General features: G+C 65.3%; 88 protein-coding genes, 1 tRNA gene, 1 pseudogene and 1 riboswitch. Of the genes and pseudogenes, 44 read left to right on the top strand and 46 right to left on the bottom strand.

The genetic code is table 11. The features are described 5' to 3' along the window. The 9 genes from ABT24_RS02260 to purE all read right to left on the bottom strand — a co-directional run. Window positions 1-210: ATP-grasp domain-containing protein (locus ABT24_RS02260; RefSeq protein WP_353743815.1), on the bottom strand; the 210-nt coding region annotated here is incomplete at its 3' end. Then, the gene (locus tag ABT24_RS02255) at window positions 207-908 is read right to left on the bottom strand and encodes a DUF2889 domain-containing protein (protein WP_276728142.1); all 702 of its coding nucleotides are present in this window, start codon (window positions 906-908) and stop codon (window positions 207-209) included. The genes ABT24_RS02260 and ABT24_RS02255, both read right to left, overlap by 4 nt. Before the next feature lie 61 nt (window positions 909-969). Beyond that, window positions 970-1,434: a recombination regulator RecX gene (gene recX, locus ABT24_RS02250; RefSeq protein ID WP_276728140.1), complete on the bottom strand. Its 465-nt coding sequence runs from the start codon at window positions 1,432-1,434 to the stop codon at window positions 970-972. Between the two features lie 10 nt (window positions 1,435-1,444). Further along, on the bottom strand, window positions 1,445-2,506 hold the full coding sequence (recA, locus tag ABT24_RS02245; protein WP_013105092.1) for a recombinase RecA: 1,062 nt from the start codon (window positions 2,504-2,506) through the stop codon (window positions 1,445-1,447). A 138-nt stretch (window positions 2,507-2,644) separates the two neighbouring features. Continuing rightward, window positions 2,645-3,355: an OmpW/AlkL family protein gene (locus ABT24_RS02240; RefSeq protein ID WP_276728137.1), complete on the bottom strand. Its 711-nt coding sequence runs from the start codon at window positions 3,353-3,355 to the stop codon at window positions 2,645-2,647. A 17-nt stretch (window positions 3,356-3,372) separates the two neighbouring features. Then, window positions 3,373-4,704: an SGNH/GDSL hydrolase family protein gene (locus tag ABT24_RS02235; protein ID WP_286737303.1), complete on the bottom strand. Its 1,332-nt coding sequence runs from the start codon at window positions 4,702-4,704 to the stop codon at window positions 3,373-3,375. Between the two features lie 199 nt (window positions 4,705-4,903). Then, a complete protein-coding gene (locus tag ABT24_RS02230; protein WP_276728132.1) occupies window positions 4,904-5,908 on the bottom strand; it encodes an L-threonylcarbamoyladenylate synthase in 1,005 nt (334 codons plus the stop codon). A gap of 1 nt (window position 5,909) precedes the next feature. Beyond that, the gene (locus tag ABT24_RS02225; RefSeq protein WP_276728130.1) at window positions 5,910-7,079 is read right to left on the bottom strand and encodes a 5-(carboxyamino)imidazole ribonucleotide synthase; all 1,170 of its coding nucleotides are present in this window, start codon (window positions 7,077-7,079) and stop codon (window positions 5,910-5,912) included. Continuing rightward, window positions 7,076-7,564, bottom strand: coding sequence for a 5-(carboxyamino)imidazole ribonucleotide mutase (purE, locus tag ABT24_RS02220; protein ID WP_276728127.1), 489 nt, complete (start codon window positions 7,562-7,564; stop codon window positions 7,076-7,078). The genes ABT24_RS02225 and purE overlap by 4 nt, the downstream gene beginning before the upstream one ends. A 170-nt stretch (window positions 7,565-7,734) precedes the next feature. Between purE and trxA the strand changes: the two genes are divergently transcribed. Beyond that, on the top strand, window positions 7,735-8,631 hold the full coding sequence (trxA, locus tag ABT24_RS02215) for a thioredoxin (protein WP_276707101.1): 897 nt from the start codon (window positions 7,735-7,737) through the stop codon (window positions 8,629-8,631). 64 nt (window positions 8,632-8,695) lie between these two features. On the opposite strand, the gene ABT24_RS02210 is transcribed toward trxA, so the two are convergent. Next, window positions 8,696-9,277 (bottom strand): DJ-1/PfpI family protein, encoded by a 582-nt coding sequence (locus ABT24_RS02210; RefSeq protein WP_156053259.1) that lies wholly within the window; start codon window positions 9,275-9,277, stop codon window positions 8,696-8,698. A gap of 119 nt (window positions 9,278-9,396) precedes the next feature. On the opposite strand from ABT24_RS02210, the gene ABT24_RS02205 reads away from it, so the two are divergent. From ABT24_RS02205 to ABT24_RS02190, 4 genes are all read left to right on the top strand, one after another. After that, on the top strand, window positions 9,397-10,281 hold the full coding sequence (locus ABT24_RS02205) for a phosphoribosylaminoimidazolesuccinocarboxamide synthase (RefSeq protein ID WP_276728125.1): 885 nt from the start codon (window positions 9,397-9,399) through the stop codon (window positions 10,279-10,281). Between the two features lie 34 nt (window positions 10,282-10,315). Next, window positions 10,316-11,119: an AraC family transcriptional regulator gene (locus ABT24_RS02200; protein ID WP_276728122.1), complete on the top strand. Its 804-nt coding sequence runs from the start codon at window positions 10,316-10,318 to the stop codon at window positions 11,117-11,119. 86 nt (window positions 11,120-11,205) lie between these two features. Then, on the top strand, window positions 11,206-11,880 hold the full coding sequence (locus tag ABT24_RS02195) for a B3/B4 domain-containing protein (RefSeq protein ID WP_276728118.1): 675 nt from the start codon (window positions 11,206-11,208) through the stop codon (window positions 11,878-11,880). After that, window positions 11,880-12,491: a LysE family translocator gene (locus tag ABT24_RS02190; protein WP_276728115.1), complete on the top strand. Its 612-nt coding sequence runs from the start codon at window positions 11,880-11,882 to the stop codon at window positions 12,489-12,491. Before ABT24_RS02195 ends, ABT24_RS02190 begins: the two co-directional genes overlap by 1 nt. A 75-nt stretch (window positions 12,492-12,566) precedes the next feature. Here the strand turns inward: ABT24_RS02190 and ubiA are convergent, their stop codons facing one another. The 3 genes from ubiA to galE all read right to left on the bottom strand — a co-directional run bounded on the left by ubiA (window position 12,567) and on the right by galE (window position 15,123). After that, window positions 12,567-13,418: a 4-hydroxybenzoate octaprenyltransferase gene (ubiA, locus tag ABT24_RS02185; protein WP_276728112.1), complete on the bottom strand. Its 852-nt coding sequence runs from the start codon at window positions 13,416-13,418 to the stop codon at window positions 12,567-12,569. Between the two features lie 65 nt (window positions 13,419-13,483). Further along, on the bottom strand, window positions 13,484-13,987 hold the full coding sequence (locus ABT24_RS02180) for a Dps family protein (protein WP_013122523.1): 504 nt from the start codon (window positions 13,985-13,987) through the stop codon (window positions 13,484-13,486). A gap of 113 nt (window positions 13,988-14,100) precedes the next feature. Then, on the bottom strand, window positions 14,101-15,123 hold the full coding sequence (galE, locus tag ABT24_RS02175) for a UDP-glucose 4-epimerase GalE (RefSeq protein ID WP_276728109.1): 1,023 nt from the start codon (window positions 15,121-15,123) through the stop codon (window positions 14,101-14,103). A gap of 125 nt (window positions 15,124-15,248) precedes the next feature. Here galE and ABT24_RS02170 point away from each other — a divergent pair, with 125 nt between their 5' ends. The 3 genes from ABT24_RS02170 to bamC are packed head-to-tail and all read left to right on the top strand — an operon-like array spanning window position 15,249 to window position 17,951. Continuing rightward, window positions 15,249-15,812: a class I SAM-dependent methyltransferase gene (locus ABT24_RS02170; protein ID WP_276728106.1), complete on the top strand. Its 564-nt coding sequence runs from the start codon at window positions 15,249-15,251 to the stop codon at window positions 15,810-15,812. Between the two features lie 31 nt (window positions 15,813-15,843). Next, on the top strand, window positions 15,844-16,746 hold the full coding sequence (dapA, locus tag ABT24_RS02165; RefSeq protein ID WP_276728104.1) for a 4-hydroxy-tetrahydrodipicolinate synthase: 903 nt from the start codon (window positions 15,844-15,846) through the stop codon (window positions 16,744-16,746). Between the two features lie 56 nt (window positions 16,747-16,802). After that, the gene (bamC, locus tag ABT24_RS02160) at window positions 16,803-17,951 is read left to right on the top strand and encodes an NlpB/DapX family lipoprotein (RefSeq protein WP_276708614.1); all 1,149 of its coding nucleotides are present in this window, start codon (window positions 16,803-16,805) and stop codon (window positions 17,949-17,951) included. Window positions 17,952-18,056: 105 nt separating this feature from the next. Here the strand turns inward: bamC and ABT24_RS02155 are convergent, their stop codons facing one another. The 3 genes from ABT24_RS02155 to ABT24_RS02145 all read right to left on the bottom strand — a co-directional run bounded on the left by ABT24_RS02155 (window position 18,057) and on the right by ABT24_RS02145 (window position 20,133). Further along, window positions 18,057-18,290, bottom strand: a complete 234-nt coding sequence (locus tag ABT24_RS02155; protein ID WP_079668456.1) for a hypothetical protein — start codon at window positions 18,288-18,290, stop codon at window positions 18,057-18,059. Between the two features lie 182 nt (window positions 18,291-18,472). Beyond that, entirely contained in the window at window positions 18,473-18,961 is a 489-nt protein-coding gene (locus ABT24_RS02150) for a DUF7931 domain-containing protein (protein ID WP_276708615.1), read from the bottom strand. A gap of 20 nt (window positions 18,962-18,981) precedes the next feature. Then, a complete protein-coding gene (locus ABT24_RS02145; protein WP_286737302.1) occupies window positions 18,982-20,133 on the bottom strand; it encodes a JmjC domain-containing protein in 1,152 nt (383 codons plus the stop codon). A 74-nt stretch (window positions 20,134-20,207) separates the two neighbouring features. Here ABT24_RS02145 and ABT24_RS02140 point away from each other — a divergent pair, with 74 nt between their 5' ends. Then, window positions 20,208-20,714, top strand: a complete 507-nt coding sequence (locus ABT24_RS02140; RefSeq protein WP_013105072.1) for an FKBP-type peptidyl-prolyl cis-trans isomerase — start codon at window positions 20,208-20,210, stop codon at window positions 20,712-20,714. Between the two features lie 30 nt (window positions 20,715-20,744). Here ABT24_RS02140 and ABT24_RS02135 read toward each other — a convergent pair whose 3' ends face one another. Genes ABT24_RS02135 through alaS form a run of 4 tightly spaced genes read right to left on the bottom strand, consistent with a single transcriptional unit; the run spans window position 20,745 to window position 25,833 of the window. Next, window positions 20,745-21,329, bottom strand: coding sequence for a DUF2062 domain-containing protein (locus tag ABT24_RS02135; protein WP_156053269.1), 585 nt, complete (start codon window positions 21,327-21,329; stop codon window positions 20,745-20,747). A 26-nt stretch (window positions 21,330-21,355) separates the two neighbouring features. After that, entirely contained in the window at window positions 21,356-21,811 is a 456-nt protein-coding gene (dut, locus tag ABT24_RS02130; RefSeq protein ID WP_276728097.1) for a dUTP diphosphatase, read from the bottom strand. Window positions 21,812-21,864: 53 nt separating this feature from the next. Continuing rightward, complete coding sequence (gene coaBC, locus ABT24_RS02125) at window positions 21,865-23,064, bottom strand: bifunctional phosphopantothenoylcysteine decarboxylase/phosphopantothenate--cysteine ligase CoaBC (RefSeq protein ID WP_276728094.1); 1,200 nt, start codon at window positions 23,062-23,064, stop codon at window positions 21,865-21,867. A 15-nt stretch (window positions 23,065-23,079) separates the two neighbouring features. Continuing rightward, window positions 23,080-25,833, bottom strand: coding sequence for an alanine--tRNA ligase (gene alaS / locus ABT24_RS02120; protein WP_276728091.1), 2,754 nt, complete (start codon window positions 25,831-25,833; stop codon window positions 23,080-23,082). Between the two features lie 114 nt (window positions 25,834-25,947). Here alaS and ABT24_RS02115 point away from each other — a divergent pair, with 114 nt between their 5' ends. The 6 genes from ABT24_RS02115 (at window position 25,948) to ABT24_RS02090 (ending at window position 32,443) form a co-directional block, all read left to right on the top strand. Further along, window positions 25,948-27,441, top strand: a complete 1,494-nt coding sequence (locus ABT24_RS02115; protein ID WP_276728088.1) for an NAD-dependent succinate-semialdehyde dehydrogenase — start codon at window positions 25,948-25,950, stop codon at window positions 27,439-27,441. A 278-nt stretch (window positions 27,442-27,719) separates the two neighbouring features. Next, on the top strand, window positions 27,720-28,487 hold the full coding sequence (locus ABT24_RS02110) for an ABC transporter ATP-binding protein (RefSeq protein WP_276728085.1): 768 nt from the start codon (window positions 27,720-27,722) through the stop codon (window positions 28,485-28,487). Further along, the gene (locus ABT24_RS02105; RefSeq protein WP_276728082.1) at window positions 28,484-29,263 is read left to right on the top strand and encodes an ABC transporter ATP-binding protein; all 780 of its coding nucleotides are present in this window, start codon (window positions 28,484-28,486) and stop codon (window positions 29,261-29,263) included. Before ABT24_RS02110 ends, ABT24_RS02105 begins: the two co-directional genes overlap by 4 nt. A 36-nt stretch (window positions 29,264-29,299) precedes the next feature. Next, window positions 29,300-30,496: an ABC transporter substrate-binding protein gene (locus tag ABT24_RS02100; protein ID WP_013105064.1), complete on the top strand. Its 1,197-nt coding sequence runs from the start codon at window positions 29,300-29,302 to the stop codon at window positions 30,494-30,496. Between the two features lie 76 nt (window positions 30,497-30,572). Continuing rightward, window positions 30,573-31,460, top strand: a complete 888-nt coding sequence (locus ABT24_RS02095) for a branched-chain amino acid ABC transporter permease (protein ID WP_276728079.1) — start codon at window positions 30,573-30,575, stop codon at window positions 31,458-31,460. 2 nt (window positions 31,461-31,462) lie between these two features. Further along, a complete protein-coding gene (locus ABT24_RS02090; protein WP_276728075.1) occupies window positions 31,463-32,443 on the top strand; it encodes a branched-chain amino acid ABC transporter permease in 981 nt (326 codons plus the stop codon). A 62-nt stretch (window positions 32,444-32,505) separates the two neighbouring features. Here the strand turns inward: ABT24_RS02090 and ABT24_RS02085 are convergent, their stop codons facing one another. After that, window positions 32,506-33,438, bottom strand: coding sequence for a histone deacetylase family protein (locus ABT24_RS02085; protein WP_276728072.1), 933 nt, complete (start codon window positions 33,436-33,438; stop codon window positions 32,506-32,508). Between the two features lie 91 nt (window positions 33,439-33,529). On the opposite strand from ABT24_RS02085, the gene ABT24_RS02080 reads away from it, so the two are divergent. Genes ABT24_RS02080 through ABT24_RS02070 form a run of 3 tightly spaced genes read left to right on the top strand, consistent with a single transcriptional unit; the run spans window position 33,530 to window position 37,666 of the window. Then, complete coding sequence (locus tag ABT24_RS02080) at window positions 33,530-34,453, top strand: AAA family ATPase (RefSeq protein WP_276728069.1); 924 nt, start codon at window positions 33,530-33,532, stop codon at window positions 34,451-34,453. Window positions 34,454-34,484: 31 nt separating this feature from the next. Next, window positions 34,485-35,594: a DUF58 domain-containing protein gene (locus ABT24_RS02075; RefSeq protein WP_276728066.1), complete on the top strand. Its 1,110-nt coding sequence runs from the start codon at window positions 34,485-34,487 to the stop codon at window positions 35,592-35,594. Then, entirely contained in the window at window positions 35,591-37,666 is a 2,076-nt protein-coding gene (locus ABT24_RS02070; RefSeq protein ID WP_276728063.1) for a transglutaminase TgpA family protein, read from the top strand. The genes ABT24_RS02075 and ABT24_RS02070 overlap by 4 nt, the downstream gene beginning before the upstream one ends. 95 nt (window positions 37,667-37,761) lie before the next feature. Here the strand turns inward: ABT24_RS02070 and rpoH are convergent, their stop codons facing one another. Next, window positions 37,762-38,670: an RNA polymerase sigma factor RpoH gene (gene rpoH / locus ABT24_RS02065; RefSeq protein ID WP_013105057.1), complete on the bottom strand. Its 909-nt coding sequence runs from the start codon at window positions 38,668-38,670 to the stop codon at window positions 37,762-37,764. Between the two features lie 164 nt (window positions 38,671-38,834). Here rpoH and ABT24_RS02060 point away from each other — a divergent pair, with 164 nt between their 5' ends. From ABT24_RS02060 to ABT24_RS02045, 4 genes are all read left to right on the top strand, one after another. Then, window positions 38,835-39,254: a hypothetical protein gene (locus tag ABT24_RS02060; RefSeq protein ID WP_276728060.1), complete on the top strand. Its 420-nt coding sequence runs from the start codon at window positions 38,835-38,837 to the stop codon at window positions 39,252-39,254. Window positions 39,255-39,349: 95 nt separating this feature from the next. Continuing rightward, complete coding sequence (locus ABT24_RS02055) at window positions 39,350-40,792, top strand: TolC family protein (RefSeq protein WP_276728056.1); 1,443 nt, start codon at window positions 39,350-39,352, stop codon at window positions 40,790-40,792. A gap of 19 nt (window positions 40,793-40,811) precedes the next feature. After that, window positions 40,812-42,182 carry a multicopper oxidase family protein gene (locus tag ABT24_RS02050; protein ID WP_276728053.1) on the top strand — a complete coding sequence of 457 codons (1,371 nt, stop codon included), beginning with the start codon at window positions 40,812-40,814 and terminating at the stop codon, window positions 42,180-42,182. 60 nt (window positions 42,183-42,242) lie between these two features. Beyond that, the gene (locus tag ABT24_RS02045) at window positions 42,243-42,629 is read left to right on the top strand and encodes a copper-binding protein (protein ID WP_276728049.1); all 387 of its coding nucleotides are present in this window, start codon (window positions 42,243-42,245) and stop codon (window positions 42,627-42,629) included. A 55-nt stretch (window positions 42,630-42,684) separates the two neighbouring features. Here ABT24_RS02045 and ABT24_RS02040 read toward each other — a convergent pair whose 3' ends face one another. Then, window positions 42,685-43,137 carry a tetratricopeptide repeat protein gene (locus tag ABT24_RS02040; protein ID WP_276728046.1) on the bottom strand — a complete coding sequence of 151 codons (453 nt, stop codon included), beginning with the start codon at window positions 43,135-43,137 and terminating at the stop codon, window positions 42,685-42,687. A gap of 209 nt (window positions 43,138-43,346) precedes the next feature. On the opposite strand from ABT24_RS02040, the pseudogene ABT24_RS02035 reads away from it, so the two are divergent. The 3 genes and pseudogenes from ABT24_RS02035 to ABT24_RS02025 all read left to right on the top strand — a co-directional run. Beyond that, window positions 43,347-43,457, top strand: a pseudogene (locus ABT24_RS02035) (putative toxin-antitoxin system toxin component, PIN family); the annotation flags it as partial. A gap of 156 nt (window positions 43,458-43,613) precedes the next feature. Then, window positions 43,614-43,841 carry a SlyX family protein gene (locus tag ABT24_RS02030; protein WP_276728044.1) on the top strand — a complete coding sequence of 76 codons (228 nt, stop codon included), beginning with the start codon at window positions 43,614-43,616 and terminating at the stop codon, window positions 43,839-43,841. Between the two features lie 67 nt (window positions 43,842-43,908). Then, on the top strand, window positions 43,909-44,193 hold the full coding sequence (locus ABT24_RS02025) for a YbeD family protein (RefSeq protein WP_013122496.1): 285 nt from the start codon (window positions 43,909-43,911) through the stop codon (window positions 44,191-44,193). Window positions 44,194-44,198: 5 nt separating this feature from the next. Here the strand turns inward: ABT24_RS02025 and ABT24_RS02020 are convergent, their stop codons facing one another. From ABT24_RS02020 to ABT24_RS01995, 6 genes are read right to left on the bottom strand one after another with little or no spacing between them, the layout of a single operon-like run. Next, entirely contained in the window at window positions 44,199-45,665 is a 1,467-nt protein-coding gene (locus tag ABT24_RS02020) for a hypothetical protein (protein WP_276728041.1), read from the bottom strand. Beyond that, window positions 45,662-47,452 (bottom strand): tetratricopeptide repeat protein, encoded by a 1,791-nt coding sequence (locus ABT24_RS02015; protein WP_276728037.1) that lies wholly within the window; start codon window positions 47,450-47,452, stop codon window positions 45,662-45,664. Before ABT24_RS02015 ends, ABT24_RS02020 begins: the two co-directional genes overlap by 4 nt. Continuing rightward, the gene (locus ABT24_RS02010) at window positions 47,449-48,468 is read right to left on the bottom strand and encodes a VWA domain-containing protein (protein WP_276728034.1); all 1,020 of its coding nucleotides are present in this window, start codon (window positions 48,466-48,468) and stop codon (window positions 47,449-47,451) included. Before ABT24_RS02010 ends, ABT24_RS02015 begins: the two co-directional genes overlap by 4 nt. Then, window positions 48,465-48,947 carry a hypothetical protein gene (locus ABT24_RS02005; RefSeq protein WP_276728031.1) on the bottom strand — a complete coding sequence of 161 codons (483 nt, stop codon included), beginning with the start codon at window positions 48,945-48,947 and terminating at the stop codon, window positions 48,465-48,467. Before ABT24_RS02005 ends, ABT24_RS02010 begins: the two co-directional genes overlap by 4 nt. Next, entirely contained in the window at window positions 48,947-49,945 is a 999-nt protein-coding gene (locus ABT24_RS02000; protein WP_276728028.1) for a DUF58 domain-containing protein, read from the bottom strand. The genes ABT24_RS02005 and ABT24_RS02000 overlap by 1 nt, the downstream gene beginning before the upstream one ends. 22 nt (window positions 49,946-49,967) lie before the next feature. Further along, a complete protein-coding gene (locus tag ABT24_RS01995; protein ID WP_276728026.1) occupies window positions 49,968-50,942 on the bottom strand; it encodes an AAA family ATPase in 975 nt (324 codons plus the stop codon). Window positions 50,943-51,099: 157 nt separating this feature from the next. Here ABT24_RS01995 and ABT24_RS01990 point away from each other — a divergent pair, with 157 nt between their 5' ends. Both ABT24_RS01990 and ABT24_RS01985 read left to right on the top strand, forming a co-directional pair. Continuing rightward, window positions 51,100-51,771 carry an ArsR/SmtB family transcription factor gene (locus ABT24_RS01990; RefSeq protein WP_276728023.1) on the top strand — a complete coding sequence of 224 codons (672 nt, stop codon included), beginning with the start codon at window positions 51,100-51,102 and terminating at the stop codon, window positions 51,769-51,771. Window positions 51,772-51,788: 17 nt separating this feature from the next. Further along, window positions 51,789-53,144: an MFS transporter gene (locus ABT24_RS01985; protein ID WP_276728021.1), complete on the top strand. Its 1,356-nt coding sequence runs from the start codon at window positions 51,789-51,791 to the stop codon at window positions 53,142-53,144. On the opposite strand, the gene ABT24_RS01980 is transcribed toward ABT24_RS01985, so the two are convergent. After that, window positions 53,116-53,430 carry a cupredoxin domain-containing protein gene (locus tag ABT24_RS01980; RefSeq protein ID WP_276728018.1) on the bottom strand — a complete coding sequence of 105 codons (315 nt, stop codon included), beginning with the start codon at window positions 53,428-53,430 and terminating at the stop codon, window positions 53,116-53,118. The two genes, ABT24_RS01985 and ABT24_RS01980, sit on opposite strands and share 29 nt — an antisense overlap. A 66-nt stretch (window positions 53,431-53,496) precedes the next feature. Between ABT24_RS01980 and chrA the strand changes: the two genes are divergently transcribed. Next, entirely contained in the window at window positions 53,497-54,708 is a 1,212-nt protein-coding gene (gene chrA / locus ABT24_RS01975; RefSeq protein ID WP_276728015.1) for a chromate efflux transporter, read from the top strand. Window positions 54,709-54,712: 4 nt separating this feature from the next. Here the strand turns inward: chrA and ftsY are convergent, their stop codons facing one another. Continuing rightward, window positions 54,713-55,834, bottom strand: a complete 1,122-nt coding sequence (gene ftsY, locus ABT24_RS01970; protein ID WP_276728011.1) for a signal recognition particle-docking protein FtsY — start codon at window positions 55,832-55,834, stop codon at window positions 54,713-54,715. Window positions 55,835-55,898: 64 nt separating this feature from the next. On the opposite strand from ftsY, the gene rsmD reads away from it, so the two are divergent. The 3 genes from rsmD to ABT24_RS01955 are packed head-to-tail and all read left to right on the top strand — an operon-like array spanning window position 55,899 to window position 57,351. Continuing rightward, window positions 55,899-56,546: a 16S rRNA (guanine(966)-N(2))-methyltransferase RsmD gene (rsmD, locus tag ABT24_RS01965; RefSeq protein ID WP_276728009.1), complete on the top strand. Its 648-nt coding sequence runs from the start codon at window positions 55,899-55,901 to the stop codon at window positions 56,544-56,546. Window positions 56,547-56,581: 35 nt separating this feature from the next. Beyond that, window positions 56,582-57,079, top strand: coding sequence for a pantetheine-phosphate adenylyltransferase (coaD, locus tag ABT24_RS01960; RefSeq protein WP_013105032.1), 498 nt, complete (start codon window positions 56,582-56,584; stop codon window positions 57,077-57,079). Between the two features lie 8 nt (window positions 57,080-57,087). After that, window positions 57,088-57,351 (top strand): YfhL family 4Fe-4S dicluster ferredoxin, encoded by a 264-nt coding sequence (locus ABT24_RS01955; protein WP_276728006.1) that lies wholly within the window; start codon window positions 57,088-57,090, stop codon window positions 57,349-57,351. 16 nt (window positions 57,352-57,367) lie between these two features. On the opposite strand, the gene ABT24_RS01950 is transcribed toward ABT24_RS01955, so the two are convergent. From ABT24_RS01950 to ABT24_RS01925, 6 genes are all read right to left on the bottom strand, one after another. Further along, a complete protein-coding gene (locus ABT24_RS01950; RefSeq protein WP_276728004.1) occupies window positions 57,368-57,835 on the bottom strand; it encodes a hypothetical protein in 468 nt (155 codons plus the stop codon). 4 nt (window positions 57,836-57,839) lie between these two features. Further along, on the bottom strand, window positions 57,840-58,460 hold the full coding sequence (pth, locus tag ABT24_RS01945; RefSeq protein ID WP_276728002.1) for an aminoacyl-tRNA hydrolase: 621 nt from the start codon (window positions 58,458-58,460) through the stop codon (window positions 57,840-57,842). 27 nt (window positions 58,461-58,487) lie between these two features. Then, entirely contained in the window at window positions 58,488-59,531 is a 1,044-nt protein-coding gene (locus tag ABT24_RS01940; RefSeq protein WP_286737301.1) for an NAD(P)H-dependent glycerol-3-phosphate dehydrogenase, read from the bottom strand. Window positions 59,532-59,556: 25 nt separating this feature from the next. Beyond that, window positions 59,557-60,051, bottom strand: coding sequence for a protein-export chaperone SecB (gene secB / locus ABT24_RS01935; protein WP_013105027.1), 495 nt, complete (start codon window positions 60,049-60,051; stop codon window positions 59,557-59,559). Between the two features lie 130 nt (window positions 60,052-60,181). Then, window positions 60,182-60,445 (bottom strand): glutaredoxin 3, encoded by a 264-nt coding sequence (gene grxC / locus ABT24_RS01930; protein WP_013122477.1) that lies wholly within the window; start codon window positions 60,443-60,445, stop codon window positions 60,182-60,184. Window positions 60,446-60,452: 7 nt separating this feature from the next. Continuing rightward, entirely contained in the window at window positions 60,453-60,863 is a 411-nt protein-coding gene (locus ABT24_RS01925) for a rhodanese-like domain-containing protein (RefSeq protein ID WP_276727995.1), read from the bottom strand. Window positions 60,864-61,052: 189 nt separating this feature from the next. Between ABT24_RS01925 and gpmA the strand changes: the two genes are divergently transcribed. The 3 genes from gpmA (at window position 61,053) to ABT24_RS01910 (ending at window position 64,236) form a co-directional block, all read left to right on the top strand. Further along, window positions 61,053-61,760: a 2,3-diphosphoglycerate-dependent phosphoglycerate mutase gene (gene gpmA / locus ABT24_RS01920; RefSeq protein ID WP_156053296.1), complete on the top strand. Its 708-nt coding sequence runs from the start codon at window positions 61,053-61,055 to the stop codon at window positions 61,758-61,760. Window positions 61,761-61,916: 156 nt separating this feature from the next. Beyond that, a complete protein-coding gene (locus tag ABT24_RS01915) occupies window positions 61,917-63,419 on the top strand; it encodes a S41 family peptidase (RefSeq protein ID WP_276708145.1) in 1,503 nt (500 codons plus the stop codon). 25 nt (window positions 63,420-63,444) lie between these two features. Further along, entirely contained in the window at window positions 63,445-64,236 is a 792-nt protein-coding gene (locus tag ABT24_RS01910; protein ID WP_276727993.1) for a HesA/MoeB/ThiF family protein, read from the top strand. A gap of 10 nt (window positions 64,237-64,246) precedes the next feature. On the opposite strand, the gene ABT24_RS01905 is transcribed toward ABT24_RS01910, so the two are convergent. Continuing rightward, window positions 64,247-65,188 (bottom strand): LysR family transcriptional regulator, encoded by a 942-nt coding sequence (locus tag ABT24_RS01905; protein ID WP_276727990.1) that lies wholly within the window; start codon window positions 65,186-65,188, stop codon window positions 64,247-64,249. 129 nt (window positions 65,189-65,317) lie between these two features. On the opposite strand from ABT24_RS01905, the gene ABT24_RS01900 reads away from it, so the two are divergent. Further along, the gene (locus tag ABT24_RS01900) at window positions 65,318-66,838 is read left to right on the top strand and encodes a CoA-acylating methylmalonate-semialdehyde dehydrogenase (RefSeq protein WP_276727987.1); all 1,521 of its coding nucleotides are present in this window, start codon (window positions 65,318-65,320) and stop codon (window positions 66,836-66,838) included. A 7-nt stretch (window positions 66,839-66,845) separates the two neighbouring features. Further along, entirely contained in the window at window positions 66,846-68,531 is a 1,686-nt protein-coding gene (locus ABT24_RS01895) for a GMC family oxidoreductase (protein ID WP_276727984.1), read from the top strand. Here ABT24_RS01895 and ABT24_RS01890 read toward each other — a convergent pair whose 3' ends face one another. Together ABT24_RS01890 and ABT24_RS01885 are read right to left on the bottom strand one after the other, a co-directional pair. After that, entirely contained in the window at window positions 68,532-69,434 is a 903-nt protein-coding gene (locus tag ABT24_RS01890) for a D-hexose-6-phosphate mutarotase (protein ID WP_276727981.1), read from the bottom strand. It lies immediately after the preceding gene. A 61-nt stretch (window positions 69,435-69,495) separates the two neighbouring features. Continuing rightward, on the bottom strand, window positions 69,496-70,947 hold the full coding sequence (locus tag ABT24_RS01885) for an MFS transporter (RefSeq protein WP_276727977.1): 1,452 nt from the start codon (window positions 70,945-70,947) through the stop codon (window positions 69,496-69,498). Between the two features lie 356 nt (window positions 70,948-71,303). Between ABT24_RS01885 and ABT24_RS01880 the strand changes: the two genes are divergently transcribed. Continuing rightward, a tRNA-Ile gene (locus ABT24_RS01880) sits at window positions 71,304-71,380 on the top strand. A gap of 22 nt (window positions 71,381-71,402) precedes the next feature. Then, window positions 71,403-72,065, top strand: coding sequence for a LysE family translocator (locus ABT24_RS01875; RefSeq protein WP_276727973.1), 663 nt, complete (start codon window positions 71,403-71,405; stop codon window positions 72,063-72,065). 7 nt (window positions 72,066-72,072) lie between these two features. Here the strand turns inward: ABT24_RS01875 and ABT24_RS01870 are convergent, their stop codons facing one another. After that, a complete protein-coding gene (locus ABT24_RS01870) occupies window positions 72,073-73,494 on the bottom strand; it encodes an HDOD domain-containing protein (RefSeq protein ID WP_276727971.1) in 1,422 nt (473 codons plus the stop codon). Window positions 73,495-73,702: 208 nt separating this feature from the next. Next, complete coding sequence (locus ABT24_RS01865; protein ID WP_286737300.1) at window positions 73,703-73,939, bottom strand: cyclic nucleotide-binding domain-containing protein; 237 nt, start codon at window positions 73,937-73,939, stop codon at window positions 73,703-73,705. Window positions 73,940-74,330: 391 nt separating this feature from the next. Here ABT24_RS01865 and putA point away from each other — a divergent pair, with 391 nt between their 5' ends. Continuing rightward, complete coding sequence (putA, locus tag ABT24_RS01860; protein WP_276727965.1) at window positions 74,331-78,389, top strand: trifunctional transcriptional regulator/proline dehydrogenase/L-glutamate gamma-semialdehyde dehydrogenase; 4,059 nt, start codon at window positions 74,331-74,333, stop codon at window positions 78,387-78,389. Window positions 78,390-78,417: 28 nt separating this feature from the next. Further along, window positions 78,418-79,155 carry a GNAT family N-acetyltransferase gene (locus ABT24_RS01855; RefSeq protein ID WP_276727962.1) on the top strand — a complete coding sequence of 246 codons (738 nt, stop codon included), beginning with the start codon at window positions 78,418-78,420 and terminating at the stop codon, window positions 79,153-79,155. Here ABT24_RS01855 and glyA read toward each other — a convergent pair. Together glyA and ABT24_RS01845 are read right to left on the bottom strand one after the other, a co-directional pair. Then, the gene (glyA, locus tag ABT24_RS01850) at window positions 79,143-80,390 is read right to left on the bottom strand and encodes a serine hydroxymethyltransferase (protein WP_276727959.1); all 1,248 of its coding nucleotides are present in this window, start codon (window positions 80,388-80,390) and stop codon (window positions 79,143-79,145) included. The genes ABT24_RS01855 and glyA overlap by 13 nt on opposite strands. An 89-nt stretch (window positions 80,391-80,479) precedes the next feature. Continuing rightward, a riboswitch (ZMP/ZTP riboswitch) is annotated at window positions 80,480-80,585 on the bottom strand. Window positions 80,586-80,606: 21 nt separating this feature from the next. Next, window positions 80,607-81,470: a lytic transglycosylase domain-containing protein gene (locus ABT24_RS01845; protein ID WP_013104967.1), complete on the bottom strand. Its 864-nt coding sequence runs from the start codon at window positions 81,468-81,470 to the stop codon at window positions 80,607-80,609. Between the two features lie 305 nt (window positions 81,471-81,775). On the opposite strand from ABT24_RS01845, the gene ubiD reads away from it, so the two are divergent. Beyond that, complete coding sequence (gene ubiD / locus ABT24_RS01840; RefSeq protein WP_276727956.1) at window positions 81,776-83,329, top strand: 4-hydroxy-3-polyprenylbenzoate decarboxylase; 1,554 nt, start codon at window positions 81,776-81,778, stop codon at window positions 83,327-83,329. Window positions 83,330-83,621: 292 nt separating this feature from the next. Here ubiD and ABT24_RS01835 read toward each other — a convergent pair whose 3' ends face one another. Then, window positions 83,622-84,140 carry a copper chaperone PCu(A)C gene (locus ABT24_RS01835; RefSeq protein WP_276727953.1) on the bottom strand — a complete coding sequence of 173 codons (519 nt, stop codon included), beginning with the start codon at window positions 84,138-84,140 and terminating at the stop codon, window positions 83,622-83,624. 139 nt (window positions 84,141-84,279) lie between these two features. Here ABT24_RS01835 and msrA point away from each other — a divergent pair, with 139 nt between their 5' ends. From msrA to ABT24_RS01820, 3 genes are all read left to right on the top strand, one after another. Next, window positions 84,280-84,843 (top strand): peptide-methionine (S)-S-oxide reductase MsrA, encoded by a 564-nt coding sequence (msrA, locus tag ABT24_RS01830; RefSeq protein ID WP_276727950.1) that lies wholly within the window; start codon window positions 84,280-84,282, stop codon window positions 84,841-84,843. After that, window positions 84,840-85,922 (top strand): HPP family protein, encoded by a 1,083-nt coding sequence (locus ABT24_RS01825; protein ID WP_013104963.1) that lies wholly within the window; start codon window positions 84,840-84,842, stop codon window positions 85,920-85,922. Before msrA ends, ABT24_RS01825 begins: the two co-directional genes overlap by 4 nt. Window positions 85,923-86,253: 331 nt before the next feature. After that, window positions 86,254-88,302 carry a TonB-dependent receptor gene (locus tag ABT24_RS01820; RefSeq protein ID WP_276727946.1) on the top strand — a complete coding sequence of 683 codons (2,049 nt, stop codon included), beginning with the start codon at window positions 86,254-86,256 and terminating at the stop codon, window positions 88,300-88,302. 9 nt (window positions 88,303-88,311) lie between these two features. Here the strand turns inward: ABT24_RS01820 and ABT24_RS01815 are convergent, their stop codons facing one another. After that, window positions 88,312-88,704: a hypothetical protein gene (locus ABT24_RS01815; protein WP_286737299.1), complete on the bottom strand. Its 393-nt coding sequence runs from the start codon at window positions 88,702-88,704 to the stop codon at window positions 88,312-88,314. Between the last annotated feature and the right edge of the window lie 268 nt (window positions 88,705-88,972).

The following is an 88,972-nucleotide window of genomic DNA, read 5'->3' as shown; positions in this document are numbered from 1 at the left end:
CCAGACTTCGTCCAGCGTTCGCGCCAGCTTGACACCGCCGCCCTTGCCCCGCCCGCCAGCGTGAATCTGCGCCTTCACCACCCAGACCGGGCCGCCCAATTCCTGCGCTGCGGCGACGGCCTCATCGACGGAAAACACGGGCTTGCCGCGCGGAACCGGCACACCGTGTTCTCTCAATAGTTGCTTGGCCTGATATTCATGAATTTTCATGGCGTCTCGTCCTCGACTTGTGGTGCAGGCATTGTGCCTTCGGTGCGTTGTGGCGCAGTTTGTTGCGCCCAACGGGGATAAAACTCGGCGACTGCTGGGCTGTCCAGCCGCAGGGCGTGGCAGCGGTTGAGCTGAAAAGGCATACCGGCGGCACGCTCCGTGTCTAAACGCCCCCTGGGTCGGCTCGCCGACCCGCCCCCCGAGGGGATCAAGAAAGCTTGGGGCGGCCCTGCGCTTTCTTGAGGCTCCGGCAAGGTAATCGTCGTCAACCCGGCCAGCCCCTGAATGGCTGCAGTAGGCAGCACTTGCGTCAATTCGGTGAGATGGGTGCAGCCCAGCACGCCGCCCAGGCGCTCGCGCACAGCGGAACGAAATCCGCGCAGCAGATTGAGGCCGATCAGCCGCCGGTAGGCGTCATCGTGATCGCCGCAGGTGTCGTAAGGGCTGAACAGGGTGTGCGAGCGGGCATCGACGATGTTGAGCGCGTCGTCGATGGTGACGATGAGCAACATGTCATGCACCGGAATGCCCGCCGGGCGGGTGCGTTCGGACAGGGTGAGATCGCGCGTTTTCACGTCCCGCAATTCGGCCTGCAGATCCCACAAGCCATCCTCTCGCGCATAGACCTCGATACTGAGACTGCGGCGGTGAACCAGACGGCGATTGGGCGAAGACGGGGCGGCAGGAGTGTCGCGCATGGTGGATCTATTTTTGATGAAGCGCAAGAATCAGTGTAGCAGCCTGCTGCGGCGCAGCAAGTCAGTCGACGTCTTCCGTGCCCTCGCCGCGCAAAACCGCGCGGACGGCGTCCCCGCTGAAGCCACGTTGAGTCAAAAAACGAGCCTGTTTGGCCCGCTCGGCAGCGTCTTGCGGAAGCGCCTGGAATTTTCGCGCCCAAGCGGCACGGGCGCGAGTCAGTTCGCTGTCTTTCAAGGACTGACGCAGATTTGCCGTGGAATCGGACGATAGGCCGTGCGCGTCGAGTTCTTGTGCGATGCGCAAATTGCCGTAACGCTGCTGTCGCCGATGAATGAGCGACTGGGCAAAACGCTCACCGCTGAGCAAACCCGCCTGCTCCAGACTGGCGAGCAGGGCATCGATCTCTTCGGACGCCTCGCAATAGCGCAGCAGCTTGCGCCGCAGTTCCAACGGGCTGTGCTCCCGTTGCGAGAGATAGCGCACGGCCCGCGCACGCAAAGAAGGCTGGGCGCGAGGCAGACTCATGGCAACGGACTCAGTCTTGCTCTTCCTCGGACATATCGGCCGTCATCAGCGCATTGGCCTCAGGCACGCCGAGACTGGCGCGGACCTTGTTCTCGATCTCGCGGGCGATGTCGGGATTTGACTTGAGAAATTCGCGCGCGTTGTCCTTGCCCTGGCCGATTTTCTCGCCGTTGTAGGCATACCAGGAGCCGGACTTCTCCACCAGTTTGGCCAGCACCCCCAGGTCAACGATTTCGCCTTCGCGCGAAATACCTTCGCCATAGAGGATGTCGAACTCCGCCTGTTTGAACGGCGGCGCCACCTTGTTCTTCACCACCTTGACGCGGGTTTCAGAGCCGACGACTTCTTCGCCCTTTTTTATGGCCCCGATGCGGCGGATGTCCAGGCGCACAGAGGAGTAGAACTTGAGCGCGTTGCCGCCGGTCGTCGTTTCGGGATTGCCGAACATCACGCCGATTTTCATACGGATCTGGTTGATGAAAATGACCAGGCAGTTGGTGCGCTTGATGTTGGCGGTGAGCTTGCGTAGCGCCTGGCTCATCAGCCGGGCCTGCAGACCCGGCAGCGAATCGCCCATCTCGCCCTCGATTTCGGCTTTGGGCGTGAGCGCAGCCACCGAGTCGATCACGATCATGTCCACCGAGCCGGAGCGCACCAGCGCGTCGACGATTTCAAGCGCCTGCTCGCCGGTATCGGGCTGAGAAATCAGCAAATCAGGTAGTTGCACTCCGAGTTTGGAGGCGTATTGCACGTCGAGCGCATGCTCGGCATCGATGAAGGCGCAAGTGCCGCCGAGCTTCTGCATTTCGGCAATGACCTGCAGGGTGAGCGTGGTCTTGCCCGAGGACTCTGGCCCGTAGATTTCCACCACCCGGCCGCGCGGCAGCCCGCCTACGCCCAGGGCGATGTCCAGGCCCAGCGAGCCGGTGGACACCACCTGAATGTCGCGCTGCGCCTCGCCATCATCCATGCGCATGATGGTGCCCTTGCCGAACTGCTTTTCGATCTGCGACAGCGCGGCGGCAAGCGCCTTGGCTTTTTCTGGATTCACTGCGGATTTTCCCTGTTCCATGGCATGGTCCTCAAGTCTGAATAGCACTGCGGCGCAATGTAGCACAGCTGTATATAAAGACAGATTTTTCTGCTTGCGGTATCCAAAAAAAGAGGGCCGAAGCCCCCTCTTTCCACAACTTGCAGCGTGAGCAAGCTTTTAAAAACTATAGCCCACTGCCAAGGTGTAGACCACCGGATTGAACTTGATGTTCGTCGACGCCTGGCTGGTGATGACCGAGCGATCCCGCGTGTATGAGGTGGAGGTCAGCGTGCTGCGCACATCCGAATAAGCGACGGTACTCACCAACGACCAACGCGAATTGAAGCGATAGATCAGACCAATGTGGGCGGCCCAGGTCAAATCGCTCGATAGATGGATATCGGTTGGCCCTTGCGCATGCTCAAGCGGCGGCAATGCCTTGGTGTTACGAAACCACGTGTAGTTGACGCCCAAGCCGACGAAGGGGTCCCACTTCGCCTCTTTTCCTCGAATGTGGAAGTTGATGAAGGCCGTTGGCGAGTACACATCCACATCGGTCACACCAACGCCACTGAGCGTGCGCCAGCCGCTGCCCTCTGCATAGGTGCGCACCGTGGGCGGATAACCTAGCGCCAGCTCGAAACTCCACGGCCCGGGTAGGTTGCGCACGTACCCTAAACCGAGAGTCGTGGCATTGCCCTCAGCCAAATTGAGATTGGGCGGCGTGTTGTAGCCGCTCAAATTCGGCTGGCTAGGATGGTTATTGAGATAGGCAGCGCCGACATAGATGATATTTTTCGGAAAATCATCGGCATGCGCGGTGGGCAGAAGAGCGAAGCTGGCGGCGGAAAAAATGCTGCCCAGTACAGTGCGTTGTAAGGCATTCATTGCTCGTCTCCTCGTTGTCATTGCGAAATCCAGCCAAAACCCTTCATCGCCTGCAATGTTGTGCTAGCAATGATTGTATACCCAGCGGTATCGGCAAACAGCCATGTGCCCAAATTCGCCGCACTGGCGCCGGCGGCAGCATACGGGGTGTTGACGTTGCACAACAGAGAGCTCGTGGTCGCCGGGTTACACCAAGGGGTAGTCACGTTGGTGAAACCGAATTGCGCCGGATTGGTGACCTCCTGGTTGAGCAGGCTGTAGCCATCGAGCACCTTGACCGGCTGCCCCTGTAGATCGTTCAACAAACGCTGATTGAACACCTGCACCAGATTGGAAAGCAGATAGCAAGGCGCTCCCGTGTTGGTGTTGTCACACACATAACCGGCAGGAGGCGTTTGCGGCGGCGTCAGACCGGTGTAGGGCAAACCGCGTCCGAATGGCGTCTGCGATGAGTCCGGCAAGGTGTAGACCATCACATACTTCGCCCCTTTGCTGGTGATGAGCTTGATTTGAGCGGCCAGTTCATCGGCCGCGGTCGCGACGGTCTTCTGCGCGTTACTGACTGCAGAAGTGGTTGCGGATTGCTGCGCCTGCGCTTGGATTTGCGCAATCTGCGCCTGCGTCAGATTGGGGTTTTGCTGCAGGGCGCTCGTGACAGCCTGCGTGACGGCTTGCGTCACTGTGGCGCTTACCGTACCCAGAGCCGTAAAAATGTCGTTATTACCGGCCAGCACGGTGACCAACTGATTGCTGTTGAAACTGCCATTGAACTGCGCGAGATAATTTTGCACTTGTGCGGTGACCGGCAGGGTCAAAGCCCCGCCGCTGTGGCCGATGCCATTCGCGTTGCTCACCATGGAACCGCCCTGGGCAAAATTGGTGCAAGTGGCTTGCCCGGAAGAAGGCGGCGCGCTGAAGGCACAGAACGTAGGCGTCGAGGTCGGCCCGGTCGCTCCGAGATACATCACACCTGAGGGGGTGCCATAGCCAATCACATTAGGCGTCAAACCCAGTTTCAGGCTGGAGGCCAGAACCCCCGTCCAGTTGCCGGTGGTATCGCCATTGACGGTGAACTGCCCTCCTGCGGGATAAGGCAAGCCGGTAAACGGCACGGTTGCGCCATAGGTGCTGACCGCCGCCAAGGTGTACGCACCGTCGTCGGACAAACTATCGCCAAACACAACCATTTGCTTGAACCCGCCGCTCGGCGGCGCGGCCGGCGCCGTGCTGGCCGAATTCACACTCGCCACGGAGGCCAGCGAGGGCGGAGAAGGATTTCCGCCGCCGCCGCAACCTGCCAAGCCCAAGGCGCTGGCCAAGGCCAGCGCAATCCAGACACGATTCCGCATGAACATCTCCTCAAACATTGTTGTATGCCTGCTGGCCTGCAGGCGGGCGGGTCAAAAAAAGAACGACCGTTCGCTTTAGCGTAGCCGAAGGAAAATGGCGTCGCAAGAGTGGTACTGCGCATTTGCCACAGGTTTGCCGATTTGCAACAAAAGGATACATGTTCGCCTTTTGTGGCGAACCACCCGCTCTTGCAGGACGTCAGCGACCCGAGCCATGCACTGCGCGCGTCAGCCGGTCGCGCAGCGCCAGCCAGGCAGGCGATGGCGGCAAGACTTCAACGCAAATCTCCTCGAGCCCTGCCGCATCCAGTTTGCGTAAAACAGCGTAAAGCTGTTGCGCATAGGCAGCAGGATCGGCAGGCAACGTGACCCATGAGGAATGGGGCGCATGTGGCTGCGGCGGGAACGCCAGCACCCCGATGCGCCGCCCCGCGTCTGCGTCAATCTCCCAGCGTGCATTGATTTGGTCGCGTGAACACCACTGCAGCGGTGTGCGCGGGGCGTAATGCGCCGGTAGCACGCCCGCCACACGCGGGGCAGATCCTGCCGGGCGCAGCAAGTCGGCCTCGGCCACGCCCAGGATTTGCGCGATGTCAGCCGCCTGCAACTGCCCCGGGCGCAGGATGCGCGGCGGTTGCGCGGTGCAATCGACGATGGTGCTCTCGATGCCCACCGCGCAGGCGCCGCCGTCGAGCACCAGCAGGTCGTCGCCGAGTTCTGCATGCACATGCGCCGCCGTGGTGGGGCTGATGCGGCCAAAACGGTTGGCCGACGGCGCCGCCAACCCGCCCTGCCCGCCTTTGAAAATCGCCAGCACGGCCTGGGCGACGGGATGGGAGGGGCAGCGCAGGCCGATGGTGCTCTGCCCCCCGGCGCAGGCGTCGGCCACGCCGGGTTTGCGCGGCAGAATCAAGGTGAGCGGCCCGGGCCAGAAGGCGGCGGCAAGCTTGCGCGCGGGTTCAGGCACATCGGACGCCCAATGCCCCAGATCGGCGGCGCGGTGGATATGCACGATCACGGGGTGGTCGGCAGGCCGCCCTTTCGCGGCATAGATTCTGGCGACGGCCTGCGCGTTCTCGGCGTCGGCGGCCAGGCCGTAAACGGTTTCCGTCGGCAGACCGACCAGTTCGCCCGCCTCCAGACGCCGCACGGCCTCGATGATCTCGCGCGGACGCACTTGGGCGTCGGTGTTCACCTCGCTCACCTCAGAACGGCTCCAGACCGAGAACGGTACAGGCGTGCAGCGCGGTCTGGCGCGCTTCGGCAGGGGTGGCCGCCGTGCAGGTGAGGTGACCCATCTTGCGGCCCTTGCGCGGCGCGTGCTTGCCGTAGAGGTGCAGATGTGCGCCGGGTTGCGCCAGCACGGTGGCCCAGTCGGGCTCGCGCTGCTGGCCGGTGGCGTCGAACCAGAGATCGCCCAGCAGATTGAGCATGACAGTGGCGCTGTGCTGCCTGGGCACTAGCAACGGCGAGTTCACCAGGGTGCGCCACTGCAGCTCGAACTGCGACACGGTGCAGGAGTCGATGGTGTGGTGGCCGGAGTTGTGCGGGCGCGGCGCGATTTCGTTAGCCAGCAGGCGACCATCGCGCAGCACGAAAAACTCCACGCAGAGCACGCCGACATAGTCCAGCCCCTGCGCTATTGCGGCTGCAGCATTCTGCGCAGCCTCGGCGATGTCGGGGGTGATGGACGGGCCGGGCGAAAAGCTGGCGAACAGAATGCCGTCGCGGTGCAGGTTTTGCTGCGGCTCGTACAGCACGGAGCAACCGTCGCGGCCGCGTGCCATCACCACCGACAGTTCATAGGCCAGATCGAGTTTTTTCTCCAGCACGCAGTCCACACCGCCCAGGGCGGCCCAGGCCGCAGGCAGGTCGGCGGCTGTTTGCACCGTGATCTGCCCTTTGCCGTCATAGCCCAGCCGGGCGGTTTTAAGAATGCCGGGAAACAGCTCAGTGCTCACCGCACCAAGACCGCCGCTCGCGGTCAGCACGGCGTGCGGCGCGCAAGGCACGCCAAGCCGCGCAAACAAAGCCTTTTCCTGCGCCCGGTCCTGGCACACAGCCAGGGCCTGCGGCGCGGGCGCCAGCGGCACGCGCGACTCCAGCCACTGCATCGAGTGCGCCGGAATATTCTCGAACTCCACCGTCACCGCAGCGCAATCGCGGGCGAGTTGGTCGAGCGCCAGCGGGTCGTCGTAGCGCGCAGCAAGGTGAATGCCGGTGACCTGCGCTGCCGGCGCGGCTTCGTCGGCTTCGAGCACGGCCACGCCATAGCCCGCGCTCTGCGCCGCCTGGGCAAACATGCGGCCCAACTGCCCGCCGCCGAGCACGCCCAGCGTGGCGCCGGGGGGAATGAATGCGGCAGACTTGCTCATGCCGGGCTACCCACGCGCATGGCCCGCGCTGCGGCGGTTTGCTCCGCGCGGAAGGCGTCGAGCCGATCGCGCAGCGCGGTGTCATGCGCCGCCAGCATCGCCACGGCAAACAGCGCGGCATTCGCCGCCCCGGCTTCGCCGATGGCAAAGGTCGCCACCGGCACACCCTTGGGCATCTGCACAATGGACAGCAGCGAATCTTCGCCCCGCAGATACTTGCTGGGCACCGGCACGCCGAGCACCGGCACCGTGGTCTTGGCCGCGAGCATGCCCGGCAGATGCGCCGCGCCGCCCGCACCGGCAATGATGACGCGCAGGCCGCGCTGCTGCGCACTATCGGCGTAGGCAAACAGATCGTCGGGCATGCGGTGGGCGGAGACCACCTGGCAGTCGTGCGCCACCCCAAAGCGGACGAGGATGTCCGCCGCATGGCGCATCACCTCCCAGTCGCTTTGCGACCCCATCACCACGCCGATTGCGGCCATCTGCTCTCTCCTGTGCAACGCCTGTAAACGGGGGATTTTAAGAAGCCGTGGATCAAGCTCTTGAAATCGCGCCCCGCTATGCTCCTTCCAAACGCAGATCGTGCGCCTGCATACACCCCTTGGTATGGCGCCGACCGCCCCCATTTGCCCTGCTCATTCAGGAGTCGAACATGATTGATGCCACCGTTGCCAATTTTGAAACCGAAGTCGTCGAAGCCTCCCATACCGTCCCGGTCTTGGTCGATCTGTGGGCCCCGTGGTGCGGCCCCTGCCGCGCGCTTGGCCCCATTCTCGAAAAGCTGGAAGTGGCTTACCAAGGCCGTTTCAAGCTGGTGAAAATCAACACCGAAGAAGAGCAGGAACTCGCCGCTGCGTTCGGCGTGCGCAGCATCCCCATGGTCATGCTGCTCAAAGACGGCCAGCCGGTGGACGGTTTCGTGGGCGCGCTGCCCGAAGGCCAGATCCGCGAATTTCTCGACAAGCACGTTCCCGATTCCGCGCCGGAGCAGGCGGACGAGGTCGAACCGAGCGATGCCGAAGCCGAGTCTGCACCCGCGCTGCCGCTGCTGGAAAAGCTGCAGCAAGACCTGGCCACCAATCCGGCCAACGACAACGCACGCAAGGCGTATGTCGAACTGCTGCTCAAGGACGGCCGCACCGCCGACGCCAAGCTGGCGTTCGAGCCCATTGCCGGCAAAGCGCTGGCCGACGCCCGCATCCAGGCGCTGGCCGACTGGCTTTGCGCCGCGCAGGCTGCGCCCGGCCTGCCCCCTGTTGCCGCGCTGCAGTCCAGCATCGCCACCAACAAGCGCGACTTCGACGCCCGCTACGCCCTAGCGCAGCAACACATGGCCGCGCAGCAGTGGACCGCGGCGCTTGACGAATTGCTCGACATTCTCATGCGCGACAAAAGCTGGAGCGAAGACCGCGCGCGCAAGACCTTTGTCAACATTCTGGAGCTGATGGCGCCTGCAGATGCCCCCAAGCCCGCGCCCGGCCAGCCCCCGGTCACCGATCCCACGGTGGAGAGCTACCGCCGCCGCCTGAGCATGACGGTACTGAGCTGAACTCCTGGCCGCCCACAAAAACGCCGACTAGAAGTCGGCGTTTTTCATGGCGTTTACACACGCGTTACAGCGTGATCTGCGTCCCCAGCAGCTTGAGAAACTGTCCCATCCACGCCGGATGCGCGGGCCAGGCCGGGGCGGTCACCAGATTGCCCTGCGTCACCGCCTGATCGACTGGAATATCGGCATAGTCGCCGCCGGCCTCACGCACTTCCGGGCCGCAGGCCGGATAGGCCGAGCACTTGCGACCTTGCAGCACGCCCGCCGCCGCAAGAATCTGCGCCCCGTGGCATACCGCCGCCACCGGCTTGTCGGCGCTGAAAAAATGCCGCACCAGATCGAGCACCTTGGGGTTGAGCCGCAGGTATTCGGGGGCGCGCCCGCCGGGGATGACCAGCGCGTCGTAGTCCTCGGCCTTCACTTCGGCGAAAGTGGCGTTGAGGGTGAAATTGTGGCCGGGCTTTTCGGAATAGGTCTGCGCGCCCTCGAAGTCGTGAATCGCGGTTTTCACCTGATCGCCCGCCTTCTTGTCGGGGCAGACCGCATGCACCGTGTGGCCCACGGCAAGCAGGGTCTGGAACGGCACCATGGTTTCGTAGTCTTCGGCGTAATCACCCGCCAACAACAGAATGCGTTTTGCAGCCATATCGAAGTCTCCGTTGTGAGTCTGCCGCACGTGCGGCCTACCTATTGTGAAACGCGGCGGGTGAAAAACTCAACCCTGCGAATTTCTACAATCGCTCCATTCCTCACGAAAGCCCGCCCATGACCTCTGCCCTGCTGCAATCCTCCCTGCATTCCCTGCCCTTGCTGTCGCGCGGCAAGGTGCGCGAAAACTATGCTGTGGGCGCCGACCGCCTGCTGATGGTGGCTACAGACCGCATCTCGGCCTTCGACGTCATCATGGCCGAGCCCATTCCCGGCAAGGGCGAAATTCTCACCCGCATGGCGCGGTTCTGGTTCGGCCTGCTGCACAACGTGGCGCCCAACCATTTGCTCGACATCGATCCCGAGGCCGTGGTGGCGCCCGATGAGCGCAATCAGGTGCGCGGTCGCGCCATGGTGGTCAAACGCCTCAAACCCCTGCCGGTCGAAGCCGTGGTGCGCGGCTACCTCGCGGGTTCGGGCTGGAAAGACTATCAAGCCACCGGCGCGGTCTGCGGCGTCGCCCTTCCGAAGGGCCTAAAGCTCGCCAGCAAACTGCCCGCGCCCATTTTCACCCCCGCCACCAAGGCCGAACTGGGCGAACATGACGAGAACATTTCTTTCGCACAAATGGAGCAGGCCATCGGTGCCGAACTCGCCGCGCAAGTGCGCGACATCAGCATCACCCTCTATCAACGCGCTGCCGACTACGCCGCCGCGCGCGGCATCCTGATTGCCGACACCAAGTTCGAGTTCGGCCTCGATGAGAGCGGCGCCCTCACCCTGATGGACGAAGTGCTCACCCCGGATTCCTCACGCTTCTGGCCCGCCGACACTTGGTTGGAGGGCAGTTCGCCGCCGAGCTTCGACAAACAGTTTCTGCGCGACTGGCTAGAGGGCGTGCCCGGCTGGAACAAACAACCGCCGCCGCCCGCCCTGCCCGCCGACGTCATCGAGCACACCCTGGCCCGCTACCGCGAGGCACTGGAACGGCTCACGGGTTGACGAAAACCCGCGTCGACCCCGCGAGATCCTGAGCATGGCCAGGAATCAAAATATCAAGATACTTCCTTGCGAGATGCGTGGAACGCAAGCCATTGTTGCCGACTCATCGATCACTTTCGGCCGTCACACCCACGAGCAATTCGGTATAGGCCTGATGGATCGCGGCGGACACAAATCCGCCAGCGGACGCGGCTTGGTCGAAGCCTGGCCCGGCGATGTCATCACGGTCAATCCAGGAGAAGTGCATGACGGCGCCCCTATCGGCTGCACAAGCCGTTCTTGGCGCATGCTTTACTTTGAACCTTCCATCATCGCGGAAGCTGCCGAGGACATCGCCGAGGGAGGGCGCCTGAAAGGTGAGTTCGCCAGTCCCGTCGTCCGCGACGGGCAACAGGCATCGGCTGTTCGCCGACTGTTTGATGTCGCAACCAGCACTGCACCGAATTCACTACAGCAGGACGAGGCTCTGTTGTCTGCGCTCGGCCCCCTCCTGCAACCGATCCAACCCCGGCTTCCTGGCTTTCCTGCGGCGATTCATTCGGCGCGGGCCATGATGGACGACGACCCTGCGACGGCCGTGCCGCTCCCCGTGCTCGCCCACGAAGCCGGGCTCAGTCAATACCAGTTTCTCCGCGCATTCACCCGAATGACGGGCTTACCTCCCCATGCGTATCTAGTGCAACGCCGGATTCATCTGGCCCGCACGCTGTTGCGCCGGGGGTTGAAACCGGCCGAGGCAGCCGCCGCTTGCGGCTTCGCCGACCAGAGCCACATGACACGATGGTTCGTACGCACTTTCGGCATGGCACCGGGCGCATACACCAAAGCCTTGGGCTGAACCTGATAGCTGCAATTTCGTTCAAGAACGCGTGGTGAAAAGCGCGGATGATTCGAGCCTTTCTGGTTCGAACCCGAGGTGCCGCCGTGTTGTTCTCATATTCGCTGTCGCTGCGCGACGAGTTCCCTGAGTTGTCCACTGGGGTCTTGCATGTGCAAGGCATCTGTCCAATTGCGGAGACAGATGTTGCGAATTACGTCGCGCAGCTCACCACACTCGGCCGACAGCGTATCGCCGCTGGCACTGAGGCCGATCTGCCCGAGATTCAAGCCTGGAGGCGCGTTTTCAGCCGTATGGGCCTCAAACCAACCCAATATCGCTGCGCCTCGGAGGCGCTGCTTCGTCGCCTGCGCAAAGAGGGAGATCTCCCATCGGTGCTGCCGTTCGTGGATCTTTGCAATGCAGTTTCGGCGGCTTTTGCCATTCCGGTTGCAGCGTTCGATCTTGACCGGGTCGCCGGGGGGCTCGTCGTGCGCCGAGCCACCGGCACGGAGCGATACGACACTTTCTCAGGCGAAATCGAGCATCCAGAGGCAGGAGAGGTCATCTTTGCTGACGCGAAGTCGCGTGCGCATGCCCGTCGATGGACCAATCGACAAAGTGCCTATTCGGCGGTGAGCAGTCAGACTCACAATGTTTTGATCGTGGCCGAGGCCATGCATGGCACAGCTAAGCAGGACGTCAGTCGATTGATCGTTTCGCTGACAGAAACAATCCGCCAATTGTGGCCTGCGGCGTCCGTGCGGGAAGGGACTTCTTGATGGGACCCGAATTCCTGATCACTTCGCTGCTGGTTGTCGCCTCGCCGGGAACTGGCGTCCTGCTGACCTTGGCTGCCGGCCTTTCACATGGCGCACGCGGGGCCGTCGTCGCAGCGTTTGGCTGCACACTGGGCATCCTGCCTCAAATGCTGCTGGCCGTCACGGGGCTAGCCACCGTGCTGCATACCAGCAGCTTGGCATTCCAGTTGCTCAAAATCACGGGCGTGTGCTATCTGCTTTATCTGGCATGGATGACGTGGCGTGATCGCGGTGCGTTGACGATCAACGTGGATGCACCGGCCCGCTCCGACCTACAGGTGATTCGACACGCCGTGCTGGTCAATCTTCTGAACCCCAAGCTGTCGATGTTCTTTGTGGCCTTTTTGCCGCAGTTCGTTCGCAGTGGCGAAGCTAAGCCAACGGGGACGATGCTGGAACTGTCGGCTGCCTTCATGGCAATGACCTTTGTCGTGTTCGTGCTCTACGGCACATTCGCCGCCAAGGCGCGTGTGCATATCCTGTCACGGCCCGCCGTCCTTCTGTGGATGCGCCGTGGCTTTGCGACAGCGTTCATCGGGCTTGGCCTGAAGCTGGCGCTCGTCCATCGTTGAACAGGGCGGATACCGAATGACAAACGAAGACGCCAAGGCATAGCGCAGTGGCATGCCAGTCACAGAAACCGCATCTCAATTGATATAGGCGAGCACGACCCCGACAAACATCGCCAAACCCAGATAGTGGTTGAGCCGGAAGGCGCGAAAGCATTGCGCCGGATCGCGCTCGCGGATGAGGGTGTAGTGATGCGCCGCCTGCGCTGCGGCTGTGGCCACGCCCAGGAAGTAAGGCCAGCTCAGTCGCAGCGCCCACCCCACGGCAGCCCATAGCGCGATGTAGGCGCAATAGCTCGCCATGACCGCCGCCACGTCGGCGCGGCCGAAGGTGATGGCCGAGGTCTTGATACCGACCTTGAGATCGTCTTCGCGGTCGACCATGGCGTATTCGGTGTCGTAGGCCAGCACCCAGAACAGATTGCCCAGCAGCAGCACCCAGGCCAGCAGCGGCACCTCGCCGCGCGCTGCGGCGAAGGCCATGGGAATGCCGAAGCTGAAGGCCACGCCGAGATAGGCCTGCGGCAGCGCCAGCCAGCGCTTGGTGTAGGGATAGGCGATGGCGATCAGCAACGCCGCGACCGACATCTGGATGGTGAGCAGGTTGGTGGTGAGCACCAGGCCGAAGGCCGCGAGTGCGAGCGCCGCGCCGACCAGCAGCGCCTCGCGGGTGGACACCTTGCCCGAGGTGACCGGACGCTGCGCAGTGCGGCGCACGGCGCGGTCGAAGTCTTGGTCGGCCACATCGTTCACGGCACAACCAGCCGAACGCATGAGAAACGTACCCGCGATGAACACGACGACCAGCCACCAACTCGGTCGCCCATCGCTGGCGATCCACAAAGCCGACAGACTCGGCCACAACAAGAGAAGAGAACCGACCGGCTTGTCCCAACGGATCAAGGCCAGCCATAAGCGCAGACGTTCCATGCGTGAATTATCGCCACGCAGGGAACGTCGATGAAACGGGCGACTGAAGGATGATTAAACGCCGATTAACCTTCGAGCAGCGAGCGCAGCATCCAGGCGGTTTTTTCGTGAATGTCCAGGCGCTGGGTCATTAGGTCGGCGGTGGGCTGGTCATTGACTTCGTCGGCCACGGTGAATACCGCGCGCGCCGTCTTGGCCACAGCCTCATGGCCCTTGACCAGAATGCCGATCATCTCCTGAGCCTTGGGCGGCTGCGCCGGCACGTCGGCCAGGCTGGAGCGCGAACTGAAACCGTGATAGGAGCCGGGCACGGAGAAGCCGAGTGCGCGGATGCGCTCGGCGATCGGATCGACCGCATTCCACAGCTCGGTGTACTGATCCATAAACATCAGATGAAGGGTGTTGAACATCGGCCCGGTGACGTTCCAGTGGAAGTTGTGCGTGGTGAGATAGAGCGTGTAGGTATCGGCCAGCAGATGCGAGAGCTGCTCGGCCACTTTGGCGCGGTCGTCATCCGAAATGCCGATGTGAATCGGGGTCGATGAGGCATGCAGAGTGCTTTTGCTCATGATGTTCCTTTCAGTCTGTTGGTTCAGGGTTAACCATAGCGCCCGGCGGCAAACCGGTGCAAGCGCAGGGCATCAATAAAACGAGAGATCGGTCAGTCAGTCAGTCGCAGCACTCAAGCGCCATAGCCTTCCGGGTTGCCCTGCTGCCAGCGCCAGGCGTCGGCGCAGATGGTGTCGAGCCCGCGTTTGGCGCTCCAGCCCAGAAGGGCTTTCGCCGCCGCCGGATCGGCCCAGCATTCGGCGATGTCGCCCGGGCGGCGCGCCACGATTTCATACGGCAGATCGCGGCCGATGCTCTTGCCGAAGGCCTGCACCATCTGCAGCACCGAGTAGCCTTGGCCGGTGCCGAGGTTGACGGTCAACATGCCCTCATGGCCTAACAGATAACGTAGCGCTGCCACGTGCCCCTCCGCCAGATCCATGACATGGATGTAGTCGCGCACGCCGCTGCCGTCCACCGTAGGCCAGTCGCCGCCGAACACCCGCAGCTTCTGCAGGCGGCCCACCGCCACCTGGGTGATGTAGGGCATGAGGTTGTTGGGAATGCCGCGCGGGTCTTCGCCGATGAGCCCGCTTTCGTGCGCACCCACCGGGTTGAAATAGCGCAAACGGGCGATGCGCCAATGCGGTTCGGCCCGGTGCAGATCGCCGAGAATTTCTTCGATCATCAGTTTGCTGCGGCCGTAGGCATTGGTCGCGCTGAGCGGAAAGTCTTCGCGAATGGGCGTTGAGGCCGGATCGCCATAGACCGTGGCCGACGACGAGAAGATGAGGTTGTGCACCTTGGCGCGTTGCATCGCCTCGAGCAAAACCACCGTGCCGCCGACGTTGTTGTCGTAGTAAATCAGCGGTTTTTCCACCGACTCACCCACCGCCTTCAGTCCGGCGAAGTGGATCACGGCGTCGATCTTGTGCTGCTCGAACACGGCGTCGAGCCGCGCCGTATCGCGGATGTCGGCCTGCACGAATGCAGGGCGCTTGCCGGTGATGCGCTCCACCCGCGCCAGCGACTCGGCACTGCTGTTGCACAGGTTGTCGTACACCACCGGGATGTAACCCGCTTCGATGAGGGCGACGCAGGTGTGCGAGCCGATGTAGCCGGCGCCGCCGGTGACGAGGATGGTGGCTGTGGTCATGTCGTTTTGCGGTGAAAGTCGAGGAATGGAAGGGAGAAGGGTTTCCCCTATTCTGCCTTGTCAACATGAGGCACGCGCATCGCACGCGCATCATTCACGCGGGCGCCCCGTTACGATGCTGCGCCATGACCCCAGAAGCCCGCAACGACGCCCCACCTTCCCCCTGGATAGTCCGCCATGCCTCGCTGCTGCGCGCGGGCGGCAGGGTGCTCGACGTCGCTTGCGGCGGAGGCCGCCATGTGGGCTGGCTGCGGCAGCGCGGCCATACGGTGTTTGCGGTGGATCGCAACGCTGAAGCCCTCGCCGGGCTGCGCGATCTGGCGCAGGTACAGGTGGCCGACCTGGAAGCCGGTCCGTGGCCCTACGGCGAACAAACTTTCGATGCGGTGGTCGTGACCAACTATCTCTGGCGCCCTTTGCTGCCGCGCATCGTGGAAGCGGTCGCCCCCGGCGGCTTTCTGTTCTACGAAACCTTCGCCCTTGGACAAGCCAGCGTGGGCAAGCCGTCGAATCCTGATTTCTTGCTGCGCCCCGGCGAGTTGCTCGACGCGGTGCGCCCGGCGCTGCGCGTACTGGCCTTCGAAGACGGCTTTGTCCAAGCGCCTCGCCCCGCGTATGTGCAGCGCATCGCCGCCGTGCGCGAAGCGCCCAACGCCAGCGCGGCAGACCGATACAATCTTCCCATTTGACAGGCAGCTCACAAGCAGCACACGCAGACCAATGTCCTCCCAACCTCTGGTCATCCGCGGCAGCATCGTCGCCCTGGTGACCCCTATGCACTCCGATGGCAGCGTGGACTACCCCGCGCTGCGCAAGCTGGTCGACTGGCACATCGAACAAGGCACCGACTGCATCAGCCCCTGCGGCACCACGGGCGAATCTCCCACCCTGCCGGTGGACGAGCACATCGAAATCGTGCGCACGGTGGTCCAACAGGCGGCTGGCCGCGTGCCCGTTATGGCCGGCGCCGGTGCCAACTCCACCAGCGAAGCCATCGAGCTCTCCAAGCGCTGCCAGGAAGTCGGGGCCGATTGTGTGCTCAGCGTCGTGCCCTACTACAACCGTCCCACGCAAGACGGCATGGTGGCGCATTTCACCGCCATCGCCGAGGCGATCGACATCCCCGTGGTGCTCTACAACGTGCCGGGCCGCACCGTGGCCGATATGCAGGTGGACACTGCCCTGCGTCTCGCCCAGGTGCCCGGCATCATCGGCGTCAAAGAGGCCTCAGGCAACATCGACCGCGCCGCACAGCTCATTCGGCGCGCTCCGTCTTCGTTTGCCATCTACTCCGGCGACGACCCGACCGCCGTGGCGCTGATGCTGCTGGGCGGGCACGGCAACATCAGCGTGTCGGCCAACGTCGTTCCACGCCGCATGCACCAACTGTGCACGGCCGCGATGGCGGGCAACGCCGCGCTGGCCAGCAAACTGCATTTCGAGCTCATCGAGCTCAATCAGCTACTGTTCTGCGAGCCCAACCCCATACCCGTCAAGGAAGCACTGCGCCTTATGGGTCGCATCGACTCGGGCCTGCGACTACCCCTGACCCCCTTGCAACCGACCTTTCACGCCCCGTTGCGCGCGGCCCTGCAAGCGCTGGGCCTGCCGGTGGTTCACTGATTTCGTTCACTGATTTTCCCCATTCACCCCTTCGCATCTCCGAGACCTTCTTGCGTATGAACCTATCCAATCACTGGCGGTTGAGCGCCTTGGCCATTGCCCTGAGCGCCGGCGCCTTCCTCAGCGGCTGCTCATCCCTGAACACCGTTGTTCAGGGCAAGGGAGTGGACTACGAAAGCGCCAAACAGGGCAATCCGCTCGAAGTGCCGCCCGACCTCACCCAACTGGCGCGACAAGAGCAATACGTCGTTCCGGGCAGCCCCAATGCCCCGGTGAGCGCGCTCGCTTACGACAAGGGAGTGCAAACCGCCGAGCAAGTCGCCAAGACCAACACTGTTTTGCCGCAATACCCGGGCATGCGCATCGACCAGGCGGGCGGTCAACGCTGGCTGGTGGTCGACTCCAGCCCCGATCAACTCTGGGAAAAAGTCAAAGGTTTCTGGCAGGAAAACGGCTTCTATCTCACCCAGGCTGATGCCACAACCGGCGTGATGGAGACCGACTGGGCGGAAAACCGGGCCAAACTGCCGCAGGACTTCATCCGCAAGTATCTCGGCAAGGTGTTCGACAGCCTGTACGACACCGGCACGCGCGACCGCTTCCGCACGGTGTTCGAGCGCACACCCGACGGCAAGGGCACGCAGATCTACATCACCCACCAGACGATGAAAGAGGTCTACAACTCCAACGACAAATCGACCACGGCCTGGGAGCCCGCAACACCCGATCCGGGGCTCAACACCATCTTTTTGCGCAAACTCATGGTCACCCTGGGTCTGAGCGAGGAGGCGGCGAAACAACGCATCGAAAATCCGGTGCAACTGGCCCAACCCGTGGCCTCAAAACTCGTGGACGACGGCCTGGCGCTGCAATTACAAGACGGCTTCGAAACCGCTTGGCGTAAGGTCAGCCTGGCGATCAATACTGCAGGCTTCACCGTGATTGAACGCAACCGCGCAGAAGGCCGCTTCGATGTGCGCTACATCAGTGCTGAAGCCGCGCTCAAGGCCTCGCAGGACAGCACGGGATTTTTCGGCAAGCTGTTCGGCAAAAAGGAAAGCGAGCCCAAACCGGCCGACTACCGCATTGCCCTGCAAAACGCCGGGACACAAACCGTGGTGACCGTGCAGACGCTTGAGGGCAAGCCGCTGCGGACCGACGACGCGCGCAAGATCCTGCAAATCCTGCAACAGCAGATTCAGTAAGTCGTAAGTCACCCAAGACCATGGCCCACTAGAGGGCTATGGTCGGCCAAAATTTAGACCACAAAAAAGCCGGCTTGCGCCGGCTTTTTTGCGTCTGCAAAGAAATTACTTGGCAGCGCTGGCGCCAGATGCAGCAGCAGCCGGGGCCGAAGCAGCGGCGGGAGCCGAAGCAGCAGCGGGAGCCGAAGCAGCAGCAGGTGCCGAGGCCGGAGCCGAGGCAGCAGCGGGGGCAGAGGCAGCAGCGGGAGCCGAAGCAGCCGGAGCGGCTTCTTCTTTTTTACCGCAAGCGGCCAGGGCGAGAGCGGCGATCATGGATGCCAGCAGAAGGGACTTTTTCATTACTTTCCTCTAAGCGTCAGTCAAAATGGGGGTTGGCCCGAAAAAATTCTTTACCGTCCTGATTGAACCCAATCGCAACCAGAACCGGTTTGCATATCAAGTTCAGCGCATAAGTATAGTGGGACTTCGGGTTATCCCCGTGTTGCAATTTCAAGGTTCCGAATTGCCGTGTTGCAAAATTGTCACAAACCCAGAATCACCGCAGGAAATGCCGGGGTGGCCTGCTCCCAGACCTCGTCGAAACGCATGCGCAAGGCGTGCACACGCGCAGCCGTCTGCAAGGTCTCACCCGACATCCATGTCGCGGTATGTGCATAGACGGCGCAGCGAGGCGATCCTGCCATTTCGACTAATCCGCGAGCGCCCGTTTCGGCAATCTGGCGACAACTCACCAGGTGAGCAAAGTCGCGGCGGAACGCGGCGAAGCGCGGAAAACGGCCTCTCACCTGGCTCCAGTCCAGCGCCAAAAACCGCAGGGCATCGAGACGTCTGGCATCGCGCAGCGCCCATTGCTCCAGTTGCTGGATGAACGCGGGCTGATTCAACGGCCAGGCGCGATAGTCGGCGCTGAAACAGTAAAGACTCGCTCCATGATCGGCCACCAGCGCGCCGAGGGCCGCATAGGCTTGAGTGCGCGTCTCGAAGGGCAGGTCTTGGCCGGGCGGTGTCATCTGAATATCACCTGAATCTGCTACCAGGGCAAACTCTCGGCCGAACAGCCCGGCTGCAACCAGCCGATGGCGCACCAGTCGGCCAAGGCGGCCAGCTCTGCCGAAGTCGCCGTCTGAACCTGCGCAGCGCTCAGGTTTTGCTGATCGGCCAGTTGGCGCAGCAACGCGGAGGACGCCAATGCAGCTTCCACCGCCTCTCCATTGAGGAACAGCGCCTGCGCGGTGTAGAGCATTTTGCTGCGGCGATTGAGCCGACAACCCGTCTGCCGACACGCGCGGCGCAATGTAGCTGCAGGGGTTTCGACGCTTTCGAACCAGACCTGGGGCTTGGGGGTGGTGAGATAGAGACCGAGCACGTTCTCGAACATCGCAGCGTCGGGTTTGAGGCGGCTGAAAGCCTCGCGGGCAAACCTCACCATGGCCGCAGGAAGCAGCGCGGGAGACGCCCCCGAGCGCAGCGGCGGATCGCGGTAGATCGCGCCGCCTTGCTGCGCTTCCGCCAGTTGCCACAGCACTTCCTTGAGCAACTCGCCCTGCGGCGGCGCGCGAAAGCCCACTGAGTAAGTCATGCAATCGCCGCTGGCCGCGATGCCGTCGTGGCCCCAGCCAGGGGGCAGATAAAGCATGTCGCCGGGTTCGAGGATCAGGTCTTCCTCGGGCGTGAATTTCGCCAGCAGCTTGACCGGTTTGCCGGGTTGTAGCGTGGCGTCTTCCACCGGACCGATGCGCCAGCGCCGCCGTCCGGCGGCTTGCAGCAGGAATACGTCGTAAGCATCTTGGTGCGGCCCAACGCCGCCGCCCTCGCTGGCCCACGAAATCATCAGATCGTCGAGCCGCGCGTCGGGAATGAAGCGGAATTGCCGCAGCAAATCGCCTGCGGCATCGACGTGCAGGTTCACCCCCTGAACCAGCAGCGTCCAGTTGCGCTGTTCGACGGGCGGAAGCTGCTTGCGCGAAAAAGGCCCGTGATCGAGCTGCCAGCGTCGGCCCGCGCGCTGCAACAGGCGCGATTCGACATCGTCCTGCCCGGCCAGAGCAAACAGTTGCGCCCGGCTGAGCAGGGGCTTGAAGCCCGGAAAGGCCTGGCGCAGCAGCAGCGGTTTACGCTGCCAGATTTCGCGCAGAAAGCGGGCTTCGGTGAAGGCCCCCCAATGAAGCGTCGCAGTTGACATCTTTGTCATGTTCCAATGCGGGCGAACTTTTGGTCGTTCCCCGTTTCCATATTCAAACTCCAGTGAGCATAACCATGAAAATTACCGAAGGCCTTGTCGCCACCCTGTCCTGGCGCATGACAGACTCGCAAGGCGAGTTGATCGACGAAAACGCCGAAGGCGACGACTTCTATGTCGGCGGCGACGATCTGCTGCCGCGCATGGCCGAGCAGATGCTGGGCATGGGCGTGGGCGACAAGGGCGACATCTACCTGCAGCCCGAAGATGCGTTCGGCGACTACGACGCCGACTTGCTGCTGGTCGAAGACCGCAAGCTGTTTCCCGCCGAACTCGAAGAGGGCATGATGTTCGAGCAATTGCCCGAGGGCTGCTCGCCGGGCGATGCCGATGCCTTCTACACCGTGACCGAAATTCACGACGACAAGGTGCTGCTCGACGGCAACCATCCGCTGGCCGGTATGGCGCTGCGGATCGAATACACCGTGCTCGACGTGCGCGAAGCCGATCCCGACGAAATCGAGGCGCAGAGCGCGCTGCTCGATTCGGCTGATGCAGGGCTGTTTCTCCCCGGCGAGAAATAAACCTCGCGGTAAACCCCGCCGGTATTCAATTCATTCTCGGTTTTTCTGCTGCGCGCTGGCCGCTTCGCGCGCCAGCCGCGCTTTTTTGCGCGCGCGCCATTCCAGCCGCAGGTGCAAACTCCAACCGAACAGGGTGATGAAATAACCGGCAACGGCCAGAATGAGCGCCAGCAGCGGCACGCCGACGAACAGCGGCGTGCCCAGATTCCAGGCCCAGTGCGCCAGCGCGACGGTCGAATCCCAGAGGTGCAGCCAGTCGAAATCGGGCGGCGCGGTGAGCCTGTGCGCAGCATGCGCGGGGCTGACCAGCACGCCGAGCTTGTAGGCCACGAGGTAGAGCGGCACGATGGTGAGCGGATTGCTGTAGAGCGTCACCACCAGAGCGATGGGAAAGTTGCAGCGCACCATCACAGCCAGAATGCCCGCGGTGAGCATCTGGAACGGGCCAGGAATCAAGCCGCCGATCATGCCCGCCGCCACCGCCAGCGCCACGCTGCGGCGGTTCAGGCTCCACAGCGCCGGGTGCGCAATGTATTTGGCGAAGGGACGCAGCCACGGGCTGCTTTGCATCACCTCGAACTTGCGTACCAGCAGCTTGGCCCAGCGACGCGCCATGTCACAGCCCTATGGGTTTGCGCGGATCAGTGCGCGCCGGTGGAGCCAAAGCCCCCGGCGCCGCGCTCGGTGGCGTCGAAGTGCTCCACCACCTCCCACTGCGCCTGCACCACCGGCACGATGACCATCTGCGCGATGCGTTCCATCGGTTGCACGGTGTAGGCCGCGCTGCCGCGGTTCCAGCAGCTCACCATCAGCGGGCCTTGATAGTCGGAATCGATCAGCCCGACCAGATTGCCCAGCACCACGCCATGCTTGTGTCCCAGGCCGGAGCGCGGCAGCAGCATGGCGCACAGGCCGCAGTCGCCGATGTGCATGGACAGGCCGGTGGGAATGAGCTCGGCCTGCCCCGGTTGCAGGGTCAGCGGGGCGTCGATGCAGGCGCGCAGATCCATGCCCGCGCTGCCTGGGCTGGCGTAGGCGGGAAGCTGCTCGCGCAGACGGTTATCGAGAAGGCGGACGGCGATGCGGTGATGAGACAAGAGGATTCCTTGGTGGATGAAGCGATTGAATCGCGGAGGGCGGCGCAGACCGCTCAGAGGCCAGCACGTTCAAGCCGGGCCGCGATCTCATTAATGAGCTTGCGCGCCAGCACGAGCTTGTCGCCGCTGCCCAGAGGGTGATGACCGGTAGCGTCGAACAGTTCCAGCCGGTTGTCGTCGCGGCCGAAAGTGTCCGACCCGAGATTGCCCACCAGCAGCGGCACATTCTTGCGCACACGTTTGGCTGCGGCGTGTTCCGCCAGTTTTTCGCTCTCGGCGGCAAAGCCCACGCAGAACGGCGGCTGCGGCAAAGCGGCTACCGTGGCGAGAATGTCCGGGTTGGCCTGCAAGGCAATGGTCGGAGCGCCCTCGCCTTCGCGCTTTTTCTGTTTCTGCGCTTGAACCTGTGCAGGCCGCCAGTCGGCCACGGCCGCGGTGGCGATGAACACCTGCGCGGCGCCAACCTGCGCCATCACCGCGTCGAACATCTCCTGCGCGCTGGTCACGTCCACCCGCTGCACGCCATGCGGCGCGGGCAGTGCGGTCGGGCCGCTGACCAGCACCACGCGCGCCCCGGCCTCACGCGCCGCCCGGGCCACGGCGTAGCCCATCTTGCCGCTGGAGCGGTTGGTCAGGCCCCGCACCGGGTCGATAGCCTCGAAGGTGGGGCCGGCGGTGACCAGCACGGTGCGGCCTTTGAACAATTTGGGCTGAAACGCGGCGACGATGTCTTGCAACAGCTCTTCGGGTTCGACCATGCGGCCTTCGCCGACCTCGCCGCAGGCCTGCTCGCCCGCGGCCGGGCCGCTGATCAGTGCGCCGTCTTCGCGCAGCCGGGCGACGTTGCGCTGCGTGGCCGGATGACCCCACATCTCGCGGTTCATCGCCGGGGCGAACAGCACGGGTTTGTTGGACGCCAGCAGCAGGGTGGAAAGCAGATCGTCCGACAAGCCACCCGCCGCCTGCGCGAGCACATTCGCCGTAGCTGGCGCGACGACCACGAGATCGGCGGCGCGCGTCAGCTCGATATGCGCCATGCCGTTGCCCACGCGGGTATCCCACAGGTCATCGAACACCGGCCGACCGGTGAGCGCCTGGAAGGTCGCGGCGCCGACAAAGCGCGCACCCGCAGCCGTCAGTACGACCTGCACCGTCGCCCCCGCCTGGACCAGCAGCCGCGTCAACTCGGCCGCCTTGTAAGCCGCGACTCCGCCGGTGACGGCGAGAACGATGTGTTTGCCCTGCAGATCCATCGGCACTCCGTGCGATCAGGCGCCGAGGCGCTGTTGCAGCAGGCTCTTGGCCTGGGCCAGCGCGGCGTCGATTCGCTCGGGTTGCGTGCCGCCAGCCATGGCGAAGTCCGGCCGACCGCCGCCCTTGCCGCCCACGGCCTGCGCCGCGGCACTGACCAAGTCGCCGGCCTTGATCTGACCCACGCGGTCAGCGCTCACTCCTGCGGCGAGCTGCACCTTGTCGCCCTCGGCGCTTGCCAGCAGCACCACGGCCGTCTTGAGTTTGGACTTGATGCGGTCCACCGCTTCGCGCAAGCCCTTGGCGTCCAGCCCGTCCATGCGCGCCAGCAGCACGGCCGTGCTGCCCATGGTGATGGCCTGCGACACCAGGGCGTCGCCCTGAGCGGCGGCCTGCTGCGCCTTGAGCTGGGCCAGGTCTTTTTCGAGCTGGCGCAGCTGCTCTAACAGTTGCTCGACCTTGGCCGCAGACTCCTCGGCCGGCGCCTTCAGGGTGCGCGACAGCCGCGCGACCAGCGCGTTCTGCTTCTGCACAAAGGCCAGCGCATTCAGGCCGGTGATGGCCTCCACCCGGCGGATGCCCGCGGCCACACCGCCTTCAAACACGATCTTGAACAGCCCGATGTCGCCGGTGCGCGCCACATGGGTGCCACCACAGAGCTCGCGCGAGGTGCCGATGTCGAGCACCCGCACGGTGTCGCCGTACTTCTCGCCGAACAGCATCATCGCACCCAGCCCCTTGGCCTCGTCGATGGGCATCACGCGGGCTTGGGTTGCGGCATTGGCCAGAATTTCCTCATTCACCAGGCGTTCGACTCGGGCGATCTCGTCGTCGCTCATCGGCGCGTCGTGGGCGAAGTCGAAGCGGGTCTTGTCGGCATCGACCAGCGAGCCCTTTTGCTGCACATGATCGCCCAGCACCAGACGCAGCGCCTTGTGCATCAGGTGGGTCACACTGTGGTTGCGCATGACCGCCTGACGGCGCTCGCCGTCCACCTGCGCGGCCACGATTTCGCCCACTTTGAGGCTGCCCGACTCGAGCGTGCCGTGGTGGCCGAACACATCGGCCTGCAGCTTTTGCGTATCGTGCACGACAAAGCGCAGATCGCAGGAGTCGCCCTCGAACAGCACACCGCTGTCGCCCACCTGCCCGCCGGATTCGGCGTAGAACGGCGTGCGGTCGAGCACGACCACGCCTGGGTCACCGGCCTGCAAGGTTGGCACCGAAGTGCCATCCTTGTAGAGCGCGACCACGCGCGCCTCCTTCACCAGCAGATGCTCGTAACCGTCGAAGCGGGTCTTGTCGCCGACGTAGTCGAGCGCGGCCTGCATCTTGAACTTACCCGCTGCGCGCGCCTGCTCGCGCTGGCGGGCCATGGCGGCGTCGAAAGCGGCTTCGTCGACCTTGACCCCATGCTCGCGGCAAACGTCTTGCGTGAGGTCGAGCGGGAAGCCGAAGGTGTCGTGCAGTTTGAAGGCGAGTTCACCGGCCAGCAAATTACCGCCCGCAGCGCGCAGCGCAGCCAGTTCGGTGTCGAGCACGCCCATGCCATGTTCGATGGTCTCGAAAAAGCGCGCTTCTTCCGCCTGCAGCACTTCGGCCACGCGGCCTTGCGCCTCGGCCAGCTCGGGATAGGCCGCGCCCATCTGCGCCACCAGATCGGGCACCATTTTGTAGAAGAACGGCTGGCGCACGCCCAGCTTGTAACCGTGGCGGATGGCGCGGCGGTTGATGCGCCGCAGAACATAGCCACGCCCTTCGTTGCCCGGAATCACGCCATCGACGATGAGAAAAGCACAGGCGCGGATGTGGTCGGCGATGACCTTGAGCGAGGCATGTCCCAGATCGGCGGTCGCGGTCTCGCGCGCAGCGGCCTTGATGAGGGCCTGAAACAGGTCGATTTCGTAATTGCTGTGGACATGCTGCAGCACCGCGGCAATGCGCTCCAGGCCCATGCCGGTATCCACGCAGGGCTTGGGCAGGGGCTTCTGGCGGAAGACGGCCAGCTTGTAGCCTTCGCCATCCTTGCTCACCAGACCGATGCCGCCCTCGGCCTCGACGGCCTGTTTGCGCGCGGTGGCCTGATGTTCGGTCTCGAAGCGCTCCTCGCCAGCGGCATAGCGCTCGAACTGCATGAACACCAGGTTCCAGATCTCGATGTAACGGTCGCCGTCTTCTTCGGCCGAGCCGGGTGGGCCACCCCAGATCTCGGGGCCGTGGTCGTAGAAAATCTCGCTGCAGGGCCCGCAGGGGCCGGTATCGGCCATCTGCCAGAAGTTGTCGGAGGCGTAGCGGGCGCCTTTGTTGTCGCCAATGCGGATGATGCGCTCGACCGGCACGCCGACTTCCTTGGCCCAGATGTCGTGGGCCTCGTCGTCTTCTGCATACACCGTCACCCATAGCTTCTCGGCCGGGAGCTTATAGACCGTGGTGAGCAACTCCCAGGCGTAGCGGATGGCTTCGCGCTTGAAGTAGTCGCCGAAGCTGAAGTTGCCCAGCATCTCGAAGAAGGTGTGATGCCGCGCGGTGTAGCCCACGTTCTCCAGATCGTTGTGCTTGCCGCCGGCGCGCACGCAGCGCTGCGCCGTGGTGGCGCGCTTGTAGGGACGCTGGTCCTGCCCGAGGAACACGTCCTTGAACTGCACCATGCCCGAATTGGTGAACAGCAGGGTGGGGTCGTTACCCGGCACGAGCGAGGAAGACGCCACACGGGTGGAACCCTGCGACTCAAAATAGGCCAGAAATTTTTCGCGGATGTCGGAGACGTTCATGGGGCGGGTAAGTGGCTGTGGCACGGGCGCGGAACTGGCTCTGGCGCACGATCATGCAAAAGGTTAGATTTTAGGGCTTACAACCTATCCCCGTTCACCCCAACCGGAGCTTCCATGAACCGGCCCGCCAATCCGCTGTCCCTGCTCAAAGACCCCACGCTGTTCAAGACCCAGGCCTATATCGATGGCCAGTGGATCGATTCCGCCCGCCGCTTCGCGGTCACCGACCCGGCCACCAATGCCGAACTGGCGCAGGTGCCCGCGCTGGAGCCGATGCACGCGCAGCTCGCCATCGACGCCGCAGATGCAGCCTGGCCCGCCTGGCGCGCCCTGCCGGCCAAGCAGCGCGCCGCCATCCTGCGCAAGTGGTTCGATCTGCTCGTGGCCAACGCCGACGACCTGGCCCGGCTGATGACCGCCGAACAGGGCAAGCCGCTGGCCGAGGCCAAGGGCGAAGTGCTCTACGGCGCCAGCTTTGTGGAATGGTTCGCCGAAGAAGCCAAGCGGGTTTACGGAGAAACCATTCCCAGCCCGGACGCCACCAAGCGCCTGCTCGTCCTCAAGCAGCCCGTCGGCGTCTGCGCCGCGATCACGCCGTGGAATTTCCCGCTGGCCATGATCACCCGCAAGGTCGCGCCCGCACTGGCCGCCGGCTGCCCCGTGGTCATCAAGCCCGCCGAACAGACGCCGCTGACCGCGCTGGCCGCAGCCGAACTGGCCCACCGCGCCGGTATTCCGCGCGGCGTGCTCAACGTGCTCACCGCCGACGCCGAAGGGTCGATCGCCATCGGCAAGCTGCTGTGCGCATCAAAGGTGGTGCGTCATCTGTCGTTCACCGGCTCCACCGAGGTCGGCCGCATTCTCATGGCGCAGTCGGCGCCCAGTATCAAGAAGCTGTCGCTAGAACTTGGCGGTAACGCGCCCTTCATCGTGTTCGACGATGCCGATCTCGACTCGGCCATCGAAGGCGCCATGGCGAGCAAGTACCGCAACGCCGGCCAGACCTGCGTCTGCGCCAACCGGCTGTATGTGCAGGACGGCATCTACGACCGTTTCGTCGAGCGTCTGGCGCAGGCCGTGGGCAGCCTGAAAATCGGCAGCGGCTTCGATGAAGGCGTGAATCTGGGCCCGCTGATCGACGATCAGGCGCTGGCCAAGGTCGAGAAGCACATCAGCGACGCCACCTCCAAGGGCGCGCGCATGGTGGTGGGCGGCAAGCGGGTGGAGACCGGCCCCCATGCCGGACGGTTCTTCCAGGCCACCGTACTGGCCGATGTGACCAGCGACATGCTCTGCGCTAGAGAGGAAACCTTCGGCCCGGTGGCGCCGGTGTTCCGCTTCAAAACCGAAGCCGAGGCCATCGCCGCGGCCAACGCCACCGAATTCGGCCTGGCCGCCTACTTCTTCAGCCGCGACGTCGGCCGCATCTTCCGCGTGGCCGAGGAACTCGAATACGGCATGGTGGGCATCAACACCGGCCTGATGTCCAACGAAGTCGCCCCCTTCGGCGGCGTAAAACAGTCCGGCCTGGGCCGCGAAGGCTCGCATCACGGCATCGACGAATATGTCGAAATGAAATATCTCTGCCTGGGTGATTTGAACAAGTAATCCAGAGACTTTGCCTCATAAAAAAACCATTCAAAATAAGGCCCACGCCGATTATTTTCGGGTGGGCTTTTTTTGCGATTTCCCGCACCCAAGGTGGGCACATCGCATGATTTACTCGCCGGAGTATTTAATTCGATGTGACTGTTTGTGTCATTTAGTACAAATTCTCAAAGACTTTTACCAAATCATGCCAATCATCAGGGTTTCCACTGGCGCTGGACTCTTGAGCGCCCAGGGTGCGTTGCAGCAAAATGCAAGCCTTATAAAGGATGAAGCTCATGCCGAACACGACTATTTTGCGCGCAGAGGGACTGAGTAAACAGTTTTCCGGATTTGCCGCAGTTCAGAATGTCAATCTGCAGGTTAACGAAGGCGCCATTCACGCGCTCGTCGGCCCCAACGGCGCCGGAAAAACCACCTGCTTCAATTTATTGAGCAAATTCATTACACCCACTTCAGGTGAAGTTTATTTTCAGAATCGACCTATTACCCATCTGCAGCCGGCAGATATTGCCCGGCTTGGTCTGTTGCGTTCCTTTCAGATCAGTGCCACCTTTTCTCAGATGACCTTGCTCGAAAACGTCCGCGTCGGTTTGCAGCGGCAGGCCGGGCTGGCCACCCAGTTCTGGCGCTCGACCCGGGCGCTCGATCGCCTGAATGACGAGGCGATGCAGTTTCTCGAACTGGTCGGACTCGCCAGCCAGGCCCGTCGTGCGGCAGCCAGCCTGCCCTATGGCCACAAACGGGCGCTGGAACTCGCCACTACGCTGGCCATGAATCCCAAGCTGATGCTGCTTGATGAACCGACTCAGGGCCTGGGCCACGAAGACGTGCAACAGGTGACCGAACTCATCCGCCGCGTCGCGCGGGGGCGCACCGTTTTGATGGTCGAACACAATATGTCGGTCATCTCCAGCATCTGCGACCGCGTGACGGTCATGCAGCGCGGACAGGTCCTGGCCGAAGGCAGTTACGGCGAGGTTTCGCGCAATCCCGAGGTGATCGCCGCCTATATGGGCGAGGCCGAAGAGGAACTTGCCCTATGAGCAGCGTCGCCGACGCGTCTTCCGCGGTCCAGGCGACAGCATCGGCACCGCCGGCCACCCACGGCAGCCCGCCGTCCGCACTGGCCATCGAGAATCTGCATGCCTGGTACGGCGAATCGCATGTGCTGCATGGGGTGAATCTCACCGTGGAGCCGGGCGAGACGGTGTGCCTACTCGGCCGTAACGGGGCGGGACGCACCAGTACGCTGCGCGCCATCATGGGACTCACGGGTCGACGCACCGGCAGCATCCGCGTTGCGGGCACCGAAGCCATCGATCTGCCCCGCCACCGCGTGGCGCCGCTGGGCGTGGGCTATTGCCCCGAGGAACGCGGCATCTTCGCCAGCCTTTCGGCGCGGGAAAACCTGTTCCTGCCGCCCGACCTGAAGACGGGCTTTTCTGGCCTAAGCACCGACGAGATCTACGCCCTGTTCCCGAATTTGAAGGAACGGGCCCATAGCCCGGGCACTCGGCTGTCGGGCGGTGAGCAGCAGATGCTGGCGGTGGCGCGCATTCTGCGCACCGGTGCGCGCCTGATGCTGCTCGACGAGATCTCCGAAGGGCTGGCTCCGGTCATCGTGCAAGCCCTGGGACGCGCGATCACGGCACTCAAACACAAAGGCTTCTCTGTTCTGCTGGTTGAACAGAACTTCCGGTTTTCCGCCCATCTCGCCGACCGCTTTTATGTGATGGAGCGCGGCCAGATCGTTCTGGAAATTAACCGTGCGGATTTGCAGAAAAACAGAACGGCACTGCAAAACCTGCTCGGCGTCTAAGCGCGCTCGAATGCGCAAACCCTTTTGGAGACTCCCATGAAACTCAAAACCCTCGCCTCTGCCCTCACCCTGGCCCTGGGCACACTGGCCTCGGCCAGCGCCGCAGAGCCCCCCGTCAAGATCGGCTTCATCACCGATCTGTCGGGCGTTTACTCTGCCGTGGACGGCCCCGGCGGAGTGGCCGCCATCAAGATGGCCATCGCCGACTTCGGCGGCAGCGTGCTCGGCCGTAAAGTTGAACTGGTGAGCTTCGACCACCAGAACAAGGCCGACCTGGCCGCTGGCAAGGCCAAGGAATACCTCTCGCAGGACGGGGTAGACATGCTGATGGGTGGCACCAACAGCGCCACGGCACTGGCCATGGAACCCATCGCAGCGCAATACAAAAAACCGTTCTTCGTCGTCGGCGCGGGCGCGTCGAGCATCGTCGGCAAACAGTGCACGCCCTACACCGTCATGTACGCCTACAACACCACCGCGCTGGCACGCGGCACCGCCAGCGCAGTGATCAAGAATGGTGGCAAGAGCTGGTACTTCCTCACCGCTGACTATGCCTTCGGCAAGTCGCTTGAGAACGAAGCCGCCAAGGTCGTGAAGGCGGACGGCGGCACCGTGGTTGGGCAAGTTCTGGCGCCTTTGGGTGCATCAGATTTTTCGTCTTATCTGCTGCAGGCCCAGGCTTCAAAGGCTCAAGTGCTCGGCCTGGCCAACGCAGGCGGTGATGCCGACAACGCGATCAAGCAGGCCAACCAGTTCGGCGTGACCAAGACCATGAAGCTCGCCGGCCTGCTGCTGTTCATCACCGACATCCACAGCGTCGGCCTGCCGGCTGCCCAAGGCCTGTACCTGACCACGCCGTGGTACTGGAACCAGAACGCGCAGTCGCGCGCCTGGGCCGAGCGCTACTTCAAGGAAATGCACGCCATGCCGACCTTCCTCCAAGCCGGAGACTACTCCGCCGCGCTCACCTACCTGAAGGCCGTGAAGGCCGCGGGCACGACCGATGGCACCAAGGTCATGGCCGAAATGCGCAAGATGAAAGTCAACGACATGTATATGAAGGATGGCTTCATGCGCCCGAGCGGGCTGATGATCCACGACATGTACCTGGAGCAGGTCAAGACCCCGGCTGAATCGAAAGAGCCCTGGGATTACTACAAGCTGGTGCAGACCATCCCCGGCAACGACGCCTTCGGCCCGGCCTCCGCCTACGGCTGCCCGCTGGACAAGTAAGAGCCGATGCCCGTCTCCGGCACGCGCAATGCCTGCCGGAGACGCTCCATCCATGGACTGACCGTCGAGGTGCCGCTTGACTGAATTGTTTGGTTTCCCCCTGCCCCTACTGCTCGGGCAACTCATGCTGGGCCTGGTGAATGGCGCTTTTTACGCCATGCTCTCGCTCGGCCTGGCCGTGATCTTCGGCCTGATGGACGTGGTCAATTTCGCCCACGGCGCGTTTTTCATGATGGGCGCCATGTTCGCCTGGATGGGCGGGCAATACCTGCATCTCAATTTCTGGTGGATGCTGTTGTTCGCTCCCCTGCTCGTCGGCCTATTCGGCATTGGGGTGGAGCGTGTCGCGCTGCGTCGGCTGCGCGGCATCGATCCGATCTACGGTCTACTGCTGACCTTCGGTCTCACCCTGCTGATCGAAGGCGTGTTCCGCTCGTTCTTCGGCGTGGCCGGCGCCCCCTACAACCCGCCTGAGCTGCTCAGCGCCACGCTCAATCTGGGATTCATGTACCTGCCCGCGTATTACCTCTTCGCCGTGGTCGCCAGCCTGCTGGTGTGCTTCGGCACCTGGCTGCTGATCGACCGCACCAAGCTGGGCGCGTACCTGCGCGCGGGCACAGAGAACCCGGCGCTGATCCAGGCGTTCGGCGTGAACTTCCCGCGCATGGTCATGCTGACCTTCGGTTTCGGCTCGGCCCTGGCTGGATTGGCCGGCGTGCTGGCGGCACCCGTCATCCAGGTCTCGCCGCTGATGGGCTCCAACCTCATCATCGTGGTATTCGCCATCGTGGTCATCGGCGGCATGGGCTCGGTGCTCGGCGCCATTGTCTCGGGCCTGGCGCTGGGCTTGATCGAGGGCCTGGCCAAAGTGTTTTATTCGCCGGTCTCCAACACGGTGGTCTTCATCCTGATGGCGCTGGTGCTGACCGTGCGTCCCGCGGGCCTGTTCGGCAAGGAGAAATGAACATGCTCGCGCGCTCCCGCTTGTACGTCGGCCTGCTGTGGACCCTGCTGCTTCTCGCGCTGATCGCCCCCTGGATCGGCCTCTATCCGGTGCTGGGCATGCGCATGATGTGCTTTGCGCTGTTTGCCTGCGCCTTCAATCTGCTGGCGGGCTACGCCGGGCTGATCTCCTTCGGCCATGCCGCGCTGTTCGGCGGCGCTGGCTATCTCACTGGCCTGGCGCTCACCACTTGGGGCTGGCCCACGCCGCTGGGCATTCTGACCGGGGTGGTCACCGCGCTGCTGATCGGTCTGGTGATGGGACTGCTTGCCGTGCGGCGCTCCGGCATTTACTTTTCGATGATCACCCTGGCGCTGGCGCAGATCGTCTACTTTTACGCCCTGCAGGCCCATTTCACCGGCGGCGAAGACGGCTTGCAGGGCATTCCCCGCAGCACGCTGTTCGGGCTGCCGCTGCAATCCGATCGGGTGATGTATTACTTGGTGCTGGCGGTGTTCGTCGCGAGCTGGTGGTTTATGCGCCGGGTGGTGAATTCGCCCTTCGGTCAGGTGCTGCAGGCCGTGCGCGAGAACGAGCCGCGGGCCATTTCCCTGGGCTATCGCGTCAACCGCTACAAGCTCGGCGTGTTTCTGATTTCGGCAGGTTTCGCAGGACTGGCTGGCGCGATGAAGGCCGTGGTCATGGGCTTCGAGACGCTCACCGATGTGCACTGGAGCACTTCGGGCCTGGTCATCCTGATGACCCTGGTCGGGGGTCTTGGCACCGATCTCGGCCCTATTCTAGGCGCGGTCATCATCACCGTGCTGGAAGAGAAGATGGGCACCATCTCCCGCTTCCTGGTGCACGCCACCGGGGTCGACTGGTTTCACCAACTCAACGATTCGGTGAGCATGGTGATCGGTGCCATCTTCGTGCTCTGCGTGCTGCTGTTTCGCCGTGGCATCGTGGGCGAGCTGCAAGCGCGGTGGATTGCGGGAAAGTAGCCTGGGCAAACAACAGGCAGGCATTCCACCCATCGGCCGTTGGTCTTGATGACCGCCCTTTTTCAATCCAGCCCCGCCAGCACCCGCACGTGTTCGGCCACGCTGCGGCCCAAAGCGCTAAGGTTGTAGCCGCCTTCCAGGCAGGAGACGATGCGGCCTTCGCACTGCGCCTCGGCAAAGTCCACCAGTTGGCGGGTGATCCAGGCGTAGTCGGCTTCCACCAGGCCCATCTGACCCATATCGTCTTCGCGGTGGGCGTCGAAGCCGGCGCTGATGAACAGCATCTGCGGCGCAAAGGTCCGCAGTCGGGGGAGCCACTGCTCGGTGACGATGTGGCGTACCCCGTCGCCCTTGGTGTAGGCCGGGACGGGGACGTTGACCATATTCGGCTGCCCGCCTTCCGCGCCGCTGTAGGGGTAGAAGGGGTGCTGGAAGAAGCTCACCATCAGCACCCGTTCATCGCCGCGGAAAATGTCTTCGGTGCCGTTGCCGTGGTGCACATCGAAATCGACGATGGCCACGCGATCCAGCCCGCGCACATCGAGCGCATGGCGTGCGGCAATGGCGACATTGCCGAGAAAACAGAATCCCATCGCCTGATCGCGAGTGGCATGATGGCCGGGCGGGCGGATGGAGCAAAAGGCGTTGTGCAGATGACCGTCGATGACGGCATCGGTCGCGCTGATGGCTGCACCGGCGGCCCGCAGCGCGGCTTGCCAGGTATGCGGATTCATCATCGTGTCCGCGTCGATCCACTCATGCCCCTGCTCGAAATCACCGCGCTTTTTGAGATCGGCGACATACAGCGCCGAATGCGCGCGCTCAACGTCCTCCAGGCTGGCGGGCGGCGCGTCGTCGTGGCGTTCGAGCCAAGGCGCAATCTGCGCGGCGATCAACCGGTCTTCAATGGCGGCGAGGCGCTGCGGGCATTCGGGATGGTCTGCCCCCATTTCGTGCAGGGTGCAGTCGGCATGGGTGTAGAAGCCGGTCGTCATGGTTCTTGTCTCCTGCGGCATATCCCCAGATTCGGGGGCATGCACGTCGTCCTCGTAGCATAGTGCGCTGTCGCCCCCCACTCCGCCGCTCGTGAAAACCCCAGCCCTGCCCAGTTTGCTCGACCAGCTCGAAACCATTATCAGAGGCAAGCGCCCGCAGGTGGAACTCGCCGTGTGCTGCCTCTTGGCCAGCGGTCATCTGCTCATCGAAGATCTGCCCGGGGTGGGCAAGACCACGCTGGCCCATGCCCTGGCCGCCACGCTGGGGCTGCAGTACGCCCGCGCGCAGTTCACCTCCGACCTCATGCCGGGCGATCTGCTGGGCATTTCGGTGTTCGACCGCAACCGCAGCGAGTTCGTGTTTCACCCCGGCCCGGTGTTTTCGCAGGTGCTGCTGGCCGACGAAATCAACCGCGCCGGGCCGAAGGTGCAAAGCGCCCTGCTCGAAGCGATGGAAGAGCGCCAGGTGAGTGTGGACGGACAGACGCGCCGCCTGCCCGAACCGTTTTTCGTCATCGCCACCCAAAACCCGTTCGACCAGCTCGGCACCTATGCCCTGCCCGAGTCGCAGCTCGACCGCTTTCTGCTGTGCATCTCGCTGGGCTACCCCAGCCGCGCCGCCGAGCGCGCCCTGCTCGAAGGCCGCGACCGGCGCGAGCTGATCGCGGAGCTGCAACCGGTGCTGACCCCCGAGCGCTTGATCGAGCTGCAGCGACAGGCGCAGGCCGTGCACGCCGCGCCCGCCCTGCTCGATTATGTGCAGGAGCTGCTCACGCAGACGCGCAACGGGCGCTGGTTCATCGAAGGGCTCAGCCCGCGCGCCGGTCTGGGCCTGTTGCGCGCCGCCCGGGCCTGGGCGCTGCTGCAGGGCCGCGACTACCTCATTCCCGACGACGTGCAGCAAGTCCTGCCGTTTGTTGCCGGGCACCGCTTGCGCACCCTCGACAGCCCCACGGTCAACCGCGCCGCCTCGTTGCAGGCAGTGCAATCGCTGCTGGAACACGTCCCGGTGTAAGGCCCGAAGGCCCGCGCGCCAAGCAGTGATCATGCCACCCTCCGCCGATACCGCCCTGCCCCCGCCCGCCGCGTCGAACACCCTGCGCGACGCCTTCGCGCAGCGCTTTGATGCCTGGGCGCTAGCACGCCATCCGGCCGGCGGCAGCACGCGGCTGACCCACCGCAATGTCTACATCCTGCCCACCCGCACCGGCTGGTTTTTCGCCCTGCTGCTGCTGGTCTTGCTGGTGCTGAGCATCAACTACCAGCTCAATCTCGGCTATCTGCTCACCTTCCTGCTGGCGGGCAGCGCGATGATGGCCATGCACGTCACCCACAACAATCTTCGCGGCTTGCAGCTCATCGCGCGGCCGCCCGAAGGCCTGCTGCACCAGGGTCAGAGCGCCCGTCTCGGCCTGCTGTTGCAAGGCGGCGCACGCGACCGCTGGGGGCTGGCGCTGCGCCCGGCGGGCACCCAAGCTACGCCGCCCGCGTCCCAGAAGAAGGCCCGCCGCAAAGCGTCCAAGGCGCCTTACCCCTGGGCCTACGCCGACTGCGCCCGCAACAGTGAACCCGCCCTCACCCTGAGCTGGACGCCGCCGCGCCGCGGCCTGCTGGCCTGGCCCCTGCTCACCGTCGAAAGTTATTACCCGCTGGGCGTCTGGACGGCCTGGAGCCGCTGGCAGCCGCAGATCGAACTGCTCGTGCTGCCAGCCGCCGAGCATCCCGCCCCGCCCCTGCCGCCCGCCCGCCCCACGCCAGGCAACGGCCCGGCGCTTGCGCGCGGCGGCGGCGAAACCGATGGCGTACGCGCCTATCGCACCGGTGATTCGCTACGGCATGTGCTGTGGAAAAAATTCGCCCGCAGCGACGAACTCATCAGCCGCGACACCGCCCAGCCACAGGCCCGCGCCGAACTCTGGCTCGACTTCGCCGCGCTGCCCGCGCAGCTCGACATCGAAGCCCGGCTTTCACGGCTGTGCGCCTGGGTGCTGGCGGCCGACCGCACCGGCACGCCCTACGGCCTGCAGCTCGGCGGCCAGCAAATCAGGCCAGCCACTGGCGCCGCGCACCGCGCCGCCTGCCTGCGCCTGCTCGCGCTGCATCCCGGCCCCCTGTTGCAGCCCCGTTCGGGCGCCGCCCCGCGAGCCAAGTCGTGATTCAGTCCAACCCCAGCCAGACGCTGCTGGCCCGCTGGACCCACCGCACCAACGCCCTGCCGCGCGATGCGCGCGACACCCTGTTCCTGCTCGGCGTGTCGCTGCTGCTGATGCTTCCGCTGTTCGTCCATCTGCCTTGGTGGACGAGCGCGCTGGTGCTCGGCCTGCTGGCCTGGCGTGCGGCGCTGGCCTGGCGCAGTGCGCCGCTGCCCGGGCGCGGCGTGCTGGTGCTCATTTTGCTGTTCTCCGTCGTCATCACCCTGTGGGATTTCCACACCGTACTCGGGCGCGACGCGGGGGTCGCGCTGCTGTGCGTGCTGCTCGGCCTCAAAACCCTGGAGATGCGCTCGCGCCGCGATGCCCATGTGCTGTTCTTTCTCGGTTTTTTCACCATCGCGGCCAACTTTCTGTTCTCGCAGTCGCTGGGTACCGCCCTGGTCATGGTGCTGGCCACCTGGGGCATGCTGGCCGCGCTGGTCAACGCCAATCTGCCCGCTGGTCGGCCGCCGCTGCGGCAGTCGCTGCTCACCGCGCTCAAGATGATGGCGCTGGGCGCGCCCGCGATGGTCGTGCTGTTCATGGTGTTTCCGCGCCTGAGCGCGCCGCTGTGGGCCTTGCCGCAAAGCGGCGCGCAGGCCATCACCGGGCTGTCGGCCAGTATGTCACCGGGGCAGATCGCCGAGTTGGCGCGAGACGACTCGGTCGCCTTCCGCGTGGTGTTCCACGGCCCGCGCCCGCCTGACCGTGAGCTTTACTGGCGCGGCCCGGTGCTGAGTTTGTTTGACAACGGCGTGTGGCTGCCCAACCCGCGCCAGCGCGACCGCGCCAGCCTCGCCCCACCCGCCGATCTGCACCTGAGCGGCCCGCCCGTGCGCTACACCGTCACCCTGCAGCCCACGCAGCAGACCTTCGTCTTCGCGCTCGACGCCCCGATGGCCGCGCCCGAGATCGAGGGATATCGGGTGCAGTGGCTGCCCGACCTGCAACTGGTCACCGGGCGGCCGCTCGACCATCTCTCGCGCTACACCGTCGAGTCGTCACCGCAGTTTCGCTACGGCCCCACGCAATTCACCCCCGCCCTGCGTGCCGACGAAGCCCTGCCTGCGGGCTTCGATCCGCGCAGCGTGGCGCTGGGCAGGCAACTCGCCGCGCAAGCCAGGGCGGCCGGACAGGGCGGCGCCTTCGTTGCGCTAGCCCTGCTGCAGATGTTTCGCAACCAACCCTTCCGCTACACCCTCAACCCCGGCACCTACGGCCTGCGCGACGGCGTGGACCAATTTCTGTTCGACCGCCGCGCCGGTTTTTGCGAACACTACGCGCAGGCGTTCGTCGTGGTGATGCGGGCCGCAGGCATTCCCGCGCGCATCGTCACCGGCTACCAGGGCGGCCGCTTCAACCCGGTGGACGACACCTGGGTGGTGCGCCAAAGCGACGCCCACGCCTGGGCCGAATACTGGCTGCCCGAACGCGGCTGGGTGCGCGCCGACCCTACCGCCGCCGTTGACCCCGCGCGCATCGACCGCAGCGGCGCCACCCTCGCCTCGCGCGAGCCCCTGCTGGGCGTGGCCGCGCTCGGCCCGCGCGACGCCGCGCTGCTGCTGCAACTGCGCAACCAATGGGACGCGCTCAACAACACCTGGAACCAGTGGGTGCTGCACTACGGCAGCCAGCGCCAGCTCGATCTGCTGAACAAGCTCGGCCTGCACCAACCCGACATGGCCACCCTGGCCGCGCTGGCCATCGCCACCCTGCTGGTGGCCACCGCCATCGGCGGCGCGTTTCTGGCGCTGGAGCGCCACAGGCACGACCCTTGGACGCAGACCTACGCCCTGCTGCGCGGCAAGCTGGAGCAGGTCGGCATCGACAGTGAACCCTCCACCCCGCCGCGCACTCTGGCGGGCCGCATCGACCCTGCCCGACTGGGCGCTGACAGCCTCCCGCCCCAATCCGCGCAAGCTGCCATTGCGCTCCTGCTGCAACTCGAACGCTGGCGCTACGCCCCGCCAGTTGATGCCCGCCAGCGCAAAACGCAATGGGCCGCGCTGCGGCAGGCCGTGCGCCGCTGGCGCTGATGCGCGTGCCACACAAACATCAAAAAAAGCCCGTCACCTGCGGGCTTTTTAGACGGTGCAACGACAGATTCAGGCAAACGAACCAAGCAAACGAATCAGGCAAATTCCGCCAGCGACTTGCGCATTTTTTTCATCGCCGCCACCTCGATCTGGCGGATGCGTTCGGCCGACACGCCGTATTCGGCGGCCAGTTCGTGCAGGGTCTTGCCGCCGCTGCCGTCATCATTCACCTGCAGCCAGCGCTGCTCGACAATGGCGCGGCTGCGGGCGTCGAGCAGTTCGAGCGCGTTTTCCAGCCCTTCGACCTGCAGCCGGTCGTGGCTGCGCGCTTCGAGCACGGCCATCGGCTCCTGCGTGTTGTCGGCCAGATAGGAAATGGGCGCATAACTCTCTTCGCCATCTTCCACCGTGGGGTCGAGCGCGATGTCGGCGCCGCCCATGCGGCTTTCCATCTCGATCACGTCTTCGCGCTTGACGTTGAGCGCCTGCGCCATGTCGTCGATCTGCGCCTCGTTCATGCCGGCGTTGGCCGTTTTCATCGAGCGCAGATTGAAAAACAGCTTGCGCTGCGATTTGGTGGTGGCCACTTTCACCAACCGCCAGTTGCGCAGAATGTATTCGTGAATTTCGGCCTTGATCCAGTGCAGGGCATAACTCACCAGCCGCACGCCATGCGCCGGGTCGAAACGCTTGACCGCCTTCATCAAGCCGATATTGCCTTCTTGAATGAGGTCGGCATGCGGCAGGCCGTAGCCCAGATATTGCCGTGCGGTGGAAACCACCAGCCGCAGGTGCGACAGCACCAGCTTGCCCGCCGCGTCTTTGTCCCCCTGCTCGCGCCAGGTGCGCGCCAGCCGCGCCTCCTCTTCCGCGCTGAGCATGGGCAGGCGGTTGACGGCGCTGATGTAGGCGTCCAGATTGCCCAGACTGGGCAAGGCGAGCGGAAACGCGCCATCGACCTGGGCCGGGCGCAGAACGATTGCGGCTGACTGAGTGTGGGTCATGGATGGAATCCTCCTGTTTGTGTTTGATATTAGCACTCACAGTGAGAGAGTGCTAATGACCAATAGTTCCCTGCCGGCCCGGGGCGGAAACCCATTTTCCGCACGTTCTATGGGGGTTTGATGACGGCAGTGTGCCTGCGAATTCTTAGGTTAGACTTTGTCACATGTCTCGCTTGCTGCGTCCCGTTCTGGTCTTGCTGCTCGTCTTGCTGCCTCTGCGCGGCTGGGCGCAGGTCAGCATGAATTTGGGCGACGGAGTGCAAACCCCGGCCCAGACCACGGCGCAGGCGCAGGCGCATGAGATGACCTCAAATGACATGGCCTCAATGGCGGATCTGCACTCGCTGGCGGCAGAGCAACACACTTCAGACGCGATGCCGGGCTGCCACGTCGACGCCAACACCCCAGCCGATTGCGGCTCTCACGATCACCAGCATTGCGTGATCTGCCATCTGGCCGTGGCTCAGCCCCCAGCCTTCACCCTGCTGCTGACCGACGCCGCGCAGCACTCGTGCCCCTCCACCGCCAACACCGCGTGGCACAGCGCCGAGCCGCGCTCTCTGCAGCGCCCTCCCAGAGCCTGACCCCCGTTTGAGTCCCGGTTGCAGCGCGGGTCGCAAGACTTGCGCTGCGCATCGTGTCGCCGCGCGCTGTCGCGGCTCGAATGAGGTGTCAATTCATGTGGAACCCACCCAGACCGCAGGTGCGCCTGCGGGCGCTGCGGCTCGCCCCCCTGGCCGCAGCCGCGCTTCTGGCAGCTTGCGCGCCCTTGCAAACCCGGCAGTCGCTACAGGCCGTCAATGTCATTACCCAGCCCCATACCGGCACGCCGCTGCACTTGCAGCGCGATCCCGCGCAGCAGCAAGACGCGCAAGCCCGGATCGACGCGCTGCTGTCCAAACCCCTGACTGCCGATGACGCGGTGCGCATCGCGCTGCTCGGCAGCCCGGCGCTGCAAGCGCTGATCGCGCAGGTGCAGGCCGACTCGGCCGACTCCACGCAAAGCGCCCGGTTGACCAACCCGGTTTTCGGCTTCGAGCGCCTGCTCATTGGTGGCGGCGGAGTGGAGATCACACGCAGCCTGAGCTTCGGTCTGCTCGATCTGCTCACTTTGCCCACGCGTTCGCGCCTGAACGACACGCAGCAGACGCAACTTCGGCTCAGCCTCGCCCGCGCGGTGCTGCGCACGGCGGCGCAAGCGCGGCTGGGTTGGGTTCGCGCCGTGGCGGCGCAGCAAACTGCCGCCTACGACCGCGATGTGGTGGAAGCGGCCAAGGCCACCGCCATTCTGGCTGACCGCATGCAGCAGGCGGGCAACTTCACCAAGCTCGACGCGGCGCAGCAAGGCCTGTTCGCCGCCGATAGCCAGCTACGCCTGCGCCGCGCCGAACTGGCCGCCACGCAAAGCCGCGAGGCGCTGGTGCAGGTGCTGGGGTTGTCGGCAGAGCAAGCCGCCCGCCTCGCTTTGCCGACGCAACTGTCGGAGGTGCCCAAGCAGCCGAGCGCAGCCGCGCCGATGGCGCTGCAAACCGCGCTCGACCAGCGTCTGGACGTGCAACTCGCCCGCGCCGATTACACGGCCACCGCGCAAGCCGCAGGGCTGGCGCGCGCTACCAGCCTGATCGAGCATGTCGAACTCGGCGGCGTGCGAAAGACCTATAGCGACGCGCCGCCGCAAAACGGCTTCGACCTCAGCCTGCCGCTGCCGCTGTTCGATCTAGGCGACGCCCGCCGCAGCGCCGCCGCCGACCGCGTGCTCGCCGCGCGCAACCGCGCCATCGCCACCGCGCGCCGCGCCGCCTCGCAACTGCGCGAGGCCGACGCCCTGCGCGGCAGCGCCTGGCAGCAGCAGCGCCTCAGCCGCGAGCAGATCGTGCCCCTGGCGCAGACCGTGCTCGATGAGAGCCAGCTTCGCTACAACGGCATGCTCATCGGCACCTTTCAGCTCGTCGCCGCCGCGCAGACGCAGGTGCAGGCGGTGCGAGAGGCCATCTCCGCGCAGCGCAATTACTGGCTGGCCGACGCCGCCTGGCAAGCCGCCCAGCTTGGCGTGGACGCAGGCCCGGGCGCCCTGCCCGACTCCGCTTCCGCCAACGCCGCCCCGGCCGTCACCAGCCACTGACCCACAGGACTTTCACACCATGAATACCCGACGCCATTTTCTCGGCGCTGCCGCGGCCCTCGTCGCCGCAGGCGCCGCCAGCCGCAACGCCCTGGCCGCCGCGCCCGAACCCCATCAATACAACAGCGCCGAGACCGCAGCCCCGCTGCACCCCCAGGCCGGCCGGCCCTACAACCCGGTCGTCACCCTCAACGGCTGGAGCCTGCCCTTTCGCATGAAAGACAGCGTGAAGGAATTTCACCTCGTCGCTGAACCCGTGGTGCGCGAAATCTCGCCCGGCATGACGGCCAAGCTCTGGGGCTACAACGGCTCCAGCCCCGGCCCGACGATCGAAGCGGTGGAAGGCGACCGCGTGCGCCTGTACGTCACCAACAAACTGCCCGAGCACACCACGGTGCACTGGCACGGCCTCATCCTGCCCAACGGCATGGACGGCGTGGGCGGGCTGACGCAGCCGCAGATCGCGCCCGGCCAGACCTTCGTCTATGAATTCGAGCTGCGCAAAAGCGGCACCTTCATGTACCACCCGCACGCTGACGAAATGGTGCAGATGGCCATGGGCGCGATGGGCCTATTCATCGTCCATCCCAAAAACCCGCGGCAGATGGCGGTGGCGCGCGACTACGCCTTTCTCATCAACGCCTACGACATCGATCCTGGGTCGAGCGTGCCCAAGGTCAACACCATGCTCGACTTCAACCTCTGGACCTGGAACAGCCGCGCCTTTCCCGGCATCGCCCCGCTGGTGGCGCGCACCGGCGAGCGCGTGCGCATCCGCATGGGCAACCTCACCATGACCAACCACCCCATCCACCTGCACGGCCATGTGTTCGAAGTGGCCGGCACCGATGGCGGCTGGGTGCCCAAGAGCGCGCGCTGGCCCGAAGTGACGGTGGACATCGCCGTGGGGCAGATGCGCGCCATCGAGTTCATCGCTGACAACCCTGGCGACTGGGCCTTCCACTGCCACAAATCGCACCACACCATGAATGCCATGGGCCACAGCGTGCCGACGATGATCGGCGTGCAGCAGGACGATCTCACCCCCGCGCTGCAAAAGCTGCTGCCCGACTACATGGCGATGGGCAGCCAGGGCATGGCCGAAATGGCCGAGATGGACATGCCCCTGCCTGACAACACCCTGCCGATGATGACCGGCCGCGGCCCTTACGGATCGGTGGAAATGGGCGGCATGTTCAGCGTGCTCAAAGTGCGCGACGACCTCGCCCACGGCGACTACCGCGACCCCGGCTGGTACCGCATGCCGCCCGGCACCCAAGCCCACGCCGTGCCCACCGCCGACCTGCCGCCCGCGCGCACCGACCCCACCGAACCCCAAGCCACCCAAGACACGCTGCAAGTGCGCAAGCCCCAGCAGCATGCGCATTAACCGCCCTCGCTCCGCCCCTATCCCCTTTTTGTTTCTTCAACCCCTGCAAAGGAACCCACTGTGAACCAGTCACTGAAAACCTGCTCCCTTCTCGCCCTGGCCGCAGCACTCTGCACGCCCGCCCTGGCCATGCAAAGCCACGCTGACCATGACCATTCCACCCCCGAAGGCATGGCGCAGCACATGCAGATGATGCAGCCCGCTGCATCCGGCGCGCAGGGCGAACACCAGACCGAAGGTGTGGTGCGCAAAATCGACGCCGCAAGCGGCAAGATCACCCTGCGTCACGGCCCCATCCCCGCGCTGGGCATGGGCGCGATGACCATGAACTACCGGGTGCGCGACAAAGCCCTGCTCGATGGCGTCAAAACCGGCGACACGGTGGAATTCAGCGCGCAGCAGATAGACGGCGCCTATACCGTCCTCACCCTGAAACGCAAACCTTGATGGGGAGAAATCGCCCGGCCGCCTGCTGTCGCCTGGCCGCGCAGGGCGGCGCCGCTCAGACCTTGGGCGGCTGGCGCCGGTGGCGCATCACCCCGAAGACCAGATAGCCCGAAATCAGCACGAACAGCGCCGCCAGCGCGGCCTGTCCGTAACCCGCGAACCCGGACGGGTTCTTCCACTGGTGCTTGAGCACCTCGTTGGCCAGCGCCTGCACCTGCTCCTGCGGCCCGAAGCTCAAGGTCGGATCGAGGCGACGCGCCAGTTCCAGCTCCTGCTCCGCCAGCGGCCACTTGCCCTCAGCCGCCAGCAGCCGCGCGTCCAGATAATGCGCCTGCGCCGAATTCGGCTGATCCGCCAGCACCTGCGCGATGACGTGGTCAGCCTGCGTCAAATGGCCCGCATCCAGCAAGGAAGACGCCTGATCGAGCGTAGCCGCCTGCGCGGTGCTCAGGGCCAGCACAAAGGCCGCGAAAAGAGAGGCGAGGTGTTTTGATTGGATGGTCAGCATGGGAGAGCAGGGCAGAGGAGCCGATGAGCGTTCTACCTTACTACAGGCCAAGAAAGGCGATCGGCATCGGCGGTTGGTTTCGGCAAGCACTGAATCAAAAAAATTTGAGGCGAAAGTCAGCAAACGCTGTAGGGCTAGAACTCGACTTGCTATCTCTCGACAGGGCCGACTCGGTAAAGCCGGGCGTGTGATTGAGGTAATGTCCCGCCGAGGCCGATTACCTGGTGACGGGCGACCGGCGGGCCGGGCTGCTGCAACATGGCCGCATCGGGCGCACACGCATCGTCACGACGACCACCTTCTGCGCCGAGGCGCTTTGAGCCGATCTTCGCACCCACGGCGTTCGGCGCGGGAATGATGTCGGTCGTTTTACGCGCGCTCATCGATCCCGAGCGAGGCATGAGCGCTTACCGCCGCGTGCGGGAATTTGCTCAAATGTCTTGCTCGCTCCTGCGCCGAATTGAATAAGAACTCCCATGAATCCCTCCCCCAACGACGCTGAAACCAACGCCCGCCTGACCCGGCTGGAAGAAAAATTCGGTTATGCGGAAGACCTGCTCGACGCGCTCAACGCTTTGGTGGCAAAGCAGCAAGATCAGATCGCGCAGTTGTTGCGGGAGGTGGGGCAGTTGCAGCGTCAGCGTGCGGACGATCAGCCTTCAGCGCCCACGAACTTGTGGGACGAGTTGCCGCCGCATTACTGAAGGTCTCGGATACGCGCCGCGCCAGCCCGGATAATTCAAGGCCAGACGTATTTCTGTTGAGGTTGCCATGAACCCGATTTCCACCCCGCCCGGCGATGAGAGTCTTATCAAATATCCGTCCGACTTCCCCATCAAAATCATGGGCGCGAATGTGGACGGCCTGGCCGATGCGATTGCCGCCGTGGTGCTGCAACACGCGCCCGACTTCGATCCGGCGACGATGGAGCTGCGCCCTTCCAGCGGACGCAACTATCTGAGCTGCACCTGCACCATCCGCGCCACCAGCCGCGCGCAGCTTGACGATCTGTACCGCGCGCTCACCAGTCATCCGATGGTGAAGGTGGTGCTGTAGCGGCGTCAATCGCTTCGCCGCCTCGCCGCCAACGCCGCGTGGATGGCGCGGCGCAGCGCGGGGAAGTCGGGCATTGCGTGCAGCCCGTAGAGATGGCGCTGCAGGCGCTCGGCAAGAAGATGCAAAGGATGTGCAGGCGGCAAGGCGGCATCGCTTAGCCATTGCGCGAGGGTGGCGGCGCGCGGCAGGCCGCGCCGGGGCGGCAGCGCCAGCCAGGCTTGCTTGAGCGCGGCAGCATCGGTGGCTTGCCTCACAGCTTGCAGCGCGCGGCGCTCGCGCCAGCTACGGCAAGCCCAGCAGCCCACTGCACGCAGCGCAAACAACAGCAAGAGCAGCGCCGCGGCGCCGCCCAGGCCGATGGCGAGGTGCAGCGGGCGGGCATCGATCACGGTGAGCAGCGGCGGCATCCAGCGCGCGCTGGCGGGTAGTTCGGTGCGGGGATCGAAATAATCGAGCCGCAACGCGGGCGCTTGCAGCCGACCCGCGGTTTGCGGGCGCAGGTAAAGGGTGATGTCCCAGGTGTCACCTGCTTCAGCGGAGGATTCTTGGGCGCGGGTTACCTGCACGTCAGCAGGGCCGAAATGGGCGGGCAGCGCGGCGTCCCAGCGGTTTGCCACGCGCAGCACCTGCGCCCGGTCGAGGCCGGGGGCGGACAAGCGCAGCCGCCACGCGGTGGTGTCGCCCAAGGGCAGCTTGGCCGGGGCCGAGAGCAGCTGCAACTGCGGCGCGCCGATCAGGCCGTCGGCCGACCACCACTGCGGCAACGCCCGCGCGGTAAAGCGCAGCGGCGGCGGGGCGTAAACGCGCAGGCTGCCGAAGGCATGGGCGCGCAGCAGGCCGAAATCTACATTCACCTCGCCAGCCTGCAAGGGCAACACACGCCAGGCGAACACTTGCACGAGTTGCGGCGCGCCGTCGATGACTTCGCTGCGCACCGAGTCGGCCAGCGGTGCGATCTGCGCCTGCGCGCTGCGCGGCTGCGGCGTCGTCCACGCCAGATTGCCGACGCCGATGACCCACAGTTCCACGCGCAGCGCTTGCAGCGCGTAGGGACGGGCGGGCGTCATGCGGGTGCGCCATTGCAGCGGGGCTTCGCCGTTGGCGGCTGCGGCGACATCGAGCGTTTGCGCTGGGCAGCGCGCGCTCCCCACCTGCACCGCGGGCAGGGGCAAGCGCCCGCTGCGCAGGGGGTAGAGCGTGAGGGTGGCGGTCTGCTCGCTGTGCCCGTCCGTGCTGCCGCTGGCGCCTTGCTGGTCGGTCAGCAGCCAGTCGGGCGCGAACTGCGCGGGGGTGAAGCTGGGCAGCGGCGCGGCGAGGTCGCGCGCGATGAGCGTCCAGTGCAACGGGTGGCCGAGCACGGCGGCAGCGGGCTCGGTGCGGCATTGCAGGCTGGCTTGCGCGGCGGCGGGGCGGGCGGCGGCGAGCAGGCCGAGGCTCAGGGCCAGCGCGGCGAGGGGGCGGGCCAGGGTCATCGCGCGCCCTCCTGCGCGGCCGCGCGGGTGTCGATGGCGGAGCGCTGGGCGAGCAGTTCGGCGCTGGCGTCGCGCAGCAGTTGCAGACGCTTGTCGGCCCCGGCCCAGTCGAGCGTGGGCGGTTGCCAAGGCGCGGGGACGGCGGCGGTTGCCCCTGCCGTGGCGAGCTGCCCGCCGGGCGCCAATGGCGCGGTTTGCTGCAGCGGCGCCGAAGCCTGCTTGGGCGGCTTGCGGCGCAGTTGCGAAGGCGTGTTCGAGCCCTGCTGGCCGAAGCGCGAGTGGTGGATGGGCGGCGCGCGTTTGGCGATGCCCACCAGATCGCTCGGCGGATGCTCGATTTCGTACTGCCGTTGCGCCAGCCGGGCGTTGCGCAGGGCGTTGGCATCGCCGGGGCGGATGCGCAGCGCGGCGTCGAACGCCTGCACCGCTTCCAGCGTGCGTCCGGGCAGGTGCAGGCTGGCATCACCCAGGTTGTAGAACGCAGCGAAGCGCTGCTCGGGCGTGTCGGCCTGCAGCAAGGCGCGTTGGAAGGCCTGCGCCGCCACCTGATATTGCCGCAGCCGATAGGCCGCTACGCCTTCGCCCATGCGGGCCGCGTAGCCGGGCAAGGCGGCATATAGCGCTTGCGCGCGCGCGAAGTCGCCCTGCCGCCAGGCCTGCCAGGCTGCGTGTTCGGCGCGCAGTGTGTCCGGTCTCGAAACCAAGGCGGGCGGCTGCGCCTGCGCGGGCGGTGCGAGGGGCAGACCGAGCACCAGCACCAAGCCCAGCAAGGCCACGGCGGGCGGTACGCGGCGCGGGCGCTCGCGCCAGAACAGCAGCGCCAATGCGGGCAGCAGGAACAGGCCGTAAAGCTCGCGCCAAGCGGTGATTTGCTGCGCCCTGCCGGTCGCACCGACCGGCAGGCGGGCGATGCCGCGCGCATAGAGCGCGTGCCAGTTGTCCGCGCCGGTCTGACCTGCAGTCACGGCAGAAAAACCGCCGCCGCTGATCTGCGCCGCAGTGCTCAAAAGCGCCGCGCTCTCGGGCGGCAGACCCGGCAGGGCGAGGACGAATAGCGGCAACCGGGCGCGGCGCAAAGACTCGCCCACCGCGTTGGCGTCGAAGTCTGCGGGAACGGGGGCACCGGCGCCGGCCAGCAGCAGCACAGCGCCGCTTTCGCCCTTGGCTTGTTGTTGCAAGCGGTGGCGCGCGAGGGCGAGCAGACCGGGCAGCGCGGTGGAAGCGGGCGTATCGGCGAACACTTCGGGGCGGGCCTGCTGCGTGGCGTGCGCGAACAGCGCGGGGTCATCGGTCGGCGGCAGCAATTGCGCTGCGCCCACCGGCCCGCCCGGACGCGCGGCGCCATAGGCGATCAGTCCGAGTCGTTCGCCGCGCAGTTGCGGCCACAGCGCAGCCAGCAGCAGGCGCTGCTGTTCCAGCGCGGAAATGGGCGCCGCGCTCGCCGCTGCGGCGTCGGCGCTAGCATCCATCAGCACCATCACGGCGATGCGGTGCAGGCCGCCCGCCTCGCCGCCGCTCACCGGCTGGCGCGGCCCGGCGGCTGCGGTGGCGAGCAGCGCCCACAGCAGCAGGTCGAGCGCCAGCGCGCGCCGCAAGCGCTGCGGCGACGGCAGGCGGGTGGCGAAGGGCAGCAGCGCGGCGTCGGCATAGGCCAGCGCCGCAGCGCGCACACTGCGCGCGCGCCACAGCCGCAGCGCGGCCAGCAGCAGCGGCACGGCCAGCAGGACAAAGGCCCAGGGCCGCGCCCAGAACCAGGGCTGGGTGAGGAGCGCATCCCAAGGCGTCAATTGCGGCTCCTGGATGCGGCGCCCTCAGCCCACATCGCCAGCAACCACAACGCCGCCCCGGCAAGCAAAGGCCAGAGGAACAGCGGCTGCGCGGCGCGGCGCGTGGGCGGGGGATGCAGCCGGGGATTGAGCGCACCAATGTCGCGCACCGCCGCCTGTTGCGCCCCGGCGCTGGCGGCGAAGTAGAACCGTCCGCCAGTGGCTTCGGCGATGAGGCGCAGATCGGGCTGCGGCCCGGCGTAGGCCGGCACGGTGTAGGGGCGCCCGGGATCGGGGGTCGTGCCGACTTCCACGGTGTAGATGCGCACGCCCATATACCGCGCCATCGCAACCGCGTCGGCCGGGCTGATGGCGCCGGTATTGCTCTGCCCGCCGTCGGTGTAGAGGATGAGAATAGGCTTCAGGTCGAGCTGCAGACGCACCTGCCGCAGCCCCAGAGCGATGGCGTCGCCTAAAGCGGTATCGGGGCCGAGCTGTCCCACGGCGAGCAGCCCGGCCATCTGGCCCGCGGCGCGGGCGTCGAAGGTGGGTGGCAGCAGCGTAGCGGCATGGCTGCCGAAGGCCACCAGCGCGAAGCGGTCGCCCTGGCGCGCGCGGGCGAAGTCGGCAAACACGCGCTGGGCCACGGCCAGGCGCGAGGCCGGCTTGCCCGCCCAGGTGAGGTCGTGCAGGCTCATAGTGAGCGAGGTGTCGAGCAGCACCACAATGTCGCGGCCTTCGGGCGCGGCGGCGATCCATGCGCCTTCGCGCTGCGGTTGCGCGAGCGCCAGTACGAAAGCCAGCAGCGCCAGTGCGCGCAGCACCGGCGTGAGCCGGGGCTTGCGGCGCGGCGGCGGCGCGCGCAGCAGACCGTGCAGATCGGGGTGCAGCAGTTGGGGCGCTTGCGCCGCCTCGCTTTGCCGCGCGCGCCGCGCGGCCAGCAGCGGCAAGGCCGCCAGTGGCAGCAGCAACAAGGCCAGCGGCTGCGCCCATTGCAAAGCGGCCAAACCCGAGGTGAGATCAGCCCAGGCGCTCATTGGACGGCTTTCAACGCAGCGTGCTGCAAACTGTGGACGAAGGCCGCGTGGGCGCGCGCTCTGCCCCACCAGGCGGCGCGCAGAGCTTGGGTGGCGGCGGATTCGAGCGTCTGCGCGGCGGCTTTCAGGGTGATCGGCGTTTCTGCGCTGGCCGGGGCAAAGCGCAGGGCGTCGAAGGCGGTGCGCAGGGGCTGCGGCCAGTCGGCCTCCGGCAAGGCGAGGCGCAGTTGCGCGGCCAGATGGGTCGCCAACTGCGTGGTCTGCGGCCCTTGCGTTTCGCGTTGCAACACTGCGCGCGCCTGCGCCCGCAGCAGCCGCCACACCCGACCGCGCCGCCAGCCCAGCAGCACCCAGACACACACCGCCAGCACAACAACCAGCGCCAGCCACGGCAGCGGCGTCTGCCACCACGACGCAGGCGGCAGGGGCGCTGGCGGCAGCGGGGGAAGAATGTCGGCGAGCGCGGCTAGTCGATCCATCACATCCCCGCCACGCGCAGCGCCCGCAGCACGGCGGCATCGCTCTGATCGACTCCGGCAGCTATGCAGCGAAGACCGCGGGCGCGCCAGCGGGCCAGCAGGGCGGCGCGGTGCTGCGCCGCGCGCTGCGCAAAGGCAGCGCGGGCTGCCGCATCGGGCCAGGAGCCGGATTGCTGGCGCGCCAGATCGACGAAGACGGCACCGTCCAGCGCAGCGTCTGCAGGCAGGCCCGCCTCGACCGGATCGGTCACGCGCAGCAGCAGTACCTCGGCGCGGCTGCGCAGCGTCCAGAGGGCGGCGTCGATATCGGGAGCATCCCAGCCCGCACCGTCGCTAGCAAGCAGCACGCGCGCGCCTTCGGGCAGGGTGCGCGCCAGGCGCTGCGCCCAGGCGGCGAAAACACCGGCTGAGGTTTCGGGCGCTTCGGCGAGGTGACCTTGCTGCAGCGCTTCGATGCGTTCCTGCTGCAAGCGCTGGGCAAGGCGCTGCACCGCGAGCAGACCGCGCCCGAGTTCTGCGCTGCGCACCGATCCGCGCCATAGGCTCAGCCCCACAGATCCGGCGGCGCCTTCGGCCGCGATGGTCTGCGCGGCGCAGGCCAGCAGCAGCATGCGCGCGGCCTGCTCGGCCTTGGTGCGCACGCGGGTGCCAAAAACCATGCCCGGGCGCAGGTCGAGCAGCAGATGCAGCGCCGGGGCGTGCTCTTCGCGGTGCACCTTCACATACGGTTTGCCAGTGCGCGCGAGCAGGCGCCAGTGCAGATCGCGCAGGTCGTCGCCGGGCTGATAGGCGCGGCTTTCGGCATAGTCGAGCCCGCGCCCCGTCCAGCGGGAGAGACTGTCGCCCGCCGCGCGTTGCGACACCGGCTGAGTGGCCGCGGCGATACGCAGCACGCGCGCCCGGGCGATCAGGGCTGCGGCGTCCGCCGCCAGCAGCAAGGGGCGCGACGCTTGCGGCGCGTCGCGGTCTTGCGCTTCACGCCGCCACAGGGCGAACATCGCCTTCACGTCCGTTCAGCGCTCAAGGCCACTGGGTGGCGGCCAGCAGATCGGCAATCAGCGCGTCGCCGCTCACCTCGCGCAGCCCGGCGTCGAGCGAGAGCACGATGCGGTGACGCAGCACATCGGGCGCCAGCGCCATGACGTCGTCGGGCAGCACGAAGTCGCGCCCGCGCAGATAGGCCAACGCCCGCGCGGCATGCGCCAGCGCCAACACCGCACGCGGCGAAGCGCCGGCAGCCACCACGCCTTCCATGCCCGCCAGGCGCTGCTGCGGCGCGCGGGTGGCGCGCACCAGATCGACGATGGTGCGCTGCAGGCTCTCGGCCACATGCACTTGCAACACCTCCTGACGCGCGGCGAGCACGGTGGGCACGTCCACCGCCGGCGTGGGGCCGCCGCCCAGACTGCGCGCCGGATCGCTGGCCTGCAGATGCAGTTGCAGAATGCGCAGTTCCTCATCGGCCGCCGGATAGTCCAGCCGCACATGCAGCAGGAAGCGGTCGAGCTGCGCCTCGGGCAGCGCATAGGTGCCCGCCTGTTCGAGCGGATTCTGCGTGGCCAGCACGAAGAACAGCGGCGGCAGCGGGTAGCTCACGCCGCCTACGGTGATCTGCCGCTCCTGCATGGCTTCGAGCAGCGCCGACTGCACCTTGGCGGGCGCGCGGTTGATCTCGTCGGCCAGCACGATGTCGTGAAACAGCGGCCCGCGCACAAAGCGCACAGAACCGTCCGCCGGGTTGAACACCTCGGTGCCGGTGAGGTCGCCCGGCAGCAGATCGGGGGTGAACTGCACCCGCTGGAAGCTGGCATGCACCCGGCTGGCGAGCGCCTTGACCGCAGTGGTCTTGGCCAGCCCGGGCAGCCCTTCGAGCAGCAGATGGCCGCCGGTGAGCAGGCCGATGACCAGCCGGTCGAGCAGCGCTGTCTGGCCGACGATGTCGGTGCTGAGTTGCTCGCGCAGGGCGGCGACTTCGGTCTGGTGCGGGTAGGTCATCGTGTTTGTGAAATTCAACGCATTGAGCGCATGCGCATGGGCTGATCATAAAAGTCTCGCCAAGCGCGACGTAGCGGAGGAACCCGAAGCCCGGCACGAGGGCCCTCATGGAAACTCTCGATGGACAAACATTCGCGCGTTCGTTAGATTGTTTTCCATGAACTCACGCGAACTCAAAAACCATCTGTACGAACAAGTCGCCCGCATCGGCGCAGCCGTGTCCAGCCCCAAGCGGCTGGAGCTGCTGGAAATTCTGGCGCAGGGCGAAAAGCCGGTGGAGGCGCTGGCGCGCGAAGCCGCTATCGACATCAAGCTCGCCAGCGCGCATTTGCGCGTGCTCAAGGCCGCGCAGCTGGTGCAGGTGCGTCAAGACGGCAAGAGCCGCATCTATCGCGTCAGCGGCGCCGACGTGGCCGCGCTGTGGGTGGCGCTGCGCAGCGTGGCCGAGGCGCATGTGGCCGATCTGCAGGTGGTGATGCAGCGCTTGTTCTCCGGCCCCGAGCGGCTTACGCTGGAGAGCAGCCAGACCCTGCTGGACAAGGTGCGCAAGGGCGATGCGGTGCTGATCGACGTGCGCCCGGAGGCTGAATACCGCACCGCGCATCTGCCCGAGGCACGCTCGCTGCCGCTGCCCGAACTGGAGGCGCGTTTGCGCGAACTGCCGCGCGGCAAGGAGATCGTGGCCTATTGCCGCGGGCCGTTCTGCGTGATGTCCGACACGGCGGTGAAGCTGCTGGTCGAACGCGGTTTTCGCGCTCGCAAGATCGCCGAGGGCGTGCCGGAATGGCAGGCTGCCGGGCTGCCGCTGGAGCAGGACACAGCGCCCTGACGGCGATGCGCCGCGCCATGTTCCCTCGGCCTGCAAGCCGCTCGGGGGCTGCCGATCTCAACGCGTCCGCCCCGGCCGAGCCCTATCTGCAAGGCATCCGCATCAACCTGCAGCAGTTCATCTGGCAGGCGGCGCAGGTGGGCTTTGTCGGCCTGGTCATCGGCATGGAACGCACTGTGCTGCCGGTGGTGGCGCAGCAAGACTTTGGCGTGCCCAAATCGTCCTTTCTCTACCTGATGAGCTTCGTCATCTCCTTCGGGCTAGTGAAGGGCATGCTCAATTTCGTCGCTGGGCGGCTGTCCGAGCGCATTGGGCGTAAGCCGGTGCTGGTGATGGGCTGGGTGGCGGCCATCCCCATCCCGCTGCTGATCTACTTTGCACCCAACTGGTGGTGGGTGGTGGTGGCGAATCTGTTTCTCGGCATCAACCAGGGTTTCGCCTGGAGCATGACGGTGACCAGCAAGGTGGACATCACCCGCGCCGAGCAACGGGGACTTGCCACCGGCATCAACGAGTTCGCGGGCTATGCCGCGGTGGGGCTGGCGGGCATCGTCACCGGCTATCTGGCGCAGCTCTACGGCCCGCGCCCCGCCCTGCTGGGATTCGCTCTGCTGGTGATTGCCGCAGGGCTTACAACCGCGCTGCTGTTCGTGCGCGAGACCCTGCCCTGGGCGCGCGCCGAGAGCCAGCGTCATGCCGACGGCAAGCATCAGGGCGTCAGGCCAAGGTTCGCCGAAGGGCTGCCCGCGCATCCGTCCTCATTGCAGGTGTTCGCCTTCGTGTCGTTTCGCCACGCCACGTTTTCGGCGCTATGTCAGGCCGGGGTGGCCAACAAGGTGGCCGACACCCTGCTGTGGGTGCTGTTTCCGCTGTATCTGCACGGCCACGGCCTGAGCGTGGTGGACATCGGTTGGGTCACGGGGGTCTATGGCCTGACATGGGGCGCCTCGCAGTTGTGGACCGGGCCGCTGTCGGACCGCATCGGCCGCAAGCCGACCATCGTTTGCGGGCTGTGGCTGCTGGCGGCGGGCGTGGCTGCCGTCACGCTGGTCGCGGGCACAGTCGCCTGGCTGGCTGCCGCCGTGGTGATGGGCGTGGGCATGGCGTTGCTCTATCCCAACCTCATCGCCGCGGTGGCCGACATCTCGCACCCGAACTGGCGCAGTTCCTCGCTGGGCGCCTACCGCTACTGGCGCGACACCGGCTACGCCCTGGGCGCGCTGGTGTTGGGGGCCATTGCGCAGGTTGCCGGGCTGATCGCCCCGGCGTTCTGGTTTACCGCGGCGCTGCTGGCCGCATCAGGGTTTTGGGTGCTGCTGCGCGCGCAGGAAACTCACCCGCGACTTACTTCACCGTCACCGTCCCGGTCATGAAGGTGTGCACCGCGCAGTGGTAGGGAAAACTGCCGGGCTTGTCGAAGGTGTGGCTGAACGATTTGCCTGGCTGGAGCAGGCCCGAGTCCCAAAGTTTGGTATCGCTGGTCGCAGTGTGGGCAAAGCTGTCGTCATTGGTCCAGGTCACCGTGGTTCCGGGCGCGACCGTCACCGTGTCGGGATGAAAATTCATGCCCTTGATCTGAATCTGCACCGTGGCCGCCAACGCGCAGCATGGCCAGACGAGCAAGGCGAGAATCGCGGTTCTGATGAACGGTCTGCGCATGGCAAGCTCCTGTAGAGCCGTTCAAATTAGGCGCACCACCGCAACGTCGCAACAAGGACATTCCCCATGCCCGACGATCAACACCCTCGCACACCACCGCCGGAGGCAACGGCGGCGATCTTCCTCGCCTTTCTGCGGCTGGGGCTCACGGCGTTCGGCGGGCCGATTGTGCATCTGGAATATTTCCGCCGCGAGTTCGTCGAGCGACGCGGCTGGCTGTCGGCGCAGGCCTATGGCGATCTGGTGGCGTTGTGCCAGTTCCTGCCCGGCCCGGCGAGTTCGCAAACCGGCATCGGGCTGGGGCTGATGCGCGGCGGTTTGCGCGGCGCGCTGGCCGCCTGGCTGGGCTTCACCCTGCCTTCGGCACTGGCGATGACCGCCTTCGCCTTGCTGCTCACGCATGTCGGCGCGCTGGCCCACGGCACCTGGCTGCATGGCCTCAAGCTGGTCGCCGTCGCCGTGGTGGCGCAGGCGCTGTGGGGCATGGGCCGCAGCCTGTGCCCGGATCGGGAGCGCGCCAGTCTGGCGGTGGCGGCTGCGGTGCTGGCCGCGCTGATGCCCGGCGTCAGCGGCCAACTCGCCGTCATTCTTCTCGGCGCGGTGGTCGGGCGCTGGCTGCTGCGCCCCCCGGTGGAAGCGGTGCATGCGCCGCTGCACGTGCCGCTGCGTCATCGCAGCGCCGTCGTGCTGCTCGCGGCGTTCGGCGCGCTGCTGGTCGGCTTGCCGCTGCTCGCGGCTACCTTGCATCAGCCCGCGCTGGCGCTTTTTTCCAGTTTCTATCAATCCGGCGCACTGGTGTTTGGCGGCGGCCATGTGGTGCTGCCGCTGCTGCAGGCCCAGGTCGTTCCGGCAGGCATGGACAACTCCACCTTCCTCGCAGGCTACGGCGCGGCGCAAGCCGTGCCGGGGCCGCTGTTCACCTTCGCCGCGTTTCTGGGCGCTGCTTCGGCGCAGGGGCCGGGTGGCTGGCTGGGCGCGGGCGTGGCGTTGCTGGGTATTTTCCTGCCCAGCTTTCTGCTCGTGGCCGGCGTCTTACCGCTGTGGAACGGCCTGCGCCATCACCCCGCCATGCGCGGCGCCCTGATGGGCATCAACGCCGCTGTCGTCGGCCTGTTGCTGGCCGCGTTCTACGACCCGGTTTGGACGGCCGCCATTCACTCCCCACGTGACTTCGCCCTGGCGCTGGCCGCGCTGTTGCTGCTGCAAGTCTGGAAGGTTGCGCCGTGGGCGGTGGTGGTCGGCGGTGCGGTAGTCACCGCAATTGCGGGCTGGGCGTGAGCCCTTAAGCCAAGCCCGGGTCCTGCCCCACCAGCGCCCGTGCGAACGCCTTCGCGTCGAAGGTTTGCAGATCGTCCAGGCTTTCGCCCACGCCGATGAAATACACCGGCACCGGACGCTCGCGGGCGATGGCCGCGATCACTCCGCCCTTGGCGCTGCCGTCGAGCTTGGTGATGACCAGGCCGGTGAGCCCCAGCGCATCGTCGAAAGCGCGAACCTGCGCCAGAGCGTTCTGGCCGTTGTTGGCGTCGATCACCAGCAGGATTTCGTGCGGCGCGCCGTCCATGGCCTTGGCCGTCACGCGTTTGACCTTTTTCAGCTCTTCCATGAGGTGAAGCTGGGTGGGCAGGCGCCCGGCGGTATCGACGATCACCACGTCCATCTCGCGCGCCTTGCCTGCGCTCACGGCGTCGAAGGCCACGGCGGCCGGGTCGCCGCCGTCTTGCGAGATGACTTGCACCTGATTGCGCTGCCCCCAGGCGACGAGTTGCTCGCGCGCCGCCGCGCGGAAGGTGTCGCCCGCGGCCAGCAGCACTTTTTCATCGGCGCGCAGCAGGTGCTGGGTGAGCTTGCCGATGGTGGTGGTCTTGCCCGCGCCGTTCACGCCCACCATCATCAGCACGGTGGGGTTCTGACGACCGATGTCGAGCGGTTTTTGCAGGGGGCTGAGCAAATCGGCCAGCGCGTCGGCGAGCAGGCCGCGAACTTGGGCGGGCGTTTCGGCGCGGGTCGATTTCACGCGCCGACGCAGATCAGCCAGCAGCGCGGTGGTGGCGGGCATGCCGGCGTCGGCCATGATGAGGGCCGATTCGAGTTCTTCGTACAGCGCTTCGTCGATCTTGCTGCCGCCGAACAGGCCGCTGATGCCCGAGCCGGTCTTTCGCAGGCCGGAGCGCAGGCGGCTGAACCAACCGGAAGTCGGCTGCTCTTCGGCGACGAGCACGACAGCCTGCGATGTCTCGGCCTCAGAACTCGGCGCAGCGGCAGGCTCCACGGCCGGTGCGGCTTCAGCGGGCGCATCTAGTTGCAGTGCGGCAAGCGCGGTGATCGCCTCCGGCGCAACCTCGGCCGTCACCTCGGGCGCGGCGGTTTCGGGAGCGGATTTGCGTTTGAAAAAGCGGAACATGGACAGCCGATCGAAGAAAAGAGAACAAGATGATGCACGACAGACTCCTACAATTTACCTGCCCATGAATACCCAGTCTCCAGGCCATCGCGCCCCAAGCCCTTCCGTCCGCCCCCGCCGCGCGCACAGCGGCGAAGTCCGCATCATTGGCGGGCTGTGGAAACGCAGCAAGCTCGCCGTGCCCGATCTGCCGGGACTGCGCCCCACGCCAGACCGGGTGCGCGAGACCGTGTTCAACTGGCTCGGCCAGACGCTCGCCGGTCTGCGCGTGCTTGATCTCTACGCCGGCAGCGGCGCACTCGGGCTGGAAGCGGCCTCGCGCGGGGCGGCCTCGGTGTTGCTGATCGAACAGCATCCCCGCTGTGTGGCCGCGATTGCCGCCGCCGCGCAGCGCCTCGGCGCGACCCAAGTGCAGGTGCGAGGCGCCGATGCGCTCTGCTGCGCGCACGGCCTGGCGCGTGCCGGCGAGCGATTCGACATCGTGTTCATCGACCCGCCCTATGTCAGCGCGCAACAACTCGCCGCGCTGCAGGCGGTGCAGCCGCTGGTCGCCTCACAAGGTCTGGTTTATGTGGAGACCGATAGGGCCGAGCTCTTCGATACGCTGGAAGCCGTGGGCTGGGCTGTATGGCGACGGGGTCGAGCCGGTCAGGTGCACTTTGCTTTGCTGCGGCGCAACACTGTCGACGCGCTGGCGCCGCAAAACCCCTAAACTGCACTTCCTTTCCACGCTTACAGCCCGTTGCCATGCTGCTCGCCATCTACCCCGGCACCTTCGACCCGCTCACGCGCGGCCATGAAGACCTGGTGCGTCGCGCCAGCAAGTTGTGCGACAGGTTGTTGGTCGCCATCGCCGCCGGTCACCACAAGAACGCCATGTTCACCCTGGAAGAGCGGCTGGACATCGCACGCGAGGTGCTCTCGCCCTATCCCAATGTCGAAGTCAGCGGCTTCACCGGACTGTTGCGCGATTTCGTCGTGGCGCGCGGCGCCCAGGTGGTGGTGCGCGGGCTGCGTGCGGTCAGCGACTTTGAATACGAATTCCAGATGGCCGGCATGAACCGCCAGCTCATGCCCGACGTCGAAACCCTGTTTCTCACCCCGGCCGATCAGTACCAGTTCATTTCCGGGACGTTCGTGCGGGAAATCGCCATGCTCGGCGGCGACGTGAGCAAGTTTGTGGTTCCCTTGGTCATGGAGCGGCTGCAGGCCAAGGTGGCCCAGCGGCGCACCGCCCCGACCTGAAGATCATCATGGCCCTGTGGATCACCGACGACTGCATCAACTGCGATGTGTGCGAGCCCGAATGCCCGAACGAGGCGATTTTCATGGGCCCGGAAATTTATGAAATCAACCCCGACCGCTGCACCGAGTGCGTGGGGCATTTCGACACGCCGCAATGCGTGCAGATCTGCCCGGTGAACTGCATTCCGGTGCGGCCTGACCGGGTGGAAAGCAGAGATCAGTTGATGGAAAAGTATCGTCAACTGACCGCGGCGAAGGCGCCCGTTTCCTGAAAGAACCGTCGCTGCGTCAGGGCGCAGAGTCGGGGCTCGGCGGAATGACTACGCGGCGTTCCCGTGTTTGTTGAAGCCGGTGTTTGTGGCGCGCTGCGTGCGCTTTCTCAGCCGCCCTTTTCACTTTTTTCGCTTTTTTAGCCTCGCGCTGCTGCAAGGCCAGTAGGCGCTTTTGCTCGCGATAGACCGCTGCCGCTCTCTGCTGCTCTTGCGCCCCCTGCGCCGCGCGTTCCTGGTCGCGGGCATCGAGCAGCGCATTCAGCCGCTGCTGTTGCACTTGGGCTTGTTCGCGTTGTTCGGGGGTGCGGGCGTCCTGAGTAGGAACGGTCTGGCCCGATCCGCAAGGCTGGTGCGAGTAGGTGTTGCCGCAACGCCAGACGGGTGCGGTGGGGCTTTCGGCGGAGTGCTCGGCGGTTTGCGCGTCGGCGGATACGGCGCCCAACGCCATCAGCACGCCCACGCCGAACCGCACCAGATTGCGCATGGCTTCATCCCCTCCCCGGCTGGGCCGCGGCGGCCAACTTGCCGCCGTCGCTGCGGTTGCTGCGATGAAGCTGCATCATCGCCGCTTCGAACTCGCCTTTGAGCAGTTGCGGCAGCACCGCCCGCGATTGCTCCATGGCCTGCTCGATCAGCTTCAGCTCGGATTGCGGCGGCTTGCCCAGCACGAAGCCGATCACCGCGTCCCGGTCGCCCGGATGGCCGATGCCCAGGCGCAGACGCCAGAAGTTGGGCGTGCCCAGATGAGCGATGAGATCGCGCAGGCCGTTGTGCCCGGCGTGACCGCCGCCCAGTTTGAGCTTGGCCTGACCCGGTGGCAGATCGAGTTCGTCATGCGCCACCAGAATGTTCTCCGGCGCGATTTTGTAGAAGCGAGCGAACGCGCCGACGGACTGGCCGGATCGGTTCATATAGGTGCTGGGCTCGAGCAGCCAAAGCTCGTGACCCTGAAGACGCACCCGGGCGACATCGCCGAAAAAACCGCGCTCGGGCTTGAGGCTGGCGCCCGCGGCGGTGGCGATCTGATCGACCAGCCAGAAGCCGGCGTTGTGGCGATCGAGGGCGTGTTCAGGCCCGGGATTGCCCAGGCCGACGAGAAGCTGAATCATGCGAAATCCACCGGGATGAAGAGAGACTCATTCTCCGCGCGGCTGGCGCTGGAGCAGACCACTGAGCGCAGCCTGCGGCGTGAGTTTGCCGTCGAGCAAACGGCTCACCGCTTCGGTGATCGGCATGGACACGCGGTGCGCGCGGGCGAGTTGCAAGGCCGTCTGCGCGGTATGCACGCCCTCGGCCACATGCCCCAGCGTGGCCACGCTAAGGTCGAGCCGCGGCCCCTGCGCCAGCGACAGGCAGCCGCGGCGGTTGCGCGACAGATCGCCGGTGGCGGTCAGTACCAGATCGCCCAGACCGCTCAGGCCCATGAAGGTATCCGCCTGCCCGCCCAGCGCCACGCCCAGCCGCGAAAGCTCGGCCAGCCCTCGGGTGATGAGCGCCGCGCGCGCGTTGTTGCCCAGGCCCATGCCGTCACTCACTCCGGTAGCGATGGCCAGCACATTCTTCACCGCGCCGCCCACCTCCACGCCCACGACATCGGGCGTGGCGTAGATGCGCATTGCTCCGTGATGCAGGGCCGCCACGGCCGACTGACGCAGCGCGGCGTCGGTGCTAGCCAGAGTGAGCGCCACGGGCAGACCGCGAGCGACCTCCAGCGCAAAACTCGGGCCGGAGAGCGCACCGGTCGCCGGAGGCCCATCCATGCCAGCGAACACGGCGTCGATCACCGCATGCGGCAGCAGCCCGCTGCCCTGCTCAAAGCCCTTGCACAGCCAGACCAGTTGCTGCACGCGCGCGCCCTGCGGCTTGTCGGCGTTGAAAATCCGCACCGCCTGCGCGGCGGCCCGCAGGCCGGAGACCGGCACCGCCAGCAGCAGCAGGCCGTGGGGGCCGGCTGCGTGGCGCAGCGCCGCGTCGAGGTCGGCCGTAACGGTCATAGCCGGTGGCAAATGCACATCCGGCAAATAGGCGGCGTTGACCCGCTCCGCCTGCAAACGCTGCATCTGCGCCGTGTCGCGGCCCCAGAGCAAGACGGCCTGATGCGCCGCGATCTGACAGGCGATGCCCGTGCCCCAGGCACCGGCGCCGAGCACAGTCAGCGAGCGAGGCGGTTGTGACGACATCAGCCGTTAAAACGATCAGAACAAATCAGTTCAGGCGGTCGGGAGTAATGATGGAAGGTGCGTCATTGGCGGCCTGCTGTTGCGCCTGTTGCTGCTCGTACATGGCCTGGAAGTTGATTTCGGCCAGATGCACCGGCGGAAAGCCCGCTCGGGTGATGGCGTCGGCCAGATTGGCGCGCAGATACGGATAGACGGTCTGCGGACAGGCAATGCCAAGCAGCATGTCGGCATGTTCCTGCGGAATGTTGCGCAGCTCGAAAATGCCGGCCTGCTTGCCTTCCACCAGAAACAGCACACGGTCTTGCATGCGGGCCGTGATGGTCGCCGCCACGGTAATTTCGAACAACCCCTCGACCACGGGCTGCGCTTCCACGCTCATTTGCACGTCCACATTGGGCTGCTGCTGCTCCAGCAGGATTTGCGGCGAATTGGGCTGCTCCAGCGACAGGTCTTTCAGATAGCAACGCTGCAGCATGAAAACCGGATCGGCAGACTGCGTGTTCTCGGGGGTGGCGCTCATCAAAAATTCTCCATGGAAAAAAGCCCGCAGGATGCGGGCGTCGATTGCTTGTGGCTGATTCTAGGCCCGCCTCATGACAGCCCCGCCAGACCCACTGGCCAGCCGGGCGGCTGGATGAGCCTAGCGGGCTTCAGGCGGCGTCGCGCAGCAGGGGCATCAGGCCGCCCCGGGCGTCGAGGGCGTAGAGATCGTCGCAGCCGCCCACATGGATGTCGCCTATGAAAATCTGCGGCACGGTGCGGCGCCCGGTGGACGCCATCATGTGCTGGCGCTGACCCGGATCGAGATCGATGCGGATTTCTTCAATGTCCACCACGCCGCGTTTTTGCAACAGCGCCTTGGCGCGAATGCAATAGGGGCAGACGGCTGAGGTGTACATGCGAACCTTGTTCATACGAAAGTCATCCTTTTTCAACCGGTAGCCCGGCTTCGCGCCAAGAGCGCATCCCGCCCGACACCGCCGCAGCGTTCACAAAACCCTGCTTGCGAAGTTGGGCCGCGGCGCGCTTGGCCCGCATGCCCGATGCGCACATGATCAGCACCGGCGTGTTTTTGTCTTTGGGGAGATCACTCAAGCGCTTGTCGAGCTGGCCCAGCGGAATGCTCTTGCTGCCCACGGCATGGCCGGCCTGAAATTCATTGGGCTCGCAGACGTCGATGATCACGCCCTTTTCGCGGTTGACCTTGAGCACGGCCTGAGCCGCACTGACGCCATCCGACCCGGACACGCCGCCGTAGGAACTCCACAGCAGCATGCCGCCGGAAGTCAGGGCAATGAGCACGAGCGCCCAGTTTTCGATGAGGAACTGCACTTCAGTTTTCTCCTTGAGAGGGTGAAATTCTAAAAAATCAAATCTGCTTGCGCTGATGTATGGTTTTGTTCCATCTGCCGCATGGCGTGCGTAGGGCACCGATTGCTGCAGTGCAGCGACATTTTGCAGCTGGACTACTATTGTCCTGTGCTCCGCATTGTTTCACTCCTTCGCACTTCGAGACCTCCCATGTACAAACTCGTCATGCTGCGCCACGGTGAATCCACCTGGAATCAGCAAAACCGCTTTACCGGCTGGACCGATGTCGATCTGACCGAGCAGGGCATCCGCGAAGCCCGCGCCGCCGGACGCCTGCTCAAGGAACTGGGTTACAGCTTCGACCTGACCTATACCTCGGTGCTCAAGCGCGCCGTGCGCACCCTGTGGCTCACGCTCGACGAGCTCGACGCCATGTGGCTGCCCGTGGTGCACACTTGGCGGCTCAACGAGCGCCACTACGGCGCGCTGCAAGGTTTGAACAAGGCGGAAACCGCCGCCAAGTACGGCGACGAACAGGTGCACATCTGGCGCCGCAGCTACGACACCCCGCCCCCGCCGCTCGACGAAACCCACCGTCTGGAACTGGCCGCCGATCCGCGCTATGCCCGCCTCAAACCCGAAGAGCTGCCGCTGACCGAGTGCCTGAAAGACACCATCGCGCGGGTTCTGCCGTTCTGGCACGAGTCGCTGGCTCCGGCCATCAAGGCGGGCAAGCGCACGCTGGTGGTGTCGCACGGCAACTCCATGCGCGCCATCATGAAGTACCTGGAAAACATCTCGGACGAAGACATCACGGGGCTGAACATCCCCAACGGCATTCCGCTGGTGTACGAGCTCGACGCCGATCTCAAGCCGCTGCAGCGCTATTACCTCAACGCTGCGGGCGGCAAGGTCTGAGGCAAGGTCTGAGTCAGGCCCGCGTGCCTTATGTCTAATCAGTATCTGTTGACGTTATTCCGCAGACGCCCTGCGGGATGTGCTGTGCTCGCGTCACAAAAATAGCGCTACCCCTATACTGCCCGCTCCTTTAGCAGACACTCCGTTTGATCCACCATGGCCAGTAAATTTCGAGTCGCAGCCTGGGTTGTCGTTGGTGCCATCACCGGCATCATGGCGACCCTGCAAGTCCAGGCGCTGGCGCGCAACACCGTTTCGCCGCTACCGCTGGAAGAACTGCAGCAGTTCGCCGCGGTGTACGGACTGATCAAGGCCGACTTCTTTGAGCCGGTCGATGGCAAGAAACTGATCGAAAACGCCATCAACGGCATGGTGAACAACCTCGACCCACACTCGGAATATCTGGACAAGAAGAACTTCAAGGACTTCAAGGAAAGCACCAGCGGCAAATTCGTCGGCGTGGGCATCGAAATCGCCGCCGAAGATGGATTGGTGAAAGTGGTTTCGCCCATCGAGGGCTCGCCTGCTGCCCGGGCTGGCATTCATGCGGGCGACCTGATTACCCGCATCGACAATACCGCCGTTAAGGGTCTGAGCCTGAGCGACGCGGTCAAGCTCATGCGCGGCAAGCCGGGCACCAAGGTCACCCTCACCGTGCTGCGCAAATCGGAAAACCGCACCCTCACCTTCACCGTGACCCGCGAGCTGATTCAGGTGCAGAGCGTCAAGGGCAAGATGATCGCCCCGGGCTTTGGCTGGATTCGTATCACCCAGTTCCAGGCGGACACGCTGAGCAGCTTCGTCAAAAAAATCGACGCGCTGTACAAGGAAGACCCGAACATGAAGGGCCTGATCCTCGATCTGCGCAACGATCCGGGCGGTCTGCTCGAAAGTGCCGTGGGCGTGGCTTCGGTGTTCCTGCCGAACGACGCCGTGATCGTCAGCACCAAGGGGCAGATGCCCGAGGCCAACTCCACCTACCGCAACACCCCGAGTGACTACATGAGCCGCCCGGGCGACAACCCGCTCGACACCCTGCCCGCGGGCGTGAAGACGGTGAAGCTGGTGGTGCTCATCAACGGCGGATCGGCATCGGCCTCCGAAATCGTGACCGGCGCCTTGCAAGACTACAAGCGTGCAGTGGTCATGGGCACGCTGTCCTTCGGCAAGGGCTCGGTGCAGACCGTGCTGCCGCTCGGGCCCGACACCGCGCTCAAGCTCACCACAGCGCGCTACTACACCCCCAACGGCCAGTCGATCCAGGGCAAGGGCATCACCCCGAATTACGAGGTTGACCCGTTGGAGAGCGGCGACCCCTACGCCGCGCTGCGCATGCGCGAGATCGACTACAAGAACCAGATCGGCACCGGCAACGAGTCGGCCGACTCCAAGCGGGTCGAAGAAGATGTGCGCAAGCAGGAAGAAGCCCGGCGCCTGCTCGAAGCCGAACTCCAGAAAGACCCGAACAAGTTGCCGAAATTGCCCGAGTACGGCAGCAAGGAAGACTGGCAGGTGACGCAGGCGATGAATTATCTGGAAGGCAAGCCGGTCATCACGGCCAAGCAGCCGGCCAGCACGGCCAAGGCGAAAACCCCGGCCACGTCGGCTGCAGCCAGCGGCCCGAAGGCGGACGCCAGCGGCGCCACCAAGAGCAAGTAAGAACGAGCCATCGTCCGAGAGGGCGATGGCACCCGGCATGTCTCTCGACGATCGCCAACTGCTGCGTTATTCACGGCACATCCTGCTCGACGAAATCGGCATCGAAGGCCAGGAGCGCATCTGCGCGGGCCGCGCCCTCATTCTCGGCGCCGGCGGTCTGGGTTCACCCGCAGCGCTCTACCTGGCCAGTGCGGGGGTCGGCCGTATCACCCTAGTCGACGACGATACGGTCGACCTGACCAACCTGCAACGGCAGATCGCCCATACCGAGGCGCGCATCGGACAGCGCAAGGTCGATTCCGCGCGCGAGGCGATGCGACAGATCAACCCGTATATCGAAGTCGATGTAATCGCCCGCCGCGCTGACGCAGCCCTGCTCGACGAACTCGTCTCGGCCGCAGACGTTGCCCTGGATTGCAGCGACAACTTCGCCACCCGTCAGGCGCTGAACCGCGCCTGCGTCGCGCGCGGCGTGCCGCTGGTCAGCGGTGCGGCCATCCGCTTTGCGGGCCAGGTCAGCGTGTTCGACACCCGCCGCGATGCGCAGGGTGAGCGCGGGCCCTGCTATGCCTGCCTGTTTCCGCCAGATGCGCCGGTGGAAGAAGTGCAGTGCGCCACCATGGGCGTGCTCGCCCCTTTGGTCGGTCTGGTCGGCAGTCTGCAGGCCGTTGAAGCGCTGAAAATCCTCAGTCAGACTGGCAAAACCTTGCGCGGCAAGCTGTTGTTGATCGATGCACTAGACACTGATTTCCAGACCATCAACCTGCCGCGCAACCCGCACTGTCCGGTCTGCGGCGACCTGCACCTTCACGACTAAACACCAGCAGTCAAAACCCCGTTGCCAACGCCTGCCGCAAGTGCTCGACCAGCAGTTGAATGGCGCGGGGCGTATTGGGACTCCAGGGGCGGATCGCGTAGATCGCCTGCCCGAAAAACCCCACGGCCCGCCATTGAGGCAATACCGCTCGCAGAGTGGATGAGCGCCCGCCCAAGTCAAGGCTGAAGTCGGGCGCCAGGGCGATGCCCAGGCCGGCGCGTGCCGCCTCGCGCAGCACTTCGCTGGTGTTGGCGCGCAGCGGCCCCTGTACGGTGACGCGCACGCGCTGGGGCTCCGCGTCTTTGGCGTCTGGCTGCTCGAACATCCACACCGCCGCTCCGGGCCGCAAATAGGTCAGACAGGCGTGCTGCGCGAGTTCTGCAGGATGTTGCGGCTGGCCATGCCGACGCAGATAAGCCGCACTGGCCACCAGCAGCGAGCGCGTGTCGCACAGTTTCCAGGCCACATGGTTTTCGGGCGGCGCGGCCACATGGCGCACGGCCAGATCGAAGCCTTCCTGCGGCAGATTGCTAAGCCGGTCTGACAACTCCAGCTCGACCTGAATATCGGAGTACTTGCGCAGAAAACTCAACAAGTGCGGCGCCACATGCTGGCGTCCCAAGGCAACGGGCGCGGTCACGCGCACCAGACCCCGCGGCGTTTCCGCCAGATCGTGCACCGCCCCCACGCTGCGCACGATGTGGGCGAATGCGGGCGCCGTCTCGTCCACCAGTCGCTGCCCGGCCTCGGTCAGACGCAGGGTGCGCGTGGTGCGGCGCACCAGCGGCACGCCGATACGGCGCTCCAGTGCGGCAAGCTGCTGACTCACCGCCGCCTTGGACACGCCCAGGCGCTGTGCAGCAGCCGTCAGGCTGCCCTGAGCGGCAATGGCGCCCAGCCAGTGCACTTGCTGCCAGAGCAAGTCGTCACGCGGGGGCGAAACGGTGGACATGGCGATCTCCTCCGGTCTAATTGTTCGATTTTCTAAACAATGTTGTCAGTTTAGATCGCTATGCAAACGCGCAGGCGGCTCATAGACTTGTCGCCATTCCACATTCTTCCGTTCACAGGAGACTCGCTCATGGGCGCACCTCACCCGTTCACTGGCGCCGCCGATGTGGCGCATTTCATCGCGGGCCGCATCGTCTCGGCCGAAGGCGCGCGTAAGCAGGCCATATTCAACCCGGCCACGGGTGCGGTATCGCGACAGGTGGAACTGGCCGACGCGGCCCAGGTGGATGCCGCCGTCGCCGCCGCACACGCCGCGTTTCCGAAGTGGGCCGATATGCCGCCTGTGCGCCGCGCCCGGGTGATGTTCAAGTTTCTCGATCTGCTCAACCAGCACCGCGACACCCTGGCCGCCATGATCACTGCCGAGCACGGCAAGGTGTTCACCGACGCGCAGGGAGAGGTCACGCGGGGTATCGAAATCGTGGAGTTCGCCTGCGGCATTCCCCAACTGCTCAAGGGCGACTACACCGAGCAGGTGTCCACCGGTATCGACAACTGGACGATGCGCCAGCCGCTGGGCGTGGTGGCCGGCGTCACCCCGTTCAACTTCCCCTGCATGGTGCCGATGTGGATGTTCCCGGTGGCCATCGCGGCGGGCAATTCCTTCGTGCTCAAGCCCAGCCCGCTCGATCCGTCTCCCAGCCTGCTCATGGCCGATTTGCTCAGACTAGCTGGTCTGCCCGACGGCGTGTTCAACGTCGTGCAGGGCGACAAGGTGGCGGTCGACGCCCTGCTGGCGAACCCGGACGTCAAGGCCATCAGCTTTGTCGGCTCGACCCCGGTGGCCCATCACATTGCACAAGAGGCCGCACGCCAGGGCAAGCGCGTGCAGGCGCTGGGTGGCGCCAAGAACCACATGGTGGTGATGCCCGACGCCGACCTCGACCAAGTCGTGGACGCGCTCATCGGCAGCGCCTTCGGCTCGGCGGGCGAACGCTGCATGGCCATCTCGGTGGGTGTGCTGGTGGGCGATGTGGCCGAAAAAATTCTGCCCCGGCTGGTCGAGCGTACGCAGGCGCTGAAGGTGAAGAACGGCATGGAGCTCGATGCCGAAATGGGCCCCATCGTCACCGAGGCGGCGCGCGAGCGCATCACCGGCCTGATCGACTCCGGCGTGCAGCAAGGCGCGAAGCTGCTGGTGGACGGTCGCGGTCTTGCAGTGCCCGGACATGAAAAAGGTTTCTGGATCGGCGGCACGGTGTTCGATCAGGTCACTCCCGACATGCGCATCTATCAGGAAGAAATCTTCGGCCCGGTGCTCTCCTGCGTGCGCGTGCCCGACTTCAGCTCGGCGCTCGAACTGGTGAATGCGCATGCCTACGGCAACGGCGTGGCGTGCTTCACGCGCGACGGCCATGTGGCGCGCGAGTTCGGCCGCCGTGTGCAGGCCGGCATGGTGGGCATCAACGTGCCCATTCCCGTGCCGATGGCCTGGCATGGCTTCGGCGGCTGGAAAGCCAGCCTGTTTGGCGACATGCATGCCTATGGCGAAGAAGGCGTGCGCTTCTACACCAAGCAGAAGAGCATCATGCAGCGCTGGCCGGAAAGCACCCCCAAGGGCGCCGAGTTCGTCATGCCCACGTCCAAGTAAGCGCAGCGTGGCCGACACCCCCTTCGACTACATCATCATCGGCGCGGGCACCGCGGGCAGCCTGCTGGCCAACCGCCTGAGCGCCGATGCCGACAAGCGTGTGCTGCTGATCGAGGCCGGGCGCAAGGACGACTACCCCTGGATCCACATTCCGGTGGGCTATCTGTACTGCATCGGCAACCCGCGCACCGACTGGCTCTACCACACCGAAGCCGACCCCGGGCTCAACGGCCGCACCCTGCGCTACCCGCGCGGCAAAGTGCTGGGCGGGTGCAGCAGCATCAACGGCATGATCTATATGCGCGGCCAGGCTCGCGACTACGACGCCTGGGCCGCCCTGACCGGCGACGAGGCCTGGCGCTGGGAAGCTTGCCTGCCCGACTTCATCGCCCACGAAAACCACTGGCGCCGCGATGCCGGCGCCGACCGTGCGAACGACCCGTCCTTCGCCGCGCTGCACGGCCACGGCGGCGAATGGCGGGTGGAAAAGCAACGTCTGCGCTGGGACATCCTCGATGCCTTCGCGCAGGCGGCGCAACAGGTCGGCATTCCCGCCACCGACGACTTCAACCGCGGCAGCAACGAAGGTGTGAGCTATTTCGAGGTCAACCAGAAAGGCGGCTGGCGCTGGAACACGGCCAAGGCCTTTTTGCGCCCGACCTGCTATGGCCGCCCGAACTTCGAACTCTGGAATGGCGCCCATGTCACTCGCCTGCTGTTCGACACCGCGCCTGACGGCAGCCAACGCTGCACCGGCGTCGAAGTGTGGACGGGCCAGGAAAAAATCACGGCGCACGCCACCCGCGAGGTGCTGCTCAGCGCGGGCGCCATCGGTTCGCCGCAAATCCTGCAGCTCTCGGGCGTGGGGCCTGCGGCGCTGCTGCAGCAACACGGCATCACCCCGCTGATCGACCTGCCGGGCGTGGGCGCCAATCTGCAGGATCATCTGCAGATCCGCGCCGTGTTCAAGGTGAAGGGCGCGCGCACGCTCAACACGCGGGCGGCGTCAAACTGGGGCAAGGCGATGATCGGTCTGGAATACGCTCTCAGGCGTACCGGCCCGATGAGCATGGCGCCCAGCCAGCTCGGCGTGTTCACCCGCAGCAGCGCGCAGTACGACCACCCCAATATTCAGTACCACGTCCAGCCGCTCAGCCTGGACGCTTTCGGCGAACCGCTGCACAGCTTCGATGCCTTCACCGCCAGCGTCTGCAATCTCAACCCCGGCAGCCGTGGAACGGTGCAGATCAAAAGCCCGCGCTTTACCGATGCGCCCGCCATTGCGCCCCACTATCTCAGCACCGACGAAGATCGTCAGGTGGCGGCCGACAGTCTGCGCCTGACCCGCCGCATCGTGGCGCAACCGGCGCTGGCGCGCTACGCGCCGGAAGAGTTCAAGCCGGGTCCGCAGTTTCAGACCGATGCCGAACTCGCCCGACTGGCTGGAGACATCGCCACCACCATCTTCCACCCGGCGGGAACGACGGCCATGGGCCGTGCCGACGACCCCGGTGCGGTGGTGGATACGCGGCTGCGCCTTCGCGATGGCCGCGGCGGCGTGGTGGCCGGGCTGCGCGTGGTCGACGCCGGGGTGATGCCCCGGATTCCCAGCGGCAACATCAACAGCCCGACGCTGATGATCGCCGAGAAAGCCGCACGCTGGATCCGCGCCGATGCGCAAACCCCGAGCTGATCACAGCGCTTCGGCGCTGTAGCGCACGCTCAGGGTGTGGGTTTCGCCGGGCTGCAAGGTGAGCGCGTTGTCTGCCGCGTTGGCCGACTCCACGCACAGCATGTTGCGCCAGCCCTGCGCGGTGAAGTCGCCCATGGCGGCGGCTTTCAGCTCCCACGGCGTCCAGACCACGGTGGACGCCGATCCCTGCTTGGCAATGCGAATGCGCCGCTGCAGCAGCGGATCGACGATGACGCATTCCGCTGATGTGTCCACATACACCCGGTCGGTCTCGGTGGCGAAGCGCACCGCGCCTTGTTGCTGCTTGCGGGCGAAGGCCTCGGTCTTGTCGAGGTAGCTGCAGCCATCGAGCCCCAGCAATTGCACCTCGGCAATATCGCCGACCTGGAAATAAGTGTGCAGCGCCTCGCTGAGCGGCAGCGGCTGCGCGGTGGCGTTGTGCGTGATCAGGTCCATCTCCAACACCTCCGACACGCGGATGCGCAGGGAAACCGGCGTGTCATGCGGCCATTGCGCGCGGGTGGCGTCTGAGGGCTGCAGTTGCAGCGTGAGGTGCGTCGCGCCTTGCGATGCCCCGCTGTCCACCACCGCCCAGGGCACGGTGCGGGCAAAGCCGTGCGCCGGAAAACTGCTCTCGCTGGCGTGCGGCCCGAACCAGGGCCAGCACACCGGCACGCCGCCACGAATGGACTTGCCCGGCAAATAGCGCGCCGCCTCAGACACCCACACCACCGGCTCCGGCTGCGACTTGGGACGAAAGCTGGTGAGGTGAGCGCCCTGCAGACAGAGGCTGGCCACGCCTGCGGCATGGTCGATTTCAGCGAAGATCAGCCCGGTTGGATGGGCATGGAACCGAAGTTGGCCGGGGATGGAAAAACGGCTGAGCGAGTCGAGGCTGTGCATGGCGGTGGAGGTGACGAGTGGGAAGGGAAATGACATTTTCCACCGACCCGGGCGCGCGCCGTCAAATCGTCACGCGCGGCACCCGGGTGGAGGTCCAGGCGGCGAGCAGCGTCAGCCCGCCGGCGCAGAAAAACGCCAGATGGAAAGCGCGAATCACCGACTGAGCCGCGGCGGGATCTGCCGTGTGCAAAGCGGCCTGCAAGTCGGCGCTCGACGTCAGGCCGAACACCAGCGCACCAAACACCGCGGTGCCCACCGCCGCCCCGGTGGAGCGCGCCAGAGACACCGTGGCCGCCGCGGCGCCCAAGCGGCTGCGCCCCGCCACCGTCTGCACCACCAGTTGCGCCGTCGGCATCACCGTGCCGAATCCCAGCCCCGCCGCAACCCCCAGCGCACCGATGACCCACGGCGCCGCAGGCACCACGCCCAGCAAGCCCAGCGCCATCGCCGCAACGCTCAACCCCCAGCGGGCCGGCACATCGGGACGGCCCGTGCGTGCCACTACGCGGCCTGTGGCGTTGGAGCCGAGCACCAGCCCGGCGGTGAGCGGCAACAGCAGCAGGCCCGCGTGCGCCGCGCCGGTGGCGTGTCCCACCTGCAGATAAACCGGCAGAAAGAACACCAGAGCGAACAAGCCCGCCGCAAACAGCACCATGGTGGCGGCCGTCCATCCGATGGCGGGCAGATGAAGCAATTCAAGGGGAAGAAACGGATGGGGATGCCGCCGCTCGCGCCAGAACAGCACTATGCCCAGCACCAATGCCGTCCCCGCCATGAGCGCGCTGGGCAGCGAAGCCCAGGCGAAACGGTGCCCCGCCAGTGTGAGCCACAACAACAGGGTGGAAGCCGAAGCGGCGAACAACAAAACGCCCAGGGCATCGTGCGACTGCCCCGGTTGCGCATAGCGCGCGCTGGCCGGGAGGCGAGACACCCGCCACACCGCCAGCACGGCCAGCGGCAGATTGCCGATGAATAGCCAGCGCCAGCTGAAGTGACTGACGACCAAGCCGCCCAAAACCGGCCCCGTCACGCTGGCCAGCACGAACACCACGCCGAAATACGCCTGAAAGCGCGGCCTTTGGCGCGGCGGCACCACTTCGCCGATGAGTGCCTGACTCATCACCATCAAACCGCCACCGCCCAGACCCTGCAGCAGCCGCGCGCCAATCAACCACCACATGCCCTGCGCTGCAGCACAGGCCAGCGAACCCAGCGCAAACAGGCCCAGCGCCGCCATGAGCGCATCGCGGCGGCCATAGCGATCTCCGAGACGTCCATACAGCGGCGCCATGATGGTGGAGGCCAGCAAATAGCCCACGGCGATCCAGGCGCTATCGGCAAAGTCGCCCAGATCACGCGCGATGGCTGGTGTGGCGGCCGCCAGCAAGGTCTGATCGACGGCTGCCAAAAAAATCGGCAGCATGACCGCAGCGAACAAGCGCACAAACGCGGCCCGGCTGACGACAGCATCATCCGACTCTGTGGTGGAAGAGGAAACAGCAGTTTGCGACATGCAGAGCACCCCTCAAAACAACGCGCGGCCCAGTCGGGCCGCAATGCAAGCTTAGCCCGTGAACGCTAATCGCCGCCGATCTTGCAGGCCGCACACGGTCTGCAGATCGTTCTGCAAACCCATGCTCTGGCACAAACCCTTCAGCGCCTTGTTCAGATATTGAATGGCCCTGGCATTGACCTTTCATGCTGCATTTCCAGAGGGTTTTATGGGCTGCGGAAAGTACCAAAGCGCAAGCGTAGCCGTGCGGCTCGTTCCAGATGTGATGGAGGGTGTCTCGCTTACCCACACCACCCACCTTCGCCCGCTAAGATGTCGCCTTTTGCGCGAGACGTTCTCGCGCAATCCAACAAGTTGGGCCGTTAGCTCAGTTGGTTAGAGCAGAGGACTCATAATCCTTTGGTCGCTGGTTCGAGCCCAGCACGGCCTACCAATCTTCACTCACACGCAGCCGATTGCGCTCCACCCTCGCGATGCCAAGCTGGACGACTTACTTGCTGTTCATCAGCTTTGCGCTGGCCGCCTCGTTCACGCCGGGGCCTGCGGTCATGCTGTCCATCCATAACGCCATGCACCACGGCTGGAGGCACGCCATCTTGTCTTCGCTGGGCAATATCACCGGGTTGCTGGTATTGGCGACGCTCAGCGCCTTGGGGCTCAACGCCATACTCCAGACCTCCGAACTGGCCTTCACCGTGGTGAAGTTCGCAGGCGCCGCTTATTTGATCTGGCTGGGCGTACAGCAGTGGCGTCATGCGGCTCGGCGCCCCGATGGGGCGCAAGCGAAGACGATTCAGACTGCTGACGTTGCGCACAAACCGCATAAGTTGTACGTCAAGGGTTTGATGGTGGCGTTGAGCAACCCGAAAGCGATCGTGTTCATCGCGGCCCTGTTTCCTCAGTTTCTCACCGCTTCGCGCCCGCTCGGTCCGCAATATCTGGCGCTCACGCTGACGTTCATGGCGATTTCGCTGTTGGCGCTGAGCACCTATGCGGGGCTGGCCGTACTGGCGCGCAAACGGTTGAGCATCTGGTTCGCTTCGGGTTGGCCGCAGCGGGTGTCGGGCTCGGTGTTCTGTGCGTTCGGTCTGAGTCTGCTGCGTCTGCAGAGAGTTTGAGCGCGCTTCAGCGCGGCAAACCGCGCACGATGAGCTCCGTCTGGGTGACAAATCGCCTGAAGCCGTCGAAGATTTCAGCCGTCAAAGGCCGCTGCGTCGTTTGTTGATCGGCATAAAACAGGCCGATGATTTTTTGATCCACGGTCAGCGTGGCCATCAAACAGTCGTGCACAGCCGTGGCCTGGAGCAAAAAATCGGGCGGCGGTTGCTCGGCCGAGAATCTGCGCACGCTTCCCGCCTGAAGCTGGGTTTCCAGCGTGGCCGACCAGGGCAGTTGGAGGCGCGCGCGCAAATCGGCCACACCGGAGCCAGCCCCCAGACGCGCGAGCAAACGATCTCTGGTGGGCGTCATCAGACAAAGCACACAACGGTCGAGGCCGACAGCGCGATGCAGCCCTTCAAGACAGGCCTCGAACAGCATGGGCAATTCTTTGCGGCTGACGGCAACGGCGTTCATCTCGGTCAGCATGCGCAGTTGCAGGGCCATGTCGGCCGTCGGTTCGGCGGGCCGCATCTCGAGCGGCTCCGTCGGTTGGGCTGCGGACTCTTCGTCGGTTGATGCCGGAGTTGCGGGAATCCACCTCGTAGCGGCTCCTGCGCCGAGAACTACCGCCAGCTGACTGGCTTGTTCGGCATTGCTTTGCAGTCGTTTCAGCGTCTGGGCCTCGGATTGCCGGAACAGGGCCGCGACATGCAGGACGGCTTGACGCGCCTCGGGGTTCGCCCAGCCCAGCTGCGCGGCTCGACCCAGTTGCACGGCAACGGCGACTTCCGCACTGTCTCTGATCACCGCATCGAGATTCCAGGCGCGCAGCAGATCATGGCTGAACTGCAGCAGCGACATGCCCAATATCGATTGCTCAGCCAGCTCCGGACTCACTCCGGATTTAAGCAATTCATCCACGCGTTCCGCGAATTCGCCGCCATAGCACCAAAACGCCAGCTCTCCGATGCGCCCCATCAGCGCCTCAAGAAACAGCCGCTCGGCCTCGTCGCGCCGTAACCCCTTGCGCAAACCGAGGTCTTTGGCCTGCACCGCCGCATGCAAGGCCGTGCCCAAAGCGGCCAGAAGGCGAGCGCGAAACGGGCCGTTCTCCGGCATGCTCTCGACTGCGAGGGCCGAAATACAGAGCGAGCGAATGGCGTTGTGGCCCATGACGACCACGGCTCGACTGACGGTGAGCACCTTGTTTTGACCGGCATAGCCCATGCCCGCAGAATTCGCGACGCGCAACAGGCTGGAGGTCAAGGCTGGGTCGCGCAGAATGATTTCTGCGATCTGCTGACCCGAAAGGCTGTCGTTCTCAGTGGCGGCGAAAACCTCCTGCATGGTCTGGCCGAAGGCCGGCAGGTTTTGCTGAGCAATGGCCTGGCCAAACCCTCGAAACGAAATGGAAGACGCGGTGAAATCAGATTGAGGCAGGGGCATGAAATCGAGGGGTCAATGCAAATGGAAGGGTGCTGTCGAGCAGGCTCGCCACATACTGGAACTTGTTTGATTGTTTACCGTCTAGGCTTTTTCGCCTGCCGAATAGTTCACAATTTAACGGCTTTGCTTGGCGAGAGGCCAAAGCCGGTGCCGCAATTCCAGATTTTTTGTGTTTTCAAGGCGGGCGCGCCAGCCGACCTGACCCTCATCAAGCCCAGCCAGGCGGCGCCCAGCTTTCCATCATGCGCAGCCGGGCGGCGCGCAGGCGCTCGGACATGAGTCCGGCGAAAATTTTCATCAGGGCATAACCGAGGGCGGGATCGCTCTCGCATTCCTGCAGGATGGCCTTGCCATCGAAGCGCAGCAGCGTGACCGGCGTGAGCGCCTTGGCTTCAAACGCCCAGCGATAAGGGGGATGAGCCAGGACCAGCTGATCACATCCCACTCGCCCAGCGCCTGTACCTCGACGCCCGGGCCGTTGATGGCCGGCACCTGAATCTGCAACTTGCCCTCGCGCACGATGTAGAAGGCGTCGGCCTCTTTGTCTTGCAGAAAAATCACACCCTCTGCCGCGATGTGCTCTTCGGTGGCATGGGAGAGCAGTCGTTCCAGTTGTTCAGTCTGCAGGGCCGACAAAATGGTGCGGGTCTGTAGATCGCGCAGGGTTGAGGCGGATGGCATCGCAGGACTCCTAAGGTTGCGTCAACTTGACCATTGCATGCCTTCCTCAAGAAGGCGTGTTGACTCACCTCAAGGTATCGAAATAAGCGTTATCCCTGATACGTTGGTTGCACCTAAGATCAATAATTGCAACCTATCACGCGAAAGGAATAAAAATGGGCGCAACCACAACCGGTATCAAAATGGACGAAGCCCTGCGCCAACGGGTGCGGCTCGCCGCAGATCGGCTGGGGCGTACACCGCACTGGCTGATCAAGCAGGCCACGCTGAACATGGTGGAACGCATCGAGCGTGGCGAGTTTTCTCTTGGCACCTTGAGCTCGACCGAAAAGCCGTCGCAACCCGGCACACCGCACGACGAGCCGGAAGGTGCAACCTTGCCCACCCCCTTGCCCACCCCCTTTCCCACTCCCTTTCTCGACTGGGCGCAGAACGTGCTGCCGCAGACCGATCTGCGCGCAGCCATCACCGCAGCCTGGCATCGGCCAGAGCCGGAATGTCTGCCCATGCTGATCGAGCTGGCGCAGATTCCAGACGCCACCCAGCGCATGGCCGTCCGGAAAATGGCCGAGCGGCTGGTCGAAGGCGTGCGGGCGAGGCGCGAAATGGGCGGCGTGGAGGCCTTGGTGCAGGAATTTTCGCTCTCCAGCCAGGAAGGCGTGGCGCTGATGTGTCTGGCCGAGGCGCTGCTGCGCATCCCCGACAACGCCACCCGCGATGCCTTGATACGCGACAAGATCAGTCGGGGCGACTGGCAGGCCCATCTCGGTCACTCGCCGTCGGTATTCGTCAACGCGGCCGTTTGGGGGCTGATGTTGACCGGCAGACTGACGGCAACCGCCAGTGAAAAAGGGCTGGCCAGCGCGCTGTCGCGGCTTATCGGCAAGGGGGGCGAACCGCTGATCCGCCAAGGCGTGCAGCGCGCCATGCGGCTGATGGGCGAGCAGTTCGTCACCGGGCAGACCATTGCGGAGGCGCTGGCCAACAGCCGTCCGCAGGAGAAAAAGGGCTTTCGCTACTCCTACGACATGCTGGGCGAGGCGGCGATCACCGAGGCCGACGCGCAGCGTTACTTCACCGCTTATGAACAGGCCCTGCATGCCATCGGCAAGGCCTCGCACGGCCGCGGCATCTTCGAGGGGCCAGGGCTTTCGGTCAAACTCTCCGCGCTGCATCCCCGCTATACACGGGCCCAGTACGCACGGGTGATGGATGAACTGCTGCCCCGCCTGACCGCCCTGGTCGAACTGGCGCGGCGCTACGACGTGGGCATCAATATCGACGCCGAAGAAGCCGACCGGCTGGAGCTCTCGCTCGACCTGCTCGAAGCTCTGTGCTTCAACCCGGCTCTCAAGGGCTGGAACGGCATCGGCTTCGTGGTACAGGCTTACCAGAAGCGCTGTCCGTTCGTCATCGACTATCTCGTCGACCTCGCCCGGCGCAGTGGGCACCGGCTGATGGTGCGGCTGGTGAAGGGCGCGTATTGGGATAGCGAGATCAAGCGTGCGCAGATCGACGGGCTCGACGGCTATCCGGTCTACACCCGCAAGTTGCATACCGATGTGTCTTACCTGGCCTGCGCGCGCAAACTGCTGGCCGCGCCAGACGCGGTCTATCCGCAATTCGCCACGCATAACGCGCAGACGCTGGCGTCCATCATGCAGATGGCCGGGGAGAATTACTACGCTGGGCAATACGAGTTTCAGTGTTTGCACGGCATGGGCGAGCCGCTGTACGACCAGGTCGTCGGCCCGGCCAGCGCGGGCAAGCTGGCCCGCCCCTGCCGCATCTACGCCCCGGTGGGAACGCACGACACCCTGCTGGCCTATCTTGTGCGACGCCTGCTTGAAAACGGCGCCAATACCTCGTTCGTCAACCGCATCGGCGACGACGCCGTTCCCGTGTCCGAACTGGTGACCGACCCCGTGGACGAGGCCCGCGCGATTGCCATCGAGACCGGCGTGCTCGGCGCGCCGCATCCGCGTATTCCGCTGCCGCGGCAACTGTTTTCCGGGCTGGGCGCGCAAGCGCGTCTGAATTCCGCCGGGCTGAATCTGGCGAACGAGCAACAGCTGGCCTCGCTCAGCGCCGCGCTGCTGCGCAGCGCGCAGCACATGGCCTACGCGTCGCCAACCGTCGCAGATCAACCCCCGCCCGCCGATAACGCGCAGGCCGCCGCCGAAGGTTGGGTGCCCGTGCTCAACCCCGCCGATCCGCGCGATCAGGTGGGCTGGGTGCGCCAAACGACCCGAACCGAAGTGGACGAAGCCGTGCGCCGCGCCCAGAGCGCCGCGCCGATCTGGCAAGTCACCCCGCCCGGCGAGCGCGCCGCCTGCCTGCAGCGCGCGGCTGACGCGCTCGAACAGCAGATGCAGAACTTGCTCGGGCTGATCGTGCGCGAAGCCGGAAAAACCCTGCCCAACGCCATCGGCGAGGTGCGCGAAGCGGTGGACTTCCTGCGCTACTACGCCGCGCAAACGGCGGCGCGGTTTGACAACGCCACCCATCGTCCGCTGGGCGTGGTGCTATGCATCAGTCCCTGGAATTTTCCGCTGTCCATCTTCTGCGGTCAGGTGGCTGCCGCGCTGGCGGCAGGCAATGCGGTGCTGGCCAAGCCCGCCGAACAGACCGCGCTCATCGCCGCCGCTTTGGTGCGCGCGCTGCACGCGGCCGGCGTGCCGACCGATGCGGTGCAGCTCGTTCCCGGAGACGGCGGCACGGTGGGCGCGGCGCTGGTGGCGCATCCGGCGGTGGCCGGGGTGATGTTCACCGGCTCCACCGAAGTGGCGCAACTGATTTCGCGCACCGTGTCGAAGCGCCTCAGCCCGCAGGGCCGCAGCATTGTGCTGATCGCGGAGACCGGCGGGCAGAACGCGCTCATTGCCGACTCGTCCGCACTGGCCGAGCAGTTGGTCGCCGACGTGCTGACCTCGGCCTTCGATTCGGCCGGTCAGCGCTGCTCGGCCCTGCGCCTGCTGTGCATTCAGGAAGATGTGGCCGACCGGGTGATCGGCATGATCCGAGACGCGATGGAAGACTGGAGCCTGGGCAACCCCGACCGCATGCACATCGACGTCGGCCCCGTCATCGATGCCGAGGCCCGCGACAACCTCGAAGCCCATATCGCCCGCATGCAGGCCGCTGGCCTTTGCGTCACCCGGCTGGGGCGCGATGAAAGCGGCGGGCTGGGCACCTTTGTTCGCCCCACGCTGATCGAGCTCGACACCATCGACCGCCTGCAACGCGAGGTATTCGGCCCGGTGCTGCATGTGCTGCGCTACCGGCGCGAGCAACTCGGCGCGGTGCTCGACGCCGTCAACGCCACCGGCTACGGCCTGACCTTCGGCGTGCACAGTCGCATCGACGAAACCATTGCCGAGCTGAGCGAGCGCATTCACGCCGGCAATGTGTACGTCAACCGCAATCTCATCGGCGCCGTGGTCGGCGTGCAACCCTTCGGCGGCATGGGCCGCTCGGGCACCGGCCCCAAGGCCGGTGGCCCGCTCTATCTGCACCGGCTGGTGCAGCCTCTGCCGCAGGCCAACAGCGCGCTGCCCGCCAACCTCGCGGCCGCAGCCGCCGAGTGCAGCAAGATCACCCCAGAACCTGCAAGCCTCGCCGCGCTGCGCGATCTGCTGACCGCCGTGCAGAATCACACCATGAATCTGGATGACGAGGACACGACGCGCGCGCAGGCTGCGTGCGAACACTATCTCGCCCACAGCCCGATCAGCTCGGTTTACACCCTGCCTGGGCCGACGGGAGAATCCAACCGCTACCGGCTTCTGCCCCGCAGTGGCGGAGTTTGGTGCATACCGCAAACGGTGCTGGGCCTGGTGCATCACATCGCCGCCACGCTCGCCACGGGTAACCTCGCCCTCATCGAAGCGCCTAGCCCCGACAGCCCGCTCGCCCCCTTTTTGGACGCGCTGCCACCCGCGGTGAAGGCATATGTGCGCTCCTGCCCTCCAACCCAGCGCGACACCCTGCCTGAACTGAGCGTGGTCTTGTTTGAGGGCGACGCCGACGCCCTGGCCCGCTTGCAAGACCAGCTGGCGCAGCGCGACGGCCTGATCCTGCGCATCGAAAGCCTGCGCCCAGCCCAGCTTGCAGACGGTGCGATGATGGATCTCACCGCCCTGGTGCATGAACAAAGCCTGAGCGTCAACACCGCTGCGGCGGGCGGCAACGCGCAACTCATGACCCTGGGCTGACTCGTCTCACATGCCGCCAAAAGCCACCATGCCAACCGACCCGCAATCCACCGCCGCGCTCGGCCAGCCCGTCCCCGGATTTACCGCCCCTCCTCCCCCCGCGAGAGCCGCGTTGATCGGCGCGACCTGCACGTTGGAACCCGCCGACCCGCAGCGCCACGCCGCCGACCTCTACGCCGCGCAAACCCTGGATGCCCGCGGCGACGGCTGGAACTATCTGCCCTACGGTCCGTTCGCCTCGGCATTCGACTACCAGGCCTGGATGCAGGCCACTTGCCTGGGCCAGGATCCGCTGTTCTTTGCCATCGTCGATTCAGGCACTGGCCGCGCCACCGGGCTAGCCAGCTATTTGCGCATCACCCCGGCGGCTGGCAGCATCGAGATCGGCCACCTCTACTTCTCGCCCTTGCTGCAACGTCGGCGCGCGGCGACCGAAGCCCTGTTCCTGCTGATGGACCAGGCATTTGCACTGGGCTACCGCCGACTGGAATGGAAATGCAATGCGCTCAACGCCGCCTCGCGTGAGGCGGCACGGCGGCTCGGATTCAGCTTCGAGGGGGTATTCCGCCAGGCCGCCGTGGTCAAAGGCCGCAACCGCGACACCGCCTGGTTCAGCATCATCGACGGCGAGTGGCCCGCACTGCGCGCCGCTTTCACGCGCTGGCTGGCCGCGGAAAACTTCGATGAAAAAGGGCGACAGCGCGAGCGCCTCTCGGCACTCACCACCGCCGCCCTGAGGGGCGCAGCCGACGATCAGGCGGAATAAACCGGGAATGCGTCGGTCAGCTTCTTCACCTCGGCGCGCACCCGCTCCAGCGTGGCCGGGTCGTGCGGGTTGTCGAGCACGTCGGCAATGAGGTTGGCGGTCTTCTCGGCCTCGGCCTCCTTGAAGCCGCGCGTGGTCATGGCTGGCGAGCCCACGCGGATGCCCGAGGTGACAAACGGTTTTTCGGGATCGTTGGGGATGGCGTTTTTGTTGACCGTGAGATGCGCCTCGCCCAGCACTTTTTCGGCTTCCTTGCCGGTAATGCTCTTGGAACGCAGATCCACCAGCATGACGTGCGATTCGGTGCGTCCACTGATGATGCGCAGGCCGCGCCGCGTCAGCGTTTCGGCCAGCACGCGGGCATTGGTCAACACCTGCTGCTGATAGACCTTGAAGTCAGGTGCGAGCGCCTCCTTGAACGCCACCGCCTTGCCCGCGATCACATGCATCAGCGGGCCGCCCTGAATGCCGGGGAAGATCGCGCTGTTGATGGCCTTGGCATGCTGCTCTTTCATCAGAATCACGCCGCCGCGCGGTCCGCGCAGGCTCTTGTGCGTGGTGGTGGTCACCACGTCGGCGTGGGGCACGGGGTTGGGATAGACGCCAGCGGCAATCAGCCCGGCGTAATGCGCCATGTCCACCATGAAGTAGGCGCCCACGGCCTTGGCCACCTTGGCGAAACGCTCGAAATCGATGCGCAGGCTGTAGGCGCTAGCCCCGGCGATGATCAGCTTGGGTTTGTGCTCGTGCGCCAGACGCTCCATGGCGTCGTAATCGATCTCTTCCTGCGCGTTCAGGCCGTAGCTCACGACCTTGAACCACTTGCCGCTCATGTTCAGCGGCATGCCGTGGGTCAGGTGGCCGCCTTCGGCCAGGCTCATGCCCATGATGGTGTCGCCAGGTTGCAGCAAGGCGAAGAACACGCCCTGATTAGCCTGCGAGCCCGAGTTGGGCTGCACATTGGCCGCCTCGGCCCCGAAGAGCTGCTTGACGCGGTCGATCGCCAGTTGCTCGGCAATATCGACGAATTCGCAACCGCCGTAATAGCGCTTGCCGGGATAGCCCTCGGCGTACTTGTTGGTGAGTTGCGAGCCCTGCGCCTGCATGACGGCGGGCGAGGTGTAGTTTTCCGAGGCGATCAGCTCGATGTGGTCTTGCTGACGCTGGTTCTCGGACTGGATGGCGGCCCAGAGCTCGGGGTCGGTCTGGGCGATGGTGATGCGGCGGTCGAACATGGCGAATTTCCGTCTGAACGGCCCGCGCCAGCTTCCTTCAAGATGCGGAAGTGCGCAAGCCTGGGCTGATGAAGATCATTGACAGCGATGGCGCTGGCCCAGGCGAACGGCTTAAAGTCCAGCACTCCCCGGTGGTTCGTCCCACCTCGAAACCGCGGATGTTGCCGGTTTCTATCGCCAGTCGTGCAGATGAAGATGTTAACGCGTCGCGTGGCGTCAGGTGAGTGAGGCGTGTTTTTGTTCAGGCTCTGCGGCTACCGTCGATTTGGCCGTGGCAGGCGCCGCATGCGGCGCGACGATGTGGCCCGCCGTGCTGGCCGTCATCGGCGTTGCGACCGGCTTGGGCGCTACGCCAGCCACACGTTCGAGCTGCGCCTGTTCGGCCAGCACTTTGTCGGCATAACCGCCCTCGCTCGCGTCATTCGTGGCGCCGACGTAGTAGCGCAAGCCCGCGCGCACCGAACCGCCGCGCTGGATGGCATCCTTGAGCACCAGCGCGCCCACGCGCATATTGGCCAGCGGATCGATACTGGCTTGCGGCCCGCCAAAGGGAGCGAACTTGTCGCGGTGCACATTGGCCATCACTTGCATGAGGCCGGTGGCGCCCACGCCGCTGGCTGCATAAGGATTGAACGAAGACTCGACCGCCATCACCGCCAGAATGAGCAGAGGATCGAGTTTTTGCTGGCGACCGACCGTCCAAGCGGCGCTGACGAGCTGCGCCATGGCATTGGGCGCAATGCTGTAGCGCCGCGCCAGCCAGTTGGAGACCGTGCGCTGTTGCGGCGTGAGCACCGGCAAGCCATTGCCCGGCGCGGGCTCAGCCTGCACCATGGGCAGCAGGGCATCGGCCGGCTTTTGCGCCAGCGCCTGAAGTTCGTCAGCCGCTGTCTTGCGCGCCATGACCCACTGCGTGAGGCCGCGGTCCAGGGTCGTCATCGCTTGAGGCTGGAAGTACAGATACGCACCTCCGGCCACCACAAACAAGCCCACCATCATCAAAGTCTGGTGGGTCAATTCCCAAAATCCACCTGCCAGCCGACGTGCGCGCGGCAGGGAAGATTGCATGGCGTTCAACATGGAACACTCCTGTGTCTGAATGGAATTGCCGCGGTGTCGCAAGACAGCCAGCGCCAGTTCCCAAGGGCACAGATCCGACAGCACAGGCTCACCGAGGGAGCCCGGCAGCCTAAGATGCGGCCTTCGAGAAAGGCCTGCATCGATTGCAGCGTTCGATCTTTGTGTCGTTCGCGGCAAGGCGTGCTTCGGGGCGAGTGTGCTGCCCGCCTGAGTTCAGGCACCTAGGGCAAACACGGATCGAATTTTAGGAACGTCGTTATTCCCAGTCAACGCACAAGGTCTTATCTTTCACTTCTATTGGTTATATGAAATATCGGGATCTGCGCGACTTTCTCTCCCAACTGGAGACTCTTTCCCTGCTGCGGCGCACGGCCGAGCCCGTATCGCCGCATCTCGACATGACGGTGGTCTGCGACGCCCTGCTTCGCGGGGGTGGGCCAGCTGTGTTGTTTGAAAGGCCGACGGGCTACGCCATGCCGGTTCTGGGCAATCTGTTCGGCACGCCGCAGCGTGTGGCGCTGGGTATGGGGGCGCAAGACGTGAGCGAGCTGCGCCGCATCGGCGAAGTGCTCGCCCGCCTGAAGGAGCCTGAACCGCCGAAAGGCTTGAAAGATGCGGGCGAGTTGATGCATCTGGTCAAAGCGGTGTGGGACATGCGCCCGAGTACCGTTTCGCGCCCCGCCTGCCAGCAGGTCGTGCTGGAGGGCGGCGACGTCGACCTGAACCGCCTGCCGATGCAGACCTGCTGGCCGGGCGACGTGGCGCCGCTGCTCACTTGGGGACTGGTCATCACGCGAGGCCCGCAAAACGTGCCGCAACCCCGCAAGCGGCAAAATCTGGGCATCTACCGCCAGCAGCGCATCGGCCGCCGCCAGCTCATCATGCGCTGGCTCGCTCACCGGGGCGGCGCCCTCGATTTCAGGGAATTCGCCCTGGCCAATCCTGGGCGACCCTTCCCTGTGGCCGTTGCGCTGGGCGCCGATCCGGCCACCACGCTGGGTGCGGTCACGCCCGTACCCGACACCTTGAGCGAATACCAGTTCGCAGGCCTGCTGCGCGGGGCGCGCACCGAAGTGGCTCGCTGCGTGGGGCTCGATCTACAGGTTCCCGCCTCGGCGGAAATCGTGCTCGAAGGCCATCTGCCGCCCGCTCCAGCCGGGTGGAAGGGTGAGAGCGAAACCGGCGCGCCGCTGATGGAGAAAAACGGCTATCTCCACGCGCTCGAAGGCCCGTTCGGCGACCACACCGGCTATTACAACGAACAAGACTGGTTTCCGGTATTCGAGGTCGAGCGCATCACCCATCGCGAGCAGCCGATCTACCACTCCACCTACACCGGCAAGCCGCCGGACGAGCCCGCCGTGCTGGGCGTGGCGCTCAACGAGGTGTTCGTGCCCATCCTGCAGAAACAATACCCTGAGATCGTGGACTTCTATCTGCCGCCCGAGGGCTGCAGCTACCGGCTCGCCGTGGTGTCCATCCGCAAGGCCTACGCCGGTCACGCCAAGCGGGTGATGTTCGGCATCTGGGGCTTTCTGCGGCAGTTTCTCTACACCAAATTCATCATCGTCACCGACGACGATGTGAACATCCGCGACTGGAACGACGTGATCTGGGCCATCACCACCCGCATGGACCCGGTGCGCGACACGCTGCTGGTGGACAACACGCCGATCGACTATCTGGACTTCGCCTCGCCGCAGTCGGGCCTGGGCGGAAAAATGGGGCTGGACGCCACCCACAAGTGGCCGGGCGAGACTCAGCGCGAATGGGGCCGCGCCATCGTGCCGGATGCCCAGGCGCAGGCTCGCATGCAAGGCCTGATCGACACCCTGCTGGCGTGCCCGACTACGACATAAAACGCAATGAATTCAAGATATTGCGCAGAGGCTGTTCGGGAGTCTCAGCCATACCCCTAGCCCGCAGTCATGTTTCATCTTGACGCAGACAACGCAGGAGGCGTACCTTTGGTTCGTCGTTGCAGTGCAGCTGCTACGGCAAACAGATCGGGTGGAACCCGGACTGTTGTTAGACCCCCATCATGCATCCCTGCATGAGCTTGACAGGCGGCAGCAAACCCGACTGTCGGAACCCCGGGCCGCATACCTCCAGGTTTGCGGCCCGTCTCAATTTCAGGGGTCTGCGGGCTTCTCAGTGCATGCCGCCTTGCATGGCCTTGTCCGGCATGGGCGCATCGCCCGCAATCTTGTCGCGCGGCTCGACCTTGAGTTGCAGTTCCATCTGCCCGCCATGGGCGAATTTCACCGTCACCGGCACCCTCTCGCCCTCTTTCAGCGGGGCTTTCAAGTCCATGAACATTAGGTGATAGCCGCTACCCGGCTGCATGCGCAGGGTCTTGCCTGCGGGCACCGGAATGTCGCCGACCTCGCGCATACGCATGATGTTGTTTTCCATGCTCATGGTGTGCAGCTCGACATGGCCGCAGACGGGTGAGGCGGCGGACACGATCTTGTCGTCTTGCTTACCGTGGTTGACGAGAGTCAGAAATCCGCCGCCATTGCGCGCACCGGGAATCGACGGCAGCGCCTGCGCCCGTGTCACTTCGATATCCCCTGCGCGTTGCGCCAGTGCGGCCGGGGCGGCGGCCCACATCAGCAGGGCAGAAGTCATCACCAGTGCCTGGCGACGGCTCAAATTGAGACGCTTCATCAATTAACTCCTCATATTTACAACCGCACAACGTCTCCGCGGATAGTCAGCGAAAATCGCCATAGAAAAGGCGTGCATTTTGTCAGCCTTCGACAATCCCCAGACCGCGGCAAATTGCCGCACTCACGACTCTCGCCCCATGTCCGACTTCAATTTGCCCGCATTGCCCCAGCGCATCACCCTCGCTGGCGGTTGTTTTTGGTGCCTCGACGCCGCCTACCGCCCGCTGCGCGGTGTGCTGCGCGTGGAGTGCGGCTACAGCAATGGCACGACGCTGCGCCCCAGTTACCGTGAGGTCTGCACGGGGCAGACCGGCCATGCCGAAGTGATCCGGCTGGATTTCGACCCCGATGTGCTCAGTCTGGACACGGTGCTCGAGGTATTTTTCGCCATGCACGACCCCACCACTTTGAACCGGCAGGGCAACGATGTCGGCACGCAATACCGCTCGGGCATCTACACCCATGACGCAGCCCAGCTCGCCGCCGTGCGCGCCTATGTGCAAGGCCTGCGCGATCGAGCGCTTTTCACCGATTCCATCATGACCGAGATCGCACCGGAAGCGAACTACAGTCCCGCGGAGTCCGAACATCAAGACTATTTCACGCACCATCCCTATCAGGGCTACTGCGCCGCGGTGATTGCGCCGAAGGTCGATAAGCTGCGCCGCCAATACGCCGCCTTGCTGCGTAAGGATGCATGAGCGCGGTACAGGCCGCGGGCAGCCCGCGCGTAGGCATCGCCGAATGGTTTCGTGTTTCGCTGGGCGCAGTGCTGGGCGTGGCCGCCGTGGGCGCGATCAGCCAGTGGGTCGAAGGCGCAAGCGGCTGGACGCAGCTGGCGTGGTTGGTCGCCCCCATCGGCGCCAGCGCCGTCATTGTGTTTGCGCTGCCCAGCAGCCCGCTGGGACGGCCCTGGTCGGTGATTGGCGGCAACACCCTCGGCACGCTAGCGGGAATTACCTGCGCCCTCTGGATCGGCCCGCCTTGGCTGGCAGCCGGCATGGCCGTCGGCGGTGCGATTGCGCTGATGCTCCAGGCGCGATGCCTGCACCCGCCAGGCGGCGCGGCGGCCTTGCTGGCGGTGTTGACCCACACCACGGACTGGCGTTTTGCCTTCATGCCAGTTGCCTTGAACTCCGCGCTGCTGGTGCTCTGTGCCCTGTTGTGGCATGCGGCCACGCGCAGACCGCACCCCGCCCCGCAGCCCGCGGCTGACGCCGTGTTGCCCAATGCGGACGAACTCTCCAGCGCCATCGACGCCGCGGTGGCCCGCTACGGCGAAGTGCTCGACATCGACCGCGCCACCCTGCGTGGCCTGCTCGAAGACGCCCAGACGCAGGCCTACCAACAGCGGCTGGACAGCGTGCGCTGCAGCGACATCATGCAGCGTGACGTACAGACCGCCCGCCCCGATGACAGCGTGGCCGACGCCCTGCATCGCCTGGAAGAGCATGGCATCAAGGCGCTTCCCGTGATCGACGCACAGCGGCAGGTCATCGGCATCGTCACCGCGGCCGATCTGCGCACCGACCCGGATGCAGCGCCCAGCGCCATGCGCGAGTCGGCCACACCCGTTGCCGCGCGCATGACGCGGCGGGTGCAGGTGGTGTCTGCAGCACGGCATCTGTCGGAGCTGATTCCGCTCTTCGCGGGCAGCGGCCACCATCACATTCCGGTGGTCGATGACGCCGCACGCTTGGTTGGCATGATCACGCAAAGCGACGTCATGCGCGCCCTGCACCGGCCCGCGCAGCAAGGACACCCGGACACGACAGGGTAAAACCGCCCCAGTCCGCCCCCCTTGACGTCAGACCGCAAGGGGATGAGGCCCGCGGCTCCAAGCTGCCCTGCGGCAGCTTGGACGGAGCCGAATCCGAGCGGCTTGCAAGCCGCGAGGTGGATGAGGCCCACGCCCCAATCCGCTGTGCGGCAGCCTGGGCGGAGCCGAATCCGAGCAGCTTGCAAGCTGCGAGGGGGATAAAAATCTTGTGGCAGACCTGGGGTTTCTCTTAAGGCGTGGACGCGGCACAGGCCCTTCACATCGCAGTGTTACGTTATAAGATAACGTGACACTCGAATCGTTCTCAGACGTTTCTTCTGCCCTGTCCTCCATGCCGAAAACTCTCAACCCCTTGCCGCAATTGCGGCCTCTAGCGCTGGCATTATTGCTCGCGCAGACCATACCCGCGCAGGCGCAAGCCGCTGGCGAGACCCCCTCCTTGCCTGCGATTGATGTCGTCGCTGCCCCTGTCATTGGCGCACCAGGCGCGCCGACGGTCGATCTGACCGGGCCGCAGCTCCTGCTGCGCCAGGGCGAGTCGAGCACCCTCGGCGCCGCGCTTTCCGGTCTGCCGGGACTGACCTCGACCTGGTACGGGCCGAACGCCGACCGACCCGTCGTGCGCGGGCTCGATGGCAACCGGGTGGACATCCTGTCCAACGGTTCGCCGCTGCTCGACGCCTCCGCCGCGAGCTATGACCACAACGCCCCGCTCAGCCCGCTGGCGGCACGCGCCATCGAGCTGTTGCGCGGTCCGCAAGCCCTGCCCTACAGCGGCGGCGCGGTCGGCGGGGTGGTGGACGTGATCGACGACGCCATTCCCACCGCGCCGCTGCGCGGCGTCGAAGGCATCGCCCAGCTTCGCGGCGACAGCGCGTTTCCTGGCGGATCGGCGGCGTTTTCGCTCGACGGCGGCAACGGCGCGCTCGGCCTGCACGCCGACGGCTACAAGCGTCGAGCCAGCGACTATGTCGCCCCAGACGGTGCGCAGGCGGAGTCGATCGTCGATGGCCGGGTGCGCAACTCCGCCGCCGACGGCTACGGCGGCGGTCTGGGCGGCGGGGTGATCGGCCGCTGGGGATTCGTCGGCCTTTCGGTGCGCAGCGATGCCAACCGCTATGGCACCATCGTCGATCCCAACGTGGAAATCGACATGCGCTCCGAACGCACCAGCTTACGCGGGGAACTGCGGCATGTACTCGGCGCCGATGCGCTCGGCCTGGCTTACACCCATACCCATTACCGCCATACCGAACTCGACTCCGGCCAGCCCGCGACCCGGTTCGTCAACCAGGGCGACACGCTGCAGCTTTCCCTGCGCCGCCGCTTGGTCGGCATCGACTTGCAACTGGGTTTGCAAGCGCTGCGATTGGCCTTTTCCGCGCTGGGGGACGAGGCCTTCCTGCCGCAGACCCACACCCGCAATACCGCGGTCTTCGGCCTGGCCAGCGGCGCCAGCGGGCGCTGGGCCTGGTCGGCCGGGACGCGGCTGGAAAGCGCGCGGGTGAGTTCAGACGGTGAAGGCGCCACGGGAATCGCCCGCTTTGGCGCCGCCAGCGCGCAGCGCTTCACGCCGATGAGCGTGGCGGTGCAGGCGCAATACGCGCTCACGCCGCAGGTGGCGCTCACCAGCACGCTTGCGCACAACGAGCGCGCGCCCAGCTACGACGAGCTCTACGCCAATGGCCCGCACGACGCCACCGGCGCCTACGAGCGGGGCAACCCCGCGCTGCGCAAGGAGCGCAGCAACAGCGTGGAGCTGGGCGTGAAGGTGGAAAACGCCAGAGCGCGCTATTCAGCCACCGCCTTTCTCACCCGCTACAGCAATTACATCGGGCTGGTTCGCGGGGGCCAAACCGTTGATGGCGATGGAAATCCGGTGCCGCTGGACACGCCAGATTCGCTGCCGGAATTTCTCTACGTCGGCGTGCAGGCGCGCTTTTCCGGCATCGAGGCCAGCCTGTTGCAGCCCCTGCTCGACCAGGGCGGGCAGCGCTTGGATCTCGCCGCACGGCTCGACTGGGTGCGCGCCGACGACCTGACCAACGGCCAGCCGCTGCCGCGCATCGCCCCGCTGCACTTCACTCCGGCGCTGAACTACACCCGCGGCAACTGGAGCGCGCGCGTCGAAGCGCAAATGGCCGCACGGCAAAACCGCGTGCCCAGCAGCGATCTGCTCGGCCCGACTCCTGGGTCTGTGCGCGTCAACGCCAGCCTGACGCAGCGCTTCACGGCAAGTGGCCGCACCGGGCTGTGGTTCGTCAAACTGAGCAACCTCCTCGACCAGACGGCTTACAGCGCCAACGCGATCGACACCCTGCGCCAACTCGCGCCGCTGCCCGGGCGCGGCATCGCCGCCGGGGTGCAGATCAGTCTGTGAGCGGCGCGTTCAGCGCGCCTGCTTGAGCATGATCTGAATCTGCGCATCCGAGGGCACGCCGATCATCATGTCGGCGCGACCATCGGCCTTGCGCCAGATCACCACCGGCACGCCAAACAGCTTTTCGCTGTTGTAAAGCGCGAGATTGGCCGCCAGCTCGGCGCGTACCTTGGGGGTGATGGACTCCGCCGGCTCGATGCCGCCGCCGGGTTGGCCGTTGGCGGCAAAGTCGTAGTCGTTCTCGTTTTTGTGAAAGGCCGCCAGCGGATCGGGCGACTGCAGAATGGCCGCCGCCTTGGGCAGGCTGCTGGGGGTGAGCATGCCCAGCGGAATCCAGCGGAACAGGGCTGTTTCGCCCTGACGAAACTTCTTGTGAGAATCATTGGCATCACCTTCGTGCATTACCCGCCGCGCTCCTGGCGCGGTATGTGGAATGCAGCCTCCGGTGAATACCCGTTGCGGGGCAGCCCGGTAAAACGGGCAGACCGCGAGCGCGGTCTTTCAGTAAGTCTCGGAACGGGTCCCCGTCGGCTGCACGTTGAACGGAAAGCGCGATTCGCCTTCCGGGCAATGTGCCGTGCGGGGAGCGGGCTTCAGCCCTGGTGGTATCCCCGCACGGCCTGGGAAAGCACGGCGGGAGACCCTGTGATCTTGAAGGCGAGCTGCGTCT

It is taken from the genome of Thiomonas sp. SCN 64-16 (assembly GCF_001725585.1).
Taxonomy (GTDB): domain Bacteria; phylum Pseudomonadota; class Gammaproteobacteria; order Burkholderiales; family Burkholderiaceae_C; genus Thiomonas; species Thiomonas arsenitoxydans.
The sequence above is the reverse complement of the archived record's forward strand: the minus strand, read 5'-3'. Positions and strand labels throughout refer to the sequence as shown.

Coding starts and splice junctions, on each gene's coding strand:
- ABT24_RS02255 (WP_276728142.1), bottom strand. CDS start 908: ATGCGCGACACTCCTGCCGCCCCGTCTTCGCCCAATCGCCGTCTGGTT.
- recX (WP_276728140.1), bottom strand. CDS start 1,434: ATGAGTCTGCCTCGCGCCCAGCCTTCTTTGCGTGCGCGGGCCGTGCGC.
- recA (WP_013105092.1), bottom strand. CDS start 2,506: ATGGAACAGGGAAAATCCGCAGTGAATCCAGAAAAAGCCAAGGCGCTT.
- ABT24_RS02240 (WP_276728137.1), bottom strand. CDS start 3,355: ATGAATGCCTTACAACGCACTGTACTGGGCAGCATTTTTTCCGCCGCC.
- ABT24_RS02235 (WP_286737303.1), bottom strand. CDS start 4,704: ATGCGGAATCGTGTCTGGATTGCGCTGGCCTTGGCCAGCGCCTTGGGC.
- ABT24_RS02225 (WP_276728130.1), bottom strand. CDS start 7,079: ATGAGCAAGTCTGCCGCATTCATTCCCCCCGGCGCCACGCTGGGCGTG.
- purE (WP_276728127.1), bottom strand. CDS start 7,564: ATGGCCGCAATCGGCGTGGTGATGGGGTCGCAAAGCGACTGGGAGGTG.
- trxA (WP_276707101.1), top strand. CDS start 7,735: ATGATTGATGCCACCGTTGCCAATTTTGAAACCGAAGTCGTCGAAGCC.
- ABT24_RS02210 (WP_156053259.1), bottom strand. CDS start 9,277: ATGGCTGCAAAACGCATTCTGTTGTTGGCGGGTGATTACGCCGAAGAC.
- ABT24_RS02205 (WP_276728125.1), top strand. CDS start 9,397: ATGACCTCTGCCCTGCTGCAATCCTCCCTGCATTCCCTGCCCTTGCTG.
- ABT24_RS02200 (WP_276728122.1), top strand. CDS start 10,316: ATGGCCAGGAATCAAAATATCAAGATACTTCCTTGCGAGATGCGTGGA.
- ABT24_RS02190 (WP_276728115.1), top strand. CDS start 11,880: ATGGGACCCGAATTCCTGATCACTTCGCTGCTGGTTGTCGCCTCGCCG.
- ubiA (WP_276728112.1), bottom strand. CDS start 13,418: ATGGAACGTCTGCGCTTATGGCTGGCCTTGATCCGTTGGGACAAGCCG.
- ABT24_RS02180 (WP_013122523.1), bottom strand. CDS start 13,987: ATGAGCAAAAGCACTCTGCATGCCTCATCGACCCCGATTCACATCGGC.
- galE (WP_276728109.1), bottom strand. CDS start 15,123: ATGACCACAGCCACCATCCTCGTCACCGGCGGCGCCGGCTACATCGGC.
- ABT24_RS02170 (WP_276728106.1), top strand. CDS start 15,249: ATGACCCCAGAAGCCCGCAACGACGCCCCACCTTCCCCCTGGATAGTC.
- dapA (WP_276728104.1), top strand. CDS start 15,844: ATGTCCTCCCAACCTCTGGTCATCCGCGGCAGCATCGTCGCCCTGGTG.
- bamC (WP_276708614.1), top strand. CDS start 16,803: ATGAACCTATCCAATCACTGGCGGTTGAGCGCCTTGGCCATTGCCCTG.
- ABT24_RS02155 (WP_079668456.1), bottom strand. CDS start 18,290: ATGAAAAAGTCCCTTCTGCTGGCATCCATGATCGCCGCTCTCGCCCTG.
- ABT24_RS02150 (WP_276708615.1), bottom strand. CDS start 18,961: ATGACACCGCCCGGCCAAGACCTGCCCTTCGAGACGCGCACTCAAGCC.
- ABT24_RS02145 (WP_286737302.1), bottom strand. CDS start 20,133: ATGTCAACTGCGACGCTTCATTGGGGGGCCTTCACCGAAGCCCGCTTT.
- ABT24_RS02140 (WP_013105072.1), top strand. CDS start 20,208: ATGAAAATTACCGAAGGCCTTGTCGCCACCCTGTCCTGGCGCATGACA.
- ABT24_RS02135 (WP_156053269.1), bottom strand. CDS start 21,329: ATGGCGCGTCGCTGGGCCAAGCTGCTGGTACGCAAGTTCGAGGTGATG.
- coaBC (WP_276728094.1), bottom strand. CDS start 23,064: ATGGATCTGCAGGGCAAACACATCGTTCTCGCCGTCACCGGCGGAGTC.
- alaS (WP_276728091.1), bottom strand. CDS start 25,833: ATGAACGTCTCCGACATCCGCGAAAAATTTCTGGCCTATTTTGAGTCG.
- ABT24_RS02115 (WP_276728088.1), top strand. CDS start 25,948: ATGAACCGGCCCGCCAATCCGCTGTCCCTGCTCAAAGACCCCACGCTG.
- ABT24_RS02110 (WP_276728085.1), top strand. CDS start 27,720: ATGCCGAACACGACTATTTTGCGCGCAGAGGGACTGAGTAAACAGTTT.
- ABT24_RS02105 (WP_276728082.1), top strand. CDS start 28,484: ATGAGCAGCGTCGCCGACGCGTCTTCCGCGGTCCAGGCGACAGCATCG.
- ABT24_RS02100 (WP_013105064.1), top strand. CDS start 29,300: ATGAAACTCAAAACCCTCGCCTCTGCCCTCACCCTGGCCCTGGGCACA.
- ABT24_RS02090 (WP_276728075.1), top strand. CDS start 31,463: ATGCTCGCGCGCTCCCGCTTGTACGTCGGCCTGCTGTGGACCCTGCTG.
- ABT24_RS02085 (WP_276728072.1), bottom strand. CDS start 33,438: ATGACGACCGGCTTCTACACCCATGCCGACTGCACCCTGCACGAAATG.
- ABT24_RS02075 (WP_276728066.1), top strand. CDS start 34,485: ATGCCACCCTCCGCCGATACCGCCCTGCCCCCGCCCGCCGCGTCGAAC.
- rpoH (WP_013105057.1), bottom strand. CDS start 38,670: ATGACCCACACTCAGTCAGCCGCAATCGTTCTGCGCCCGGCCCAGGTC.
- ABT24_RS02060 (WP_276728060.1), top strand. CDS start 38,835: ATGTCTCGCTTGCTGCGTCCCGTTCTGGTCTTGCTGCTCGTCTTGCTG.
- ABT24_RS02055 (WP_276728056.1), top strand. CDS start 39,350: ATGTGGAACCCACCCAGACCGCAGGTGCGCCTGCGGGCGCTGCGGCTC.
- ABT24_RS02050 (WP_276728053.1), top strand. CDS start 40,812: ATGAATACCCGACGCCATTTTCTCGGCGCTGCCGCGGCCCTCGTCGCC.
- ABT24_RS02040 (WP_276728046.1), bottom strand. CDS start 43,137: ATGCTGACCATCCAATCAAAACACCTCGCCTCTCTTTTCGCGGCCTTT.
- ABT24_RS02030 (WP_276728044.1), top strand. CDS start 43,614: ATGAATCCCTCCCCCAACGACGCTGAAACCAACGCCCGCCTGACCCGG.
- ABT24_RS02025 (WP_013122496.1), top strand. CDS start 43,909: ATGAACCCGATTTCCACCCCGCCCGGCGATGAGAGTCTTATCAAATAT.
- ABT24_RS02020 (WP_276728041.1), bottom strand. CDS start 45,665: ATGACCCTGGCCCGCCCCCTCGCCGCGCTGGCCCTGAGCCTCGGCCTG.
- ABT24_RS02010 (WP_276728034.1), bottom strand. CDS start 48,468: ATGAGCGCCTGGGCTGATCTCACCTCGGGTTTGGCCGCTTTGCAATGG.
- ABT24_RS02005 (WP_276728031.1), bottom strand. CDS start 48,947: ATGGATCGACTAGCCGCGCTCGCCGACATTCTTCCCCCGCTGCCGCCA.
- ABT24_RS02000 (WP_276728028.1), bottom strand. CDS start 49,945: ATGTTCGCCCTGTGGCGGCGTGAAGCGCAAGACCGCGACGCGCCGCAA.
- ABT24_RS01995 (WP_276728026.1), bottom strand. CDS start 50,942: ATGACCTACCCGCACCAGACCGAAGTCGCCGCCCTGCGCGAGCAACTC.
- ABT24_RS01990 (WP_276728023.1), top strand. CDS start 51,100: ATGAACTCACGCGAACTCAAAAACCATCTGTACGAACAAGTCGCCCGC.
- ABT24_RS01985 (WP_276728021.1), top strand. CDS start 51,789: ATGTTCCCTCGGCCTGCAAGCCGCTCGGGGGCTGCCGATCTCAACGCG.
- ABT24_RS01980 (WP_276728018.1), bottom strand. CDS start 53,430: ATGCGCAGACCGTTCATCAGAACCGCGATTCTCGCCTTGCTCGTCTGG.
- chrA (WP_276728015.1), top strand. CDS start 53,497: ATGCCCGACGATCAACACCCTCGCACACCACCGCCGGAGGCAACGGCG.
- ftsY (WP_276728011.1), bottom strand. CDS start 55,834: ATGTTCCGCTTTTTCAAACGCAAATCCGCTCCCGAAACCGCCGCGCCC.
- rsmD (WP_276728009.1), top strand. CDS start 55,899: ATGAATACCCAGTCTCCAGGCCATCGCGCCCCAAGCCCTTCCGTCCGC.
- coaD (WP_013105032.1), top strand. CDS start 56,582: ATGCTGCTCGCCATCTACCCCGGCACCTTCGACCCGCTCACGCGCGGC.
- ABT24_RS01955 (WP_276728006.1), top strand. CDS start 57,088: ATGGCCCTGTGGATCACCGACGACTGCATCAACTGCGATGTGTGCGAG.
- ABT24_RS01950 (WP_276728004.1), bottom strand. CDS start 57,835: ATGCGCAATCTGGTGCGGTTCGGCGTGGGCGTGCTGATGGCGTTGGGC.
- pth (WP_276728002.1), bottom strand. CDS start 58,460: ATGATTCAGCTTCTCGTCGGCCTGGGCAATCCCGGGCCTGAACACGCC.
- ABT24_RS01940 (WP_286737301.1), bottom strand. CDS start 59,531: ATGTCGTCACAACCGCCTCGCTCGCTGACTGTGCTCGGCGCCGGTGCC.
- secB (WP_013105027.1), bottom strand. CDS start 60,051: ATGAGCGCCACCCCCGAGAACACGCAGTCTGCCGATCCGGTTTTCATG.
- grxC (WP_013122477.1), bottom strand. CDS start 60,445: ATGAACAAGGTTCGCATGTACACCTCAGCCGTCTGCCCCTATTGCATT.
- gpmA (WP_156053296.1), top strand. CDS start 61,053: ATGTACAAACTCGTCATGCTGCGCCACGGTGAATCCACCTGGAATCAG.
- ABT24_RS01915 (WP_276708145.1), top strand. CDS start 61,917: ATGGCCAGTAAATTTCGAGTCGCAGCCTGGGTTGTCGTTGGTGCCATC.
- ABT24_RS01910 (WP_276727993.1), top strand. CDS start 63,445: ATGGCACCCGGCATGTCTCTCGACGATCGCCAACTGCTGCGTTATTCA.
- ABT24_RS01905 (WP_276727990.1), bottom strand. CDS start 65,188: ATGTCCACCGTTTCGCCCCCGCGTGACGACTTGCTCTGGCAGCAAGTG.
- ABT24_RS01900 (WP_276727987.1), top strand. CDS start 65,318: ATGGGCGCACCTCACCCGTTCACTGGCGCCGCCGATGTGGCGCATTTC.
- ABT24_RS01890 (WP_276727981.1), bottom strand. CDS start 69,434: ATGCACAGCCTCGACTCGCTCAGCCGTTTTTCCATCCCCGGCCAACTT.
- ABT24_RS01885 (WP_276727977.1), bottom strand. CDS start 70,947: ATGTCGCAAACTGCTGTTTCCTCTTCCACCACAGAGTCGGATGATGCT.
- ABT24_RS01870 (WP_276727971.1), bottom strand. CDS start 73,494: ATGCCCCTGCCTCAATCTGATTTCACCGCGTCTTCCATTTCGTTTCGA.
- putA (WP_276727965.1), top strand. CDS start 74,331: ATGGGCGCAACCACAACCGGTATCAAAATGGACGAAGCCCTGCGCCAA.
- ABT24_RS01855 (WP_276727962.1), top strand. CDS start 78,418: ATGCCAACCGACCCGCAATCCACCGCCGCGCTCGGCCAGCCCGTCCCC.
- glyA (WP_276727959.1), bottom strand. CDS start 80,390: ATGTTCGACCGCCGCATCACCATCGCCCAGACCGACCCCGAGCTCTGG.
- ABT24_RS01845 (WP_013104967.1), bottom strand. CDS start 81,470: ATGTTGAACGCCATGCAATCTTCCCTGCCGCGCGCACGTCGGCTGGCA.
- ubiD (WP_276727956.1), top strand. CDS start 81,776: ATGAAATATCGGGATCTGCGCGACTTTCTCTCCCAACTGGAGACTCTT.
- ABT24_RS01835 (WP_276727953.1), bottom strand. CDS start 84,140: ATGAAGCGTCTCAATTTGAGCCGTCGCCAGGCACTGGTGATGACTTCT.
- msrA (WP_276727950.1), top strand. CDS start 84,280: ATGTCCGACTTCAATTTGCCCGCATTGCCCCAGCGCATCACCCTCGCT.
- ABT24_RS01825 (WP_013104963.1), top strand. CDS start 84,840: ATGAGCGCGGTACAGGCCGCGGGCAGCCCGCGCGTAGGCATCGCCGAA.
- ABT24_RS01820 (WP_276727946.1), top strand. CDS start 86,254: ATGCCGAAAACTCTCAACCCCTTGCCGCAATTGCGGCCTCTAGCGCTG.
- ABT24_RS01815 (WP_286737299.1), bottom strand. CDS start 88,704: ATGCACGAAGGTGATGCCAATGATTCTCACAAGAAGTTTCGTCAGGGC.